Below are 94048 nucleotides of genomic sequence, written 5' to 3' on the forward strand. Positions count from 1 at the left end.
AGCGTTCATCCTGAGCCAGGATCAAACTCTCCAATAAAGTTAGTTTGTCTAGCATCTAAAAATAAAAATTGACGTTCACGTTGTTTGTTTCGTTCAGTTTTCAAAGAACTAAAAGCGGGTGAAGAGAATCGAACTCTCGACCAGAGCTTGGAAGGCTCTTGTTTTACCACTAAACTACACCCGCGTGGTCGGGAAGACAGGATTTGAACCTGCGACCCCCTGGTCCCAAACCAGGTGCTCTACCAAGCTGAGCCACTTCCCGTTATGGCGCGCCCGAGAGGAGTCGAACCCCTAACCTCTTGATCCGTAGTCAAACGCTCTATCCAATTGAGCTACGGGCGCTTATTCATGATGTTTTTTCGTCGTTGTATTTTGGCGACTCAATTATCTTATCATACTATATTTTCAAATGCAAGTACTTTTTTAAGATTTTTTCGATGCGGCCGAGAGGACTTGAACCTCCACGGGGTTTCCCCCACTAGGCCCTCAACCTAGCGCGTCTGCCGTTCCGCCACGACCGCGCGGAAAAAACAAAAGTGAGCCATGAAGGATTCGAACCTTCGACCCTCTGATTAAAAGTCAGATGCTCTACCAACTGAGCTAATGGCTCGTAAATGGCTGGGCTAGCTGGATTCGAACCAGCGCATGACGGAGTCAAAGTCCGTTGCCTTACCGCTTGGCTATAGCCCATCGAAACAGTTATCTTCTTTTCAAAGACAAATGTTATTGTACCATAATGACCAATAAAAAACAACTGCCATATAGCAGAAGTTAAAATGGCGGTCCCGACCGGGGTCGAACCGGCGATCTCCTGCGTGACAGGCAGGCATGTTAACCACTACACCACGGGACCATTTGGTTGCGGGGACAGGATTTGAACCTGCGACCTTCGGGTTATGAGCCCGACGAGCTACCGTACTGCTCCACCCCGCGATAATATTATTTATATAATTTATATGGTGGAGGATGACGGGATCGAACCGCCGACCCCCTGCTTGTAAGGCAGGTGCTCTCCCAGCTGAGCTAATCCTCCGAAGTGGTGACCCGTACGGGATTCGAACCCGTGTTACCGCCGTGAAAGGGCGGTGTCTTAACCACTTGACCAACGGGCCAATATGTATGGCAGAGAAGAAGGGATTCGAACCCTCGCACCGCGTTAGCGATCTACTCCCTTAGCAGGGGAGCCCCTTGAGCCACTTGGGTACTTCTCTGTATGGCTCCGCAGGTAGGACTCGAACCTACGACCGATCGGTTAACAGCCGATAGCTCTACCACTGAGCTACTGCGGAATAATGAAGACAATTTGTATCTTATAAAAATTCTCATCGTAAGTCAAGAAGTTTTTTCACAACGTCTTGCGCAAACGTGACATGTTTATAATATACTGGATTGCGTTTTCACTGTCAAGATGTTTTCACTACCAGTTTTAGTTGTCCTTTACACTTTCCACATACATATCTTTGTGTATTTATTTGACGTCTTCTTACATATTGAAACGAACACCCCATACATTCATACATAGAAACTTTCGTTTCCTCCTCACTAATCATTCGTTTACAAAAACGTGGTGCACCTACTTTCTTTAATAACTCACGAAAATCTCTATCTCGATGCTTATACCCTTTTCCTGTGATATGTAAGTGATAATGACAAAGTTCATGTTTAACAATCCCGACTAGCTCTTCTTTACCATATATTTCGTAATATCGATAATTCAATTCTATATTATGATTCTTCAATAGATAGCGCCCACCAGTTGTACGTAACCTACTATTAAACATCGCTTTATGTAAAAACGGCATTCCAAAGCATTGTAACGATACCTCTTCCACTAACCTCTGAATTTCTTGCTCATCCATTCTCATTCCTCCTAAACTAAAAAATATTTTTACACTTTTCTCCCTTCTTATACATATAGTAAATAGTACATATACCCATCCTCATTCAAGAAGCGTGATTTCTAAAAATGCAGCATTGCTAGAAATCCACTCACCAACCTCTCATCAAAGTTACCTTAACTAAAAGGAGCTACTTTTTTGAGAGCAGGATTAAACAAGGAGGGATTCCTATGCCCACGTGGCTAAAGAAACAAATGCAACGTGCATATTTTGAGAAAAACCGGTATCAAATCAAGTTACTAAATGAATGCTGGTTTTATTATAGTAAAATACATCAAAGCTCATAATCAATTAAACTTTCCAGTTCATAAAAAAAAAGAGCAGTTTCATCTGCTCTCTTTTCTTACTATTCAATCGGTAACATTGATAATGCAACACGACCTTTTTTCGTATCAATATCATCTACCCATACCTTTACAATTTGTCCCACGGATACAATATCTAATGGATGCTTTACAAATTGTTTGCTTAGTTTAGAAATATGCACTAAACCATCTTGCTTCACACCAATATCAACAAAGGCACCGAAATCAACAACATTGCGGATCGTTCCCTCTAATTCCATACCACGCTTTAAATCTTCTAATTTTAAAATCCCCTTTTTCAAAAGTGGCTTTGGCAACTCATCCCTCATATCTCGTTCCGGGCTAATTAAAGCATCCATAATATCAACTAATGTTGGCTCACCAATCTCCGTCTCTTGAGATAATTTAGAAATATCTACTCCTTCTAAACTCTTTTGCAAGTTTGGTTTCCCCACATCACTCTTCGATAACCCTAAGCTCTTTAATAGTAATTCAACATTTTTATATTGTTCTGGATGAATCCCTGTGCGATCTAATGGATTCGCTCCTTCTAATATACGTAAAAACCCGATACATTGTTCATATGTTTTTGCACCTAAACGCGGTATTTTCTTTAACTCAGTTCGCTTCGTGAATTTCCCATCTTCCTCACGCTTAGCTACAATATTTTTCGCAACTGTTTTTGATAACCCCGAAACATATTGCAACAATGCAACTGAAGCTGTATTTACATTAACACCAACTCGGTTAACTGCCGTCTCTACTACAAATGTTAATGATTCATTTAATCTCTTTTGAGATACATCATGTTGATATTGTCCCACTCCAACAGATTTAGGGTCAATTTTCACAAGCTCTGCAAGTGGATCTTGTAGACGTCTCCCAATTGAAACAGCACTTCTTTCTTCAACCTGTAAATTCGGAAACTCCTCGCGAGCTACATCAGATGCGGAGTACACACTAGCACCCGCTTCATTTACAATAATGTAAAATACATCTCGTTCTACATTTTGTAATACATCTACTATAAATTCTTCCGTTTCCCTCGAAGCTGTACCATTTCCAATCGCTATCATTTCAACTTCATATTTATCTATAATTGAAATGATTTTCGTTTTTGCATCCTCATATTTACGAGCAGGCGGATGCGGATAAATAACATCTATGTGAAGAACTTTTCCTGTATCATCTACTACGGCTAATTTACAACCGGTTCTATATGCTGGATCCACCGCTAACACAACTTTCCCTTTCATCGGAGGTTGTAATAATAAATTACGTAAATTCTCAGAGAAAATATGAATCGCTTGTTCTTCGGCCGTTTCCATTAATTCTTTACGAATTTCTCTTTCTATTGAAGGTTGAATTAATCGCTTATATCCATCTTCCATCGCTAATTGTACATAATGCGCACTTTTAGAAGCTTCATCAAGAATCATTCTTTTATGTAAAAACTGAAGAATTTCTTCAATTGGCGTGATAACAGAAACTCTTAATACGTCTTCCTTTTCACCACGATTCATAGCTAGTACACGATGCGGCACTACTTTTTGCAACGGTTCTTCATAGCCATAATACATTTCATATATATTCTTTTCATCTTTTTCTTTATCTTTTACAGATGAAGACATAATCCCTTTTCGGAAAGTAGTATTGCGAATCCAACTACGATATGCCGCATTATCCGAAACAAGTTCCGCAATAATATCTTGCGCACCTTGCAACGCATCTTCTGCAGACGCCACTTCCTTTTCTGCATTAACAAATTCCATAGCCTTCTCTGCTGGATTTTCTTTTTTATATAATAATAGCCACTCAGCTAACGGTTCTAATCCTTTTTCTTTAGCAATTGTAGCTTTCGTTCTTCTTTTTTCTTTATATGGACGATATAAATCTTCTACTTCTTGAAGTTTTGTTGCAGCAACAATATGACGACGCAACTCTTCGGTTAGTTTACCCTTTTCACCAATAAGACGAAGAACCTCTTCTTTCCTATCTTCTAGTTGCATCATATATTGCCATCTTTCTAAGATTGCACGAATTTGCACCTCATCTAGGGACCCTGTCCATTCTTTTCGGTAACGAGCGATAAATGGAACTGTGTTACCTTCTTCTGTTAATTGAATAACATGACGAACTTGCTTTTCTGTAAAGCCTAATTCTTTCACTAACATTTTCATTAACCCTTGTCGATTATCTACCATTTCCATATCCAACCGTAACCTCCTCTATAATAAAAAAAAGTTGCCCTGTAAAGAGAGCAACTTAAACTGCCGATTTAAAAATCTATTAGTCCTAAACTAATTTGTAACGCTTCATCTACACGACTCATCATCACTTCATCCAAATGAGTGATTTTGTCCGTTAAGCGTTGCTTATCGATTGTTCGAATCTGCTCAAGTAAAATAACAGAATCCCTCTCAAAACCGTACTTTTTCGCATCAATTTCCACATGAGTGGGTAATTTCGCTTTTTGAATCTGTGCAGTAATAGCCGCTACAATCACAGTCGGACTAAAACGATTTCCGATGTCATTTTGAATGACAAGAACCGGACGAACGCCTCCTTGCTCAGAACCAACAACTGGGGAAAGGTCTGCAAAATACACGTCGCCGCGTTTTACAATCAAAATATTACCCCCCGCTAACTAAGCGTTCTACTGTATGAGCTGCTTCATACTCTGCTAAGAAAGCTTCAGATGCAATACCAAGATTAATTTTTCCCATTTCAATGTACCCACGTCGCATTGATTCATGTTGGTAGCGTTTCTTCGTCTTATGTTGACGCAATAACAGTTGTGTTGCCTGGCAAATTAGTTCATGGCGATTCTTATTCTCTTGTTTTCCAATTCCGTCCAATTCCGTTACCATTTGCTTTGGCAACCGAACCACGATTTCAGTAGTTACACTTGATTCGGACACAAAAATACACCTCCACCGTCAACTACACACCCAAATATATATATGACACCTATTGTAATAATACCATTGTATGGAGCCTGTTGCAAAGACTTCCTTATTCCTTGCTTATGTTTTCCAATTCATAAACAAAACATTCATCGTCTTTTACTTTTTATCTCTTTCAAACAAGAAATACAGCAATCCTTTCCGCAACATTTCATTGTAACTTATATTAATAACAATTATAAAAAGAAGCTCCCTAGCAGAAAAGGGCCTATTTTCCATTAGCGAAAATCCCCTAAATGACGAGATGCTGAGCAATAATACCTTCTTCTATATATCGTTCAAATAATTGATTACTTCTACAACTTTACCGTGTCGTATAAATATTCTCGGTATACGGAAGCTTATCGTTGCAATAATCTCATAATTAATAGTCCCGGAATATTCAGCAACCTCGGTAGCACTAATATACTCATCACCTTGTCTCCCAATGAGTGTAACTTTCGTACCAAGTGGCACTTCACAAGGAAGATGTATCATGAATTGATCCATTGTCACTCGCCCTACAATCGGTACTCTTTCACCGTTTACAAGTACTTTAAACCCTTGCAATCTTCTAAGCCAGCCATCTGCATATCCAATTGCAACTGTCGCAATCCATTCTTCAGTTCTCGTTCGGTATGTGACATTATAACTAATCCCATCTCCTTTAATCACTTGCTTAATATGAGCAACTTTCGTATGAAGTGACAACGCCGGTTCCAATTTAAATGGTAAAAAAGGACGTATTTCTACAGATGGGGATAATCCATACATTGCAATACCAACTCGCACCGCATTAAATGTAATCCCTTGAAACCTTAACGTTGCGGCGCTATTGGCTGTATGGACAAATTTAGGATTCACTCCAAATTCTTTCAACCAACTTAGCTGCTGCAAGAATGTATTATATTGCTTATCAAAGTAAGAAGTCTCAACCTCATCCGCTGTTGCAAAATGCGTATATACTCCTTCCAACTCTAAAAATGGCGCACCTTCTAAACTCTTTAAGAACCCTTTTAATTCTTTGCGTTCACGTATTCCGATTCTCCCCATACCACTATCAAAATTAATATAGAATTTCATTATTGATGAACCATCCCAGAGCTTTATCGCTTCTTCCACCCATTCTTTTTGAAAAACAGTTAATGCTACATCATTTTCAGCAGCTACATTTACATCACGGGACGGGGAAGGACCTAATACTAAAATCGGTGCAGTAATACCAGCCCTCCGAAGCACTAAGGCTTCATCTAAAAAGGCAACTGCTAATCTTGTTGCTCCTGCTTCTAATGCAGTTTTAGCCACCGGCACATAATCGTGCCCATATGCATTCGCTTTAACTACAGCAAAAATCTCTACATCACTTGGAATAGACTCTTTAATATGTGTAACATTGTTATAGATCGCATCTAAATCCACTTCCACCCAAGTGTCACGGTAAAACGGTGCTTCTTCCATAAATACACTTCCTTATACACGATATGCGAAGCTTATTCTTTTATATGCTTCTTTTGTGAAATCCACCTTCAAACTAAGAAAAGACGTGGTGCACATATATCACCACGTCTAAGAAGTTTACTTCACCTGCTTCGCTGTAACCGAACGAGCAACCATCAACAACTCATTCGGCTCTAAACCTTTAGACACAAGCATATATTCCACTCCGTTATGCGACCACGTTACAGAGTCTTTCGTCAATGCACCAATCGTGAAACCAAGATCAACCGGCTCTCCACTTACACTTACCGCCGATGAGGCCTCTGCAACTTTTGCCTTTTCTTGTATTAAAGTAAAGGATTTCTCACTTCCAGTATATGTGAGTATTGCACGCTTGCCGCTGTCTGTCTTCAACTCTTCTTCCTCTTTCAAAGTCATGCCTTGCGGCGTATCACGTGGATACAAAATAGCAAACGGTTTGTCTTCTTTCGCTGCCGTCTGAACATCCACTTGTGCTCTAGACATATTTTGCTTCGTATCAAATGCACCTTTATCAAACTTTGCATCAAACTTTACTTTAGTGAAATCTACTTTTACAAGGACATTTTGATCATTATCCATCAGTTTCACAGAAACTGGTGTTAAATCACTTTTATTCAGCTTAATTTCTTGTTTCGGCAACATATTTTGATGTTGATAATTTGTTTTTGTTTTAAATACATAATACTTATCTGTTTTCTCGAAAGAGAGATTTTTCTTATCTTGCAAAATATCTCTTACCAGTGATTCATATAAATAAGCCTGGCTACTATTTTGCGGCCAATCACTTTGAAAACGGAAACTCTTATTAAGCGCCGGTGTTAATACAAATACACCTTCATCATTTCTTAAAATAATTTGACTCTGATCCTTTTTCGCATTCTGCAAATTCACACGATAATACGAAGGTTCTTTATGCCAAATTTCTACATTGTACTCCTGAGGCTCATTTCCTGTTTTAATAGATAATTTCGCTTCAGCTTGATAACTCTTCATACTTTTAACTTTCGCTTCTAAATCTCTCACAACATCTTCCTGTTTCTTTTCCATACAACCCGCCAACACAAAAACGGTCAATAAACCGACAAGAACTAAAAACAGACGCCTTTTCATCACTTCAGCCCCTTTGCCCCTATAAATGAATGGAAGATATGCCTTCCTTATCGCTACCTCAAATATATGAGACAAAGATATAAAATATGCAGACTAGCGTGACGAGCTTTCTAAAACAACTTGAGCAACAGCAAATTCTTTACTATGACTAATTGATAAATGAACAATATGCTCTGTATTTGTAATAATAATCGGTTTACCTCTATCATCATTCCTTACTTCAATATCTAAAAAACTCACTTCTTTCCCGATACCGGTCCCTACCGCTTTAGAATACGCCTCTTTTGCTGCAAATCTTCCAGCTACAAATTCTGTAAGACGACTTCCTTTCAGTCCCTCGGCAACACCACGTTCTCTTTCAGTTAAAATACGTTCCATAAATTTAAGCTTTCCATCTAGCATTTTTTCAATTCGATTTAACTCAATAATATCGATCCCAATCCCTACAATCATTTCAAAATCCCCTTCTTCTATTTAACTTTCTTCATTCATATTGTAAGAATAACAGAGAATCTTTCTGATGCAAAAGGAGTGATACTAACAACATGCTAATACCATCCACTCGCATTTCCCTACAACCAATTATCATCTCTTTACTTCTTATACAATTAGTCATGATTATATTGAGCGACTTTTCCCTCTTTCACCTGGCAGCCTACAATGAATATATCGCTAAAGGAGAATGGTGGCGTGTCATAACTTCCTTACTTGTACACGTAGACTTACAACATTTTCTTTCTAATAGTATTTGTTTATTTGCACTTGGTTCTTCTATTGAAAAACAACTAGGACACTTTTCTTTCATCATTATTTTTTTCCTTTCTGGCATTCTCGGGAATATTTCTTCTTATATTATTATGCCTCTTGAATATATTCACGCCGGAGCATCTGGTGGTATTTTCGGATTACTAGGCGCCCAATTATTTTTATTGTATAGTCGATATCGTTCTTCAAAACCAAGAGACATCGCTATTTTTTCAATAACGATACTTATATTACTACTATTTACTTTCTTTAATCCCTCTGCCAATCCTATAAGCCATTTAACAGGACTGATCATCGGCGGCATGTGCACCCCTTTTTTAATAAAGTGAAACTTTAATCAGTGGGGTTGGTCCATCCCCCACTGATTATTAGTTGAACCAATCGGGCTTTTAAGGGCAGTTGATCTCCCACCTAATTCCCTCGCATTCGCCGGATTTTGAGGTGGGAGTCTTACCGCCCGCAAATAGCGGGACAAAAAAACCGATGGCGCAGAGCTTATTTAATATAGAAGCTCGCACCATCGACAATTTCCACATCTGTTTGTTTACTTAACTCTCTCATTAGTTGAAATAAAGACTCGTCCTTTTTCTTCGCCTCAATCATACAATCAATTTGCGGAACACTCCCCTTTATCTTTTTCAAAAAAGATAAGAAGGTATCTACATCAATAAAATCCGCATGTGCTCTCGGGTCTTTTCCATCTCTAGGACTAGAGATGTGCATTTTAACTGGTAACAAAGACGATTCCCACGTATGTACAACACGTGCCCAATCTTCATGCCAATCTTCCTGGTCATTATTCATCATATGATGGTGCAAATCAAACACGACTGGAATGTCTAATTTCTCACCTAAATACAATGTTTCTTCTAAAGAAAAGGTCGTGTCATCATTTTCTAATATAATCATCTCTTGAATACCTCTTGGAACAGTTGACCAATTTTCTATAAAGCGTTCTAATGCGAGCTCCTTATCGTTATAACCTCCTCCCACATGTAATACACATCGTTGCTTATGTTCAATTCCCATACCCTTTAACATTTTTTTGTGCATCTGCAATGCCTTTACAGATTGTTTGAAAATACTCTCCTCAGGTGAATTTAGCACAACAAAGTGATCTGGATGGAAATCAATTCGCATATTCATACGAATTGCATATCCACCTAATTCTTTCAGATTTTCTTTTAAAGGACGAATATAGTTCCAATCTAACAACTCCTCATGATTCGCTAAAGGAATAAGCTTGGAACTAAGTCGAAAGAAAGATATATCATGCCCTTTATTATGCTTTAATAACCGTAAGCAATTTTCCAAATTCGAATTAGCGATTCTTTCGAGTTTACGAATCGCAGCCTCTCGATCATCAATCCGTTGAAACTGTGCATATGTCATCGTTTGAGATGGAGAAGCATTCTTCAAATGCACACTCATCGCAACATACCCAAGTCTTACAAGCATATAGCACCTCATTTCTATACGAGTTATTATGTAGTATGCACAATTATAGAAATAAAAAAAGAGAATGCCAGCAAAGGGCATTCTCTTTTTTATTAAGCTTGTGGACGGCTATGATGTTTTCTTTCGCCGCGTCCATTTGAAGATCCAGGGCGACCTTCACCTTTACGACCACGGTTACCATCACGGCTACCACCATCACGGCTACCACTACCACCATCACGATTGCGATCACGGTTACGACCATCGCCACTTCCGCGTCCATCACGATTGCGATCACGGTTACGACCATCGCCACCGCCGCGTCCATCACGACTACGATTACGGTTACCATCACGGTATCCACTTCCGTTACCACCGTTACCACCGCGTTTTTTAGAACCGCCACCTCTTGAAACAACTGGTGGTTCGGATGTTAAAGCGATTGGAGTTGTATCTGGCTCTTTTGTCATCATTTTTAAAGCAGCAGCTACTACTGTTACAGAGTCATTCTCTTCTAACATTTCTTCTGCAATACGCTTGTAGTATGATAAGTTATCACTTTCAATTGTGCTTTGAAGTTTTTCAGCGATTAAACGTTGTTGACCTTCTAATGCCTCGTCAAGTGTCGGTGCTTCCATACGATCAACCTTACGTTTTGTTGTACGCTCGATATTTTTTAATTGTCCTGATTCACGTGGTGTTACAAATAACATTGCAATACCTTTTTTACCTGCACGGCCAGTACGACCAATACGGTGAACGTATGATTCTGGATCTTGTGGGATATCGAAGTTGTATACGTGTGTTACGCCTGAAATATCAAGACCACGTGCAGCAACGTCTGTTGCAACAAGAACTTCAATAGCACCTTCTTTAAATTTACGTAATACAGACATACGCTTCGCTTGTGTTAAGTCACCGTGAATACCTTCTGCTGCATAACCACGTAAGTTTAATGCTTCTGATAATTCATCAACACGACGCTTTGTACGACCGAATACGATTGCAAGCTCTGGAGATTGAATATCTAGTAAGCGTGTTAACACGTCAAACTTTTTCTTTTCTTGCACTTCTAAATAGAACTGCTGAATGTTTGGCATTGTTACTTCTTTTGCTTTTACTTTAATGTGTTGAGGCTCAGTCATGAAACGCTCAGCAATACGACGGATTGGATCTGGCATTGTCGCTGAGAATAATAATGTTTGATGTGTTTCTGGCACATCTGTTAAAATTGCTTCAATATCTTCAATGAAGCCCATGTTTAACATTTCATCCGCTTCGTCAAGAACAACAGTCTCTACGTTTTGTAAGCGAAGTGTTTTACGGTTAATATGATCTAAAATACGACCCGGCGTACCAACAATAATGTGTGGGTGTTTTTTTAGAGCACGAATTTGGCGGTTAATATCTTGACCACCATAAATTGGTAGAATACGAACACGTTTATGTTTACCAAGTTTGTATAGCTCTTCTCCAACTTGAATTGCTAATTCGCGCGTTGGCGCGATAACAATACCTTGAACTGCTTCTTTATTTGTATCCACTTTATCTAATAGTGGTAATCCGAATGCTGCTGTTTTCCCTGTACCTGTTTGCGCTTGCCCAATAATATCCTTACCTTGCAATGCATATGGAATTGTTTCAGCTTGAATCGGCGTAGCCTCTTCAAAGCCCATGCTTTCAACAGATTGCAGTAAAGACTCACTTAATCCTAATTCTCGAAATGTTGTCAATGTTACTTCTCCTTTTCTATCCTATACTTATCATTTAAAAAAAGGCGTTTTCCGAACTTGCGGAAAAGCCCTTTTCCTGAATACTCACGTATATAACCGGGCGTATATTCTTCACGAAAATACTTCTAAACGTTATTCACTTTATCAATTATAAGTTTTGTAGGTGTAAAAAGCAAACCCCAACTGTTACCTTATTTCATATTCAGAGCTTTTTTCTTTACTTTTATTTTTTTATCATTTACTGTAAGCGCTTATTATAAGTTTTCACTATTTTCGTAACTATCATCCCTATTTATATACACCAATTATTTCAACATCGTAATTACTTCTTCTAATTTCATGCCGCGAGATGCTTTTACTAATACAACATCTTTGGTACCGACTACTGCTTGCAACTCTTTTATTAACTCTTCTTTACTATCATACGCTTTTACACGGTCTTTAGGGAAATTAATTTTTGCACCTTCAGCAATTTGAGCCCCTAATCTACCATATGTGAATACATATGAGATTTTTGCTGGATCAATTAATTTACCTACTTCATAATGAAATTGCACTTCTTGATTTCCAAGTTCTAACATATCACCAAGTACAACAATTTTTTTAGCAAATCCATCTAAACCATTCATTAGGTGGAACGCAGCTTCCATAGCTGTTGGACTAGCATTATAAGCATCATTGATAATTGTTAAACCACTATCTGTTTTTACAATTTCCATACGCATACCTGTCATTTGAAGTGTTACTAAACCCTTTTTCATTTCTTCCCACGTTACACCAAAATGTTTTGCAATTGCCATTGAAGCAAGCGTATTATATACATTATGCTTTCCTAGTACTGGCAGATAGAATGACAAAGTTTCATCCCTGTTCATCTTAAAGTGTGTCCCAGTAGCCTGTAATGTTACAGTAGTTGGATAATAATCATTTGCTCTCGCATCACCAAATGTAACTGTTTCAGCTGCTAAATTCATTTCTGGAACACGATTCGTTAATAGCGGCTCATCTCCATTATATACGAACACGCCACCCTTTTGTAAACCTGTAACAATTTCTAACTTCGCTTCAGCAATCGCCTCACGAGAGCCTAAATCCATTAAGTGTGCCTCACCAATGTTCGTGATAATAGCTGCATTAGGACGAGCTAACTTAGATAGAAATTCAATTTCTCCTCGGCTTGACATGCCCATTTCTAATACAGCTACTTCTGTATTTTCCTCTAAATTTAAAATAGTAAGAGGTAAACCGATATGGTTGTTGAAATTACCTTCTGTTTTTTGAACTTTAAATTTAGTCGCAAGAATACTTGTTACAATATCTTTCGTAGATGTTTTACCATTACTACCCGTTACACCAACAACTTTTACATCCAATTGATCACGATAGTTTTTCGCTAACATTTGCAATGCCGCTAGTGTATCTTCTACAAAAATAACTGGAAGGTTTTCAGGTGGGTTTTCTACATCTTTCATCCATAATGTAGCAATCGCCCCGTTTTCAACAGCTTTATCTACAAAAGCATGTCCATCGAAACGTTCACCTTGAATCGGAACATATAAATTTCCTTTTTCAATTTCCCTCGTATCAATAGACACTCCTTGTATAGTAATTCCCTCATACTGCTCTGCTAATCCAGTACCGTTTATCATCTGCTCTACTTGTTTTAACGTTCGATTTATCATGAAAACACTCCTTACATAGAGGAAGCACTATTCCTTCGAATAGTGCTTCCTCCTTTTTTGTTAGATTGTATATTTAATTTTTTGTTTTTCTTCGTGACGCTCAATCGCTAAGCGAATTAGCTCTTCAATTAATTCCGGATACGGTAACCCTGTATGTTGCCATAATAGAGGGAACATACTAAACGGCGTGAATCCTGGCATTGTGTTTACTTCGTTAATATATACTTCTCCATCTTTCGTTAAGAAGAAATCAGCTCGTGTTAAGCCCGAACCATCCAATGATTGGAATGCAATAATTGCATCTCGCTTAATTACATTAGACTCTTCTTCTGTCATTTCAGCTGGAATAATTAACGCTGTATCACCATCGATGTATTTCGATTTGTAATCATAAAAATCTTTTTTCGGTACAATTTCACCTACAACAGAACATTTCGGCTCATCATTACCTAATACACCAACTTCTACCTCACGACCTACAATATTTTCTTCTACAATAATTTTACGGTCAAATTGGAATGCCTCTTCGAATGCATTCTCAAGCTCTTCACGATCGTTACACTTATTAATACCAACACTTGAACCAAGGTTTGCTGGTTTTACGAAGCAAGGATATCCTAATACTTCTTCTACTTTTTCATACGCTGTTTCACGATCTTTTTCCCATGCGCTACGAATGAAAGATGCATATTTCGCTTGTTTCAATCCAGCTTCTGCAAAGATATTTTTCATAACAACTTTATCCATACCAGCAGCTGATGCTAATACACCGTTACCTACATATGGAATGTTTAGTAATTCTAATAACCCTTGTACTGTTCCATCTTCACCATTCGGTCCATGTAATAATGGGAAAATAACATCAATCGCATCTTCTTGTTTAGAATTTGCAGTTGGGATAATTTCTGTACTTAATGATACAGGGGAGATAGTATTTTCTTCCCCACTCATTTGTAACGCCTCAACATTTGTTACTTCGCCTTCAATACGCTCTCCACGCATCCATTGGCCTTGCTCTGTAATATAAATTGGATGAATCTCGAATTTATCTTGATTTAATGCTTTAATAGCAGCAAGAGCCGTTTGTAACGAAACTTGATGCTCAGCTGATTTTCCACCGTATAATAAACCTAATTTAATTTTTGTCACTGAAATCACCCTAACCAATTGTTTTCATTTTTCTATTTTAGCACTTTTTATAAAAATAGGTAGTTCCTATTTGAAATAAAATGTAACTTCCACAAATAATTAAATGATACCACTTATTGGTTTTCTACACTTTTTCTATTTCCTTTTCTTCATATACTACACAAAATTAAATTTTAAAATGAAATTGCAATCTAATCTAGTTATGTACCTAAAATATGTAGAAATCCCCTTTTTGTGTATGTCATCTATTTTATTAAGAAGATTGTTTGGTCAGTGTGTCTTTTTGCCTTTGTTCAACGAGACGATCTAAAGAAACATATACAATACCTGCAACTACACATCCTATAGCTAAAATTGTAAATAAGAGATGACCAAGTAATCGATCTAATAAAAACCCTCCAAGAAGTGGACCGAATGCACTTCCTGTAATCCACTGCAAACTTGCCGCTCCCATATAAGTTCCTCTCAAATGCTCAGGGGCTAAATTCGCTACAAATGTCATCTGTACAGGCGACATAATCATCTCGCCTAACGTATATATGGCATAAACGAACATTAACGTCATTAAAATGATTGTAGCATTTGTATCAAATTCTCCAAACCACTTCGGTAACCATCCTATAAAAAACAAACCAATTCCAAACAAACACGCTCCGTACAACATCGTTTTTCCGACAGGTTTATCTGTCGCCCATTTTGAAATTTGAAATTGAAACAAAACAACTAATAGACCATTTAATGCCATTAAATATGGGTATGGATTGTTAGTTCCAAAAATATTCTTCATTTCGTTATCAAAGTGAAGAGGTAACATACCTTCTGTTTGAGAAAATCCCATAGAAATAACAATACCCGCTAACAAATAAATCATTAACGCCTTATCTCGCATTAAAATTTTCCAAACTGCTCCGGATTCTTTCTCTTTATTTCTTTCCGTTATATCCGTAATTTTCGGCATTGTTTCTTTAATAAGTACTAACACAAGTAGTGCATAAAACAGCATGGCAGACGAAGCGATAATAAACACGAGGTTCTTCGATAAAACAACTACTGATGCCCCCATTATCGGCCCAATTGCAGCACCAATATTGTGTCCCATTCGTAATAAACCATATGCTTCTGTTCTTTTTTCTGGCACCGTTACATCCGCAACCATCGCTGATGCAGCTGGATGAAATAGCGAATTACTCAACCCTAAAAAAATAGATAAAATAGCGTATGGAATAAATCCTTCGATAAATAAAAAACCGAGCATTAATAATGCATTACTAGCCATTGAAAATACCATAATTGGCTTTCTTCCATATATATCAGCTATTCTTCCGCCTATAAGCGAGCCAAAGCTTGCAGCAATTGGAGAAAGCGCCATAATAATCCCAACTTGTAATAAAGAATCTACCTTATCTTTTAAATATAGTGCAAAAAAAGGCATTAACATCATCATCGCAATTCCGTTCAAAGTCTCACCGATAAATCGAATCCATACGTTACGATCCATCTCTCTTAGCTCACGCCATGTATTTTTCACATTTTCACCCCTTTAGTTCGCCAACAATTATCTTATAACATATTCAGAAAAATGTAAATTTTCAAAATAAAAAATCCATTCTAACAGAATTAGAATGGATTTTTCCACTTATAAATTTGCTACATCTTCTTCTTTTTTACTATTACTTAAAGCACTATGTTTTCGGCTATATAAAAAGTAAACTGCTATACCAATAACCATCCATACCCCAAAACTAATCCACGCTGTTCCGGATAACTGAAGCATTAAGTATAAACAAAAAATTACCGTTAACGCTGGTAAAAATGGTACAAGAGGCGCCTTAAATGCCCTTGGTAAGTCAGGATGAGTTCTTCTCAGGACAATAACCGCAACTGCTACAAGTGCAAAGGCTGACAATGTCCCCATATTTACAAGGTGTGCTAAAACATTTAAATCAATTAATCCTGAAATAAGTGCTGCAATAATCCCCGTTGTCCATGTATTTAAAAATGGTGTTTTAAATTTCGGATGAACTTTAGCAAGACGCTTCGGCAACAGCCCATCTCGGCTCATCGCATACGAAACACGAACTTGCCCATACATCATAACTAGCATTACAGTTGTAATCCCTGTAATTGCTCCTACCGAAATTACTCCCGCTAAACTATCTTGTCCAATAAATTGAAGTGCAAAGGCAACTGGATCTGATATATTTAGCTGTCCGTATGGAACAATTCCTGTCAAAATAAGTGAAACAACGATATAAAGAATAGTACAAATTAATAACGATGCGATAATGCCGATTGGTAAATCACGTTGCGGACGTTTCACTTCTTCTGCAGCTGTTGAAACTGCATCAAATCCTATGAATGCGAAGAATACTGTAGCAGCTCCAGCCATTACACCATCTAAACCAAATGGCATAAAAGGCGCCCAATTTTCAGGTTTCACATAATTAAAACCAGCAAAGATAAAGATAAGAACAACCGCTATTTTAATAAATACCATGATATTATTTATTCGTGCACTTTCACGAACACCTCTAGATAAAAGAGCTGTCATAACTAGAATAATTAGAACTGCAGGTAGATCAATTATTCCACCCTTTCCTGTACCAGGGGCCGAGGAGAGAATGGTCGGGATATGAATCCCAAATCCCTTTAATAACGATTGAAAATACGCTGACCATCCATTGGCTACAGCAGATGTAGCTAATAAATACTCGAGCATTAAATCCCATCCAATTAAGAATGCAAATACTTCTCCCATCGTCGCATACGTGTACGTGTACACACTCCCTGAGACAGGAACTGAAGAAGCAAATTCAGCGTAACAAAATGCAGCAAAGGCACAAGCTAATGCAGCTATAGCAAATGATAATATAATAGCTGGTCCAGAATGTTTCGCTGCTACAACGCCAGTAAGAACAAAAATACCAGTTCCAACAATTGCTCCGATTCCAAGCATTGTTAAATCAAGTGCCCCTAACGTTCTCGATAATGTCTTTTGTTTACTTTCTTGCAGTAACGTTGAAATCGGCTTCTTTTGAAAAATTTGCTTCATACTGTGCTCCTCCATGATTTTAGTTTTCCGAAAATTTAATTTACTTTTTTCATTTTACCCACGGTATGTTTTTTAGTCAATACTTTTGTCGGAATAAACAGAAAACTATTAAGATACGCGCTATACCCTTATCATTCTTTCTATAAAAAGATTCACACAATCATATCTATATATCTTTTCATAACTGTTTTTGGTATTATTATACATGTCGATTCCACAAAAGAGGCATGCTCCTTTATTGAGCATGCCTCTTTTTACTTATTTCACAGTATATGAATCCTCTTCAATCCAGCTATACATGTACTTTTCATCTTCCGTCTCATGTGCTTGTTTTACAATACGAAGCGGACGGAATGTATCTATCATAACAGCCAGTTCAAGTGTCTCTTTCTTCCCTATACTCGCTTCTGTTTTTCCAGGATGCGGCCCATGAGGAATGCCGCTTGGATGAAGCGTAATAGAACCTTCTTCTACACCTTTTCGGCTCATAAAGTTACCTTCTACATAGTACAGTACTTCATCACTATTCACATTACTATGATAATATGGTGCCGGAATAGATTCTGGATGATAATCGTATAAACGCGGTACGAAAGAGCAAATGACGAAATTATGCCCTTCGAATGTTTGATGTACTGGTGGTGGCTGATGAATACGACCTGTAATTGGTTCAAAATCCTCCACATTAAAGACCCACGGATATAAATAACCATCCCACCCAACAACATCTAGCGGATGGTGCCCTAAAACATGCTTATGCATATAACCTCTCGACTTTGTCATTACGACAAACTCACCTTTTTCATCATATGTCTCCAATTTCTCCGGTCCACGCATATCTCTTTCACAAAACGGACTATGTTCTAACAATTGCCCATATTCATTGCGATAGCGACTTGGTGTTGTAATTTGGCTATTTGCCTCTACAACAAGAAACTTAGTCTCTCCCTCATCTGGAATAACACGATAAATCGTTCCAATTGGAATTGTTACATAATCACCTTTTCTATAGTGAATCGTTCCAAACATCGTTTCAATTTTTCCTGTTCCATAATGAACAAATAACATTTCATCGCCATCACCATTACGGTAAAAATAATCCATTTTTTCTGTTGGACTCACTACTCCAATTAATAAATCCTCATTCCCAAGCATAAAATTTCTTCCGCTTACTGCATCACCAGTTTTTTTATTTTCTTTCGTACGGAAGTGGCGATGAGCAAGAAAGGCATCCTCTTCATACTGTAACTGACAAGAATGCGATAATGCCGCATGCCCTACTTCTGTTGGCATATAATGATGATACAAAATAGATTGGGTACCAGAGAAACCTTTTGTCCCCATTACCTGCTCACGATAAAGCGATCCATCTTTTTTACGAAATTGTACATGTCGTTTATGAGGTAGCTCCCCCATGTGACGATAAAACATGCCCATCACCTGCTTCCATTTCTTTTTTGATTGTATTACGTAACGTACCTAAACCAGTAATCGACAGCTCTACAACATCTCCATCTTGTAGCCACTCTTCTGTACCAAGTTCTAAAATACATCCTGTTCCTACTGTCCCAGAACCAATCACATCTCCTGGATATAACGTAACGTCTTCCGAAGCACGTTCAATCATTTCAGCGAATGTATAATAAATATCTTGGAAATTTCCTTTTGATAACAGTTGCCCATTTACATGAGTAGTCATCTCTAAATCATAACGATCACCATTACGATAAACGTCTAATTCCTCTTTCGTAACGAGATACGCTCCTAATGAAGTTGCAAAGTCTTTCCCTTTCGCTGGGCCAAGCCCTACTTTCATTTCTGTTGCTTGTAAGTCCCTTGCACTCCAGTCGTTCATAATGCAGTACCCAAAAATATATTCTTCCGCTTGCTCACGAGGAATGTTTCGTCCTTCTTTCCCAATTACGCAAGCAATCTCTAACTCATAATCAATTTTTTTAGACTTCTTCGGACCAATAACAAAATCATCTGGTCCAATAACAGCACGGTGGTTAGTAAAATAAAAAACCGGGATATCATACCATTCAGGTACAACATCTAGCCCTCTTCTCCCGCGGGCTGTTTTTACATGCTGTTCAAATGCATAAAAATCTCGAATGCTACTCGGATTAGGAATTGCCGCTGCTAATTGAACTTCCTCTAAGGAATATATACCCTTTTCAGGATTCCTAATATTACGCAATATTTCTACATACTCATCTGCTTTCTCTAAAAAGGCGAACATAGAAGAAGGTAATTGTCCATCACTCGCAAGATTCATATCGATTACTTTGTCACCTTCAAGCCATCCAACTCGCATTTCTTTCGATGGGAGACGAAATGTAACAAATTTCATCATGATTCCTCCCTATGAAAATGAAATTTCCACCAACAAAGGAACTCTTGCTGGTGGATACAAATTTTATAAATTTCCGCGACGCTCTTGTTCTCTTTCAATTGATTCGAATAACGCTTTAAAGTTCCCTTCGCCAAATCCACGAGAACCTTTACGTTGGATGATTTCAATAAATAGAGTTGGACGATCTACAATTGGTTTCGTAAAAATTTGCAATAAATAACCTTCTTCGTCACGGTCTACTAGAATCTTCAATTCTTTTAATTTATCAATTTCTTCATCAATTTTCCCCACCCGTGCAGTTAACTCATCGTAATACGTATCTGGCGTATCTAAAAACTCAACACCATTCGCACGAAGCACTTCAATTGTTTTTACAATGTCACTTGTTAATAAAGCGAGATGCTGTACACCTGCTCCGTTATAGAACTCTAGATATTCTTGAATTTGTGACTTTCTTTTTCCATCTGCTGGTTCATTAATTGGAAACTTAATACGGCTTCCATTCGTCATAACTTTTGACATTAATGCCGAATACTCTGTGCTAATATCGTCATCATCAAAGTGAATCATTTGTTTAAATCCCATGACGTTCTCATAATAACTAACCCATTCTTCCATTTTCTCAACGTTACCAACGACATGGTCTACAGCAATTAAACCGGATTCTTCAAATGGAATATTGAACTCTATCTTTTGAAATCCTGGCATGAATGTTCCTTTATAATTTTTACGCTCTACAAGCGTGTGAATTGTATCACCATACGTACCAATAACTGCTTTTTTCAATGTACCGTCCTCATCTGTTAACTCTTCAGGAGGAGCAATTGCGACGGCACCACGTTTTACTGCTTCCGAATATGCTTTATCAACATCGTCAACAAGTAATGCTACATCTTTCACGCCATCACCATGAGTCTTTACAAACTCCGCGATGCGATTATCGCTACTTAAAGCTCCGGACACAACAAAACGCATATTTTTTTGCACAAGAACATAAGATACCTTTTCACGGTTTCCAGTTTCTAATCCAGAGTAAGCAACAATTTTGAATCCAAATGCTCTCGCAAGGTAATAACTTGATTGCTTTGCATTTCCTACGTAAAATTCCAAATGATCTACATCACGTACTGGAAAAAAGTCCTCCATTTGTGCAGCTAGCGTATCCATAGATTTTTGTTTCATAACATCTTCATCCCCCTGTAAATAGATTAAATGGTCCATAATTAAACCTAATCGAAAACGCTTCCAATGTTCATTAATAGAAATTAGTTAGCAAGCTAACAAATTCTGACCTTTAAAGTTTTCTATCTTTTCTGTCAAATTCCTCTTTTTTTCTTACATATAAAATTCGACCTTTTTCTCTTTAAAATACAGTGAAACTTTAATCAGCGGGCTTTTGCGAGATAAGAGGATAACATTAATACTTGAGGGGATATATGAGAGGAAAACAAAAAAGACTCCAACATATTAACTATTTACTAATATGCTAGAGTCTTTATTTTTTTAGAATAATGGTACGTACGGTGTATAAAAACTTATTGTTATCAATATTCATCATACTAATACATTTGTAAGGAATATAATAAACGCTGTCAATACTGCAGCTCCACTTGCTGATCCTAAAATATCCATTTTTGTTACTTGTAATACTTGTTCCTTGTTCATATTCCTCATTCTCCCTTCTCTTGTTTTTGTTACAAAACTTTTATTATACTAATACACTTGAAAGAAATACGATTAATGCTGTTAATACTACTGCTCCGCTTGCTGATCCTAAGAAGTCACCTTTTGTTACATTTAATACTTGCTCGTTGTTCATAATTTTCATTCTCCCTTCTCTTATTTTTGTTACAAAACTTCTATTATACTAATACGCTTGAAAGAAATACGATTAATGCTGTTAATACTACTGCTCCGCTTGCTGATCCTAAGAAGTCACCTTTTGTTACATTTAATACTTGCTCGTTATTCATAATTTTCATTCTCCCTTCTCTTATTTTTGTTACAAAACTTCTATTATACTAATACGCTTGAAAGAAATACGATTAATGCTGTTAATACAACTGCTCCGCTTGCTGATCCTAAGAAGTCACCTTTTGTTACGTTTAATACTTGCTCGTTGTTCATAATTTTCATTCTCCCTTCTCTTATTTTTGTTACAAAACTTCTATTATACTAATACGCTTGAAAGAAATACGATTAATGCTGTTAATACTACCGCTCCGCTTGCTGATCCTAAGAAGTCACCTTTTGTTACGTTTAATACTTGCTCGTTGTTCATATCATTCATTCTCCTTTTTTATAAGTTATCTATATGTAATTTCCAAAAAATGATTATTTCATAGTTTTCACGTTAACGTTACATTGAAATTAATTACGTAATGTTTGTAACATTAATGTAACATAACTATTATTACGTTGCAATATAATTACGTAAATTTTATTACACTTTTTTTACGTTTTTTTAAATAAACACTCAAAAACCTTGTTTTAATGCATTTTCTACTACAATCATGTTTGTAACACTAGTGTAATATTACGGTCATAAAGCGAAATGTAATATTATTCATCTCTATTTTGTTACAAAACAAAGTGGAACTTTAATCAGTGAGGGTTCCATTCCCTATGATTATTCCCCCCACCAATCGAGCTTTTACTGGCAATTAATGCGGGATAAAATACTATCTTTCCAAGATAAGTTTATATGTTTCCTCTATATAACTATGTATAATGGAAACAAAGAGGTGGTCATTTTGAAATTAATCGCACTAGATATGGATGGTACACTACTATCATCTAATCTTGAAATCTCCAAAGAAAACTTACAAGCTATCCAAACCGCAAAAGAAGCTGGTCATATTGTAATGATTTGTTCTGGCCGTGCAAAAGAGGATGCTTTGAAATTATTGGAAGAATATCAACTATCTCTTCCAGTTGGAGCAAGCAATGGGGCAATTGTTTATGTGGACGGAAAAGTAATTAACTCGCGTTGTTTACAAAATGATAAGGTATACAAGCTTGCAAAATTACTAGAATCTGAAGGTTTCCCATATAAGTTGTACACAAATAAAGGGGTTTATTCTCCTTATACATGGCAAGGTCAAGTCATGCAGGCATTCGAAGAAAACAAACATACACTAGATGTTACACTTGAGGAACTTGAAAGAATTACAGAAAAACAAAAGAAATCTAACTTAATTACTGATTTCCAAAAAATCGAAGATGTCGTAAATAATCCAGAATTAGAAATATCTAAATTCTTCATTTTAACATTTGATGCTGCTCATCGTTCACAGCTATTACAAACTTTACAAGAAGATACGGACATTTCAGTTACGGCATCAGCTCCTACTAATGTAGAAATTATGGATAAGCATGGCCATAAAGGCAATGGTTTGCAAGAAATGGCAGCTTATTTCAATATACCAATTGAAGATACTGTTGCAATCGGCGATAACTTTAATGACGTGCCAATGTTACAAGTTGCTGGCTTATCAGTTGCAATGGGAAATGCCGAAGAAGATGTAAAAAAACTATGTGACGTTGTAACATTAACAAACAATGAACATGGTGTTGCTCATGCAATCGAGCAATTTGTATTGAAACAACCTTCATCTAGTAAATAAAAAAAAGGACTCTTTCACTTTTTGAAAGAGTCCTTTTTTTTACACATGGTGACAAGCAACAAAATGATCTTCACCCACATTACGGAATTCTGGTACATTCGTTTTACAAATATCTGTAGCAAAGGGGCAGCGTGTATGAAACCGGCAACCTGACGGCGGATTTGCCGGACTTGGAATATCCCCTTCTAAAATAATCCGTTCTCGCTTAACCGTTGGATCCGGTATTGGCACTGCTGATAATAATGCTTTTGTATATGGATGAAGTGGATTCGCAAATAACTCATCACGTGGTGCTGTTTCCACAATAGTTCCTAAATACATAATTCCAATTTTCGTACATAAATGCTCCACAACACTTAAATCATGTGAAATAAATAAATAGGATAATCCCTTTTTCTCCTGTAATTCACTAAATAAATTAATGATTTGCGCTTGAATAGATACATCTAATGCCGCAACAGGCTCATCAGCCACAATAAATTCTGGATCTAATACCATTGCTCTTGCAATAACGATACGCTGACGTTGCCCTCCGGAAAACTCATGAGGGTACCGGTCAATATGATACGGAGCTAAACCACATAACTCCAGTACCTCTATCACTTTTTCGCGGACATTTTCTTTCGTTGCTAGTCCGTGAGCCAACATCGGTTCCCCAAGTGCTTCTCCAATTCTCATTCTTGGATTTAATGAGCTAAATGGATCTTGAAAGACGAGCTGCATATTAGGACGATGCTTTCTCAGCTCCTCTTTTGATAAAGCATGAACATCTTGACCTTTAAATTTCACTTCACCTTCTGTTTTTTGAACGAGACGGAGAAGTGTTTTCCCTATCGTCGTTTTCCCACTTCCAGACTCTCCTACAAGGCCAAACACTTCTCCTTTATCAATTGTAAAGCTTACCCCATCTACCGCTTTCACATGTCCAATCGTTCTACTAAATACGCCGCCCTTAATCGGAAAATACGTTTTTAAGTTCGTCACTTCTAATAATGGTTCACTCATTGCCCAGCACGCTCCTCATATAACCAACAAGCTACTTTATGATCCTCATCATGCACATTAAAATTTGGCGCTTCATTTTTGCATATTTCCATGCAATGCTCACAACGACCGCTAAAGTAACAAAACTCATCTAAGCCAACTAAATTCGGAACTTGCCCTGGAATAGAATAAAGTTTATCTGTTCGTTTCCCCATTACTGGTTTTGATTTTAGCAACCCTTTCGTATATGGATGTTTAGGATTTTGAAATAGCTCTACTACTGGAGCTTCTTCAATGACTTTACCACCATACATAACAACAACGTAATCGGCCATTTCCGCTACAACACCTAGATCATGTGTAATTAATAAGATAGACGTTTTAAATTCCTCTTTTACTTGTCTTAATAAGTCTAATATTTGCGCTTGAATCGTAACATCCAGAGCTGTTGTCGGTTCATCTGCAATTAATAACTTTGGATTACAACTAAGTGCAACAGCAATCATAATACGTTGTAACATGCCACCGCTTAGTTCGTGCGGATAAGAATGGACAATTTCATCAGCACGAGCAATACCGACTTTACGAATTAATTCAATTGCTTTTTTGTATGCTTCGTTTTTGCTAAGTAGTTCATGCTCTCTTAACGGCTCAACAATTTGCTCTCCAACAGTGAAGACTGGATTAAGCGATGTCATCGGTTCCTGGAAAATCATCGCGATATCATTTCCTCTTAAACTACGAAGTTCTTTCTCTTTCATTCCTAAAAGGCTTTTTCCTTCATAAAGAATATCGCCACCAACGATACCGCCAGATTCAGCAATAAGTCCCATAATAGATAAGGCCGTTACACTTTTCCCGCAACCTGATTCGCCTACTACACAAACTGTTTCACCTTCCCGAACTGAAAAGCTAACATGATTGACAGCCTTTACTGTACCTTCTTCCGTCTGAAAGTGTGTTTGTAAATCCTTTAGCTCTACTACTGCTTTACTCATGCTTCCTCACCTACCGCTTCATCTTTGGATCTAATGCATCACGAAGTGCATCGCCCAGTAAATTAATTGATACAACTGTTATAAAGATTGCAAAACCGGGCGGGATCCATAACCACGGACGCTTTTGGAAATCGATTAATGAATTTGCTGCACTAATCATATTTCCCCACGATGGTGTAGGTGGAACGACACCAAGACCTAGATAGCTTAGTGCAGACTCTCCTAATATAGAACCCGCAACACCTAATGTTGATACAACAATTAATATTGGTAAAACATTTGGGATTAAATGATATACAATTTTGCGGTAATCTTTTATTCCTAACACATCAGCAGCCTGCATAAACGATTGTTCTCGAAGCGATAAAATTTGCCCCCGTACGAGACGGGCAAGTCCTGGCCATCCTACTAAACTTAAAATAATCATAATGACATAAAGACGATAATCAGATGGTACTTTCCATTCTGATAAAATAGCACCCATTATAATAAGTAACGGTAATCCTGGCATCGACATTAAAATATCGGCAAGGCGCATTATAATATTGTCGACGATACCACGGTAAAAACCTGCAATAGCTCCTAATAAAGCTCCTAGTATAACTGATAAAACCATTGAAGCTAAGCCAATTGTTAATGAAATCCGCCCCGCTTGCATAAGCCTTGTTAAAATATCCCTTCCTAATTGATCTGTACCAAGCCAATGAGAAAAACTAGGTGGTTTGTTAATTAGCGCAACTTGTATTTTTCCGGATGCATACGGTGAAAAGAATGGACCGATAAAACAAAATAAAAACATAAAAACTAATGCATAAAACCCTATAAGTGCCATCTTATTTTTCTTTATCCTTTTAAAAGCTTGCCTCCACGGTGATGATTCATTCCGTCTTTTCTTTTTTGCTTTTTTCTCTGTAATTGCTGTAACAGTTTCCATCTCTTTCCCCCCTTACTTCAACCGAATACGTGGATCAACAACTGCATATACAACATCCGCTAAAAAGTTTGAAAAAATTGTTAAACAAGAAAGAAACATCGTAAATGCCATTAATACTGTATAATCACGGAAATTAAGCGCTTCTAATTGAATATTGCCGATACCTGGCCAGTTGAAAATTTGTTCAATAATAATTGCCCCTGAAAACAATCCTGGTAACTCAAATGCAAGCAATGTAATAGCCGGTAAAATTGCATTTTTTAATGCATGTTTATAAATAACAGTCTTCTCCTTTAAACCTTTTGCTCTAGCCGTTCGAATATAATCTTGCCGTATAACTTCTAACATACTCGTTCTAAAATAGCGAGTTAATGAGCCTACTCCAAGGAGAGTTAAAATAAACACCGGTAAAACCATATGCTTTGAAACTTCTATTACGTAAGCAAGTCCAGTCGAATTACTACCAACATCAATCATCCCGCCTATCGGTAATAACTTTAAATCAACCGCGAACACTTTAATTAAAAACAAACCGATAAAGAATGAAGGAAATGACATCGCTGCAAAAACACCAATTGTTACAAGCTTATCGAATAAGGAATGTTGCTTTGTCGCTGAAAATACACCGATAATAAGTGCAATTAGCCAAATAAAAAACAATGCAATAACCGCAACAATAAATGAATTCCATATGAATTTATTTAACAATGATGTTACAGGTTCTTGATATTGAAGAGAAAAACCAAAATCCCCCTGCAATGCATTACCTAGCCAGTGGAAATATCGCTCAACAATTGGTTTATTTAAACCATATAGCTCTCTAAGCTCCGCAGCTCTTTGTGGTGTAATCTTTGGATTTGAATCAATATAGTCACCTGGAAGAAGCGCGAACAAAAAAAAGATAATAACTGACGCACCCAACAATGTAGGAATCATTTGTAACAGCCTACGAATGATATATGTTTTCACCCTTTTTCTCTCCAATCTTATGCTTAAAATAGAAGAACATTTTTTCAAAGCGGCACTATTAATTGCCGGATGAAAAAATGCCTTCTACTTATACATTCTTATCGTTATTTTTCAAATGATAATACTGGTAAGTTTGCACTAATACTATTGTATTTTTCAGGGTCAATTCCTTTTATATTCCCGTTATAACCAGTAATTGTTCTACGGTAGTTTAATAGGATTACTGGTGGGTCATCACTTAATTCTTTATACAATTCTTTATAAATCGGTTTACGTTTTTCAATATCAACTGTCTCAATACCTTTTTTAATTAACTCATCTACTTTCGCATTTTTATAACCAAGGCTCTTTTCATTGACACCAGATAAATATTCACCAGCTGTTTCACTTGGATCAGTTGTAATCGGTGTCGAAACAGAAGCTAAATCATAGTCACCTTTGTTTACCTTCGAAAGCATAGTATTAAAGTCCATAAATTCAGGATTAAATTCTACTCCTATCTCTTTATAATTCTCTTTCGCAATTGGAATTAATAGATCACTATCTTTAGCCGAACTTGGGCCAAAATAAGAAAGCTTTAATTTTTGACCATCTTTTTCACGAATTCCATCCGAACCAACTTTCCATCCTGCCGCATCTAATAATTTTTTCGCTTTTTCTTTATCGTATTCATATTTATTAACCCCTTCTTCCGTATAAGCCCAAGAAGTTGGATGGATTGGTACGTTAGCTACTGTACCGTATCCTTTTAATGCTGTATCAACATACTTTTTACGATCTAATCCGTAAATAAGTGCTTGGCGAACCTTTTTATCCTTTAAGTACGGCTTATTATTATTCATATAAATATAATTAAATGATGCCGCTGTTTCGATTTGAATGTTCGCGAATTGTAAACCTTTCGCCTGTTCAAGAATTTCATCACCAGTACCTAGGCCAGTATAGTCAACTTCGCCTGTTTGGAACAATTGTAGTTTCGTATCACCAGCAGTAATTTTATAAATGAAGTTTGGAATTTTCGGTTTTCCTGCATAATAATTTTCGTTTGCTACAAAACGAACTTCTTGACCTGGAATATACTTTTCAAATTTATATGGACCCGCAGCTATCGGTTTTCCATATAACTCTTTTAAATAATCTAAACTTGTATTTTGTTTATAGTCTTTTCCATAATACGCTTTTGATAGCACCGGTCCACCTAAAGCAGTTAGTGTTTGAGAATTAACTTTTTCAGTCGTAATTTTAATTGTCTGTGGATCAACAACTTGAATTCCTTCAATAGAAGTTGCTTTTCCTTCTTTATATTCTTTACCACCTTTAACAGCATATTGAGAGATGTCTATCTCACCTTCATATGCCTTATCATGTAAAAGTGTCAATGTGAACGCTACATCATCTGCTGTTAATGGTGAACCATCGCTAAATTTTAAATCTTTACGTAAATGGAATGTATATGTTAACTGATCAGAAGAAACATCCCATTTCTCAGCTAATTCTGGAGTTGGCTTTCCTTGTTTATCTGTCGATACAAGAGACGCAAAAATAACAGAGGTTACATTTCCATCCCAACCATTTTGTTGGAAGTATGGTAAAAAGACACCACCCGGTTTACTAATCCCAACAACTAACGTGTCTTTTCGATTTTTTGCTTTATCAGGTACTTTCGTCTTATCTGTAGCAGCAATCTTTTCGATTTTTATATTTTTTAAATCTTGCTGTTTAACTGGTTCTGTAGAAGCCGTATCTTCCTGTCCCCCGCAAGCAGATAACACAAACGAACTACTCAGTAATACTGAAAATACACCAGCCCATTTTTTTGTCTTTTTCTTCATTGTCCCCACCCTAACTTTTTTTAATAATTACACTTTATGAACTGCTTGCCTTATGTATGCCTCCCACAGTAACATTTTATAGCCAATCGGAAAAGTCGGTTTTAAATGTAAAAAAATAGATGTTTTTTTGAGGGGTAACAATCTTATTCCGACTTTTCCGGTAGACTTTATGGTTATTAGCTTATATCTTTCAGTATATTTTGTCAATTATTTCTATATAAATATTTTGAGAGTTTTTTCAAAATTATTTATCAATCTTTAATTTAGGTAAACTTAGCAAAAAATTCATTCTATTATCTAATAGCCCAGCATAGAATATTAACAAGTAATTACCAAAAAGGGGGCGAAAATATGGACAACCTATTCCAATATGTCCTGCACTATGTACTATTAACAATCATAATAGTCGGGGCGTTATTACTATTCCCGTTCTTCCCAAAGTTCGTCCTCTTTTTAGCTTTTTTTATTATGCTCGGGATCGCTATTATAATTTCAACGAGGGAAGATACCACACAAAAAGAAAGCAGAGTTCAGCGCGTAAAGCTGTAACTCTGCTTTCTTTTTTCAGTCGTAACGTATTCTTGTTAAACCAATTACGAAAAATACTCCTGCAAATAAAATGAGTATACCAATATATCCTCCTATATCTGCTAATGTACCTCCCCTTACAATTAACTCCGTAAAGCCACGCATCGCCCACGTTTGCGGAACAAAATTTGCCGCCGCTTGCATCCATGAAGGCTCAATTTCGATTGGCCAATAAAGACCACTAATCATACACGTTGAAATTACAACGATATTCCCTAATGCTGACTGCTGTTCTGTTGTTTTCACGATACTTGCCAATAATAAAGCTAGACCAATAACCGCTAATAACAATACTGAAACGAGTGTAATAACCCCTAATAAATTTCCCCACTGCACATCAAATAATGAATGCGTTAATATCATTAAAATACCAAATTGAATCCACCCTATTAAAAAGAAGGAAAGGATATATCCTGCTAGTATTTGAACTTTTGAAACTGGTGTCCCTAATAAACGAGACCAAACACCAAGTTGTCTAGCTTTCAAAATAGTTCCCGTCGCACTTAACATGACAATCATGACGAATAGAATTGAAAAACCCGTAGCTCGCCCTGTAACGTTATTTAACTTTTGATCATCGTGTAAAATCGATTCTTTTTGAATCGAAACAGGATCTATTTTTGTATAAATTGTTTCATACATCGTTTCCCACGAAGTGTTACTTTTCTTCTCAAAATCTCTTGCTGCACTAACTTCTATCTCCATCTTTTTTAATGCACTTGCTAATACTTGCTCTACAGAAGTTCCACCCGTAAAATCAGCACTGGCTTGAAATTGAATATTTTCTACTTTTCCATCTAGTATACTCTTTTGAAAATCTTTCGGAATGATGATTATACCAGATGATTTCTTGCCTTCAATCCTCTGTGTCCCTTCCCTATACGTTACCTTTTCTATAGAAATTAAATCACTTTTCTTTATTTCCTCATAATACTTGCCAGATAATACAGAACCATCTTTATCTACTAAACTAACATTTACTTTCTCATTCCCACTTCCACCTAAAAGTCCACCGAAAATGAGTGTGAAAATAATAGGCATTCCAAACATGAGTATATAACTTTGTGGCTTAATTAAAATTTGTTTTAATTCTAGCCAACAAAGTGCCCAAACCTTCTTCATCATTTCCCCTCCTATCTCGTACGTAAACGTAACGTTCCAATCATAACGGAGATAATTCCTGCACTACATAAACTTAAAATGACAGGGAATAGCACATCCCAAGATGTCCCCGACATAATATTTAAGAAGCTAGTAAGTGCCCATTTATTCGGAGCAATATTCGCAACTGTTTGAAGTGTATCGGGAAATACGTAAATCGGTAACATTGATCCCCCTAATATAGCTAGTATTTGAATACCGATTCCCCCCATTAAATCTGCCGTTTTTTCCTCACGAATAAAGGCTGCAATTAGCATAGATAAACCAGAAACACAAATTGCATAAGAAATTCCCAACACTACTATTTGAGACACGTCTTCGCCCCATTCCACATGAAACATAAAGTGTGTAGCAACTATAAATATTCCAAATTGTATACAGGCAAATAGTAATGTACCTAAAAACTTCCCGAATAAAATTGAAAATGAGCTCGTCGGTGTACTGAACAAACGTGCCAACGTTTCAGTTCGTTGCTCTGTTACAACTGACTTTGCACCTACTGTTATGTTATATAGTAAAAACATGACTAACATTGCTGCTGCATAATATTGCATCGCTGCAACTGTTTTTTTACCTATCGTTCCTTTTTGGATGTTATCCACACTTGCAGTTGCTATCGTCTGTAGACTTCCACTTACTTCTTTTGCAACTTGTGCTACATCACCCTGCTGAGATTTCGCTAATTCTGTTACAACACTCTTAGTAGATACTGCGACTGTTTGAACACGTTCTGAAAAAGAGCGGATCATTGATTCGGCAATTTTCGCTTGTATATCTTTTGATGGGTCTATAAGCACCTTTGGTTCTTTTAATTTTCCATCTTGTATTTGTTCGCTCCATTTATTTGGGATGACAATTCCTACATCGATTTTCTTTTCCTTTAACATATCTTCAAGCTCTTCCTGAGAATTAACTACCTTTACTTTCACATCATCTTTTATTTCTTTAGATTGCAATACATCTTTTTGAAAGACATCTGCAAACTCATCCGTCCCCCCTTGATAATAGCCAATTACTGTTTTCGGTAGTCCACCACTATCAAATACATTACTTAACGCTGAACCTAAAATCGCTGTTAATAAAAGCGGCATAATTAACATCATCATAAATCCGCGGCGATCAATTAAACGGATTTTTAAATCTTTCCATGCAATAATGAAACTTTTCATCTCGCACTAACCTCCTTAATCACGCAGTGAACGTCCTGTTAATTGTAAAAAGAGTACTTCTAAATTCGGTTCTTGTACTTCCAGCTTTAAAATTTGCGCGTTGTTCTCAACAACTACGGAAACAACTGTACCAATTGCCTCGCCACCATTTAATCCAATGTCAATCGTGCTATTATCTTCGTCAAAAATAATCCGTTCAACAACAGGTAGTGCTTTCAACTTTTGTAGCAGTTCCGTACTATAGCGATTTAATTGCAATTTCACTATAAATCCATCTGTCAGACGATTACATAACTCTCTTTTCGTTCCTAATGCAATTACCTTTCCATGATCAACGATGGCAATTCGCTCACATAAATACTCAACTTCTTCCATGTAATGACTCGTATAAATGACCGTCATACCTTTTTCATTTAACTTTTTAACAGTCTCTAAAATATGATTTCTCGATTGCGGATCAATCCCGACTGTCGGTTCATCCATAATTAATAACTCTGGTTCGTGCATAAGTGCTGCACCAATATTAATACGCCTTTTCATTCCACCTGAAAATGTTTCAATTTTATCTTTTCCCCGATCCTGTAAACCGACGTAAGCTAACACTTCCTCTGCTCGCTCTTTTGCAACTTTTCCATTTAAACCGTACATCTTTCCCCAAAAAATCAAATTTTCCTTTGCTGAAAGTGTCGGATACAGCGCAATGTCTTGCGGGACAATACCGATTTTCTTTTTCGCTTCTAATGGATACTCTTTTACAGATTTCCCACCAACTTTTATATCACCACTATCGTATGGAATTAACCCGCAAATCATTGATATCGTCGTTGATTTCCCCGCTCCGTTTGGTCCAAGCAATCCAAATGTTTCACCTTTTTTCACTTCAAAAGAAACATTCTTTACGATTTCCTTCTTGCCAAATGATTTCGTAATATGATCTATGACTAACATATTGATTCAGCCCCTTTGCATTCATCTATACTTTCATTGTAGAAAAATTTCTTCTTCTCTCCATCACCCTTGAGATAGAAATACAAAATAAAAAAGCAGCAAATTCCGCTGCTTTTTCACACTTATATATGCCAAAAGTCATGTGTATGTCGTAACACCATATCTTACTGCGTATATTGCTGCTTGTGTTCGATCTCTCAGTTCTAGCTTACTAATCAAATTAGAAACGTGATTCTTTACAGTTCCCTCTGTAATGAATAGCTTTTTGGCAATCTCTTTATTATTTAAACCAAGCCCAATTTCCCTTAAAACATCTACTTCACGCTCAGTTAATTGTTCTAGTTGTTCTGGCGTGGGGCACTCTACTGCTACTTTTGTCTTTTTTAATTCCTTTACAATTTGCGCTGTTATACCTTGAGGAAGCACAGCACCTCCACCGTGTACCGTTAAAATGGCTTGAACGATTGCATCCGTCTCCATGTCCTTCAATAAATATCCGCTCGCTCCTTGCTCTAATGCTTCAAAAATAAGCTCACTATCACTAAAAGTCGTTAACATAAGAACCTTTATATGAGGAAACTTTTCTCTAACTAAACGAGTTCCTTCAACACCATTCATACGAGGCATACGGATATCCATCAAAATAAGTTCAGGCTGTAATTGTTTCACCTTTTGTACGACTTCATCCCCATCACTAGCCGTCCCCACCACTTCCAGTTCCGGACGTAAATTTAATATCATTGCCAATCCATCACGAATCAGTGATTGATCATCAACAATCATAATTCGAATCATAACGCTCCCCCTATTATCCATGTTTTTTCTCGCAGTGGGAATTCAATTTTCAGGCGAAAACCTTTTTCTATTTCACTCTCAAATTGAATGCTTCCACCATGCTCCTCTACACGTTCTTTCATATTAAGCAACCCAAACCCAGGGCTTACTTCATTGACTCCCATACCATTATCCGAAATACATAGCTGAACTTGTTCCACTGAACAAACCAAACTTACTTCACATAAACTAGCTTTCCCGTGACGTTTTGCATTCGTTAAAGACTCTTGCATAATACGAAGCAACGTAGGCTGTAGTGACAACGGAATCACAACCGGATCCCCTTGTAATTGAAAAGATACTTGTACTTTCGTCGCTTTAGAATATCCATGTAACATTTCACGCATATTCTCTATTATGTTCCCTAGTTTACTTTCTTCTTTTAAGGCATGCACAGAAGCTCTCACTTCTTGAAGTGATTTTCTAGCTAACCCATGACATGTATGTAAAACCTCTTCCGTAGCGTCCGATTTTTGTTTCCATAAAGCCTCAGCTAGTTGTAACTGAACAAGTAAAGCTGTCATATTATGACCAACTGTATCATGAATTTCTCGGGCAATATCGTTTCTCTCTCGAACCGCAGTTAATTCTTCTACCTCTTTTGCATATAGCCGTAATTGTTCATGTGCTTCTTTTAAAGCTGTATGGGATAAAGCTAATTTCTCATATTGCTCATCTACCATTTGCCGAGCAGCCGTAAGTTTTTTTATTAAACTTCCAGCTAAAGCACTGAAAACGATGAACATAAAGTTAATTGCATTACTCTCCAATTCCAGACTCCCTGTATGTTGGTACGTATGCATTATATTTATAAACCAACAAAGAAAGAAAAAAGCGATAAAAAAACAAGTCATACTTTTACGCCAATCATGAATAAATAATCCTACCGCATCAATTCCAAATATAATTAAATACAAACATGTCTCGGGAAATAAAAACCCTAATAATGCTGTGACAATACCGTTTGCGAGCAAGGTATAAAAAATGAGTTTCCTACTCTCTTTTGCTTTTACAAGCAGAATATGATTCACAATATAAATGAAAAGTGCAATGCCGACAAAAATTTGTAAATTTGCTGTTTCACGTGAAACATGATTTGCGTAAACGAAACAGATCATAACGATTGTAGCAATCCGTGCGTATCCTAACATAAAATTCTCCTCACGTTTCCGTAGCATAAAGCTCATTTTCTTATCATGATAACAAGAAAATTATACCAATTTTTACCCCTTCGTTACACAAAAAAGAGCAAGCCCTCCCTCAAAATATGAGAAAACAACTTGCTCTTTTTCATTCTATCTTCTTTAATCCACAATATTCTCTAGTTCGTTATATAACCCTGCTCGTAACAACTCTTTTTTCGTTTTTTCTTCATATAATTGTTCAAGCATTTCAACATCAACTACATTTTCCATTTTACATTCAAGTGCATATATATCTTCTTCTATATGCATTAACTCGTTTTCAACTTTCTCTAAATTTCTAGACTCCTGCTTTTTTATAGGTATCACTTCTAACGCTTTACTCCCTTGCTGCTTCTGTTTCACTACTTGTTTCTCAATTCTTTCTTCCCATTTTTGACGAGCCCATGCATAATTCCCTGCAAACTCAAATAATTTGTGCTCATCAATCCAATATGTCTTTTCAAATAATTTATTTAAGAAATAACGATCATGTGAAACAGCTAAAATAGTCCCATTATATTGTTCAAGGGCTTCCTCTAAAACTTCCCTTGATTCAATGTCAAGATGATTTGTCGGCTCATCTAAAATTACAAAATTGATGTCTTGATACATAAGTTGCGCGAGCCTCAGCCTCATTTTTTCCCCACCGCTAAGTTGCTCCACCTTCTTAAACACAGCAGGTCCGTAAAATAAGAATCTAGCTAATATATGTCTTGCTTCTCCCTCTGTTACAGCTACACACTCTCTGAAAGCTTCCAATACATTGTTCTTCATATTCCCATACGCATGCTGCGATAAATAACCGATTTTCACACTACTACCAATCCGAATTTCACCAGCATCTGGCTCTATTTCTTCTAGTAGTAGTTTTAATAACGTAGTCTTTCCTGTACCATTACGTCCAACGATGGCTGCGCGCTCCTGAAAACGAATATGCAAATTTGCTTTCTCGAATAAAGATCGGTCAGCAAATCCTTTACTAACTTCTTTCATTACAACGACATCTTTTCCGCTTCTCTCTTGCCCTTCAAACTGAAGTCCCATCTGTTTTCTTTCCAAAATGGGTCTCTTTAATTTCTCTATACGCTCTAACGCACGCTCCATATTTCTCGCTCTCTTATGCAATCCTTCATTCGGCGGATTCGCTTGATTTGCCCATTCACGTAGACGCTTAATTGCTTCTTTCATTTTCTTTATTTTCTTTTGCTGTTCTTGATACGCTTGAAATTCTTGAAGCAGCCTTTCTTCCTTTTCCTCAACAAACTGTGAATAGTTCGTATGATATGCGTGAATTTCTCCATCTTCTAAATCAAAAATTTTCGTTACAACTTCATCAAGGAAATAGCGATCATGTGAAATGACCATAACTGTTCCCGTATATTCTTTTAGAAATTGCTCTAACCACTCGACTGCAAATAAGTCCAGATGATTTGTTGGTTCATCTAATAGAAGTAAATCCGGTTTCTGCAATAGCATGTACGCAAGGCTTATTTTTGTTTGTTCTCCACCACTTAACTCCATAAATGATCGAGGAAATAGTTCCGTCACCTGTAGACCATTTGCTACCTTCATAATATTCGCTTCTATTTCATAGCCACCGAGAAACGCGTACCTTTCTTGAATTACTCCGTATCTCTCCATCAATTTTTGTAAAGCAGATGATTCCTGTTCTTCCGCCATATTTTTTTCTAAAGCATGCATTTCTATCTCCAACTCTTTTTCCTTTTTAAAAGCGGAGCTTAATACATCATATACATTCATTTCATTATTGAATTTTGGAATTTGTGCTACATGACCGATGCATGTACCTTTCTTCATATGAATGGCTCCCGCATCCAAACTCTCCATTCCTGTTAGAAGCTGAAAGATAGTTGTCTTCCCACTACCGTTACGACCAACTAATCCAATACGTTCACCATTCTTTATTTCAAGCGATATATTTTCAAATATGATGTTTCCACCAAAAGATTTCGTTACATTATTTACACTACAAATTGTCATTTTCCGTACTCCTTTCAATATAAAAAACCATGGGAAAGAAACATTCCCCATGGTTTTTGGCATAGAAAAAGGAAGCCAAATAGCTCCCTTTTCACACGTTTATCAAAAATGGGTGAAGAGACTTCTATCGTTCAATAGCTACTATGCAATTGTTAAAAAAGGGCATACGTATCCCGTTAACAACTACACCATGAAAAATCGCACGACAAAAATAGATATAATCTAAAAATTTGGCACGCGCAGCTAAAGAACGTTTCATCTCATTCACCCCTTTCGTACGGAATTTAATACTTACTTCTTTATTATACTTTCCCATTCCATGTTTGAATAGTCATTTTTCTGAAAATAATGAAGATAGACTAAACATTTCAATAAGTGACATCAAATCTTACAAAACTGTTATGTTCACGTAATGGAAAGCGATAGTACGAAAAGATGCCTCCCTATACAATAAAGATATAAACAAGAGAGACAAAAACAAGGAGGAAACAATAATGATGAAAGAAATCATAAAAACAATCTTCGAGGTATTAGTGAACGGACAAGCAGTTGTAAAAGAACTAAACGAATTATAAAAAGGAGTGAAGGAATATGATGAACATGGTAAAAATGGTTTTACACGCTTTAGTCGATGCAAAAGCAGTTAGCCAAGAATTAAACCAACAATAAAAAGGGGTATATGAATATGAAGAAAGCCATTATTGTAATCGTAAGTACAGCAATTGCCTTATACACAATAAAAAATAGAAAAAAGAAACAAAATGAAAATGCTCTATATTATCCATACACACTATTAAAGAAAAAATAAAAGACAAGGTACCCTATTACAATGAGGATATCTTGTCTTTTACTTTTTGCCCTGTTTCCTTTAAAGGATTTCCTCCTCCCTTTCCCGAATGTATTAGACGGCAGTTTTACACACATTTTAAAGGGGTATAGAGAAATGGATACACAACAACTTTATTTTTTGAATGATATCGGCAAACAAAAACCGGAAAGTATTCGTAACCGAAGCGCTACTTGTCCTTTTTGCGACAGAGAAAATTTAACTGATATTTTAGCAACCGAGGGCTCAATTATTTGGGTAAAAAATAAATTCCCTACATTAAAAGATACATTTCAGACTGTGCTAATCGAAACCGATAATTGTGATGATCATATCGCAACATACACAGAAGAACATATGAGATCACTAATTCGTTTCTCCATTAAACATTGGTTAGACTTACAGAAAAGTGATGAATTTACATCTGTTATCTTATATAAAAATCACGGCCCATTTTCAGGTGGAAGTTTGCATCATGCACATATGCAAATTATCGGAATGAAATATGTAGACTATCTAGAAAACGTAGACAAGGAAAATTTCCAAGGGGTAATTGTACAAAAAAACGAACACATTGAACTTAATATTTCTGAGCGTCCGATTATCGGTTTTACTGAATTTAACATCATCATTGAAGATATTTCATTTATAGATGAAATGGCAAATTACATTCAGCAAACTGTACGTTACATACTGACAGATTTCCATAAAGGGTGTAGTAGTTATAATTTATTCTTCTATCACCAGAATGGAAAAATCATTTGTAAAGTTGTTCCTAGGTTTGTAGTTTCACCGTTGTACGTAGGATATAAAATACCGCAAGTTTCTACAAAACTAGAAGATGTGAAAATACAATTAGCACAGTATTTCACGAGACAAAAGGATGAATTTATTCATAGAAAAACAGAGTAGGTATAAAAAACCTACTCTTTTATCACGCCTTTATTTCGATAGTATACATCCTCTAATCCGATGTTATACTTCATATTATTATCCGTCCACTCTGGCCCTAAATTTCCTGGCCATCCAGATGTATTCGCTATATATTTTAGTAATGCAAAATCAGTCAAACCTTTTTGCACCCCGCGCTTGTACCCTTTCATTAAATGCGGCATTGCAATTTGTGCATTTGTACGTGGATCTTTCAACTCTTCATCTGTTAAATGATCTGGTGCAAGCCCACCACCGCGATGTAATTGAAACAACCCGAATGAAGTCCCGTTATCTCCAACGCTTCTTGGATTTAACCTACTTTCATGTTCGGCAATTGTAAGAGGTATCCATTCCGGGAGATTTACTTTCTTTGCTTCCTCTATAATGATTTGTTTCATCTGTTTTGCTTCTTCTGAATCAACATAGCTTGTCCCATTTATTAGCTTATCCATTCCTTCAGACTTACCTTGGAAATATAAATAAACTCCAAGAACAACTAAAAATCCTACAAAGAATTTCTTCACTACCTCTACCTCTTTCTCCGCTGAAATTTGTCCCCTTTCAGCCTTCCCTTTACAATTACCACACTCTATCACTCTCTTACTCTTTAATCATAGCAAATAACTATACATATTATCATCATGCTTTAGACCGATTTTGCGAAAAAACAGTTGGTAAATACGTACAAAAATGTAACTTACATGGACTACAACTCATTTATTGTATATAATTGTAAATTGAATTATATATAAACTAGGAGCATATATAAATGAAAAAATTCCTACTACTCTTTTTTAGCATTTTACTACTCATTCCTATACATATCTCTGCACAAACATCATCCAAGCCAAAAGTACTTATTTTGTATAGTACAGAGGACAACAAAATTACAAACAATGTACAAATCCTTAATACTCAGTTAGGACACTTTACAAATAATATAACAGTAAAAAGTTTAAAAGAAATGAATGAAACTACTAACTCATTTTCTTATACACATATTGTTTATATCGGAGAGAAAAAAGAAGATTTTTCTACTAAAGCAAAACAATTTCTAGAAAACTTCTCAGGTCCAGTATTAGTTTTAGGGCAAAATGTTGAACAATTATCTAATCGTTTTTCTTTCATTACCTCGAAAGAAACCGATATACGAACTCACACTATAGAATATCCGACTCTCCAGTTAAAAAATGAATTACATGAAGAACGCTTAATGAAGAAGGTTGAAACAAAAGGAACAGCTCTTGCTTACGCCTTGAGTGCCGATGGAACCCATCCGTTAATCGTTCAGCAAGGAACATCATATTATGTTGCAACTCCGAACCTTTTTGATTGGATGTCCCATTACGTCGGTGAAATGTTGTTTTCTTACTTCGGGCAAGAGCCTATGACAAATAAAACTACAGCTTATTTACGTCTTGAAGACGTTCACCCAGCTGTAGATGTAAAGCAATTAAAAGAAATCGCTGAATTACTAAAAGAGAAAAAGCTCCCTTATATGATTACCGTTATCCCTGTTTACAAAGATCCAGACACAGGAAAAACAGTACATCTAAAGGATAACTCTGAATTAATCGATGTTTTACGCTTTATGCAAGATAATGGTGGCTCTATCGTTATGCATGGTTACACCCATCAATTTTATGATAGTGAAACTGGCGAAGGTTTTGAATTTTGGGATGTAAAAACTGATCAACCAATTCGTCAACCGAACCATGAAAAACCAAAAACAAAAGACGATTTCCAATCTACAGAGGACTATAATAAATACGTTGAAAACGGAAAAGCCTTTGAAGAAAAGTATATTAAAGAGCATATTGAAAAAGGGATTACAGAGCTTGTAGAAGCTAAATTGTATCCATTTGCTTTTGAAGCTCCGCACTATACAATGTCTCAAAAAGGATATGAAATACTATCACAATATTTTTCAACTTATGTAGGACAAATACAACTAAACGATACAACTTGGAAATCGATGCACTCACCGGCTTATATAAGTACACCTTCATTTTTACATGGGATGAAATTAATTCCTGAAACTGTTGGCTTTATTGAAGAAGATAAGCCACAAGCTATAGCAAAAATGAAAGAACGTGCTTTATCTGTCGAAAAATTATCCGATGGAATTATCGGTGCATTTTATCATCCTTACTTGGGCGTTAAACCATTAAAAGAAGTATTAAAAGAACTAGAAAGTATTCCAAACATAGAGTGGATTGATTTACAAAAGGAAACGAATGAAGTAAAAATGAAAGATATTCATATTACTACTAATAAATACGGCATTCACGTTGAACAGCCAACAAGTGCGAAGGACATAATTGATTATATAAAACAATATGGGTTCTTCCTCATAATTGGGTTCATTATAATTGTCTTTCTTTTATTATTAAGACGTGCGAAAAAATTAGAGTCATAATAAAACACCAAGCGAGATGCTTGGTGTTTTTTCAACCTAAATCGAAACGTGGCATTTTAATTAACAACCCATTGATCATTCTCATATTGATCAATATGTATATGGCTATCAATCCATTTCACCTTTATGCCCCCATAAAAAAACAAGAAAGGGTCCCCCTTCTTGTTTTATAATCTATATTAGTTAACAATTAAATTTGTTATTATATCAAATAATCCAATACATACTACGGCAACAGTAAAGTAGCTACAGAAATCTTTAATTGGAAACTTCACTACTTCTTCTTTACGCATCCCAGTTTTCTCCCTTCTTAATATATCCCTAATTTTTTTTATCTATTTGTATCTATTATGCAAAAAATATGACAAATTTACTATCGAATTAACTTACGTAAACCTTACAATGTTGTAAGGTTAAAAAAAGAACCCCATCTAAATAAAGATGAGGTCTATTAAAAATTAGTTGGTTTTTCATTCTTCATTAACATTACAAACAGAAAGTAATACAGTGAGACTTTCTAGTTACACTATATGAAATTCACTATATTTTAACCATCGAATTACATTACAGAAGGCTTACAGATTTGTAAGCTATGTGTAATGTAATTCGATAGTTTCCCTTACCTATATTTCGTACAATAAGGTTAGAAAGTAAGCCAAATAAGAAGAACACTCACATAACCAAATTACATTGCTAGTAACCCAATCTTCTTATACTTTCATTTTTGTTACTACAATGTGTCCCCTTCCCCTTTATATAAAAAATGCCCTAGTTTATATGAACTAGGGCATTTTTATGCACCGAATAAATACCCCCACCTAGTATTTTTCCTTTCGACAAAAAATAGATGGGGGTATATTTTCACTATCTCATCGCCAAAAGTTTACTCTTCGCATTTATAGGAATACTTGTAGTCTCAATCTCTTCAATTGACTCACCGTAACGCCCTTTTGCGAACACCTTTAACGCTTCGTCTCTCTTTAACATACGTTTAACAGTTTTCTTTATTTTTTGTTCTCTTCCACGTTCATCAAATGCAATAAATTCATATTCATACCATTCATCACCGACATGCTGACCAATCGTATCCACAATTGTATAGTATTCTTTCGTCGTATAAAGCGGATTATATTTATCAATAACTGGTCCAAGTTTCGTAGGTAGTAATACTACTACTATCGCTACCACAGCTATTACAGTAGTAATCATTTTTTTCTTCATGATACTGATCTTCCTCCTCTGCAGGATACTTATACATCCATTCTAAAGAGCAGGAATTTGATCTACCATTCAATCCCATTACATTACCCTTACATTTTTGTAAGAATAAAAAAAAAAAAAGATGAACGAATTTTCTCGTTCATCTTTTAGCTTGCTTTAAAACCACCGCCAAGTACATCACGTACATCGTGAATGACAACGAAGGCATCTTCATCAACTCGGCCGATAACTTGCTTTAACTTAACAAGCTCTTGTTTATTAATAACGACATATAATACTTCTTTATTTTTACCAGTATATCCGCCGCGTCCTTCTAATACAGTAACACCACGTGTCATGTTTTTCGTAATAGCCTCACGAATTAAGTCTGGTTGATTCGAAATAATCGTAACAGCAGTCTTTGTATCCATTCCTTCTACAATAAAATCAATTACTTTCGCTCCGATGAATACAGCAACAAGTGTATACATTGCCTTTTCTTGTCCTATTATAAATACAGAACCAGCAATTACAACGATATCAATAATAAGTACGCCTTTACCAACACTCCAACCTAAATATTGATTTGCTAGTCGAGCTAAAATTGCCGACCCTCCTGATGTACCTCCAGCTTTGAACATACATCCTAATCCGACACCTACAAATACACCAGCGAATAAAGCCGCTAGTAACGTATCACTATTTACTTGATATTCGATATGTTCTGTAACATATAAAAACAAAGATGTTTCCACAATACCTATAATTGTGTAAACCATCGTTTTCTTATCAAAAAATTTATAACCTACAGCTAATAAAATTGCATTCAAACCAAAGTTCACAATTCCTGGTGACCAATCAAATAAATAATAAGTAACAACCGTTAAACCGATGATTCCACCCTCTGATAAACGGTTTGGAATTGCGAAGTAATTAATACCAATTGCAAATAGTAATGAACCGATTGTAATTAATGCTATTTCCTTTATACGTTGATTAACCATAGTTCATCCCTCCCCCCATTTGACATTGTATCACTATCTCCTAGAGGTTTAGAAGTGGTTTTTATTACGCAATTCTTCTCATAACATTAATGTTATTATGTTTAAACAAACGCCTGATTAATTATTCACATTTGCCCTAACTGTACGAGCGAAGCGCTCCACATTACCTTTCTGAATATACTTAGCTGTCACCGTCTCCTGATTGCAAGTAAATACTAAATGCGGATGAAAATTTATGTCGTCTATATGCAAATACGAATACTCTTCAAATGTTGCAGGATAGTAAGGAAATTTCCCGTAAAAAAAGAGACGTCTAGTCGTAGCAACGAAAATCCCATGCCGATATGATAAGGTAAAATCATCTTTCTCAAATATCCCTATCACAAATGCTAAAATTTGTTCGTCATCCTCTACATATTTTTTCATACTTAATAAAAGTTCATTCATGCATATTCCTCCAAATTCTATTCATTGTTTTAACACTTGAAAAGAATCCATGGATTATTACAGACCGGTGTAACTCTTTTATAAAGTATGAAACGCGTTTCCTGTCAAAGACATTTCACAAAATAATCCGTTATGTGATTATACACATAACGGATTAAGGCTAAACTGTAGAGCGTTCCACAAGTTTATACGGAATTTCCATCTTTTCTTGTTTAGAACTCTCATCGCTTACTTGCCTGTAAAACATTTCAAAAGCCGTCTTACCTATTCCCTTTAAATTTTGGTCAATGGTTGTCAGTTGTAAAACTTGAGAAATCGGTTGATTATCAAAACCAATAATCGCTAAATCCTCAGGAACTTTAATACCTAATTTTTCAACTTCTGTCATAATCCCAATAGCAACTTCATCTCCTGCCACTATTAATGCTTCAGGAGGATTCTCCATCTCCTTGAATTGATGTGCAACTCTTACACCATCTTCTAATGTAAAGCATTCTGTGAAAATCCGATTTTCCATCACTTCTTCATCTATTAATTGTAGTTGTTGTTTATAAGCATCAAAACGTTTCTTACTACTTGGCCCTAACTTTCTTCCCGTACAATATCCAATCTTCTTATAACCTTTTTCAATAAGGTAACTCATCCCTAATTGAAAGGCATTAAAATGATCTGTATATACACTCGATATGCTTTCAATATCATTATCCTCACAAGCGACAACTGATCCATACGCTGCATACGGCTCTATAATTTCCCACTCATTAGCACGAGAACAAATGATAAGACCGTCTAGTTGCTTTGTTTTCAACATATGTAAACTTTTCATTTCTTCTTTTTTATTGTAATTCGTTTGACAAAGAAGTACTCGATAGTTGTGAGCTAATGCGACCTCCATCATTCCACCCACCATCGCATCAAAACACGGGTGATTAATATACGGTAAAATCACACCAACAATATTCGTTTTCCCTTTTGATAAATGAACAGCATTTGCATTTTGTGAGTAATTCAATTTCTCAACTATTTCTAAAACAACTTTCCTTTTTTCTTCATTTACATATGGGTGATCATTTAATACCCTCGAAACAGTCGTAACTGAAACCCCAGCCATCTTTGCAATATCTTTAATATTAGCCATACACTCACCTCTACTTTTAACTTAATAAATCACATGAACATATGTCAAATCTTCTCATCATTACACTTTCATTCGTTTTTCTTACAAAAGTGTAATTTTCCTGTAAGCGAATTCGATAGTGACTCTCCGCAATATTTCATACAATTAAGTCAGAAACAAGGCAACAACTATTCGAAAAGGAGCGGATCTATATGATAAACAAAATGAAACCGAACAATTTCTTAAATACAATGGGCATGGTATTATCCGCTCTTATCGATGCAAAAGCTGTTGCTTCTACATTAAACAAGTAAGGAGAATTTATAATGAATAACATGACTTTTAACAAATTAGATTTTTTAGGCCTAGCTAGCGGCGGGGTTCTTCTTACCGCTTTCATTTCCGCTGCTACGCTTATATAAACTTTGTGTCCCTTTTCCCCTTTATCCCGCATTAACGGGCAGTAAGACTCCCACCTCAAAATTCAGCTGGAGCAAAGAAGTTAGGTGGGAGATCCACTGCCTGTAAACGCCCGATTGGTTCAACTAATAATCAGTGGGGGATGAACAAAACCCCCACTGATTAAAGTTTCACTTTATATAGAAAAAGACGACCGTCTATGCCCGGTCGTCTTTTTTTAGTTTTGATTTTGCTGCAAAACTTCCCTTAGTTCTTCAAATTTTGCATTTAATTCATCTGTCATCATTTTCATAGCCGTTTTTCGATCTATTTGTTCTTCAGCATCAATTTGAATTGGGTCTCCAAAAACTAATTGCGCTTTTTTTCCTTTTATCAATTCTTTTACACTTGATGGACCCACATAAGCTGCCGGTATTAACGGGACGTTAGAACGCATTGCAATTGTAACAGCCCCAGCTTTTAATGAAACGTCTTCTGATGATCTCGTCCCACTTGGGAAAATCCCTACTACTTTTCCTTCTTTTAATAAACGCGATGGAATTTTCAATGTGCTTGGCCCTGGATTCGCACGGTCTACAGGGAATGCATTTACATTTTTAAAAAACCAGTTTTTAAATTTCCCTTCAAACAATTCTTTTTTTGCCATGTAATGAATTTGGGTTGGGTACATTCCTGCCGCTAACATTAAAACGTCCATAAAGCTTGTATGTGTGCAAGCAACAACGTAAGGGCCACCTTCTGGTAATTTCTCTCTCCCTTGTACTTCTACTTTCCCAGCCATTTTAAATATATATTTCAACGAAAATGTAATTGGTTTATACATTCATTTCGTTCCTTTCTAAACATCCGAATTGGAATCATATTCTTACAACGATTATAACACTAAGTTTTAGGAGTTGGTAATAAAAATAAGTATTTATTGTTAAATTTCAATTCTTACAAAAGTGTAATTTTCTTGTAAGCTAATTCGATAGTGACTTCCCCCAATCTCTTATACAATTAAGTCAGAAAGTAACAACAACCATTTGAAAAGGAGCGGATATATATGATGAACAATTTTAAAACGAACAATTTCTTAAATACAATGGGCATGGTATTATCCGCTCTTGTCGATGCAAAAACTGTTGCTACTACATTAAACAAGTAAGGAGAATTTATAATGAATAACATAACTTTTAACAAATTAGATTTTTTAGGATTAGCTAGCGGCTCGGTTCTTCTTACTGCTTTTATTTACGCTGCTACGCTTATATAAACTTTGCGTCCCCTTTCCCCTTTATATAGAAGAAGACGACCGTCTATGCCCGGTCGTCTTTTTAAATTTTTCTTTCCTGTAACTCTTTTAAAAGCTCTATCAGCTCAGCCTGCTGTTCTATCTTCTTACGACCATTCCGATTAATTGCTGCAAGTTCGCAGGCAACTCCAACGGCAAAGAAAAACAATAAACTTTCTAACATGTAAAAATCCTCCAGTTGCCTATTAAACAGCTTGACGCAATTGCTCTTCTTGTAAAACTTGTTTATTTATATTTTCTTCTTTTCTCTGACAAACATTATTACGAATAAGCGCTGCAATAACAAATAATGTTCCTACTACATCAAATGTCGTTATTTTATATCCTTGCATCATCATAATAACTAAAGTAGTAATTGGCACAAAGTTAATAAATAAAATACCATTAATTGATGATAAAATTTTCACACCGTAGTTCCAAGCAAGTAGTGCTATGATACCTGGTAATGTCATCATAAATAACAAATCATATTTCACAATAGAAATCGTTCCCAAGCTTGGAACTGATACATATCCAAGTGCCGTAATGATTACAGTTATAATTCCTGTAACTGCTGTCCCAAACACACAAGTTAATGTTGAATAGCGTAATGTTGACCAATCACTACACGTTTGACCACCCATCGTATAAATAACCCATCCTACAACACCAACAAATATAAACGCTAGTGAAAACATATTATCTTTCAATGTTAAAAAGAAACTCATGTCCCCTTTCGTAACAACAAATACAGCCCCTACGAATGCGATAATCATGCTCGTTATCATATACTTCTTCGGTTTTATATGTTTATATCCCCATAAAATACAAATTGAAATCATCGGCATAAGCGCCTCCATAATAGAAGCTACCATTACACCTGATTTTCCCATTAACATTTGTCCTAAAAAAATTAACACATTATATACAGTAAACGCCATTGTTCCAAAAAAGACGAGTAACTTCCCTCTTCCTTCTAAGCGAAATGCTTTCTTTCCTTCTTTCATTAGCAATAATACAATCAGTACAATTGCTACCGCCCCATAACGAATAAACGAAAAATAAAATGGATCTATGTATTCTAGCGCATGATCAGCAACTGGAAACATCGCTCCCCATGACATACTTGCAATTAAACATGCCAAAGCACCTATTATCATTTGACCTTTTCTCACTACAATCCCCCGCTTCTATCTATTTGCACAAAGAGAATTGTAAAAGAAAAAATATATCACGTAAAATGATTCAAAATGATGTTAACTATCATTTATAATGATAGTTAACATCAAGGAGGAACATAAAATGGAATTACGAGACTTACAAATCTTCCAAAGCGTTGCCGACCGCGGTAGTGTAAGTAACGCAGCAAAGGAATTAAATTACGTACAATCAAATGTAACCGCACGTATTAAACAATTAGAAAACGAGCTGAAAACCCCGCTCTTTTACCGTCATAAGCGAGGTATGACTTTAACAGCTGAAGGCAGAAAAATGCTCGTTTATGTTAATAAAATTTTGCAAGATGTCGAAGAGCTAAAACAAGTATTTTTAGATAGTGAAACACCATCTGGTATATTAAAAATTGGTACAGTCGAAACAGTCAGTACATTACCTACCATCTTGTCTTCTTACTATAAAAGCTATCCAAATGTCGATTTATCATTACAAGCCGGTCTAACGGAAGAACTTATTAGAGAAGTACTTGATCATCAATTAGATGGTGCCTTTATATCAGGTCCTATTAAACATCCACTAATTGAACAATACGATGTTAGTACCGAAAAATTAATGCTTGTTACACAAAATAAAGCTTTTCATATAGAAGAATTTACTACGACACCCCTACTCGTTTTTAATCAAGGATGTGGGTACCGTTCCAAGCTAGAACGATGGCTTAAAGATGAAGGTTTGCTACCAAAAAGAATTATGGAATTTAACATATTAGAAACAATATTAAATAGTGTGGCGCTCGGTCTTGGGATTACACTCGTCCCCCAGTCTGCGGTGCAGCACCTTTCTACAGCAGGTAAAGTACACTGCCATCCAATTCCCGAGAAATACGATAGTATTTCAACTGTTTTCATTCGCCGTAAAGATAGCTACATGAGCAATTTGATGCACAGCTTTTTAAAAACAATTAAGGAACAACATCATATCAATATGCTTTAAAAGACATTCTTACACGAATGTCTTTTTTTCTTACAAAAGTGTAATTCTCTCGTAAGCTAATTCGATAGTTACAACTACCTATATTTCATATAATTAAGACAGAAAGCAGGGCAACAACAATTCGAAAAGGAGCGGATACGTATGATGAACAAAATGAAATCAAACAAATTTTTAAATACAATGGGCATGGTGCTATCCGCACTTGTCGATGCAAAAGCAGTTGCAACTACATTAAACAAATAAGGAGAGATTATGATGAACAATAGTACTTTCAACAAATCAGATTTTATCGGACTTGCAAGTGGAGCGACTCTTCTTACAGCTTTCATTTACGCACTTGCTCAAAGTCTCGTTTAACAATTTGTTTCCCCAATCCCCTTTATATAGAAAAGGCTGCTCGTCTTATAGACAAGCAGCTTTTTAGTTTGTTTCATATATAATTTGGCCTGTTTTGCTTATATCATATCCACTAATTGCTTTTAATTCATTGTGAAACTCTTCAGATTGCAAAATTCCTTTTATAACCTCAATAAGTTCCTCATTTTCTTTATTCTTCAGAAGTACTAAATCATACTGTTCTTTCATTATCGGAATAAAGTCTACATTTACAATTTGGGAAAACTTTTCTGATCCTACCCCAACATCAGCTTTTCCATTCGCGACTTGCGAAGCAACACCAAGGTGATTCGATTCTTCCCATTCATACCCGCTAATATCTTCTTTATTTAATTTTTGAATTCGCAATTGCTCATCCACTAACACCCTAATACCAGAACCTTTTTCTCGATTTACAAATCGTATAGATGAATGAGCTAAATCAGCCCATGTTTTTATATTTTGTGGATTCCCTTTTTGCACATAAAACCCAACATTTCTTGCTAATAAATTAATCATAATATATGGTTGTCCAACTAAAATACGTTTTACGTAAGGAACATTATATGTACCTGTTTCGCCATCAAATAAATGCAAACTAACGACGCTTCCTTCTCCTTGGTACATCTTTACCAAACTCGTTAAACTACCTTGATATGCTCTTAATATATTAGAGTTTGGTAAACGATTTTCTATATGTTTTGCCAACATATCTAACGTTAGTTCTTGACCACTAATGATGCGTGTATTCGAACTACTAATTTCGGCCTTCCTTACAGGAGTAAATTGCGTCTTACCTGTTTTCATTTGCTTTATATATTGTTCTAAATCAGCTGCATCAATGCGCATTTGTCTACCAACCCTATAAGAAGGAAGTTCTCCTTTTTTAATTAAGTCGTATACAGTTAATTTTGATACTTTTAATCGCTTTGCTACTTCTTCCGTTGTGTAGGAATGATGATCCATAGACGATTCCTCACTTTCTCCCTTCATTGTAACAAAGAAAAGAATATTTCTCCTAGTTTTTAAAAACAACTATATCGTTCAAATTATATTCAATTATAACTAGTTATATTTAGTTATATTTAGTTATATTTAGTTATATTTAGTTATAATTGAATATGTCAAAACGAAAGGGGATTTTTTTATGAACAAATTCACATTACGATCCATCGGGGCACTTATACTTTCTTTCCTTCTTATATTTAGTGCTGCTTGTACAAGCGGGGAAAAGAAAGAAAAGTCAGCTGCTAAAGAGGGAAAAACAGTCGAACTGACTATATCAGCTGCTGCTAGCTTACAAGATGCATTAAAAGAAATTGAAAAACAATATAAAGAGAAAGAGCCTAACATTAAACTTTCTTTTAACTTCGGTGCTTCTGGTGCACTTCAACAACAAATTGAACAAGGTGCACCTGCTGATTTATTCTTCTCTGCAGCAGAGGATAAATTCCAAACTCTTGTTAAAAAAGGATTCATTAATGAAAAAGAAGGGAAAAATCTTCTTGGAAATGAACTAGTTCTAGTCGTTCCAAAAGATAGTTCTCTTACAAAATTTCAAGATTTAAAAGATGAAAAAATCAAGAAAATTGCACTTGGTACACCTGAATCTGTACCTGCAGGAAAATATGCAAAAGCTTCTCTCACACATGAAAATCTTTGGAATGACGTTCAAAATAAAATCGTATTTACAAAAGATGTTCGCCAAGTGTTAACATATGTAGAAACAGGTAATGTTGATGCTGGTATTGTATACAAAACAGATGCTCTCATTTCAGACAAAGTAAAAATTGGCGAGACGGCAGCAGCTACTTCTCATGAGCCAATCCACTATCCTTTAGGCGTAATAAAAGAATCAAAGCATAAGAAAGAGGCGACTTCATTCTATGAGTATTTACAATCAAAAGATGCGCAATCTATCTTTAAGAAATACGGATTTACTGTCCTATCATAATTGCTATGAACTTTGATGCTATTTTGTCACCAGTCTTTCTATCCTTACGAGTAGCTGCATGCGCCACCATTATCGTTACAATTTTAGGAACGATTATCGGGCGAGCGCTAGCACGCTCCTCATGGCGATATAAAGTAATATTAGAAACTATTTTCTTATTACCAATGGTGCTTCCACCAACTGTTATCGGCTTTTTTCTAATTATCATTTTCGGAAATAACAGTCCCATTGGAAAGTGGATTGAATCATTATTTCAGCAGTCCATTATGTTTACATCTACTGCTGCTATCATTGCTTCTACAGTCGTTGCATTTCCGCTCATGTACCAATCAGCAAAAACAGGATTCTCTATCGCAAATGTACAAATTGAAGATGGCGCGCGCGATCTTGGTGCAAGTGAATATCAAGTTTTTCTACATGTTACACTCCCGCTTGCATTTCCTGCGTTACTAAGTGGTATGATTTTAAGCTTTGTTCGCGCACTCGGTGAATTTGGTGCAACTTTAATGTTTGCAGGAAATATACCTGGCAAAACTCAGACGATTCCAACGGCGATTTATATGGCTATTGATGCAAGTAATATGCAACTAGCTTGGACACTTGTAATCATAACGATTAGTATGTCCCTTTTATTCTTACTATGTATTCAACTCATTAATAGAAAAATCACTACTTCTTAAAGCAACTTTCGACAAAAGTTGCTTTTTATTTCCCGAAAAATAAAATGATTTTATTAATGACTGAATTTTATTTCTTATTTAAATATACATTTTATTTGAATTCACTTTCTAAAATAGGTAATTTCCTGTTATTATATGAAAGTGTTTCAAAAAATGAAGAAATGAAAACGCATTTATATCGTAAATTCTTCATCCTGTTTTAGCGATCGGTAATCTTCTACTCTATTAGTGGGGCATTACCGATCGTTAGAACGATATGTAATTATATTGGTATAGAAAACCGAAGGGAGTCTTGTAATGGACATTTTATTAGCGCTTCTTCCTGCAATCGCATGGGGAAACATCTTATTAGTAAGCGTAAAAATGGGCGGTGGTGCATATAGCCAAACGGTAGGTATGACAATCGGTGCTCTATTCTTCGCAACAATTATGTATGTATTTACTCAACCAACTTTAACAATGACAGTCTTGATTGTTGGCTTTATTTCAGGTTTATTCTGGGCTTTAGGACAAGTAAACCAATTAAAAACAGTTGAAAAACTAGGTGTTTCAACTACTGTAACTATTTCTACTGGTATGCAACTTGTTGCAACTTCTATCTTTGGAGTTATCGCTTTTCGTGAGTGGACTACTACTACAACGATTGTTCTGGGAACGATTGCAATCCTATTAATCGTAGTTGGTGTTGTATTCACATCACTAGATGATAAAGAAAATGCACAGCCACCAGGACAATTGAAAAAGGGACTTCTTACTTTAATTGTTTCTACTTTCGGTTATCTTGTATATGTAATTATTATTCGTTGGTATAACATTGATGGTTGGTCTGCTATTTTACCACAGGCAGTTGGTATGTTTGTTGGTGCAGTTGTACTGACATCTAAACATAAACCATTTAACAAATATGCAATGCGTAATGCTTTATCTGGTTTACTATGGGGAACAGGAAACTTATTCTTACTTCTTTCATTACCACGTGTTGGAGTAGCAACAAGCTTCCCATTATCTCAAACTGGAATCGTTATCTCAACATTCGGTGCGATTGTCTTCTTAGGTGAAAAGAAAACAAAACGTCAATTGATCTTTATTGCACTAGGTAGTGTTTTAATTATCGGCGGCGCTGTATTGCTTGGTATGACAAAAGCATAAACTTATAATCTATTAACAAACCCCTGAAGCATATGCGCTTCAGGGGTTTTCTGATTACAATTATTTTCTAAATATAATTATTTATACGATCTTGTTTTTTATAATTCCTCTTCCATTCTAGCAAGCCATCGATACACAAAACCTCCCCCCTTACCTATTCCACTTACGATAAGCCTTTTCTTTTTACAAAATTCTCTTAAAAATGGTATCGTTTTTTATAACATATTCTCATCAGAAAGGAATAAAGGATATGCCTAATAAACATCGAATTTTATTTATTGGTGCCGGTCGTATGGCAGAAGCTATATTTGCCGGACTACTTACAACAAGTAAAGAATACATCGAAGAAATTATTGTTTCCAATCGAAGCAACATAGAAAAATTGAAGCAATTACAAAATCAATATGATATATCTGTTACAACTGATTGGAAACAACATATTAAATCTGTAGATACAATTGTTTTAGCAATGCCACCTGTCGCACATGAACAGCTATTAGCGGAGCTTTCTCCTCTTCTAACTGATCAATTTGTTGTGACAGTTGCTGCTGGAATCGGACCATCTTATCTAGAAGAAAGACTCCCTCAAGGAATACCTGTTGCTTGGATTATGCCAAATACAGCTGCTGGAATTGGCAAGTCTATCTCCTTATATACGACGGGACATTCTGTAGATGAAACACATCAAGAAACGTTACAACTTCTTTTAAAAGGCATCGGTACCTCGCAACCTTGTACCGAAGAGGAAGTTCACCAACTTACCGCAGTTACTGGTAGTGCACCTGCTTTCCTCTATCACTTTGCTGAAGGTTTAATTGAAGCAACGAAAAGCTATGGTATTGATGAGGAAACAGCAAAACACCTTGTTATTCAAATGATTGCTGGCTCTGCCGCTATGCTCCAGCAAAATCAGGATCCAGCTATGCTCCGCGAACAAGTAACAACACCAGGAGGTTCAACGGCTGAAGGCTTAAAAATTCTATATGAAAATAATTTTTTAGGAGTCATTCAACAAGCAGTTGAAGCAACCAATAAAAAAGCTAGGGGGAATTAATATGACTTTAACAAGTTTAAAGGACTATACAACATTACATAACGGCGTGAAAATGCCTTGGTTCGGCTTAGGTGTTTTTAAAGTTGAAGATGGTACAGAAGTAATTGATTCTGTAAAAGCAGCTATAAAAAATGGATACCGTAGTATCGATACTGCTGCGATATATAAAAACGAAGAAGGCGTTGGACAGGCAATTCAAGAATCTGGTATTCCTCGTGAAGAGTTATTCATCACTTCAAAGGTTTGGAATAGTGATCAAGGTTACGAGTCAACATTACAAGCGTTTGAAACTACATTAGAAAAATTAGGTCTAGAATATTTAGATCTATACTTAGTACATTGGCCTGTAAAAGGAAAATACACTGAATCATGGAAAGCTTTAGAGCAGCTTTATAAAGATGGTCGTGTTCGTGCTATCGGTGTGAGTAATTTCCACATTCACCACTTACAAGACGTATTTGAAATTGCTGAAATTAAGCCAATAGTCAACCAAGTGGAATACCACCCTCGCTTAGCACAAGAAGAATTACATGCTTTCTGTAAAGAACATAACATCCAGCTTGAGGCTTGGTCACCATTAATGCAAGGACAACTACTGGATAATCCAACATTACAAGAAATTGCGACAAAATATAATAAATCAACTGCACAAGTTATTTTACGTTGGGATCTACAAAATGAAGTTGTGACAATCCCTAAGTCTATTAAAGAACACCGCATTATTGAAAATGCAAACATCTTCGACTTTGAATTAAGCTCGGATGATATGAAAGCAATTCAAGCTTTAAATGAAAATCATCGCGTTGGTCCAGATCCAGATAACTTTAACTTCTAGTAGGGAAACCACTGCCATATGCAGTGGTTTTTTTTATTTTTAATAAAACTGAAAATTTAAACTATACCCCATTTGATTGACACTTCATTATCTAAGGTGTAAGATTTCGAATTATCAAATAAACGCAAAAATTAATAAAATTCATTTGTTTACTCATTGTATCAAGAGAGGTGGAGGGACTGGCCCTTTGAAACCTCGGCAGCAGGTTCATTTTGAATACTGTGCCACTTCCTGCAAGCTTTATGCTTGAAAGATAGAATGAGGGACTTCGTTTATATACGGGTGCATAACTTGTACGTAAAAATCCCTCTTTCTCAATACGAAAAGAGGGATTTTTTATTTTTCATTGCCCTCATCATCATCCAATCTTATTAACTATTTAGGAGGAAAATCAAATGAAAAAGAAGTTTGTACCCAGTATTGCATCAGTTGTAGGAGTAAGTATTTTATTATCTGGTTGCGGTAGTTATAAAAACGAAGCGAGCGGAGCAAATGCAAAAGATGAGGCACCTAGTAAGCAAGTTTTAAACTTATCTTCACCTACTGAGATTCGAACAATGGATACGGCTCGTGCTACAGATACTGATTCTGGTCAAGTAATGAGAAACGTATTTGAGGGTTTATACAATCTTGGCGAGGGTAATAAACCTGTTCCTGGTGTCACAAAGTCTCATGAAGTGAGTAGCGATAAAACGAAATACACATTCCATTTACGAGATTCAAAATGGTCGAACGGCACACCTGTAACAGCGAAAGATTTTGTCTTCGCTTGGCAAAGAGCTGTTGATCCAGCAACAGCCTCTGAATATGCTTTTTTATTCTTTGATATTAAAAACGCTAAAAAAATTAACAGTAAAGAGCTTCCAGCCGATCAACTTGGTGTAAAAGCAATTGATGACCATACGTTTGAGGTAGAACTAGAGCGTCCTGTTCCATACTTTATTAGCTTAACGGCGTTCCCAACATTTCTACCAATCAACGAGGAATTTTTTAAAGCACAAGGTGATAAGTACGCTTTAGAAGATAACAAAATCTTGTACAACGGAGCTTTTACACTAAACGATTGGAAGCATGAACAAAGCTTTAAATTCAAGAAAAACCCTACCTATTGGGATAAAGATAATGTCAAACTCGAAGAAATCAATTTCAACGTTGTAAAAGAGAAATCAACGGAAGTAAATTTATTTGAATCAAAACAATTAGACCGTATAAAATTAACATCTGATTTCGTTGATAAGTATAAAAAAGATGGGAACTTTAAAGAACGTCCAAATGTAGGCGTACAATTTTTACGTATGAACCAACAAAACAAAGTGCTGCAAAACGTATCTGTACGCCAAGCCATCGATAAAGCAATTGATCAAAAATCCTTTGTAAATACGCTATTGAATGATGGCTCTACACCAGCGTACAGTCTCATTCCGAAAAAATTTGCGAAAGGGCCAGATGGAACAGACTTCCGCTCTGCGAACGGTGACTTAACGAAAACAGATACAAAATCCGCAAAGGAATTATGGAAAAAGGCAAAACAAGAACTTAGTTCTGAAAAAATAACATTAGAACTATTAACAAGTGACGGTGACCTTGAGAAGAAAACAGGAGAATTTTTAAAAGAACAACTAGAAAAGAACCTAGATGGCTTAACAGTTAATATAAAACCTCAGCCACGTAAGCAGCAGGTTTCATTATTATTAAAAGGTGAATATGAAATTGGAATTGACGGTTGGAGCCCTGACTTTGCTGATCCAATTACATTCCTTGAACTATTTACGACGAATAACCCTTACAACTTAGATCATTACTCTAATAAAGAGTTTGATGACACAATTGAAAAAGTTAAAACTACCTTGGCTGGTGATGAAAAAGCTCGCTGGGAGGCGTTACTAGCATCAGAGAAAATATTATTTAAGGACTCTGTTATCGCTCCTCTTTACCAAAAAGGAGAATCTTATCTAGAGCGTTCTTATGTAAAAGGAATTGTGCAAGTTGACTTTGCAGGCCAGTTAAACTTCAAGTGGGCAAAAATCGAAAATTAGATTAATAGAAACAGATTCCCCGATACAAGGAAATCTGTTTCTTAATATATTATTTTAAGAAATTAATACTCTGTTTTTTATTATTGACATATAGTTCTTTCCAGTGTTAATATTCTAAATAATCAAAGAAACGAAATATTTTACCACCAAAATGTAATGTCTACTAAGTTGAAACATATAACGACAGATTATAGTTCAACATGTATATACATATAGAACACCTGATTACCTATATACACATATTTATAATATGTTTTCTCTTCTTCTATAGCTACACTTCAAGACATGGACATTATGACGTTACGAACAACACATTTAGGGAGGAAAGAACAATGAAAAAAAAGTTGTACCTGTTGTTGCATCAGTTTTAGGGGCGAGTCTACTACTAACTGCTTGCGGGGGAAATAAAGATAATGCAAGCGGAGCGAAAGCAAACGATAAAGCACCTGATAAACAGGCAATTAACTTGTCATTTGCTTCAGAAATTCCAACAATGGATGTCGCAAAAGCAACAGATGGGGAATCCATGAATGTAATGCGAAATGTTTTTGAAGGCTTATATGCAATAGGAGAAGATAATAAACCTATTCCTGGTGTTGCTGAGTCGGTTAACGTTAGTCCCGATTAAACAAAATATACATTCCATCTTCGTGATTCAAAATGGTCAAATGGTACTCCTGTTACAGCAAAAGACTTTGTCTTCGCTTGGCAACGTGCCGTAAATCCTGATACAGCAGCTGAATATGCATTCTTATTCTTCGACATACAGAATGCGAAACAAATAAATCAAAAACAATTACCGGTTGATCAATTAGGCGTCAAAGCTCTTGATGACAAAACTTTAGAAGTACAACTAGACCGTCCTGTTCCCTACTACTTAAGCTTAACGACATTTGCAACATTCTTACCAATTAATGAAGAGTATTTAAAATCTCAAGGTGATAAATACGGTTTAGAAACAAAGCATTTAATTTACAACGGGGCTTTCACGTTAGATAACTGGAAACATGAACAAAGCTTCCAATTGAAGAAGAACCCTAACTATTGGGATGCTAAAACTGTAAAACTAGAAGAAATCAACTTTAATTTCGTTAAAGATAAGTCTACAGAAGTTAACTTATATGATTCAGGACAAATTGATCGTGTTGCTTTAACTGCGGAGTTTGTTGATAAATATAAGGGTGATCCAAACTTCAAGGAACGCGCTGAAGTCGGCATTCAATTCTTACGACTAAATCAAAAAAATGCAACATTAAAAAATCAACATGCACGCCTCGCTATTAACGGAGCAATGAATAAAAAAGCATACGTAGAAACAATTTTAAATAACGGTGCTGTCCCAGCTGAAGGAATGGTTCCTGCGAAATTCGCAAAAAGTCCAGAAGGCAACGACTTCCGTAAAGAAAACGGAAATCTAGTCAAAGATGATGTGAAATCTGCAAAAGAAAACTGGAAAAAAGCGAAACAAGAACTTGGTACTGACAAAGTAACAATTGAACTATTAACAAGTGATAATGCTTTAGCTAAAAAGACTGGTGAATATTTAAAAGGTGAACTAGAAAAGAATCTAGATGGATTAACAGTGAACTTAAAGCCTCAACCACGTAAGCAACAATTAAAACTACTATTAAGTGGTGATTACGAAATCGGAATCGATGGCTGGGGCCCTGACTTCGCGGATCCTATTACATTCTTAGATCTATTCACAACAGATAGTGCTTATAACTTCGATAAATACTCTAACAAAGAGTACGACGAGCTTATTCGTAAAGTAAAAACTGATTTAGCTGGTGATGAAAAAGGTCGCTGGGAAGCAATGAAGCAAGCTGAAAAAATCTTATTACAAGATGGCGCTGTCGCTCCTTTATACCAACAAGGTCGCTCTTACTTACAACGCGGATTTATTAAAGGACTTGTAACAACTGACTTTGGCGGTGAATTTAACTACAAGTGGACAGAAGTTGCAAAATAATAAGTACTAATAAAAAAGTATCCTTCGTGGGATACCTTTTTTACTTTATACTTCTTTAACTACAGAGCTTCTTCCCTTTACCATTCCTTTTATAACTATAGCGATTCCCGCTACCAATTGTGTAACTGAAATAATAAACAATAACGAAATAATATTTTTCTCTAAATTAACTCCGCTAAATATTATTGTATAATAACCATTCGCTGCGTATGTTGCGGGAAATAATCTCGAATACAGTGATAAACATTTGTATGTTAATGAAAGAAATGCGAAGAAGACTATCGTCAATAATCCTCTTTCCCTTCTTTTTGTATTGAACTAAAACTCATAATAAATATAATCATAAACATCAAATATGTTCTCCACGTCAACGAAGGTATATGTCCTGACCAAAGATAACTAATTAAATAATTGATTCCCATAATACCCGAAGATACTACTAGACTAACACTTATTAGTTTTACATATTTGAGCATATCTTTTCTCCTTACCTTTTATTTTTCTACTTCTTCAAATTGCAAATTCACAGGTTCTTCTAAGAGTGTTTCATAAAAATTTTCTGCCAAATCTGTTGAAGGAATTTTTTCATCCACTTCATCAAATCGAATACTATCTAGCCAGACACAACCTTCTCCTGATAATAAAACACCAAATGCAATACCAAGTGCTTCTTCTTTTATATCTAGTACAACCGAGTACGATTGCCAGTTATTCGTATTTTTAATTGGACGATTTTGCATGTTATCCATAGCAATAGGCTCTGTATCTTTTCCATCTACTCGCATCCACAATCCTGCCCAATCTTTTACATTCTCACTCTTAATGAATGCTGTTAAACGTAATCTCTTACCTACATATTTATCCGCTCGGAACATTTGCATTAATGTCGAAAAGCCTCCATGCGTAACGTTCTCTTTCGCTTTTATATATGCAGATACTTTTCCTTGATGAACAACTTCGTAATCTAAACCCATCTCATATTCAGCAGGATGACTTCCGCTTAATACCCATCCTTTTGGTATACCTTTTTCCATTGAAACACCCTCTCTTTCTATATAAAATGACTGGAAATACTTTCGATATTTTTTTGGTGGTAATTGAAACATTCTTTTAAAAGCTCTAGTAAATGCCTCTTGTGAGGAAAAACCATATTGCACTGCAATATCAATGACTGCTCTTTCAGTCGACACTAAAGCTTGTGCAGCATGAGTTAATCTTCTCTTACGAACATAATCCGTTACACTCATCCCGATATAACTTTGAAAAATACGATGAAAATGGTACATCGATACTGCACTGTGAAATGCCACTCTTTCTGTTGTAAGCTCTTCATGCAAATGATTCTCTACATATTCGATTGCTTTTTTTATCATCTCTTTATATTCTTCATGCATTTCAGTACCTCCTCACAACTTCAATTTACCATATACATACAAATCCTTTTTGATTTAAATTGCGGATTAATCCTTGAAGCTATAAGAAAATAATTTATTTTCAACACATACATAATTACATGAAATTGGGAAAAACTTGTATAGAACGAAGTTACCTTAAGGAGGAATTTATGATGAGAATTTTACTATCAGCTTTATTAGCTCTTATGCTAGTACCTGCATTAACAGGATGCAAAGCTCCTGCAAAAGAAGATGCAACTTCTAATAAAAAGACAACTGAAGAAGCAAAAAATGAGGCTCCTGCAGATTTAAAACTAAACTTTAATGAATTTGATTTAAAAGCAGACTATCAAGATACGAAGAAAGACTACGAAGCTGATTATAAAAATGTAGCAGCGGATAAGAAAATGGAAGCAAAAATTGAAGACCATAAAACAGATGTAAAGTTCACAGGTGACGAGGCTGTTACAAAGTTAAGCCCTCTTCTACAAGAATTAAAATTTGATAAAAACACACCAGATCAAGAAGTAATTGATCAAGTAGTAAATGTATTCAAACTTGATAAAGACTATCAAAAATTCGCTTTAGAAGTTGTCTTCTCTGACGGAACGAAAAAAGAATATAAAAGAGAAATAAAATAAAGAAGTAGGCGGTTGCCTACTTCTTTATTTTTTAATTTTTACGTATCTTAGTTCTGGGCTAGAACCGATAATGAATTGGACGCCAGATACTGATGATTTTTGTAAATACGAAGAGCTTGGGGAAATAATTGGGATTAATGGTGCATCATCAAACATAATATCTTCTGCTTTATGCAATAAGTCAAAGCGCTTATCTTCGTTTTGTTCAACTTCTGCTTCTTTTACTAAAGCGTCAAATTCTTTATTATGCCATTTTGCATAGTTGTTTGGACCATCACCTGCATATAAATCTAGTTTAGTAATTGGATCTAATAGAGAGCCGCCCCATCCCATATAAGCTAATTGGAAATCACTTTGCTTGTATGTGTCGATGTAACTCTTCCACTCTTTATTTTCTAATTTAATATCTACACCAAGATTTTTCTTAAACATTTCTTGCATTGCTTCTGCTACTTTTTTATGCTGTGTATCTGTAGTGAATTTTAATGTTACTTCAGGTAATGTAGACCAACCTTGCTCTTTCATACCCTCTTCTAATAATTTTTTCGCTTCTGCTGGATCGAACTTTACGTAATCACCTTTTTCTTTACGGAAATCACGACCACCTTGTGTTTTTGCTCCTTCTGGAACGAATGCATATGCTTCCTGTGCATTATTTTTATACAGTTTTTCAACGATAAACTTACGATCAACCGCTAATGAAAATGCTTTACGTACTTTCGCATTTGTAAACGGCTCTTTTTCTACGTTAAACGAATAAATATAAGATGAGAATCCTGCAACGCGCTTATATTCTTTGTTTCCTTTTTCTTTTTCAATCATCTCTTGTGGTAAGCTACTTAGCAAATCTAATTCTTTTGATTTGTACAATTGGTACGCTGTTTTAGAATCTGGAATAATACGAAACTCAATTTCTTTTAATGTTACCTTTTTATCATAGTATTCTTTATTTTTTTGTACTGTAATAGCTTGGTTATGCTTCCATTCTTTTAACGTGAATGGTCCGTTCGTAATTAACTCTTTTGGATCTGTTTTTAATTTATTATTATCATCAATCGATTTTTTAGATAATGGAATAAATAATGAACTTGCTAATTTTTGTTTAATAGAAGCAACTGGGTGCTCAAGTGTCACCTTTAATGTTTGAGGATCAACGACTTGAATACCAACTTGCCCTTCTTCACCTTTTCCAGTATTATATGCCTCTGCTCCTTTAATAAAATACATTTCTGTCGCATTCATAGAACCCGTTTTCGGATTTAATAATCGCTTCCATGCAAACTCAAAATCATTTGCTGTAATAGGAGAACCGTCCGACCATTTAATATCTTTCTTTAAATGAATTGTATACTCAGTCCCATCAGCGTTTACTTCTTCTTTCTCTGCTAATTCATTTTGATATTTCCCATCACTATCTTGCGTATATAAACTTGAAAACAACTGCCCAATTACATAACCTGACGTGCTATCTGTCGCAATGGCAGAATCAAGCGTATACGGATCACTACTAATATTCGTTACTAATCGATCTCCTTCACCCTTACCAGCACTCGCTTTTTGCGTCTCTTTCTTACCGCAAGCAACAGAAGTAATTGCTAAAACAGTCATAATGACAAACAGTAAAAACTTCTTCATCCTACATTCTCCTTTAACCTGAAATTTTTGGTGTTGATGCTAATAATGTTTTTGTATAAGAATGTTGTGGATTACGGAATACTTCGTCCGTATTTCCAAATTCAACAAGTTCTCCTTTGTATAAGACAGCCACTTTTTCACATAAATAGTGAACCATCGGTAAATCATGTGCGATAAATAAATATGTATAGCCTTGTTCCTTTTGAATCTTTTGCAGCAGATGTACAATTTGGATTTGCAGTGAAACATCTAATGCTGAAATTGGTTCATCAAGGATTAAAACTTCTGGCTCACATAATAGTGCTCTTGCAATAGCAATACGTTGACGTTGCCCTCCGCTAAATTCGTGGGGATAACGATCAATATATCGTCTATCTAATCCAACACGCTCTAGTGCATCACCTGCGACTTTATCTTTCAATCCTTTATCGCCTAAACCGAATGAAATATATCCTTCTGTTACGCTATCGCGTACTTTCCAGCGCGGATTTAATGCAGCTGTGGAATCTTGAAAAATAAACTGTACTTTCTGTAAGAAATTTCGCTTATTAGCTGACTTCAGCGTGTGAACAACTTGACCGTTATAATCAATTTCACCAGACGTTGGTTTTTCAATCCCAGCTATGAGCTTACCAAGTGTTGTTTTTCCTGAACCACTTTCTCCGATAATGCCAAGAGTTGTTCCTTTCGGAATAGAAAGTGATATACCTTTTAGCGCCGCAATTTCTTTATTTTTACTTCCATATGTTTTTGTTACTTGTTTTACAGCTATTAAATCTGTCGTCATGAAGCATTCACCTTCTCTTTTGATTTCGCTTTATTGTGCTCTAGAATGTGTTGCCAACAATGCGAACTATGCTCCCCAGAATACGATGTTTTTTCCGGAAAACGATGGATACATTCTTTTAGCGCTACAGGACAACGATTCACAAACGGGCACCCAAAACTATTTAACGTTTCAATTGAAGGTGTTGTTCCCTCAATTGCCCGGAGTACCTTTTCTGAATCATCCATATTCGGAATTGCTTGTAATAAGCTTTTCGTATATGGATGTTTAGGAGAACCTATTACCTCCTGTATCGTTCCTTTTTCAACAACACGCCCCCCATACATAACTACTACTCGGTCAGCTACTTCACGTACAAGCGCCAAGTCGTGTGTAATTAATAAAATACTCGTATTTTGTTTTTCTTTTCGCTCTTTTAATAACCCCATAATTTGTTTTTGAATTGTTACATCTAACGCCGTTGTAGGTTCATCTGCAATAACGAGCTTCGGGTGACATGCAAACGCAATTGCTAAACAAATACGCTGCCTCATACCTCCGCTTAACTGATACGGGTATTGTTCAAAGCGTTTCTCTGCTTCATGTATCCCTAAATCATTTAGTAAGTTAATCGCAATTTCTTTTGCCTCTTTTTTCGATTTTTTTTCATGCTGCACAATTACTTCTGTAATTTGTCTTCCCACCTTCATCGTCGGATTTAAAGATGAAAGCGGGTCTTGAAAGATAAAGGAAATATCTTTCCCGCGAATTTGATTCCATTCTGATTCTTGTAAATTAGTTAATTCCTTTGATTGGAAAGATACATTTCCATCATCAATACGAATTGATTCTTGATTTAGACCGATAATTGATTGTGCTGTAACACTTTTTCCTGAGCCACTTTCTCCTACAAGTGCAACAATTTCACCTTCGTTAATAGAAAAGGAAACATGCTTCACAATTGCTTGTTTACTATTCTCTTTTTCAACGGCCAACGTTACTTTTTCTAAAGATAAGAGCTGTCCCATGTTTTTTCTCCTTCCGATTCCGTTTTACGATTTTCGGATCAATTGCATCTTGCAAACCATCACCAATTGCATTAAATGCGAACATAATGAGTGCAATCATGATTGCTGGGAAGAATAGTTGCCACCATTCTCCGCTCAATAATGTCCCGAGCGCATCGTTTGTCATCGTCCCCCAGCTTGCTGCTGGTGATTGTACTCCAAGTCCGATAAAGCTTAAAAATGATTCTGAAAAAATAGCTGCTGGAATTGTAAATGATAAATTTACGATAATAATCCCTGTTAAGTTTGGAATTAAATGCCCATATATAATTTTCATATGAGGTGTGCCTAATCGCTCTGCTGCAATAACAAATTCTCTTTGTTTCAATGAAAGTACTTGCGCCCGAATGAGACGTGCCATGCCAATCCATCCCGTTAACGCAAGGGCGATTATAATTGTAAAAAGTCCTGGTTTCATAATGATTAATAGTAAAATAACAATTAACAAATATGGGATACCGTATAACACTTCAATCCCTCTTATAATCCACTCATCAATTAACGTTCCAAGACGATTACGCCCTCTCACATATCCACTAAAACCTCCGATAAGTACACCAAGCCCTATATCAAGAGCTGCTGCTACCAATCCAACTGTTAATGAAATTTTCCCACCAGCCCAAGTACGCGCCCAAATATCTCTCCCTAAATCGTCTGTTCCGAACCAATGCTCACTACTAGGCGGTAAATTAGTTGCTTCTTTTACTTGTTCACTCGCAGTAAATGACGTTAAACTTTCGCCAATAAGCGAGAAAATAATAATTAGTAATAACGTCACTGCCCCTAAAACTGCTATAGGGTTTGATATAAACTTGCGAAACACTTCCTTTTTCCGGCTAATCGTTTGCTGATCTTTATTTATCGTTAATTCTTTTTTCTCTTCATTCGTTAATAACTGGTCATTAATTTCATAAGCCCCCATTTAAACATCACCCTCCTTACGTAATAGAACGAATGCGCGGATCAACAATACGATGAATGATATCTGTAATAAAAATACATACAATTAATAGCGCACTATAGAAAATGGTTGTTCCCATAATCACCGGATAATCTCGGTTAAAAATACTATCTACAAAATATTTTCCTAAACCAGGAATTGAAAAGATTTTTTCAATAACGAAAGTCCCTGTTAAAAGTCCAGCCATTAATGGGCCAACAAATGTAAGTACCGGAACAATCGCATTTCGAAGAGCATGTCTTATAATGATTTTCTTAATTGGTATACCTTTCGCTCTCGCTAGCTTAATATAATCACTCTGCAACACTTCAATCATATTAGAGCGAACAAATCTTGTAATAACTGCGATTGGCCCGAGCGCTAATGCGAAGGAAGGTAATACAGTATGCTCAAATGTTCCCCAAGACGCTACTGGTAAAAGTTCAAATTGAATGGCGAATACTTGTATGAATAGCGGCGCTAAAATAAAACTCGGAATAGAAATACCGAGAATCGCAAGCAAGCTCACACTATAATCAATTACTTTCCCGTGATATAGAGCAGCAAATGTACCTGCGGCAATTCCGACTAACAACGAAATAACAAGTGCTTGTAGACCAATGATGGCCGATGGGCCAAAGCCGGTCGTTATAATTTCTGATACGCCTTGACCTGTCGATTGAACAGATTCACCAAAATCAAAATGAACTACGCCATCTAAATAAGCAACATACTGATTCCATAACGGTTCATCAAGGTGATACTTCGCTCTCATATTTTGTATCACTTCTTCAGGAAAGATTTTCGCGTCTGATGAAAATGGATCCCCTGGAATAATATGCATAATTAAAAATGTTACTGTCGTAATAACCCATAGCGTGAATACCATAACCGATAGTTTTTTAATAACATACACTTCAATAACCCCCTAAACAAATGAATTTACTTTGTTTTATTGACATATTTGTTCCCATCATTCCTTCTCCACTTCTTAAAACACAAAAAGCCTTGATCTTAAAAAATAAGATCAAGGCTTAATAAAACTATGCCCATCACTTATCTTTCAAGACTTGCTTGCTGGAATTAGCACGGTGTTCTATTTCAGAACCCGCTGCTGAGGTGTCATAGGGCCAGTCCCTCTACCTCTCTGGATAAGTAAATTGCTATATTATTATTTGGTTCAAATTGTATATTTTGAATTATAATTCTGAAAAAATGAAAAGTCAATCAAATTGGATATATTTAGAAAAATCAGTTTTCGTTGATACTCATAATAAAACAGAAATTCAATGGGTATTAAGTATTCGAGGATTGAAGGCGCATATAGGTGAACTTTATTAGTATCTACTGTATATAGTATTTTTACGTAAATAAGAAAAAATAACCTTGCATGCGCAAGGTTATTTTTCCGTTTCTGTTTGAAAACGTTTATAGTATGTCGATGCTGTTGAAAAATTAATTTCTATATCACGAATCAACGATGAGTCTTCTTCTTTAGCTAACTTCTGTAATTTTTTCATTGCTTGTTCCGATTCATTTAAGAAACCAACATACATTTCATGTTCTTGTTCTTTCGACTTCGGTACACGAATTTCTTTACGCATATGATCTATATCTTCTAGCATGCCCGTTGTTACATTTTGCACGTCTTCCTTATATTTAGCATTAGTTATTTCCTTACCGCCCTTTTCTTTTGCCACTTCAAATAACTGTAACGCTTTATTAATTTCCTTGTTCATCTTCGCATCATACTTTTCATGTACCTCGCGATACGCTTTCATATCTTCTGTCTGTTCAGTAGATTGCTCTACCTTTTCTTTCGGTTCTTTCGTATCTTTCGTGTCTTTATTTCCATTACATCCCGCTAGAAGGAGCATACCCCCAAGCATTGCAATACCGAAAACCTTCTTCATCTCTTATTCTCCTTTTATCTACATCTACTACGAATTACAGTTTTTCTTATCTCCACTTGTTTTATTATACCGAGAACATCCTAAATTTTGCACTTAAGATGATTTCTTAATATGTATATCAACATTTTTGTCACAGTATCGTCACTTTATTCAAGTAACTTTTGCACTCCTTTACTATGCCACCTTACAAAACTGTAAGCACACGTAGAGAACAAACCATGCTAGACTTACATATGCATAACGCAAGCGTAGTTAAGTTTCTAAGGAGAATCATCCATGTACAATACAATACCTTTTATGGGAGAAGATATTCGTGTCCTTATTCGCGAAAAATCACTCCATATTGAAAATACAGAGAGCCTTCGCCGCGTATTAAAAAAGAAGCATGCTCCATTTCAGTTAGCACAACATTTAAAACAACAACATACAAATAAATTTCATACTGTACTCAATATATCTGATAAATCATTAACAATCGAAATTATCGGTCATGTTTATATCGGAAACTTTGCAGATGCTTTAAAAGAAATTCCACGTATACCGAAGATTGCTCCTATTATCGTTGAGAGGGCATATAGAATTACAGATCATACTGATATTATTGACTGCGGAGAGAAAGAGGTCGATAGCAACCGTTGGGTATGGGATAAACTTGCTTTCTTATATGATGCGATCATGAATAATATGTATGAGTTATTTCAAAGAAATGAAAAAAAGAGCTGATTCAAAGAAATGTTTGAATCAGCTCTTTTTGTTAAGCCTCTAAATTTTGGTATTGTTGCAGTTCAAACTGCTTTTCACTTCTTTTTGCCATGAATAAATAGCATAACACAGCACCAATTTCACAAAGAGCTATAACAACACCCATAGGAAGTGCTGTATTACTTCCACCAATACCTACTAGCGGTGCAACAAGTGCTCCTGAAATGAACTGTAATAAACCTAATAAAGCTGATGCTGTTCCTGCTGCTTGTCTTTGATTTCTCATTGCTAACGAGAAGCCCGTTGTTGATACAACCCCAACACTTGATACGACGAGGAATAGCGAGCATAAAACACCGATTAGACCTATTCCAAATACGATTGTAAGTAGTAACGATAGACCGCCAACAGCCGCAATAACAATACCGAAAACAAATAAAGTTTTCTCATTAACTTTCCCTGCTAGGCGGCCAGTAACTTGGCTAGCAATAATAATACCAATACCGTTAATCGCAAAGAACAAACTAAACTCTTGCGGTGATGCCCCGTATATATTTTGCAACACGAACGGTGAACCAGAAATATAAGCAAACATTGCAGCTGTTACTAATCCTTGCGACAATGCATAACCCATAAATAAACGATCTTTCAGAAGCTTTCCGTATGTCGCCAGCGTTCCCGACAAACCACCTGTCTCTCTTTCTTCAGGAGGTAATGTTTCACGTAATACGAAAGTAGCTGATATTAGCATGAATACACTAATTGCTCCAAGGACGATAAAGACGCCGCGCCATGATGTGAACTGTAATAATTGCCCTCCAATAATCGGTGCCAAAATAGGTGCTGCTCCGTTTACTAACATAAGTAATGAGAAAAACTTCGTCATTTCAGAACCTGAATACATATCACGTACCATTGCACGTGATATAACGATACCAGCAGATCCTGAAGCACCTTGTAAGAAGCGTAAAAGCACTAAACTCCAAATAGATGGTGCAACAGCACAAAGTAAAGAAGAAGCAACATAAATAATAAGAGCGATAATAAGAGGTTTGCGCCTTCCGTAAATGTCACTAATTGAACCAACAAATAACTGTCCTACTGAAAGCCCAAGCAGACAAGCAGTTAATGTAAGCTGCGCAAGGGATGCACCCGTTTGTAAATCATCCGTTAACTTTGGTAAAGAAGGCAAATACATATCAATAGATAATGGCCCAATTGCCGTAAGTGTCCCTAATACAAGAATCATCCATAACCTGTTTATCTTTACAGGTTTATATACTTCGTGATTAACTCCATTCACTTTTTCCATTCACCCTTTCATATAACTACTTAATCGTAACAATTATAGTTACAACATAAATATACGTCAAGTATACCGTATTTCCCTGTTTAATAATGTAAAAAAAAGCGATAGAATTTCTATCGCCTACTTTTTCAAATTACTATTTGTAAATTTAGATACAGATGCCATCATTTCTCCTGTGTCTAAATATGTGATTTGAATTGGATCTCCTACTTCTGTAAACATTGCATATGGGAATTTCTTCGCAGGTATCATAAATACTTTTTGCTCATTTTCTAACAGTACGTAGACAATCGTATTTTCACCTGATTTTTCTTTATACACACGTTGTACAATACCTTCTTTTTGTGCTTCTTTCCCATTTGAAGTTGGTCTAAATGAATCACCACTTCCACTCAGTACATTTTTATAATTTTCAAGTGCTTCTTTTTGCGTTGAACCGGCTGCAAAGACCTTCGCGTTAGAAGCATATATAACGGTATGGGCACGTACTAATCCACCATCATCAATAACTGGAACAATCCAAGCAGGTTTACCATATACGTTATAAATAACCGGCATCGTTCCATGCCATTTCTCTCTCTTAAAGGAATTATCTACTACTTCTGTAGCAGCCGAACCGTCCATAATTCCCTTTACTTCTTTTCCGTTGTAGTAATACAACTTTCCTGTACGTGCATCAACTAATGAGTAACCGAGGGCAGAATCTACTCCTTCTTTCGGAGAGGTGAAATCTGTAAAATAATACAGTTTGCCATCTTTCCCGAAGATTGGTGTAACACCTTCCTTCGTTCCCCATTCAGTCGGAATCTTCATGTCAGTTTGTGAGAATTTCGTATTCCAGAATCCATGAATATATTTCCCGAAGTACGTATTTAACGTTGATGCTGTTTCATGATTTAATACACCATCAACGAACTTAGGTGCCTTCCCTTTATCATATCGTTTCACATCGCCTGTTTGTGCATCAACAACGACAACCCCTTGTACTTCAAAACCTGATCTTCCTGAAATAAACTCGCCGTATGTCATTGTATAATACGGTTTCCCTTTATCATCAACCTCAAATTTTGGTTTTCCTTTAAAGATTAAATCTGGCTCTGCTTTTCGAACGACACGTTCTAATTTATTACCAAAAAACATACTTGGTACATACTTCATTTTATATCCAAGATGTAATTTCGCTTCCGCATCAGGATTTGTACCTGACATCGTTACGTAACCTGGAATTGTTTCTGCTTTACGTGCTTTAAAAAAACCTGAAACTTCAATCGGCGCTACGTATAAAGCTTCCCCGTTTACCATTTGTGGTGTTAATTCCCCTAGCTCAAAATAAGCTACTTTCGGAATGTCACCAAATACCTTTTTCATTTTATTCTCCGCTGTTTTAGGCGGAACTGTAAACGGTTGGTCATTTTCAGTAAATGGCTCTGAAATATCTTTCTCTACCTTAACGACAGAATCATATTTCTTTTGCGAGATTACTATATCGTGCAAATAACCAAAATAGCCGTAACTTGCGAGTAAAACAAACATTAGAAGTCCTTTTAACATACCTTCTAATTTCCCTACCTGCTCTTGTGAAAATAAAACAAGCCCAATTAAAATCGCTACTGCAACAGAATAATGAGTAAGAATAGAATCTGCTCGATCATCAATTAGCCAAAAATATTCATAGATTGCAATACCTATCCAAAATAAAACAGGAATAACTAAAATAGATGATTTCTTACCCTTTACAACTTTCTCATTTCCTCCTTTATCCACCGCGCGAATTTTATTACCGCTTCTAGTCCATGGAATCAAAAACAAAGTGAGAATAGCTAAAACTATAAATTTCATCAAAGGCAATGTCCCCTTTTCTTTTGTCTTCTCCATAAGTATAACAAATAAAGGGTAATCAGGTAAAAATGGGAATGGAAATACTTTTAATTACTTATCACTGCGGCTTAATATAAATCCACTAACTACATATAAAACTGAAGCAATGTAAAAAATAGTCCCTATCGTAAAGAAATCCACTAGGTAACCAGTTGCAATTATAGCTACTCCGCCACCAATTGATGTCCATACATGGTATTTCCCGATTTCATAACCAGCTTCCTTATGCACTACCTTCCGCGCTAACGACGTCTTCTCGGTATTACGCTGCACAGCACCTAAAATACCCATTAAAATTTGGAGAATATATACATGCCAAACTTCTGTTACAATAGGGAAACAAAGCATTAATATAGCCATAGACCAGGCGTATACAATTAATAGTTTCCTATCACCCACTCTATCAGAAATTTTCCCAACTAACGGATATACTAGAGCTGAAGTTAAAGCAAATAAGCCATAAGCCCAGCCAAATTGCGAGAAACTATTTCCAACATTTCGAAGCAATAGTATATAAAAAGGAAATACCATACTACCCGCCATCATAATAATGCTTTGTGAGGCCACAAATCTTCTATATGTCATTTGCTATACTCCTTATAAAATAAATTCACAAACCTTTCCTCTGGGTCTACTTCCTTCTTCTTCTGAAGGAATTCTTCTATACGAGGATACGCTTTCTTTAGTTGCTCCTTTTCTGGATAAGAATAATATGGTAAATAATAACTTCCATTATGCTTTAAAGTAACATCTATCATCTTCTGAATAGCCAGTTTTGTTTTCTTTATTTCATCTTCAGAACGCCCTTGATTAATTAGAAGCACAAGCGCAAACATATCATCTTTCGCATAAGATAGCACCGCATTCTCATTCTTTTCTACATAGCGGATTGTAATGTTAAGAAGGTTTAATTCCTCTTCATTTAAAACAATTCGCAAATCATCTATATACTCTGCAAAACCATCTATCGGTACAAAGTACTCTTGTAAAACTTCGGTCAAGTTTGGATTATCGTATTCCATAAAAGCACTATCAGATCTCATTACATTATTTCGAGTTTCGTACTTACCATCTGTACGTTCAAAATAACTTCTTTGTATATCCCAAAATACGCCCTTTCCCCAGTCACTATAACGTGATAACCCGAGCAAAAATTTCGGCGCAGCTATAATATTTTCTTCTTTTAATTTGCTGTACTCTTTCAACTTCTGTTGATCTTCTGCCAGTACATAATCTGTCACATACATTTCTTTTAAAAATGAATTTGGGGCAACAGAAATACGTGCTAAATGCATACGTATATTCTCGTCTCTTCGCACTTTATTCTTAAAGTATGAAGAGTATTCTTTATAATCTAGTACCTTCGTATGCGTTTCATACAATTCATCGTTTGTTAACTGTAGCGTCACATCTAAAATCACACCAAACAATCCATATCCCCCAATTACATACGGAAACAAGTCAGCATTTTCTTCTCTACTTACATCACGTACTATACCATCTGCCATTAATAATCTGAACGACTCTACTGTATCAATCAATGCTTCATGACGAATATCACGCCCATGTACATTTACACTTAATGAACCACCAACAGTAAAAATATTTTGAGATTGCATCACTTGAACTGCAAGACCATACGGATTGATTTTCTTTTGAATGTCATTCCATGTGACACCGCTTTGCACCCTAATCCTCTTCTTCTCCGGATCGAATTCTAATATTTCATTATACCCTTTCATATCAAGCATCGTACCGTTCGGATAATACGTCTGCCCGCCTTGGCTATGTTGCATACCTGCAATGGAAATCTTCTCTCCAGAAACAGTTGCATCTTGCACTAACTTTTTTAATGAACTTTCATCCTCAGCATTTTCAACACGTTTAATTTTCGTTGGAAGCAACTTCCCTACATCACTCATAATAGGATGATCCAGTTGCTCTTTGTATGTATATATAGATGTCGTGAGCAACACTGTATACGCTACAATTACAACCGCTATTTTTCTTTTTTTCAAATGGCACTCTCCTCGTTTGAAATTCTAATCTCACTAGTACTTCTCTCTATTCTTATTGTACCTACTTTCTTAAAAGGAAAATACTACACTCTAAAAAAGAACTATCTTTCTTTTACTTATTATGAAGTGAAACCATAAGCATGATTAAAAAAACATTTAAATATGATGTAGAGGAAAATAACTTAATTCAGGAGGTTGCTATGAAAGCAATTATTTGCACAAAATACGGGCCACCTAACGTTCTCAAGCTTCAAGACGTAAAGAAACCTACTCCTAAAAAGAATGAAGTATTAGTTAAGATTCACGCAACAAGTGTAACAACTGGCGATTGTAGAATGCGAAGCTTTAACTAGTCCACTTTTATTTTGGATTCCTATGCGACTTGTATTAGGGCTTAGAAAACCGAGAAAACCTATACTTGGAGTAGAATTAGCTGGAGAGGTTGAAGAAATAGGAACAGATGTGACTCAATTCAAAAAGGGAGATCACATCTTTGCATTAACAGGACTTAACGTTGGTGGTTATGCTGAATACACATGTGTACATGAAAGCGGATTGATAGCATTAAAACCTACCAATGTGACGTATGAGGAAGCTGCAGTTATTCCTTTCGGCGGAACTTCAGCATTACATTTTTTGAGAAAAGGACACATAAAAAAAGGACAGCAAGTACTTATATATGGCGCCTCCGGATCAGTAGGTACCGCCGCTGTGCAACTTGCTATATATTTCGGCGCGACTGTTACAGCTGTTTGTAGTAATTCAAATTTTGAGCTAGTAAAATCTTTAGGGGCTGATAACGCAATTGATTATACGAAAGAAGATTTTACTGAACGAGGCGAGTGCTACGATATAATATTTGATGCAGTTGGAAAGTATAAAAAATCCCTTTGTGAAAAAGCATTAACGCCTAATGGAAAATACGTATCTGTTAATGGAACAATGGCAAAGGTCAGTAAAGACGATATGAGCCTATTAAAACAACTAGCTGAAACAGAAAAGCTAAAACCTGTTATTGATAGAACTTACCGATTGGAAGAAGTTTCAGAAGCTCATACGTATGTAGAGATGGGACATAAGAAAGGCAATGTTTCGATTACCTTAAAATAAAATATATTCAGAAAATAATATTGACAATTCTTTTTGTAAGATTTACTATTAGTACCATATTTAAAAACTAAATACACATACTCTTATCAAGAGTGGCGGAGGGACTGGCCCGATGATGCCCGGCAACCGAGCTTATAACGTATAAGCTAAGGTGCTAATTCCTGCAGAACGATTTTCGTTTTGGAAGATAAGAGAGGAACCTATTTCGTCTATTCGGCACCTCTCTTATTTTTGAGAGGTGCTTTTTATTTTAGAACGCATATTAAGGAGGAATTATAAATGAAAAAGGTATTATTAAGTATTGTAAGTGGAGCTGTATTATTGTTAGGCGCATGTGGTGCTAATTCTGATAAAGAGGTAAAAGCATTAGATGAGAAAAAGATTACCGTTGGTGTAACAGGCGGACCGCATGAACAAATTTTTGAAAAGGTGAAAGAAGTTGCAGCAAAAGATGGCCTCCAAATCGATGTAAAGATATTTAATGATTATGTAGCACCAAACGTATCTTTAGATGAAAAAAGCCTCGATGTAAATAGCTACCAAACTAAATCTTATTTAGACGTATTTAAAGCTGAACGTAATATGAAATTAACTGAAGTATTTTCCACAGTAACATTCCCTATGGGTATATACTCTAAAAACTTAAAAGATGTAAAAGAATTAAAAGAGGGCGACGCAATTGCTGTCCCAAATGACCCAACAAATGAGCTGCGTGCTTTAAAGCTATTTGAAAAAGCAGGGGTTTTAAAAATCGATCCAAAAGCTACAGAAAAAGCGACTGCAAAAGATGTAATTGAAAATCCAAAAAATTTAAAAATTATTGAATTAGAGGCATCTCAATTACCAACGCAGCTAAGTGAAGTAAAGGCGGCTGCGATTAATACAAACTTTGCATTAGGTGCAAAATTAAGTCCCGCAAAAGATTCTATTTTCCGCGAGGGAAAAGATTCACCCTATGTGAACTGGGTCGTTGTTCGTACTGAAAATAAAGATGATGCTGTTGTAAATAAATTAAAGAAAGCTTATCAATCTAAAGAAGTAAAAGATTTCATTGAGAAAAAATTCGATGGTTCTGTTTTACCGTCTTGGTAGGAGCTGACTATAATGATTGAATTGAAAAATATTTCCAAAGTATTCTCAACAAAAAAAGGGAATGTTGAGGCTCTTAAACCAACTTCCCTTAAAGTAAAGAAGAGCGAAGTATTTGGAATCATCGGATATAGCGGCGCTGGTAAAAGTACATTAATTCGCTGTGTAAATTTATTAGAAAAACCAACGACAGGAAATATCATTGTAAACGATCAAGATTTAACAACCTTATCGACGAAAGAACTCGCAAAAGCGAGACAAAAAATCGGCATGATTTTTCAAGGATTCAATTTACTTAAAACCGTTACCGTTTATGAAAACATCGCACTACCCTTACGTCTATCTGGTCTTCCAAAAAATGAAATTGAAAAAAGGGTAGAAAAGTATTTACGCATTGTTGATCTCTTTAATAAAAAAGATGCCTATCCAAGTGAATTATCTGGTGGTCAAAAACAACGTGTAGCGATCGCCCGCGCACTATCTCATGAGCCTGAAGTTTTATTAAGTGATGAAGCAACAAGCGCATTAGATCCGGAAACGACCGATTCTATTCTTGATTTATTATTAAAGATCAACGAAGAAATCGGAATTACGATTTTGCTAATTACACACGAAATGAATGTCATCCAGCGTATATGTGACCAAGTTGCTGTAATGGAACATGGATCTGTCGTTGAAAGTGGAACCGTAAAAGATATTTTCACAAATCCACAACATGTAACAACGAAGAAATTTGTAAATAGCGCATTTGCAGCTAAAATTCCAGAAGAGGTACAGAAAGAGCTACAAAGTACTGGAGAAATCGTAACACTTTCATTTATTGGAACCTCTTCAGGAGAACCCGCGTTAGCTGTTGCTACAAAACGTTTCCACGTATATCCTAATATTTTATCAGGCAATATTACGCAGTTAAAACATGAGGCATATGGGAAACTGGTCGTTCATATGCAAGGTGAAAAAAGTGAAGTACACCGTGCCTTATCATTTTTGCAAGAACAAGGGATCATCGTAGAAGGAGGTAGAACAGATTATGGGAAACAAGTCCTTTTTGGATGAGTGGGGTAACGTAATATGGGAAGCAACAATTCAAACCTTTCAAATGACATCTATTTCACTACTTATCTCTATTCTAATTGCGTTACCACTCGGTGTAACACTCGCTTTAACAAGACCTGGTGGCCAACTAGAGAATAAAATCGTATATCCGATTCTTAATACAATTATTAATGTCATTCGCTCTCTGCCATTTATCATTCTATTATTCTTTATTTTACCTTTTACAAAATTTCTAATGGGGACATCTATTGGTGTGCAAGGTGTTATCGTACCACTTGTCGTATTCACAGCTCCCTATATTGCTCGTTTAATGGAAACGGCTTTACTAGAAGTGGACCGTGGTGTTATTGAAGCATATCAAGCAATGGGAATTTCTACTTTAAAAATCATTTGGCACGTCATGGTTAAAGAAGCTCGTCCATCTCTCGTACTCGGATTAACAATCGCAACGATCGGCTTAATCGGTGCAACAGCAATGGCTGGACTTGTAGGTGCTGGAGGCCTTGGTGATCTCGCATATCGATTCGGGCATTTACGCTACGAACCTGAAGTAATGTATGCAACAGTCTTTATTTTAATCATTCTCGTTCAAGGATTACAGTCATTAGGGAATGGTATAGCGCGAAGATTGAAGAAAGATTAAAAAGAAGGTATCTCACTGAAATGAGATACCTTCTTTTTATTTATAAATTTATCTCTTAAATCCACCTTCTGAATGAATAACTTGCCCTGTAATCCACTCGGCTTCTTCGCTCACTAAAAACTTAATAAGCCTTGCTGCATCCTTTGGTTCACCAATTCTGCCAAAAGGAAACATCGGTGTTAACCCGCGCTTTATCTCTTCAGTCATCCATCCCGTATTAGTTGGACCTGGATTAATCGCATTAACCGTTATCCCTAAATGAGCCACTTCTGCTGATAACGTACTAGTGAGAGCGTCAATAGCTCCCTTCGTTGTTGCATATGCTAGCTCTCCAGCCATAGGCCCTTTAAATTGCCCCGAAGTAATATTAACGATTCTACCACTGGATTTCATCTTGAATCCACGTGCAAACTCACTACTTAACAATGTAGTCCCACGAACATTTACCATGTAATGCTTATCCAACTCTTCGGCAGTCAAATTAGAGAAATCATTATTCGTAGAATAAGCTGCATTATTAATTAATATATGAGGGTACCCTAATTGTTCAGTAACTGTATTTATAAGCTGCTTTGGTGCATCGTTCCGAGTTAAATCTAACTCCATACTTGATACTTTAACACCGCTTTGTATCAGCTCTTCTTTTAATTGTATTTGTTCATTTTGCTCAACGCCCCAAGGCATCTCTTTATCATACTCTGTCCAATACGTAAAAAATATATCGTATCCTGCTTCAGCTAATTCTTTACAAATAGCTGCTCCTATACCATCTAGACGACTTACACCTGTAACAACTGCTACTTTATTTTTTAATTGATTCATCATATACTCCTCCAAATTAAAGGACGCATATTTTATATAAGAGATATAAACTTTCCCGACATAGGTATCTATCCTTACAAAAGGGATGTACAAGCCAAATATGCAGTCCTTGAATGATTTACAGATAGCTAAATAAACCCTCACTTATGAGAGAAAAATTCATCTATCTAATTTCTAATCATTACAAGTTCATCCACATATCTAGTCTTTATCCCCTTTCAATATATCTCTATTATTTACTTTAACAAAAAGATTAAATATTTAAAATAGAAAAGATAATCTTACTTCTCTTTCGGAGGAAAAATATTGTGATTTACCTACATATAAGCTTCAACTATGTTTCTATTAAAAATAACCATTAAGATATTAAAATAAAACAAATAATCAGAAAACACTGGTAAATAATGGTTTGTTTTTTTATAATAAAACGTGGGGCTAATGTGAGAGATGTTATAAATGGTCTGATTATGCAGACTCATCTAGTTTTAAACAAATTGGGGGAAGAAAAATGTCAAAAAAAGTAATTTCTTTATTTTCTACAGTAATCGTAGCAGCCTTTCTAATAACTGGCTGCGGTCAAAGCGATACGACAAATAAAGATCAAAAAGAAAATGAAACCAAAGAAAGTAAGACAGAAAAAACGGATACAACAAAAGAAAATAAAACTGAAGATAAAAAATCCGAAGACAAAAAAACTGAAAATACAACTACTAACTCAAGTGATTATTCCAAACTGATTTCCTATATGGAGAAAGAAACGGGTGGTAAAACAAAAGTTCTTTTTGAAAATAAAGAACCACAAATCCATAAAGCAGAGGATATTTCAGTATCACTTAATAGTTATACATTAGTTGAATTAAATGGTTTCCATACCGACTTTAATATCCCTTTTAATAATCAAACAGACGGTGGAGTTATCCTTGCAAATTATAGTGTGAAAAACAATTCAACTAAAGATATTTACTACATGCCGGCATTGGACATGTCATTTACTGGTGCTCAGAAGGTATATAGTAACTATAAAGATTTAATCCCAAAAGAAGACCAGTTACCATCCAAGCTTGCTCCAACAAATGACTATTTAGTAAAGGCAGGAGAAACCATTTCTGGTTATATCGCTTATCCATTTGGAAAAGATGATTTAACAAAAATTTCAAGCCTATCAACGGTCTCCGTCAAAGTTCCAACTGCACAAGCTAATAAAGGAAAATTTGATGCACCAATTGGAAGCCCTGGAAACTTTTCATTAAGTTTAAACAAACAAGGCGCTGAAAAGGTAACAGCAGATAAAGCTTTCTATCAAGATAAAGTAACTGCTAATAACATGGGCGATAAAAAAATGCTAAAAGAACAATCCGGCATTAATAATAGTCAAGAATTAGGTGCTGTCAATGTTACATTAGATGGATATCAATTTGCTCAATTCACGCCAAATTCTGTCGAGGCTCCACGATTTGCAAATTTCAAAAATGGTATTGTTCTATTAACAGTAAAATTCAAACTTGATAACAAAGATACACAAGACGTCGCACTATCTCCTATAAGCTCTACATTGAGAGTTAATGATGGTGCACAATATACAATTGGCGAAGGTATGCTACTAAACTATACTTATAACGATGTGGTCAAAACAGGGACATCTGGAGAATTACTACAAGTATATATATTAGACCAAGAACAGTATGAAAAGATTTGGAAAGATAAAAGCTTTGAGATTGAGCTAGGACCTATGAGAAATAAAGAAGCTAAAGATATTTCACAAGGTAAAAAAGCTAAATTTACATTAGCTAAATAAATTACTAAATATATAATAGGGAAGGCATATAACATATGATTGTTATATGCCTTCCCTATTTTTATAAAGAACAAAACTTTAATTTAAGTGTATACATTTATCATTACCTATTCGTTGTATAAGTGTAGGGAGGAAAAATGATGGGAAAAGAAAAAAATTCCAGACAACTTAAACATCGTATGGCTATATATGACATCGCCAATTAGGGATGAAAGTAAAGGGCCTGCTGGTATGCCGGTTTACGGATTCAACCCAGAAAAATCACCTAAAAAAGCGTACAAAGAGTTCGTTGATTCACTTAAACCATACGATGACGATGGACATGACGAAGACATTCAGAAGTTTTTAAAATCAAACAAAAACAAACCCTTTGATCAAGTGAAAATTTTAGGTGTCATGCTAACCGGGAAAACAGAAAACTTTAAGGCGTTAGAAAACCAAGACTTTATTCGTGGTGCTTCTGTAGGAGCTACTGCGCAAGTAGTTCCTTATATAAAACCAGAGAAATAATAAGGAAAAGACAAGATAAATTAATAGTAGATATTTAAAAGAACGTACATTAATTTGTTTACTATGGGAGCTATCTATTTTAGTGGAGAGCTCCCATCCCTCATTTATTCTTCATCCTCCAAAAAATAAATTTCACAATACTTTATGTACAATTTTACAAATGAAAAATTGTAAGTTTTGTTCACATTTTATTCATTGTGAATTTGTTCACAATGAATATATAATAAACATGTAAATACAATACATTGGAGGGATTTCAATGGTTATCAATTTTTTAAGAACTGATAAACGCGCTACTTTCATATTATTATTTTTACGACTTTACATAGGGTATGCATGGCTCGTTGCTGGAATAGGCAAAGTTTTTGGACAGTCTTTTGATGCAAGCGGTTTTCTAAAAGGAGCTATCGCTCAAGCATCAGGTAGTCACCCTGCAGTACAAGGTTGGTGGGCAGATTTCCTTCAACATTTTGTTCTTCCAAACGCAGACCTATTTAGCTTTTTAGTTCAATGGGGAGAAATTTTAGTAGGTCTAGGTTTGATTTTAGGTGGATTAACAAAAACAGCTGCATTTTTCGGAATCATAATGAACCTTTCATTTTTATTAAGCGGAACTGTTAGTGTAAACCCAAACCTGCTTATTTTAACTATGTTCATTTTAGTTGCAGGACAGAATGCTGGACGTATTGGATTAGATGGTTATGTTTTCCCAAAACTTTTCGGTAAAAACAACCACAAAACATATAAATTAAGTAAAGCTGCATAGTAATAGTTCATCTTTAAAATATAAATAGAAAAAGAGCCTGAATGCAGGCTCTTTTTTATTTACGTAAAACTTAAACCTTTAACAAACCGCGAAACCCTCTGGCAGCATAGTAAGAATCTGCTCCATTGTGGTACGCAAAAACGTGTCCGAAGCGATAATCGCAAAATAGAGCACCGCCGAGCTCTCTAATATCTGAAGGTGTTTGTACCCAACTTGATGATTTCATATCGAAATTTCCAAGTTTTTGCAACTCTCGATATTGTTCTTCGGTTAATAGTTCAATGCCCATGGCAGTTGCCACATCAATAGCAGTATTTTCTGGTTTATGTTTTTTTCTTGACTCTAGCGCTTCGCGATCATAACAAAGGCTTCTGCGACCTTTAGGACTTTCCGTTGAACAATCATAGAAAATATACTCGTCCTTCACTTTATCATAGCCGACAACATCCGGCTCACCGCCAGTTACTTCCATTTCGTTAAGTGACCATAATTTCTCAGCATTAGCATCCAGCTTTGCTTCGACTTTTGCCCATTCAACACCTTCATGGCGATTCATATTCTTCTCAAAACGAGCTTTCAATGATTTGAATAATTCTTCACGTTTTTCTACCGGTAACACATTTTTATTCTCTGTCATATTAGTCCTCCAAATTATGTTTACTTATAATCGTTTAAGTATATGTTTTATAATAAATCGTCTCAATAATTGTGTGAACTCAGTTTACAATAAATTATATAATTTATTAAATCTACTTTTCAACAATCTGGCCCTCAAACGAAACAACTAATTTTCACTCAACAGTCCCTTAATCAATCCTTCAATTTCAGTTGTTCTTTTTACTATAAAAAACACCCCTTTAGATAACTCTATCTAAAGGGGTGGCTTTATTTTAAATTCATATAAATGTAGGTGTTAAAAAAAGTTTGATCATTCTATTTAATATATCTTTTTTTGTCCCGTAGATAAATCAGTTGTAATGAAGTATCCCTTTCTTATATCTAATTTTCCTTCTAAGTCTAATTAAGAAAAAAGCTTCCTTATGTATCCTGTGAGGACGTCCATTATAAAACCCTAAAACCCTCCATACTTTCCCCAAGAATATAGTGTGAAAACCACATCAAATTCTGCTTCATAATAGCTACATTCATTCCCGGCTGATCAGGACTATATGCCATTCCTTTAAATATAATTAATTCTGTATCAACTTCCATATCCCTTAATCCTTTATATAGCTCATATGCATTTAGAATTGGAACTCTTGCATCCTTTTCCCCATGTTGAATTAATGTAGGCGTACAGGCTGATTTAATATACGTCATTGGTGATGTTTTAGTATATATCTCTGGATCATTCCATGGAGTATTTCCTAAATGCATTCTAATAAAGTAAGGGATATCTGTATTTACATAATGGGTACTCCAGTTAGTAATTCCACCACCAACTGAAATAGCTTTAAATCTACTACTAAATGTAGAACAGAAAGCTGATATATATCCCCCGTTGCTCCATCCCATAACCCCTACTCTATCCTTATCTACAACCCCTTGATCAACTAGTTTATCCACTCCAGATATAACATCATCGTAGTCAGCAAGTCCTTGTTTTCTATAGTTTGCTTTTAAAAATTCATTACCATAACCAGAACTTCCTCTGTAGTTTGGCTCTAAAACTATAAAGCCTTTTTCGATAAACTGCTCAATAGGGTATTTCTCATTAAAGCAGTCTGAGAATATGGGAAAGGATGCCCAATCCGGACCGCCATGGATTACTACTAATAAAGGATATTGTTTATTGGAATCAAACTCTACTGGGGTTGATAAAACACCCTCTATTTCAAGACCATCACTACTTTGCCATGAGATTATTTTCCTGTTACCTTTAAGTCTTCCTTTAAAAAAGCTATTTTCATCCGTTATTTTTTTATCGTCTAAATACATTTCAAAGGTTTCATTTGTTATAGCTTTATTATAGGATATATGATTTCCATCACTCGTTATAGAAGCATCCATTATAAAACCATCTACTTTTTCGCTTAACACTTCCACAGTGCCATCCTCATATAGCAACCCAATAAGATAATTCGTTTTATCCTGCCATCTTATTAAAATTCCTTTAGCTGTCCATCGTAATGGCATAACCGTACTATCAAAACCTGTTAAAGGTTGAATTAGCTCTCCATTATGAATATCGTATATCTCTAATGTACTGTCTTGTATATTGGTCTTATAGTACTCCTTCTCTCTTATACTTGCCGAGTAACATATTTTGCTGCCTTCAGGAGAAAAGCACACGCTCCCTCCCAACAACTTATCTATATTCAGCTTTTGTAACTCTCTAGCTTTAATATGTAGTATATATAGATCTCCATTTATATAATCTTCCATACTTGAGCTTGGTGTAGCCATAAATACAATTTTCTTCCCATCATTTGAAATATCAAATTCCTGGATATGAAAATCCTTCCCATCAGTTAGTTGATAAACAACGTTATTTTCGTGTTTATATGCATCATTTTGTATCACTTTTTCTATTTCAATGTAATATAAACAATTATTCTGATGTTCCTTACCTACATGTTGGAAATCTCCATATCGTTCTTTACGTTTCTTTATCAGCTCACATTCTTTTGACTGTGCGACATAATAAAAACCCCTGCCAGTAGACTCCCATTTGAATTTACTGATCCCTTCTTTCTCATCAGTAATTTGAACCCCACCATAACCATCTAGTGACTTAACAAAGATCTGATTTTTCTTATTATCCCCATCACCAACTAGACTAAGGTATGCGATATCCCTAGAGTCTGGAGACCATAATGGGTATGTACTACCTATATCCCCAGTTGTTAATGGATAACTCTGCCCCTTATCTGTTTCATATACCCATACATGATTCCTATATGTATTGTCTTTCCAGTTAGCTGTCTTTTTGACAAATGCTACGTTTTTGCCATCATCACTTATGTTTGTACTTGATAAGGTTGGTAATGAAATAATCTCTTCTATACTTAGATATGCTTTTTCTTTCACTTTCATTAATAATCCCCCTCGTAATGTCTAGTAATCTATCGTCTCTTCTTGTGGTAATAAAGAAAATTGTTCACGAATATCTAAATCATCATCTGAATATTCAGTTATTTTAAAAGAGTCCCGTTCCAAATTCGATAAAAACTCATGTTGTCTGGCAGTCTTTATACCTTTTAATCTTGTTGATCGCCCTATTGAGGAAACATCTTGAATTTTAAGCCAAGGCTGATAATCTGCCCCACTACCAGTTCCTCGCCCCTCTTTAATCCACTTATCAATTTTAGATGTTCTTTTTCTTTTCGACACAAAAATGCCCCTTTAGATAATCCTATCCAAAGGGGCAAAGCTTCGCAACATTTATTTCAAATCTACCAACCTTCTACTCAACAGTAACAGATTTAGCTAAGTTACGTGGCTTATCAACGTCACACTCGCGGTGAAGTGCTGCATAGTATGAGATAAGTTGGAATGGAATAACTGCTACTAGCGGTGCTAGTGCTTCGTGTACAGCTGGTAATACGAAGCTGTCTCCTTCCATTTCTAAGCCTTTCATTGAGATGATACATGGGTTAGCTCCGCGTGCTACTACTTCTTTCACGTTACCACGAATTCCAAGGTTTACGTGCTCTTGTGTAGCAAGGGCGATAACTGGTGTACCATTTTCGATTAAGGCAATTGTACCGTGTTTTAATTCTCCTCCAGCAAATCCTTCTGCTTGGATGTAAGAGATTTCTTTTAGTTTTAACGCACCTTCTAAACCTACGAAGAAGTCTACGCTACGTCCGATGAAGAAGCAGTTACGTGTTGTTGATAAAAATTGTTTTGCTAATGCATCCATTTCTTCTTTTTGATCACAAAGTACTACCATTGCGTTTGCTACAAGCCCTAGTTCGTGAGTTAAATCGAAATCAAGAATTTCACCTTTAGCTTTAGCAATGTCAGCTGCTAAGATTGAAAGTACTGCAAGTTGTGCTGTGTAAGCTTTCGTTGATGCAACTGCAATTTCTGGTCCTGCGTATAGCGGAAGTGTATAATCAGCTTCACGAGAAAGCGTAGAACCAGGTACGTTTGTAATTGTTAATGCTTTATGGCCCATTTCATTTGTTTGCACAAGTACTGCACGGCTATCAGCAGTTTCACCACTTTGTGAAATATAAATGAAGAATGGTCTTTCTGTTAATAATGGCATGTTGTAAGAGAATTCACTTGCTACGTGTACTTCAACTGGTAATTTCGCGAACTTCTCAATGAATTGCTTTCCAACAAGACCTGCATGATAACTTGTTCCGCATGCAATGATATAAATACGATCGCTATCTAAAATTGCGTTACGGATATCTTCATCCAGTTCAATCTCGCCATTTTCACCTTGGTACTTTTGAATAATATTACGGATTACAAGTGGTTGCTCGTCGATTTCTTTTAGCATGAAATGAGGATACGTTCCTTTTTCAATATCACTTGCGTCTAGTTCCGCTGTAAACGGTGCACGTTCAATCGTTTCACCTTGTAAGTTTTTAATTGTAATGCTTTCTTTTGTTACGATTACGATTTCTTTATCCATTAACTCGATAAATTGATCTGTAACTTGTAACATCGCCATAGCGTCGCTCGCCACAACATTAAAGTTGTTACCAACACCTACTAATAGCGGGCTTTTGTTTTTAGCAACATAAATCATGTTTGGATTTTCAGCATCAAGTAGTCCGATTGCGTAAGAACCATGTAAAAGAGATAACGTGTTACGGAACGCTTCTTCTACACTTAGTCCTGTGCTTACTTGTTGTTCCATAAGTTGCACGATAACCTCTGTATCTGTCTCACTTACGAACGTTACATCTTGTAAATATTCTTTTTTCACTAATTCATAGTTTTCAATTACACCGTTATGAACTAGCGTAAAGCGTTTTGATGTACTTTGATGCGGATGCGCGTTTACTTTGCTTGGAACACCGTGTGTAGCCCAGCGTGTGTGACCGATTCCCACGTTTGCTACTACATTCTCATCTACGACTTCGCGAAGTTTTGCAATACGGCCTTTTTCTTTGTATACAACAACACCGTTCTCTGCTTGTACTGCAATACCTGCTGAATCATATCCACGATACTCTAGCTTTTCTAAACCTTTTAATAAAATTTCCTTTGCATCTTGCTCTCCAATAAATCCTACGATTCCACACATGTTTAGTCGCCGTTACAAATGCTTACGCTGCTCTGCGAACATGTAACGACATAGTCCGATACCATTTTTATTTGTACTAAAAAACGGATTACATATTGCTAGCCCTGTAAGCTTGTAACGGCTTTCACCTTCCTCTCGATTGGGTTAAAGTCCGTATATACTTATACAGCTAGTATTCATCCGTTCCTTTTCTCTCATCACACTTTCACCTTTGTCCACTAAGTCACCTTAATGTTTTAAGTAAAAGCTTGCGGTTGTGATGAACAACCGGGAGTTATCCGCCGAAATCTCGATAAAGCTCCTCCTCGTCAACTACACTACTTGTAGTTCTGGCGCTTTTATAATTTACAATATTTCCTTTGAGAAAAAGAACAAGACAATCGTATAACAAACAATATAAACCGTCAATGAAAATTTTTTCATTGTCTATAAAACATATGAAAAAGGAGCACTTCTTGTGCTCCTTTTAAAATATATTTAGCAAATTATTCAACGCCAACTTCAGCTTTCACAACTTCTACAATACGGTGTACATAAGCATCACAAACTTCTTGTGTTGGTGCTTCTGCCATTACACGAATAAGTGGCTCTGTTCCAGATGGACGAACAAGAATACGACCGTCGCCGTTCATTTCTTCCTCTACAACTTGAATAATTTCTTTAATTTTTTCATTTTCTAATGCTAGTTTTTTATCTGTTACACGAACGTTTACTAGTAATTGTGGGAATTTCGTCATCTCACCTGCAAGCTCAGATAATGGCTTTTTCGTCATTTTCATGATGTTTACAAGTTGAAGAGCACTTAACATTCCATCACCAGTTGTAATGTAATCAAGTAAGATAATGTGACCTGATTGTTCTCCGCCCAGATTATATCCACCACGTTTCATCTCTTCCATTACGTAGCGGTCACCAACTGCTGTTTTATCACTTGTAATACCGTTTGCTTCCAGTGCTTTGTAGAAACCTAAGTTACTCATAACTGTTGAAACAACTGTATTATGTTTCAATTGACCAGTTTCTTTCATGTACTTCGCACAAATAAACATAATTTGATCGCCATCAACGATGTTTCCTTTTTCGTCTACAGCGATTAAACGGTCTCCGTCTCCATCAAAAGCAAGTCCGATATCAGCGCCTTTTTCTTTTACCAACTCAGCTAATACTTCTGGATGCGTAGAACCTACTCCATCGTTAATGTTCATACCGTTCGGTGAAGTTCCCATCGTTGAAATATCAGCTTCTAAGTCTGCAAATAAGTATGGAGCTAAAGAAGATGTCGCACCGTGTGCACAATCTAAAGCGATATGTAAACCAGAGAAATCTTCCTCTACAGTTTGTTTAATGTATTGTAAATACTTTTGTCCACCTTCAAAGTAATCGCTCACTTGTCCAAGGTTAGTCCCTGTTGGACGTGGTAGCTCGTCAACCTCTTTGTCTAATAACGCTTCAATTTCTGCTTCTTGCTCATCTGTTAATTTAAAGCCATCTGAACCAAAGAACTTAATTCCATTATCTTGTACTGGATTATGAGATGCAGAAATCATAACACCCGCTTGTGCATCTAAAGCTTTTGTTAAATAAGCCACACCTGGTGTAGAAATAACACCAAGACGCATTACTTCTGCTCCAGTTGATAATAGACCCGCTACTAAAGCTCCTTCTAACATATGTCCAGATATACGTGTATCACGGCCAATAATTACTTTTGGACGATCTGTATCTTTTGTTAATACATAGCCGCCAAAACGTCCAATTTTGAATGCTAATTCAGGTGTTAATTCCTTATTTGCAACCCCGCGTACTCCGTCTGTGCCAAAATATTTACCCATTATTATTCGCTCCTTTTTGATTATCTACTGTTGGTTCTTGGCTCATTTCTTGGCCATTTTCTTTATCTTTGTCTTTGTCTTTATCTTTGTCTTTATCTTTGTCTTTATCTTTATCTTTGTCTTTATCTTTGTCTTTATCTTTTTCCTGATCCTGTCCTGGATCCGGTTCAGGATTTTTTGGTTTTTCAGTTTGATTTTCTTGATTGTTTTTTGAATCTGGTTGTTCAATATTACCTTGTACTTCTTTATCCGGCTTTTCTTTCTTCACAATTGTGACTTTAGCACTTTTTTGTTTTGCTTCTATCGAAATATTACCAGGACCGCTCACTTGAATAGAAACATCATTCGTCCCCGGAGATACATTTTGCAGATTAATCGCAGCTGTTATTTGAGCAGCTGTTATTTTATCTACTATACTTGCTTCTCCTGAAATATCAACGCTTATCTTTCCATCTTGTGGCGAAAGTAGCTGAGCAGTAACATCATTCGGAATTCCATTTTTTTGAATCGGGATACCATCAATAGTTTTACTTTTCGTTTGTTTTACCTTTTGTACCCCTACGGAAACCTTCACTTGATTTGGTTTTGCACTTGTTACGCCTTTTGGCAATAAAACAGAGGCATCGAATGTTGTAGAATCCGTCAATTGACTAAGATCTACCTCGACCCCCTCTATAGATTGTATATTATCCAAAATGTCTTTTGGACCTGCTATCGTTACTTCTTTTGGTTCAACACTAATATTTGTAACAGCTAAACCTTCTGGTAAATTCCCTTTTTTCGCATATGTTAAAGGAACTGTTTTTTCGACGTTATTTGCTGTAGCTTGCGTTGCTACATTCAACGTTACACTAATTTTAGATGGATTTGTTCTTACATTTAAGCGTTTTCCTTCTTTATTGTATAATGTAACGTCTGGTGTTTTTGTAACAGTTTTATTAACACCTTTTAAATCGATATATGCCTTAGCAGATGAAATACTTTCTATTTCTTCTTTCGTCCCAACTACCTCAACAGTATCAGGCTTAATAACTGATTTTTCAAGAGTAGCACCCGCTGGCATCTGATCTTCATTTGATAATTTCAAGTCTACATGAACATACTTTTTCGCTTTTTCATGCAGAGTGACTTTAATTGTTGCTGGTTGGACTGTTCCTTTCACATCATCTGGAAGCCCATTCGCTTTTAAAGAAACTTCATAAGTTCCTTTTTGACTATCTCGCAAATCAACTGATATATCAAATTGTTTTTTTGCTTTTGCTGTAGCAACTGCTGATTTTGGGCCTTCCAACTTCACCTTGACTCCACCTGCTGGAATACCACTTACAATATATTTCTCTTCATCATACTTAAGGGTAATAGGATAATCAGTTAATGTTTCTTTCGTTTCATTTACGAAAGGTAATATACTCGATGTCGTATTTTTTTCAGTTAAAGTTGCTGACATAAAAAGCATACACGCCAATAGTAATGAGATTCCTTTTAAAAACCAATGATTCTCCATTAACTTATCCATGACGCTTTCTCCTCCAATTCCATAAAGACGAAGAAGTCGTTTTTTCGTTCCCACTAAATTCAGCTAATAACATATCCTTTAGCTGTTCTGTCTTCAAATCACGATGTAACTCACCATTTTTCGTTAAAGAAATTTGACCCGTTTCTTCCGACACAACTACCGTAATACTATCAGTAACTTCACTAACTCCCATTGCAGCGCGATGCCTTGTTCCTAACTCCTTAGAAATAAACGGACTTTCTGATAGCGGAAGATAACATGCTGCTGCTTTAATTGTACTTCCTTGCATAATTACTGCTCCATCATGAAGAGGCGTATTAGGGATAAAAATATTAATGAGTAATTCTGATGACACATTTGCGTTCAGCGGAATACCCGTTTCCACATAGTCACCCATCCCAGTCTCTTTTGACAACGTAATTAATGCACCAATTCTACGTTTTCCCATATATTCCGTTGCTTTCGCTATCGCTGTTGCAACAATTTCGGGTTCATCATCTTCGTGAGTTCCTACACGCGAAAACAAGCTACCTCGTCCTAGCTGCTCAAGTGCTCTTCGCAATTCTGGCTGAAAGATAATAATAACAGCTAAGAATCCCCACGTTAATACTTGTTCCGTTAGCCAATATAGCGTATGCAATTCAAGTAAAATACTGATCATCCGGACGACAATAATAACTGTAATACCTTTTAAAAGTTGAACAGCCTTCGTGCCCCGGATTATAAGAATTAGCTTATATATAATAAACCATACAACAGCAATATCTAATGCCGTACTAAGATATTTCAAAATGGTCGTATCTTCAAAAGGCATGCTAACCCTTCCTCCTACTTACGAGCAATTCTATCCATATATTGAAATATTGTTTTATGCTCTATCTGTATGTATTTCCAACAACTAGTTAATTATACCATACATGAAACAAACGACAATTACAAACGCCCTCTTTAGCTTAAATTGGTAAGATGTCAAACTTTCTTACCCTACAGTATAATATAAGTCATTATTATACGCCTATTTTCCAATAAAAAAAGCAACTTCACAGTTGCTTTTTTTACATTTATTTCAGTTTTTCACCGAATAAAGAACCCATTAAAGCAACCGCTGTTGTTGCTGTTCTGTTTCTCTCATCTAAAATTGTATTTACTTCAACAAACTCAGCAGATGTAACAATATCAGCTTCTGCTAACATCTCCATCGCTAAGTGGCTTTCACGATAAGATAGACCACCAATTACAGGTGTTCCAACTCCTGGTGCGTCATGAGGATCAAGCCCATCTAAATCTAATGATAAATGAACACCATCAGTATGAGATAAATACGCAATTGTTTCTTCCATAACAGCCGTCATACCCATACGATCAATTTCATGCATTGAGAATACTTTGATGCCTTCTTCACGAATAAAGTCTTTTTCTCCTTCATCTAATGCACGTGCACCGATAATTACAACGTTCTCTTTCTTCACCTTTGGATATGACCCGTATAAGTCTACAAGTGAAGAATGTCCATATCCTAAACTTGCAGCAAGTGACATACCGTGAATATTTCCAGATGGTGAAGTCTCTTCTGTATTTAAATCACCGTGTGCATCATACCAAATAACACCTAAATTTTTATAATGTTTCGCTACACCAGCCAGCGTACCGATAGCAATACTGTGATCGCCGCCCAATACAAGTGGAAAACGACCTTCTTCTATAATATGATCAACCTTACTTGCTAACTCATTACATACAGTTGCAACTTGTGTAAGGTTTCTTAACTTTGTATTTTCATCTATTTCTTTTTCTCTCTCTATACATATATCTCCCATATCTTTTACGCTATATCCAATTTCTTCGATTCTTTCAATTACCCCTGCATAACGGATCGCGCTTGGTCCCATATCAACCCCGCGACGCATCTGTCCTAAATCCATTGGAACTCCAATAACTGAGATTTCTTTTTTCATAGATAGTATCCCCCTTTTATGCCTTCACTAAATATTTTAAATCTTTTATATAGTCTGACTCAACTCGACATTTTTCTGCATGGATATACATTTTATTCACTTACATTTACGTTGGAATCCCAATTTTTAAACTATTCTATGTATAAAGTTAACTTGATAAACCAACTAACTTTTCTATCAGCTAATATTTTTATCAGTGCTTTTCTCCATTACTACCTAGAATTACACAAGATATCCTCAAATAAATAGATTAAAAAACGCTTCTACATTTAGAAGCGTTTTTCTGATGCTAGTTTCCATACTGCTGCAATATTTTTTGCTGTCATTTCGATATTCTCTTCTGCCGCTTTATATGCTTCTTCTAATGTCATTGGACTAGCCGTAATACTAAACACTGCATCAATTCCCTTTTCATAAACAATTGTATAGTTCGGAGATACAGATCCACCAATAGCAATTACAGGAATATGACGAAATTTCGCCCGCTTCGCGACACCAACAGGAGCTTTTCCATAAGCTGTTTGTTCATCTATTCTTCCCTCACCAGTTACAATAAGATCGGCACCCTCTATACACTTATCAAAATTTGTATAATCTAATACAATTTCAATCCCTTTTCTTAGCTGTCCCTTTAGTACTGCAACGACAGCGGCTCCCATTCCTCCAGCTGCCCCCGCACCTGGTATTTCAGATACATCAAAAGATACATGTTGTTTAAGTATATTAGCATAATGTTTTAAATTCTCATCTAGCTCTTTCATCATCTCTACATTCGCACCTTTTTGTCTCGCAAATACAAAAGATGCCCCGCTCAGTCCAACTAAAGGGTTATCTACATCACATGCTGCTTCTAACTTTATATCTTCCAGGCGTGAATCAATCCTAGAAAGGTCAACAGTGGTTATCAAATGCAATGTCCCTCCAGAAGGTTCTATTACCTCACCTTTCCTATTTATAAATCTTGCGCCTAAGGCAGATAGCATACCAGCCCCACCATCATTTGTAGCACTTCCTCCAAGCCCTAAAATAATGTGTTTAGCTCCTTGATCTAATGCATGTAATATAAGTTCGCCTGTCCCTTTTGTCGTTGTAATAAGTGGGTTTCTATTTTCAATTGGAACGTGTTGTAATCCTGATGCTGCCGCCATTTCAATAAATGCTGTCTTCTTATCCTTAGACATACCATAAAAGGCTTGCACGCTCTCTCCAAGCGGCCCTGTCACATTAAGTGATATAATTCTCCCCATTGTAGCACCAACAAGAGATTCAACCGTTCCTTCGCCTCCATCTCCAACTGGCACTTTAACATACTCTGCTTTAGGAAAAATTGCTGCAAAGCCTCTTTCAATAGCTTCACATACCTCTATAGCTTTCAGGCTTTCTTTATATGAATCCGATGCAATGACAACTTTCATAATTACCTCCCCCTTATTCAATCCCTTTTTTTCATTTTAAACGATATACGGAAAAGTTGCCTTTTGGAGTGGAATTTAAACACAAAAAAAGCTTACATCATTTGATGTAAGCTTTCCCTATTTATATGGAGCCTAGCGGGATCGAACCGCTGACCTCCTGCGTGCAAGGCAGGCGCTCTCCCAGCTGAGCTAAGGCCCCTTAGTAATTAAGCGGAAGACGGGATTCGAACCCGCGACCCCAACCTTGGCAAGGTTGTATTCTACCACTGAACTACTTCCGCGAAAATGGTGAGCCATGAAGGATTCGAACCTTCGACCCTCTGATTAAAAGTCAGATGCTCTACCAACTGAGCTAATGGCTCGTAAATGGCTGGGCTAGCTGGATTCGAACCAGCGCATGACGGAGTCAAAGTCCGTTGCCTTACCGCTTGGCTATAGCCCATTAATATTTACTAGTATGGTTATCTTTTCAAAAAAATAAACCCTTTCAGGTTATTTTAAAGAAAATGGTGGAGGGGGGCAGATTCGAACTGCCGAACCCGAAGGAGCGGATTTACAGTCCGCCGCGTTTAGCCACTTCGCTACCCCTCCGACATTTAAAAATATATGGTGGAGGATGACGGGATCGAACCGCCGACCCCCTGCTTGTAAGGCAGGTGCTCTCCCAGCTGAGCTAATCCTCCAAAAGTGGTGACCCGTACGGGATTCGAACCCGTGTTACCGCCGTGAAAGGGCGGTGTCTTAACCACTTGACCAACGGGCCAAAAAAACAAAACAAAACAAGACTTTTCCCAAGCTTCCAACCGGGCTTGAACCGGTGACCTCTTCCTTACCATGGAAGTACTCTACCAGCTGAGCTATGGAAGCATAATGGCTCCGCAGGTAGGAATCGAACCTACGACCGATCGGTTAACAGCCGATAGCTCTACCGCTGAGCTACTGCGGAATAATATAGCCTGGCAACGTCCTACTCTCACAGGGACAAGGTCCCAACTACCATCGGCGCTAGAGAGCTTAACTTCCGTGTTCGGTATGGGAACGGGTGTGACCTCTCTGCCATCATTA

At 36.1% G+C, this 94048-nt stretch carries 88 protein-coding genes, 21 tRNA genes, 1 rRNA gene, 5 pseudogenes and 3 riboswitches; of the genes and pseudogenes, 27 read left to right on the top strand and 88 right to left on the bottom strand.

Annotated elements, in window-relative coordinates:
- Positions 1 to 113 precede the first annotated feature (113 nt).
- From MR071_RS14205 to MR071_RS14265, 13 genes are all read right to left on the bottom strand, one after another.
- Positions 114 to 184: transfer RNA gene (locus MR071_RS14205), tRNA-Gly, on the bottom strand.
- Position 185: 1 nt separating this feature from the next.
- Positions 186 to 262 (bottom strand) — tRNA-Pro (locus MR071_RS14210).
- Positions 263 to 265: 3 nt separating this feature from the next.
- A tRNA-Arg gene (locus tag MR071_RS14215) sits at positions 266 to 342 on the bottom strand.
- Positions 343 to 438: 96 nt separating this feature from the next.
- Positions 439 to 521 (bottom strand) — tRNA-Leu (locus MR071_RS14220).
- 16 nt (positions 522 to 537) lie between these two features.
- Positions 538 to 610 (bottom strand) — tRNA-Lys (locus MR071_RS14225).
- A 5-nt stretch (positions 611 to 615) separates the two neighbouring features.
- A tRNA-Gln gene (locus MR071_RS14230) sits at positions 616 to 690 on the bottom strand.
- Positions 691 to 777: 87 nt separating this feature from the next.
- Positions 778 to 853: transfer RNA gene (locus tag MR071_RS14235), tRNA-Asp, on the bottom strand.
- 3 nt (positions 854 to 856) lie between these two features.
- Positions 857 to 933 (bottom strand) — tRNA-Met (locus tag MR071_RS14240).
- Between the two features lie 24 nt (positions 934 to 957).
- Positions 958 to 1033 (bottom strand) — tRNA-Val (locus MR071_RS14245).
- 4 nt (positions 1034 to 1037) lie between these two features.
- Positions 1038 to 1112, bottom strand: a tRNA-Glu gene (locus MR071_RS14250).
- An 8-nt stretch (positions 1113 to 1120) separates the two neighbouring features.
- Positions 1121 to 1211, bottom strand: a tRNA-Ser gene (locus tag MR071_RS14255).
- A 3-nt stretch (positions 1212 to 1214) separates the two neighbouring features.
- Positions 1215 to 1289: transfer RNA gene (locus MR071_RS14260), tRNA-Asn, on the bottom strand.
- Positions 1290 to 1403: 114 nt separating this feature from the next.
- Entirely contained in the window at positions 1404 to 1859 is a 456-nt protein-coding gene (locus MR071_RS14265) for a SprT family protein (RefSeq protein WP_105587131.1), read from the bottom strand.
- A 209-nt stretch (positions 1860 to 2068) separates the two neighbouring features.
- Here MR071_RS14265 and cmpA point away from each other — a divergent pair, with 209 nt between their 5' ends.
- Complete coding sequence (gene cmpA / locus MR071_RS14270) at positions 2069 to 2185, top strand: cortex morphogenetic protein CmpA (protein ID WP_001143642.1); 117 nt, start codon at positions 2069 to 2071, stop codon at positions 2183 to 2185.
- A 59-nt stretch (positions 2186 to 2244) separates the two neighbouring features.
- On the opposite strand, the gene MR071_RS14275 is transcribed toward cmpA, so the two are convergent.
- From MR071_RS14275 to acpS, 6 genes are all read right to left on the bottom strand, one after another.
- Positions 2245 to 4413, bottom strand: coding sequence for a Tex family protein (locus tag MR071_RS14275; RefSeq protein WP_142395910.1), 2169 nt, complete (start codon positions 4411 to 4413; stop codon positions 2245 to 2247).
- Between the two features lie 68 nt (positions 4414 to 4481).
- Complete coding sequence (ndoA, locus tag MR071_RS14280; RefSeq protein WP_000635965.1) at positions 4482 to 4832, bottom strand: type II toxin-antitoxin system endoribonuclease NdoA; 351 nt, start codon at positions 4830 to 4832, stop codon at positions 4482 to 4484.
- A 4-nt stretch (positions 4833 to 4836) separates the two neighbouring features.
- A complete protein-coding gene (locus MR071_RS14285; RefSeq protein WP_000004570.1) occupies positions 4837 to 5124 on the bottom strand; it encodes an antitoxin EndoAI in 288 nt (95 codons plus the stop codon).
- 312 nt (positions 5125 to 5436) lie between these two features.
- Positions 5437 to 6606, bottom strand: a complete 1170-nt coding sequence (alr, locus tag MR071_RS14290) for an alanine racemase (RefSeq protein WP_242236542.1) — start codon at positions 6604 to 6606, stop codon at positions 5437 to 5439.
- A gap of 117 nt (positions 6607 to 6723) precedes the next feature.
- Positions 6724 to 7674, bottom strand: coding sequence for a LolA family protein (locus MR071_RS14295; protein WP_142395911.1), 951 nt, complete (start codon positions 7672 to 7674; stop codon positions 6724 to 6726).
- Positions 7675 to 7830: 156 nt separating this feature from the next.
- Entirely contained in the window at positions 7831 to 8190 is a 360-nt protein-coding gene (gene acpS, locus MR071_RS14300) for a holo-ACP synthase (protein ID WP_002009969.1), read from the bottom strand.
- A gap of 92 nt (positions 8191 to 8282) precedes the next feature.
- Between acpS and MR071_RS14305 the strand changes: the two genes are divergently transcribed.
- Entirely contained in the window at positions 8283 to 8831 is a 549-nt protein-coding gene (locus MR071_RS14305; protein ID WP_105587135.1) for a rhomboid family intramembrane serine protease, read from the top strand.
- A gap of 166 nt (positions 8832 to 8997) precedes the next feature.
- Here the strand turns inward: MR071_RS14305 and uvsE are convergent, their stop codons facing one another.
- The 14 genes from uvsE to MR071_RS14375 all read right to left on the bottom strand — a co-directional run bounded on the left by uvsE (position 8998) and on the right by MR071_RS14375 (position 22201).
- The gene (gene uvsE / locus MR071_RS14310; RefSeq protein WP_105587136.1) at positions 8998 to 9960 is read right to left on the bottom strand and encodes a UV DNA damage repair endonuclease UvsE; all 963 of its coding nucleotides are present in this window, start codon (positions 9958 to 9960) and stop codon (positions 8998 to 9000) included.
- Between the two features lie 92 nt (positions 9961 to 10052).
- Complete coding sequence (gene cshA, locus MR071_RS14315; RefSeq protein ID WP_105587137.1) at positions 10053 to 11672, bottom strand: degradosome RNA helicase CshA; 1620 nt, start codon at positions 11670 to 11672, stop codon at positions 10053 to 10055.
- A 305-nt stretch (positions 11673 to 11977) separates the two neighbouring features.
- Positions 11978 to 13354, bottom strand: a complete 1377-nt coding sequence (gene murF, locus MR071_RS14320) for a UDP-N-acetylmuramoyl-tripeptide--D-alanyl-D-alanine ligase (RefSeq protein ID WP_105587138.1) — start codon at positions 13352 to 13354, stop codon at positions 11978 to 11980.
- A 60-nt stretch (positions 13355 to 13414) separates the two neighbouring features.
- Positions 13415 to 14503 (bottom strand): D-alanine--D-alanine ligase, encoded by a 1089-nt coding sequence (locus tag MR071_RS14325; protein ID WP_105587139.1) that lies wholly within the window; start codon positions 14501 to 14503, stop codon positions 13415 to 13417.
- 253 nt (positions 14504 to 14756) lie between these two features.
- Entirely contained in the window at positions 14757 to 16031 is a 1275-nt protein-coding gene (locus tag MR071_RS14330; RefSeq protein WP_105587140.1) for an MDR family MFS transporter, read from the bottom strand.
- A 108-nt stretch (positions 16032 to 16139) separates the two neighbouring features.
- The gene (locus MR071_RS14335) at positions 16140 to 17555 is read right to left on the bottom strand and encodes a branched-chain amino acid transporter BcaP (protein ID WP_105587141.1); all 1416 of its coding nucleotides are present in this window, start codon (positions 17553 to 17555) and stop codon (positions 16140 to 16142) included.
- A gap of 258 nt (positions 17556 to 17813) precedes the next feature.
- Complete coding sequence (locus MR071_RS14340) at positions 17814 to 18986, bottom strand: homogentisate 1,2-dioxygenase (RefSeq protein ID WP_105587142.1); 1173 nt, start codon at positions 18984 to 18986, stop codon at positions 17814 to 17816.
- Entirely contained in the window at positions 18952 to 19908 is a 957-nt protein-coding gene (locus MR071_RS14345; protein ID WP_242236544.1) for a fumarylacetoacetate hydrolase family protein, read from the bottom strand. The genes MR071_RS14340 and MR071_RS14345 overlap by 35 nt, the downstream gene beginning before the upstream one ends.
- A 66-nt stretch (positions 19909 to 19974) precedes the next feature.
- Entirely contained in the window at positions 19975 to 21093 is a 1119-nt protein-coding gene (gene hppD, locus MR071_RS14350; RefSeq protein WP_105587144.1) for a 4-hydroxyphenylpyruvate dioxygenase, read from the bottom strand.
- 372 nt (positions 21094 to 21465) lie between these two features.
- Positions 21466 to 21576 carry a DUF3948 family protein gene (locus MR071_RS14355; protein WP_105587145.1) on the bottom strand — a complete coding sequence of 37 codons (111 nt, stop codon included), beginning with the start codon at positions 21574 to 21576 and terminating at the stop codon, positions 21466 to 21468.
- Positions 21577 to 21619: 43 nt separating this feature from the next.
- The gene (locus tag MR071_RS14360) at positions 21620 to 21739 is read right to left on the bottom strand and encodes a DUF3948 family protein (RefSeq protein ID WP_002074222.1); all 120 of its coding nucleotides are present in this window, start codon (positions 21737 to 21739) and stop codon (positions 21620 to 21622) included.
- 34 nt (positions 21740 to 21773) lie between these two features.
- Positions 21774 to 21893 carry a DUF3948 family protein gene (locus MR071_RS14365; protein WP_002074222.1) on the bottom strand — a complete coding sequence of 40 codons (120 nt, stop codon included), beginning with the start codon at positions 21891 to 21893 and terminating at the stop codon, positions 21774 to 21776.
- A gap of 34 nt (positions 21894 to 21927) precedes the next feature.
- Positions 21928 to 22038: a DUF3948 family protein gene (locus MR071_RS14370; RefSeq protein WP_001058532.1), complete on the bottom strand. Its 111-nt coding sequence runs from the start codon at positions 22036 to 22038 to the stop codon at positions 21928 to 21930.
- 43 nt (positions 22039 to 22081) lie between these two features.
- Positions 22082 to 22201 carry a DUF3948 family protein gene (locus tag MR071_RS14375; protein WP_002009865.1) on the bottom strand — a complete coding sequence of 40 codons (120 nt, stop codon included), beginning with the start codon at positions 22199 to 22201 and terminating at the stop codon, positions 22082 to 22084.
- A gap of 463 nt (positions 22202 to 22664) precedes the next feature.
- Between MR071_RS14375 and MR071_RS14380 the strand changes: the two genes are divergently transcribed.
- Positions 22665 to 23537: a Cof-type HAD-IIB family hydrolase gene (locus MR071_RS14380; protein WP_142395906.1), complete on the top strand. Its 873-nt coding sequence runs from the start codon at positions 22665 to 22667 to the stop codon at positions 23535 to 23537.
- A gap of 39 nt (positions 23538 to 23576) precedes the next feature.
- Here MR071_RS14380 and MR071_RS14385 read toward each other — a convergent pair whose 3' ends face one another.
- The 5 genes from MR071_RS14385 to MR071_RS14405 form a co-directional block, all read right to left on the bottom strand.
- The gene (locus MR071_RS14385; protein ID WP_242236546.1) at positions 23577 to 24542 is read right to left on the bottom strand and encodes an ABC transporter ATP-binding protein; all 966 of its coding nucleotides are present in this window, start codon (positions 24540 to 24542) and stop codon (positions 23577 to 23579) included.
- The gene (locus MR071_RS14390) at positions 24539 to 25519 is read right to left on the bottom strand and encodes an ABC transporter ATP-binding protein (protein ID WP_105587148.1); all 981 of its coding nucleotides are present in this window, start codon (positions 25517 to 25519) and stop codon (positions 24539 to 24541) included. Before MR071_RS14390 ends, MR071_RS14385 begins: the two co-directional genes overlap by 4 nt.
- A gap of 10 nt (positions 25520 to 25529) precedes the next feature.
- Positions 25530 to 26453, bottom strand: coding sequence for an oligopeptide ABC transporter permease (gene opp4C / locus MR071_RS14395; protein ID WP_002063509.1), 924 nt, complete (start codon positions 26451 to 26453; stop codon positions 25530 to 25532).
- A 12-nt stretch (positions 26454 to 26465) separates the two neighbouring features.
- On the bottom strand, positions 26466 to 27422 hold the full coding sequence (locus MR071_RS14400) for an ABC transporter permease (protein WP_105587149.1): 957 nt from the start codon (positions 27420 to 27422) through the stop codon (positions 26466 to 26468).
- Positions 27423 to 27526: 104 nt separating this feature from the next.
- The gene (locus MR071_RS14405) at positions 27527 to 29254 is read right to left on the bottom strand and encodes an ABC transporter substrate-binding protein (RefSeq protein ID WP_105587150.1); all 1728 of its coding nucleotides are present in this window, start codon (positions 29252 to 29254) and stop codon (positions 27527 to 27529) included.
- Positions 29255 to 29605: 351 nt separating this feature from the next.
- On the opposite strand from MR071_RS14405, the gene MR071_RS14410 reads away from it, so the two are divergent.
- Positions 29606 to 29803 carry a hypothetical protein gene (locus MR071_RS14410; RefSeq protein ID WP_002115459.1) on the top strand — a complete coding sequence of 66 codons (198 nt, stop codon included), beginning with the start codon at positions 29606 to 29608 and terminating at the stop codon, positions 29801 to 29803.
- 15 nt (positions 29804 to 29818) lie between these two features.
- Here the strand turns inward: MR071_RS14410 and MR071_RS14415 are convergent, their stop codons facing one another.
- The 7 genes from MR071_RS14415 to MR071_RS14445 form a co-directional block, all read right to left on the bottom strand.
- Complete coding sequence (locus MR071_RS14415) at positions 29819 to 30964, bottom strand: ABC transporter permease (protein WP_242236548.1); 1146 nt, start codon at positions 30962 to 30964, stop codon at positions 29819 to 29821.
- Between the two features lie 11 nt (positions 30965 to 30975).
- Positions 30976 to 32172 (bottom strand): ABC transporter permease, encoded by a 1197-nt coding sequence (locus tag MR071_RS14420; protein WP_105587153.1) that lies wholly within the window; start codon positions 32170 to 32172, stop codon positions 30976 to 30978.
- A 15-nt stretch (positions 32173 to 32187) separates the two neighbouring features.
- Positions 32188 to 33120, bottom strand: coding sequence for an ABC transporter ATP-binding protein (locus MR071_RS14425; protein ID WP_105587154.1), 933 nt, complete (start codon positions 33118 to 33120; stop codon positions 32188 to 32190).
- Between the two features lie 138 nt (positions 33121 to 33258).
- Entirely contained in the window at positions 33259 to 33915 is a 657-nt protein-coding gene (locus MR071_RS14430; protein WP_105587155.1) for a response regulator, read from the bottom strand.
- Positions 33912 to 35105, bottom strand: coding sequence for a sensor histidine kinase (locus MR071_RS14435; protein WP_105587156.1), 1194 nt, complete (start codon positions 35103 to 35105; stop codon positions 33912 to 33914). Before MR071_RS14435 ends, MR071_RS14430 begins: the two co-directional genes overlap by 4 nt.
- Before the next feature lie 153 nt (positions 35106 to 35258).
- Entirely contained in the window at positions 35259 to 37139 is a 1881-nt protein-coding gene (gene abc-f / locus MR071_RS14440) for a ribosomal protection-like ABC-F family protein (RefSeq protein WP_242236550.1), read from the bottom strand.
- A 124-nt stretch (positions 37140 to 37263) separates the two neighbouring features.
- Positions 37264 to 37398 carry an RAxF-45 family protein gene (locus MR071_RS14445; protein WP_105587158.1) on the bottom strand — a complete coding sequence of 45 codons (135 nt, stop codon included), beginning with the start codon at positions 37396 to 37398 and terminating at the stop codon, positions 37264 to 37266.
- Between the two features lie 420 nt (positions 37399 to 37818).
- Between MR071_RS14445 and MR071_RS14450 the strand changes: the two genes are divergently transcribed.
- Together MR071_RS14450 and MR071_RS14455 are read left to right on the top strand one after the other, a co-directional pair.
- Complete coding sequence (locus tag MR071_RS14450; protein ID WP_142395908.1) at positions 37819 to 37947, top strand: spore coat protein B; 129 nt, start codon at positions 37819 to 37821, stop codon at positions 37945 to 37947.
- Between the two features lie 135 nt (positions 37948 to 38082).
- Positions 38083 to 38877: a DUF4931 domain-containing protein gene (locus MR071_RS14455; RefSeq protein ID WP_472926931.1), complete on the top strand. Its 795-nt coding sequence runs from the start codon at positions 38083 to 38085 to the stop codon at positions 38875 to 38877.
- An 11-nt stretch (positions 38878 to 38888) separates the two neighbouring features.
- Here the strand turns inward: MR071_RS14455 and MR071_RS14460 are convergent, their stop codons facing one another.
- Positions 38889 to 39422 carry a transglycosylase SLT domain-containing protein gene (locus MR071_RS14460; RefSeq protein WP_105587205.1) on the bottom strand — a complete coding sequence of 178 codons (534 nt, stop codon included), beginning with the start codon at positions 39420 to 39422 and terminating at the stop codon, positions 38889 to 38891.
- A gap of 245 nt (positions 39423 to 39667) precedes the next feature.
- Here MR071_RS14460 and MR071_RS14465 point away from each other — a divergent pair, with 245 nt between their 5' ends.
- The gene (locus MR071_RS14465) at positions 39668 to 41317 is read left to right on the top strand and encodes a DUF2334 domain-containing protein (protein WP_242236556.1); all 1650 of its coding nucleotides are present in this window, start codon (positions 39668 to 39670) and stop codon (positions 41315 to 41317) included.
- A gap of 864 nt (positions 41318 to 42181) precedes the next feature.
- On the opposite strand, the gene MR071_RS14470 is transcribed toward MR071_RS14465, so the two are convergent.
- From MR071_RS14470 to MR071_RS14485, 4 genes are all read right to left on the bottom strand, one after another.
- Positions 42182 to 42538, bottom strand: coding sequence for a YxeA family protein (locus tag MR071_RS14470; protein WP_105587161.1), 357 nt, complete (start codon positions 42536 to 42538; stop codon positions 42182 to 42184).
- 146 nt (positions 42539 to 42684) lie between these two features.
- Positions 42685 to 43521, bottom strand: coding sequence for a YitT family protein (locus tag MR071_RS14475; protein ID WP_105587162.1), 837 nt, complete (start codon positions 43519 to 43521; stop codon positions 42685 to 42687).
- 117 nt (positions 43522 to 43638) lie between these two features.
- Positions 43639 to 43968, bottom strand: coding sequence for a PH domain-containing protein (locus tag MR071_RS14480; RefSeq protein ID WP_105587163.1), 330 nt, complete (start codon positions 43966 to 43968; stop codon positions 43639 to 43641).
- Between the two features lie 160 nt (positions 43969 to 44128).
- Positions 44129 to 45106: a LacI family DNA-binding transcriptional regulator gene (locus MR071_RS14485; protein WP_105587164.1), complete on the bottom strand. Its 978-nt coding sequence runs from the start codon at positions 45104 to 45106 to the stop codon at positions 44129 to 44131.
- A 305-nt stretch (positions 45107 to 45411) separates the two neighbouring features.
- On the opposite strand from MR071_RS14485, the gene MR071_RS14490 reads away from it, so the two are divergent.
- Positions 45412 to 45507 (top strand): DUF3948 family protein, encoded by a 96-nt coding sequence (locus MR071_RS14490; RefSeq protein ID WP_142395909.1) that lies wholly within the window; start codon positions 45412 to 45414, stop codon positions 45505 to 45507.
- Between the two features lie 215 nt (positions 45508 to 45722).
- Here MR071_RS14490 and MR071_RS14495 read toward each other — a convergent pair whose 3' ends face one another.
- The gene (locus tag MR071_RS14495) at positions 45723 to 46328 is read right to left on the bottom strand and encodes a lysophospholipid acyltransferase family protein (RefSeq protein WP_105587165.1); all 606 of its coding nucleotides are present in this window, start codon (positions 46326 to 46328) and stop codon (positions 45723 to 45725) included.
- Between the two features lie 336 nt (positions 46329 to 46664).
- On the opposite strand from MR071_RS14495, the gene MR071_RS14500 reads away from it, so the two are divergent.
- A complete protein-coding gene (locus MR071_RS14500; RefSeq protein WP_070127837.1) occupies positions 46665 to 46760 on the top strand; it encodes a DUF3948 family protein in 96 nt (31 codons plus the stop codon).
- A 61-nt stretch (positions 46761 to 46821) separates the two neighbouring features.
- Here MR071_RS14500 and MR071_RS14505 read toward each other — a convergent pair whose 3' ends face one another.
- A complete protein-coding gene (locus MR071_RS14505; RefSeq protein ID WP_105587166.1) occupies positions 46822 to 46962 on the bottom strand; it encodes a YrzO family protein in 141 nt (46 codons plus the stop codon).
- 22 nt (positions 46963 to 46984) lie between these two features.
- Positions 46985 to 47953: a DMT family transporter gene (locus MR071_RS14510; protein ID WP_242236558.1), complete on the bottom strand. Its 969-nt coding sequence runs from the start codon at positions 47951 to 47953 to the stop codon at positions 46985 to 46987.
- Positions 47954 to 48080: 127 nt separating this feature from the next.
- Between MR071_RS14510 and MR071_RS14515 the strand changes: the two genes are divergently transcribed.
- Both MR071_RS14515 and MR071_RS14520 read left to right on the top strand, forming a co-directional pair.
- The gene (locus MR071_RS14515) at positions 48081 to 48947 is read left to right on the top strand and encodes a LysR family transcriptional regulator (RefSeq protein ID WP_105587168.1); all 867 of its coding nucleotides are present in this window, start codon (positions 48081 to 48083) and stop codon (positions 48945 to 48947) included.
- A 255-nt stretch (positions 48948 to 49202) separates the two neighbouring features.
- The gene (locus MR071_RS14520) at positions 49203 to 49304 is read left to right on the top strand and encodes a DUF3948 family protein (RefSeq protein WP_105587170.1); all 102 of its coding nucleotides are present in this window, start codon (positions 49203 to 49205) and stop codon (positions 49302 to 49304) included.
- A 63-nt stretch (positions 49305 to 49367) separates the two neighbouring features.
- Here the strand turns inward: MR071_RS14520 and MR071_RS14525 are convergent, their stop codons facing one another.
- Positions 49368 to 50315 carry a helix-turn-helix transcriptional regulator gene (locus MR071_RS14525; RefSeq protein WP_105587171.1) on the bottom strand — a complete coding sequence of 316 codons (948 nt, stop codon included), beginning with the start codon at positions 50313 to 50315 and terminating at the stop codon, positions 49368 to 49370.
- Positions 50316 to 50469: 154 nt separating this feature from the next.
- On the opposite strand from MR071_RS14525, the gene modA reads away from it, so the two are divergent.
- From modA to MR071_RS14560, 7 genes and pseudogenes are all read left to right on the top strand, one after another.
- Positions 50470 to 51276, top strand: coding sequence for a molybdate ABC transporter substrate-binding protein (gene modA, locus MR071_RS14530; RefSeq protein ID WP_105587172.1), 807 nt, complete (start codon positions 50470 to 50472; stop codon positions 51274 to 51276).
- A gap of 5 nt (positions 51277 to 51281) precedes the next feature.
- Positions 51282 to 51956: a molybdate ABC transporter permease subunit gene (modB, locus tag MR071_RS14535; protein WP_105587173.1), complete on the top strand. Its 675-nt coding sequence runs from the start codon at positions 51282 to 51284 to the stop codon at positions 51954 to 51956.
- A gap of 297 nt (positions 51957 to 52253) precedes the next feature.
- Positions 52254 to 53105 carry a GRP family sugar transporter gene (locus MR071_RS14540; protein ID WP_002113377.1) on the top strand — a complete coding sequence of 284 codons (852 nt, stop codon included), beginning with the start codon at positions 52254 to 52256 and terminating at the stop codon, positions 53103 to 53105.
- A gap of 250 nt (positions 53106 to 53355) precedes the next feature.
- On the top strand, positions 53356 to 54159 hold the full coding sequence (gene proC, locus MR071_RS14545; RefSeq protein WP_242236560.1) for a pyrroline-5-carboxylate reductase: 804 nt from the start codon (positions 53356 to 53358) through the stop codon (positions 54157 to 54159).
- Between the two features lies 1 nt (position 54160).
- Positions 54161 to 54994, top strand: a complete 834-nt coding sequence (locus tag MR071_RS14550; protein WP_105587175.1) for an aldo/keto reductase — start codon at positions 54161 to 54163, stop codon at positions 54992 to 54994.
- Between the two features lie 155 nt (positions 54995 to 55149).
- A riboswitch (SAM riboswitch) is annotated at positions 55150 to 55254 on the top strand.
- A gap of 135 nt (positions 55255 to 55389) precedes the next feature.
- Positions 55390 to 57030 (top strand): peptide ABC transporter substrate-binding protein, encoded by a 1641-nt coding sequence (locus MR071_RS14555; RefSeq protein ID WP_242236562.1) that lies wholly within the window; start codon positions 55390 to 55392, stop codon positions 57028 to 57030.
- A 460-nt stretch (positions 57031 to 57490) separates the two neighbouring features.
- Positions 57491 to 59002: pseudogene (locus MR071_RS14560) on the top strand (peptide ABC transporter substrate-binding protein).
- Between the two features lie 45 nt (positions 59003 to 59047).
- On the opposite strand, the gene MR071_RS14565 reads toward MR071_RS14560, so the two are convergent.
- The 3 genes from MR071_RS14565 to MR071_RS14575 are packed head-to-tail and all read right to left on the bottom strand — an operon-like array spanning position 59048 to position 60396.
- Positions 59048 to 59290: a hypothetical protein gene (locus tag MR071_RS14565; RefSeq protein ID WP_105587177.1), complete on the bottom strand. Its 243-nt coding sequence runs from the start codon at positions 59288 to 59290 to the stop codon at positions 59048 to 59050.
- Positions 59287 to 59478, bottom strand: a complete 192-nt coding sequence (locus MR071_RS14570) for a hypothetical protein (RefSeq protein ID WP_105587178.1) — start codon at positions 59476 to 59478, stop codon at positions 59287 to 59289. The genes MR071_RS14565 and MR071_RS14570 overlap by 4 nt, the downstream gene beginning before the upstream one ends.
- 18 nt (positions 59479 to 59496) lie before the next feature.
- Positions 59497 to 60396 carry a helix-turn-helix transcriptional regulator gene (locus MR071_RS14575; protein ID WP_105587179.1) on the bottom strand — a complete coding sequence of 300 codons (900 nt, stop codon included), beginning with the start codon at positions 60394 to 60396 and terminating at the stop codon, positions 59497 to 59499.
- 173 nt (positions 60397 to 60569) lie between these two features.
- On the opposite strand from MR071_RS14575, the gene MR071_RS14580 reads away from it, so the two are divergent.
- Positions 60570 to 61037, top strand: coding sequence for a YusW family protein (locus MR071_RS14580; RefSeq protein ID WP_105587180.1), 468 nt, complete (start codon positions 60570 to 60572; stop codon positions 61035 to 61037).
- 24 nt (positions 61038 to 61061) lie between these two features.
- Here MR071_RS14580 and MR071_RS14585 read toward each other — a convergent pair whose 3' ends face one another.
- The 6 genes from MR071_RS14585 to MR071_RS14610 form a co-directional block, all read right to left on the bottom strand.
- Positions 61062 to 62672: a peptide ABC transporter substrate-binding protein gene (locus tag MR071_RS14585; protein ID WP_242236564.1), complete on the bottom strand. Its 1611-nt coding sequence runs from the start codon at positions 62670 to 62672 to the stop codon at positions 61062 to 61064.
- 13 nt (positions 62673 to 62685) lie between these two features.
- Positions 62686 to 63459, bottom strand: coding sequence for an ABC transporter ATP-binding protein (locus MR071_RS14590; protein WP_002202036.1), 774 nt, complete (start codon positions 63457 to 63459; stop codon positions 62686 to 62688).
- On the bottom strand, positions 63456 to 64466 hold the full coding sequence (locus tag MR071_RS14595) for an ABC transporter ATP-binding protein (RefSeq protein WP_105587182.1): 1011 nt from the start codon (positions 64464 to 64466) through the stop codon (positions 63456 to 63458). Before MR071_RS14595 ends, MR071_RS14590 begins: the two co-directional genes overlap by 4 nt.
- Entirely contained in the window at positions 64423 to 65427 is a 1005-nt protein-coding gene (locus MR071_RS14600) for an ABC transporter permease (RefSeq protein WP_242236566.1), read from the bottom strand. The genes MR071_RS14595 and MR071_RS14600 overlap by 44 nt, the downstream gene beginning before the upstream one ends.
- Positions 65428 to 65443: 16 nt before the next feature.
- Positions 65444 to 66361, bottom strand: coding sequence for an ABC transporter permease (locus MR071_RS14605; RefSeq protein WP_002140132.1), 918 nt, complete (start codon positions 66359 to 66361; stop codon positions 65444 to 65446).
- Positions 66362 to 66498: 137 nt separating this feature from the next.
- Positions 66499 to 66603: riboswitch (SAM riboswitch) on the bottom strand.
- Between the two features lie 242 nt (positions 66604 to 66845).
- Complete coding sequence (locus tag MR071_RS14610; protein WP_105587184.1) at positions 66846 to 67358, bottom strand: hypothetical protein; 513 nt, start codon at positions 67356 to 67358, stop codon at positions 66846 to 66848.
- Between the two features lie 276 nt (positions 67359 to 67634).
- On the opposite strand from MR071_RS14610, the gene MR071_RS14615 reads away from it, so the two are divergent.
- Positions 67635 to 68081: a hypothetical protein gene (locus MR071_RS14615; protein WP_105587185.1), complete on the top strand. Its 447-nt coding sequence runs from the start codon at positions 67635 to 67637 to the stop codon at positions 68079 to 68081.
- Positions 68082 to 68112: 31 nt separating this feature from the next.
- On the opposite strand, the gene MR071_RS14620 is transcribed toward MR071_RS14615, so the two are convergent.
- From MR071_RS14620 to MR071_RS14635, 4 genes are all read right to left on the bottom strand, one after another.
- Positions 68113 to 69372, bottom strand: a complete 1260-nt coding sequence (locus MR071_RS14620; protein ID WP_105587186.1) for a multidrug effflux MFS transporter — start codon at positions 69370 to 69372, stop codon at positions 68113 to 68115.
- A 117-nt stretch (positions 69373 to 69489) separates the two neighbouring features.
- On the bottom strand, positions 69490 to 71208 hold the full coding sequence (locus tag MR071_RS14625) for a DUF3981 domain-containing protein (RefSeq protein WP_105587187.1): 1719 nt from the start codon (positions 71206 to 71208) through the stop codon (positions 69490 to 69492).
- 90 nt (positions 71209 to 71298) lie between these two features.
- On the bottom strand, positions 71299 to 71832 hold the full coding sequence (locus MR071_RS14630) for an MFS transporter (RefSeq protein ID WP_105587188.1): 534 nt from the start codon (positions 71830 to 71832) through the stop codon (positions 71299 to 71301).
- Positions 71829 to 73265, bottom strand: a complete 1437-nt coding sequence (locus MR071_RS14635; protein WP_242236568.1) for an FAD-binding oxidoreductase — start codon at positions 73263 to 73265, stop codon at positions 71829 to 71831. The genes MR071_RS14630 and MR071_RS14635 overlap by 4 nt, the downstream gene beginning before the upstream one ends.
- A 200-nt stretch (positions 73266 to 73465) precedes the next feature.
- Here MR071_RS14635 and MR071_RS14640 point away from each other — a divergent pair.
- The 4 genes and pseudogenes from MR071_RS14640 (at position 73466) to MR071_RS14655 (ending at position 77163) form a co-directional block, all read left to right on the top strand.
- Positions 73466 to 74375 (top strand): annotated as a pseudogene (locus tag MR071_RS14640) (NAD(P)-dependent alcohol dehydrogenase).
- 80 nt (positions 74376 to 74455) lie between these two features.
- A riboswitch (SAM riboswitch) is annotated at positions 74456 to 74569 on the top strand.
- Positions 74570 to 74654: 85 nt separating this feature from the next.
- Complete coding sequence (locus tag MR071_RS14645) at positions 74655 to 75467, top strand: MetQ/NlpA family ABC transporter substrate-binding protein (protein WP_105587190.1); 813 nt, start codon at positions 74655 to 74657, stop codon at positions 75465 to 75467.
- 12 nt (positions 75468 to 75479) lie between these two features.
- Positions 75480 to 76520, top strand: coding sequence for a methionine ABC transporter ATP-binding protein (locus MR071_RS14650; RefSeq protein ID WP_105587191.1), 1041 nt, complete (start codon positions 75480 to 75482; stop codon positions 76518 to 76520).
- Entirely contained in the window at positions 76495 to 77163 is a 669-nt protein-coding gene (locus MR071_RS14655; RefSeq protein ID WP_105587192.1) for a methionine ABC transporter permease, read from the top strand. The genes MR071_RS14650 and MR071_RS14655 overlap by 26 nt, the downstream gene beginning before the upstream one ends.
- Before the next feature lie 48 nt (positions 77164 to 77211).
- On the opposite strand, the gene MR071_RS14660 is transcribed toward MR071_RS14655, so the two are convergent.
- On the bottom strand, positions 77212 to 77988 hold the full coding sequence (locus MR071_RS14660) for an SDR family oxidoreductase (RefSeq protein WP_105587193.1): 777 nt from the start codon (positions 77986 to 77988) through the stop codon (positions 77212 to 77214).
- Between the two features lie 505 nt (positions 77989 to 78493).
- Here MR071_RS14660 and MR071_RS14665 point away from each other — a divergent pair.
- From MR071_RS14665 to MR071_RS14675, 3 genes and pseudogenes are all read left to right on the top strand, one after another.
- Positions 78494 to 79780 (top strand): DUF5068 domain-containing protein, encoded by a 1287-nt coding sequence (locus MR071_RS14665; RefSeq protein WP_105587194.1) that lies wholly within the window; start codon positions 78494 to 78496, stop codon positions 79778 to 79780.
- A 153-nt stretch (positions 79781 to 79933) separates the two neighbouring features.
- Positions 79934 to 80290: pseudogene (locus tag MR071_RS14670) on the top strand (anti sigma factor C-terminal domain-containing protein); the annotation flags it as partial.
- A gap of 259 nt (positions 80291 to 80549) precedes the next feature.
- Positions 80550 to 81056, top strand: a complete 507-nt coding sequence (locus tag MR071_RS14675; protein WP_242236572.1) for a DoxX family membrane protein — start codon at positions 80550 to 80552, stop codon at positions 81054 to 81056.
- A 70-nt stretch (positions 81057 to 81126) separates the two neighbouring features.
- Here MR071_RS14675 and MR071_RS14680 read toward each other — a convergent pair whose 3' ends face one another.
- From MR071_RS14680 to rrf, 20 genes and pseudogenes are all read right to left on the bottom strand, one after another.
- A complete protein-coding gene (locus tag MR071_RS14680; protein ID WP_105587196.1) occupies positions 81127 to 81693 on the bottom strand; it encodes a DUF4256 domain-containing protein in 567 nt (188 codons plus the stop codon).
- A gap of 425 nt (positions 81694 to 82118) precedes the next feature.
- On the bottom strand, positions 82119 to 84092 hold the full coding sequence (locus MR071_RS14685; RefSeq protein ID WP_105587198.1) for a S9 family peptidase: 1974 nt from the start codon (positions 84090 to 84092) through the stop codon (positions 82119 to 82121).
- Between the two features lie 30 nt (positions 84093 to 84122).
- Positions 84123 to 84389, bottom strand: a pseudogene (locus tag MR071_RS14690) (TnsA endonuclease N-terminal domain-containing protein); the annotation flags it as partial.
- 73 nt (positions 84390 to 84462) lie between these two features.
- Positions 84463 to 86265 (bottom strand): glutamine--fructose-6-phosphate transaminase (isomerizing), encoded by a 1803-nt coding sequence (gene glmS, locus MR071_RS14695; protein ID WP_242236573.1) that lies wholly within the window; start codon positions 86263 to 86265, stop codon positions 84463 to 84465.
- 12 nt (positions 86266 to 86277) lie between these two features.
- Positions 86278 to 86463, bottom strand: a pseudogene (locus MR071_RS14700) (hypothetical protein).
- A gap of 287 nt (positions 86464 to 86750) precedes the next feature.
- Positions 86751 to 88097 carry a phosphoglucosamine mutase gene (gene glmM, locus MR071_RS14705; RefSeq protein WP_105587201.1) on the bottom strand — a complete coding sequence of 449 codons (1347 nt, stop codon included), beginning with the start codon at positions 88095 to 88097 and terminating at the stop codon, positions 86751 to 86753.
- Positions 88090 to 89613 carry a CdaR family protein gene (locus tag MR071_RS14710; protein ID WP_242236575.1) on the bottom strand — a complete coding sequence of 508 codons (1524 nt, stop codon included), beginning with the start codon at positions 89611 to 89613 and terminating at the stop codon, positions 88090 to 88092. Before MR071_RS14710 ends, glmM begins: the two co-directional genes overlap by 8 nt.
- Entirely contained in the window at positions 89606 to 90427 is an 822-nt protein-coding gene (gene cdaA / locus MR071_RS14715; protein ID WP_002115347.1) for a diadenylate cyclase CdaA, read from the bottom strand. The genes MR071_RS14710 and cdaA overlap by 8 nt, the downstream gene beginning before the upstream one ends.
- A 247-nt stretch (positions 90428 to 90674) precedes the next feature.
- Complete coding sequence (gene rocF, locus MR071_RS14720; RefSeq protein ID WP_105587203.1) at positions 90675 to 91568, bottom strand: arginase; 894 nt, start codon at positions 91566 to 91568, stop codon at positions 90675 to 90677.
- Positions 91569 to 91837: 269 nt separating this feature from the next.
- The gene (locus MR071_RS14725) at positions 91838 to 92983 is read right to left on the bottom strand and encodes a glycerate kinase (RefSeq protein ID WP_105587204.1); all 1146 of its coding nucleotides are present in this window, start codon (positions 92981 to 92983) and stop codon (positions 91838 to 91840) included.
- A 126-nt stretch (positions 92984 to 93109) separates the two neighbouring features.
- Positions 93110 to 93182, bottom strand: a tRNA-Ala gene (locus tag MR071_RS14730).
- A gap of 10 nt (positions 93183 to 93192) precedes the next feature.
- Positions 93193 to 93264: transfer RNA gene (locus tag MR071_RS14735), tRNA-Gly, on the bottom strand.
- Positions 93265 to 93269: 5 nt separating this feature from the next.
- A tRNA-Lys gene (locus MR071_RS14740) sits at positions 93270 to 93345 on the bottom strand.
- 5 nt (positions 93346 to 93350) lie between these two features.
- A tRNA-Gln gene (locus MR071_RS14745) sits at positions 93351 to 93425 on the bottom strand.
- A gap of 65 nt (positions 93426 to 93490) precedes the next feature.
- A tRNA-Tyr gene (locus tag MR071_RS14750) sits at positions 93491 to 93574 on the bottom strand.
- A 16-nt stretch (positions 93575 to 93590) separates the two neighbouring features.
- Positions 93591 to 93666 (bottom strand) — tRNA-Val (locus tag MR071_RS14755).
- Between the two features lie 5 nt (positions 93667 to 93671).
- Positions 93672 to 93746 (bottom strand) — tRNA-Glu (locus MR071_RS14760).
- A 31-nt stretch (positions 93747 to 93777) separates the two neighbouring features.
- Positions 93778 to 93850: transfer RNA gene (locus tag MR071_RS14765), tRNA-Thr, on the bottom strand.
- A gap of 4 nt (positions 93851 to 93854) precedes the next feature.
- A tRNA-Asn gene (locus MR071_RS14770) sits at positions 93855 to 93929 on the bottom strand.
- 8 nt (positions 93930 to 93937) lie between these two features.
- Positions 93938 to 94048: ribosomal RNA gene (rrf, locus tag MR071_RS14775) — 5S ribosomal RNA — on the bottom strand; the annotation flags it as partial.

This window comes from Bacillus cereus group sp. BfR-BA-01316 (assembly GCF_022664195.1).
GTDB lineage: Bacteria > Bacillota > Bacilli > Bacillales > Bacillaceae_G > Bacillus_A.

Bases quoted from the DNA above. Each gene is read 5' to 3' on its own strand.
- MR071_RS14265 (WP_105587131.1), bottom strand. From the start codon at position 1,859: ATGGATGAGCAAGAAATTCAGAGGTTAGTGGAAGAGGTATCGTTACAA.
- cmpA (WP_001143642.1), top strand. From the start codon at position 2,069: ATGCCCACGTGGCTAAAGAAACAAATGCAACGTGCATATTTTGAGAAA.
- MR071_RS14275 (WP_142395910.1), bottom strand. From the start codon at position 4,413: ATGGAAATGGTAGATAATCGACAAGGGTTAATGAAAATGTTAGTGAAA.
- alr (WP_242236542.1), bottom strand. From the start codon at position 6,606: ATGGAAGAAGCACCGTTTTACCGTGACACTTGGGTGGAAGTGGATTTA.
- MR071_RS14295 (WP_142395911.1), bottom strand. From the start codon at position 7,674: ATGGAAAAGAAACAGGAAGATGTTGTGAGAGATTTAGAAGCGAAAGTT.
- acpS (WP_002009969.1), bottom strand. From the start codon at position 8,190: ATGATTGTAGGGATTGGGATCGATATTATTGAGTTAAATCGAATTGAA.
- MR071_RS14305 (WP_105587135.1), top strand. From the start codon at position 8,283: ATGCTAATACCATCCACTCGCATTTCCCTACAACCAATTATCATCTCT.
- uvsE (WP_105587136.1), bottom strand. From the start codon at position 9,960: ATGCTTGTAAGACTTGGGTATGTTGCGATGAGTGTGCATTTGAAGAAT.
- murF (WP_105587138.1), bottom strand. From the start codon at position 13,354: ATGATAAATCGAACGTTAAAACAAGTAGAGCAGATGATAAACGGTACT.
- MR071_RS14335 (WP_105587141.1), bottom strand. From the start codon at position 17,555: ATGAAGCAAATTTTTCAAAAGAAGCCGATTTCAACGTTACTGCAAGAA.
- MR071_RS14340 (WP_105587142.1), bottom strand. From the start codon at position 18,986: ATGTTTTATCGTCACATGGGGGAGCTACCTCATAAACGACATGTACAA.
- MR071_RS14345 (WP_242236544.1), bottom strand. From the start codon at position 19,908: ATGAAATTTGTTACATTTCGTCTCCCATCGAAAGAAATGCGAGTTGGA.
- hppD (WP_105587144.1), bottom strand. From the start codon at position 21,093: ATGAAACAAAAATCTATGGATACGCTAGCTGCACAAATGGAGGACTTT.
- MR071_RS14355 (WP_105587145.1), bottom strand. From the start codon at position 21,576: ATGAACAAGGAACAAGTATTACAAGTAACAAAAATGGATATTTTAGGA.
- MR071_RS14360 (WP_002074222.1), bottom strand. From the start codon at position 21,739: ATGAAAATTATGAACAACGAGCAAGTATTAAATGTAACAAAAGGTGAC.
- MR071_RS14365 (WP_002074222.1), bottom strand. From the start codon at position 21,893: ATGAAAATTATGAATAACGAGCAAGTATTAAATGTAACAAAAGGTGAC.
- MR071_RS14370 (WP_001058532.1), bottom strand. From the start codon at position 22,038: ATGAACAACGAGCAAGTATTAAACGTAACAAAAGGTGACTTCTTAGGA.
- MR071_RS14375 (WP_002009865.1), bottom strand. From the start codon at position 22,201: ATGAATGATATGAACAACGAGCAAGTATTAAACGTAACAAAAGGTGAC.
- MR071_RS14385 (WP_242236546.1), bottom strand. From the start codon at position 24,542: ATGAGTGAACCATTATTAGAAGTGACGAACTTAAAAACGTATTTTCCG.
- MR071_RS14390 (WP_105587148.1), bottom strand. From the start codon at position 25,519: ATGAGTAAAGCAGTAGTAGAGCTAAAGGATTTACAAACACACTTTCAG.
- opp4C (WP_002063509.1), bottom strand. From the start codon at position 26,453: ATGGAAACTGTTACAGCAATTACAGAGAAAAAAGCAAAAAAGAAAAGA.
- MR071_RS14405 (WP_105587150.1), bottom strand. From the start codon at position 29,254: ATGAAGAAAAAGACAAAAAAATGGGCTGGTGTATTTTCAGTATTACTG.
- MR071_RS14410 (WP_002115459.1), top strand. From the start codon at position 29,606: ATGGACAACCTATTCCAATATGTCCTGCACTATGTACTATTAACAATC.
- MR071_RS14415 (WP_242236548.1), bottom strand. From the start codon at position 30,964: ATGAAGAAGGTTTGGGCACTTTGTTGGCTAGAATTAAAACAAATTTTA.
- MR071_RS14420 (WP_105587153.1), bottom strand. From the start codon at position 32,172: ATGAAAAGTTTCATTATTGCATGGAAAGATTTAAAAATCCGTTTAATT.
- MR071_RS14425 (WP_105587154.1), bottom strand. From the start codon at position 33,120: ATGTTAGTCATAGATCATATTACGAAATCATTTGGCAAGAAGGAAATC.
- MR071_RS14430 (WP_105587155.1), bottom strand. From the start codon at position 33,915: ATGATTCGAATTATGATTGTTGATGATCAATCACTGATTCGTGATGGA.
- MR071_RS14435 (WP_105587156.1), bottom strand. From the start codon at position 35,105: ATGTTAGGATACGCACGGATTGCTACAATCGTTATGATCTGTTTCGTT.
- abc-f (WP_242236550.1), bottom strand. From the start codon at position 37,139: ATGACAATTTGTAGTGTAAATAATGTAACGAAATCTTTTGGTGGAAAC.
- MR071_RS14445 (WP_105587158.1), bottom strand. From the start codon at position 37,398: ATGAAACGTTCTTTAGCTGCGCGTGCCAAATTTTTAGATTATATCTAT.
- MR071_RS14450 (WP_142395908.1), top strand. From the start codon at position 37,819: ATGAATATGAAGAAAGCCATTATTGTAATCGTAAGTACAGCAATTGCC.
- MR071_RS14455 (WP_472926931.1), top strand. From the start codon at position 38,083: ATGGATACACAACAACTTTATTTTTTGAATGATATCGGCAAACAAAAA.
- MR071_RS14465 (WP_242236556.1), top strand. From the start codon at position 39,668: ATGAAAAAATTCCTACTACTCTTTTTTAGCATTTTACTACTCATTCCT.
- MR071_RS14470 (WP_105587161.1), bottom strand. From the start codon at position 42,538: ATGAAGAAAAAAATGATTACTACTGTAATAGCTGTGGTAGCGATAGTA.
- MR071_RS14475 (WP_105587162.1), bottom strand. From the start codon at position 43,521: ATGGTTAATCAACGTATAAAGGAAATAGCATTAATTACAATCGGTTCA.
- MR071_RS14480 (WP_105587163.1), bottom strand. From the start codon at position 43,968: ATGAATGAACTTTTATTAAGTATGAAAAAATATGTAGAGGATGACGAA.
- MR071_RS14485 (WP_105587164.1), bottom strand. From the start codon at position 45,106: ATGGCTAATATTAAAGATATTGCAAAGATGGCTGGGGTTTCAGTTACG.
- MR071_RS14490 (WP_142395909.1), top strand. From the start codon at position 45,412: ATGAATAACATGACTTTTAACAAATTAGATTTTTTAGGCCTAGCTAGC.
- MR071_RS14495 (WP_105587165.1), bottom strand. From the start codon at position 46,328: ATGTATAAACCAATTACATTTTCGTTGAAATATATATTTAAAATGGCT.
- MR071_RS14500 (WP_070127837.1), top strand. From the start codon at position 46,665: ATGAATAACATAACTTTTAACAAATTAGATTTTTTAGGATTAGCTAGC.
- MR071_RS14505 (WP_105587166.1), bottom strand. From the start codon at position 46,962: ATGTTAGAAAGTTTATTGTTTTTCTTTGCCGTTGGAGTTGCCTGCGAA.
- MR071_RS14515 (WP_105587168.1), top strand. From the start codon at position 48,081: ATGGAATTACGAGACTTACAAATCTTCCAAAGCGTTGCCGACCGCGGT.
- MR071_RS14520 (WP_105587170.1), top strand. From the start codon at position 49,203: ATGAACAATAGTACTTTCAACAAATCAGATTTTATCGGACTTGCAAGT.
- MR071_RS14525 (WP_105587171.1), bottom strand. From the start codon at position 50,315: ATGAAGGGAGAAAGTGAGGAATCGTCTATGGATCATCATTCCTACACA.
- modA (WP_105587172.1), top strand. From the start codon at position 50,470: ATGAACAAATTCACATTACGATCCATCGGGGCACTTATACTTTCTTTC.
- modB (WP_105587173.1), top strand. From the start codon at position 51,282: ATGAACTTTGATGCTATTTTGTCACCAGTCTTTCTATCCTTACGAGTA.
- MR071_RS14540 (WP_002113377.1), top strand. From the start codon at position 52,254: ATGGACATTTTATTAGCGCTTCTTCCTGCAATCGCATGGGGAAACATC.
- proC (WP_242236560.1), top strand. From the start codon at position 53,356: ATGCCTAATAAACATCGAATTTTATTTATTGGTGCCGGTCGTATGGCA.
- MR071_RS14550 (WP_105587175.1), top strand. From the start codon at position 54,161: ATGACTTTAACAAGTTTAAAGGACTATACAACATTACATAACGGCGTG.
- MR071_RS14555 (WP_242236562.1), top strand. From the start codon at position 55,390: ATGAAAAAGAAGTTTGTACCCAGTATTGCATCAGTTGTAGGAGTAAGT.
- MR071_RS14570 (WP_105587178.1), bottom strand. From the start codon at position 59,478: ATGCTCAAATATGTAAAACTAATAAGTGTTAGTCTAGTAGTATCTTCG.
- MR071_RS14575 (WP_105587179.1), bottom strand. From the start codon at position 60,396: ATGCATGAAGAATATAAAGAGATGATAAAAAAAGCAATCGAATATGTA.
- MR071_RS14580 (WP_105587180.1), top strand. From the start codon at position 60,570: ATGAGAATTTTACTATCAGCTTTATTAGCTCTTATGCTAGTACCTGCA.
- MR071_RS14585 (WP_242236564.1), bottom strand. From the start codon at position 62,672: ATGAAGAAGTTTTTACTGTTTGTCATTATGACTGTTTTAGCAATTACT.
- MR071_RS14590 (WP_002202036.1), bottom strand. From the start codon at position 63,459: ATGACGACAGATTTAATAGCTGTAAAACAAGTAACAAAAACATATGGA.
- MR071_RS14595 (WP_105587182.1), bottom strand. From the start codon at position 64,466: ATGGGACAGCTCTTATCTTTAGAAAAAGTAACGTTGGCCGTTGAAAAA.
- MR071_RS14600 (WP_242236566.1), bottom strand. From the start codon at position 65,427: ATGGGGGCTTATGAAATTAATGACCAGTTATTAACGAATGAAGAGAAA.
- MR071_RS14610 (WP_105587184.1), bottom strand. From the start codon at position 67,358: ATGAAGAAGGTTTTCGGTATTGCAATGCTTGGGGGTATGCTCCTTCTA.
- MR071_RS14615 (WP_105587185.1), top strand. From the start codon at position 67,635: ATGTACAATACAATACCTTTTATGGGAGAAGATATTCGTGTCCTTATT.
- MR071_RS14620 (WP_105587186.1), bottom strand. From the start codon at position 69,372: ATGGAAAAAGTGAATGGAGTTAATCACGAAGTATATAAACCTGTAAAG.
- MR071_RS14625 (WP_105587187.1), bottom strand. From the start codon at position 71,208: ATGAAATTTATAGTTTTAGCTATTCTCACTTTGTTTTTGATTCCATGG.
- MR071_RS14630 (WP_105587188.1), bottom strand. From the start codon at position 71,832: ATGACATATAGAAGATTTGTGGCCTCACAAAGCATTATTATGATGGCG.
- MR071_RS14645 (WP_105587190.1), top strand. From the start codon at position 74,655: ATGAAAAAGGTATTATTAAGTATTGTAAGTGGAGCTGTATTATTGTTA.
- MR071_RS14650 (WP_105587191.1), top strand. From the start codon at position 75,480: ATGATTGAATTGAAAAATATTTCCAAAGTATTCTCAACAAAAAAAGGG.
- MR071_RS14655 (WP_105587192.1), top strand. From the start codon at position 76,495: ATGGGAAACAAGTCCTTTTTGGATGAGTGGGGTAACGTAATATGGGAA.
- MR071_RS14660 (WP_105587193.1), bottom strand. From the start codon at position 77,988: ATGATGAATCAATTAAAAAATAAAGTAGCAGTTGTTACAGGTGTAAGT.
- MR071_RS14665 (WP_105587194.1), top strand. From the start codon at position 78,494: ATGTCAAAAAAAGTAATTTCTTTATTTTCTACAGTAATCGTAGCAGCC.
- MR071_RS14675 (WP_242236572.1), top strand. From the start codon at position 80,550: ATGGTTATCAATTTTTTAAGAACTGATAAACGCGCTACTTTCATATTA.
- MR071_RS14680 (WP_105587196.1), bottom strand. From the start codon at position 81,693: ATGACAGAGAATAAAAATGTGTTACCGGTAGAAAAACGTGAAGAATTA.
- MR071_RS14685 (WP_105587198.1), bottom strand. From the start codon at position 84,092: ATGAAAGTGAAAGAAAAAGCATATCTAAGTATAGAAGAGATTATTTCA.
- glmS (WP_242236573.1), bottom strand. From the start codon at position 86,265: ATGTGTGGAATCGTAGGATTTATTGGAGAGCAAGATGCAAAGGAAATT.
- glmM (WP_105587201.1), bottom strand. From the start codon at position 88,097: ATGGGTAAATATTTTGGCACAGACGGAGTACGCGGGGTTGCAAATAAG.
- MR071_RS14710 (WP_242236575.1), bottom strand. From the start codon at position 89,613: ATGGATAAGTTAATGGAGAATCATTGGTTTTTAAAAGGAATCTCATTA.
- cdaA (WP_002115347.1), bottom strand. From the start codon at position 90,427: ATGCCTTTTGAAGATACGACCATTTTGAAATATCTTAGTACGGCATTA.
- rocF (WP_105587203.1), bottom strand. From the start codon at position 91,568: ATGAAAAAAGAAATCTCAGTTATTGGAGTTCCAATGGATTTAGGACAG.
- MR071_RS14725 (WP_105587204.1), bottom strand. From the start codon at position 92,983: ATGAAAGTTGTCATTGCATCGGATTCATATAAAGAAAGCCTGAAAGCT.